Here is a 115,343-nt window from a genome sequence, read left to right on the forward strand (position 1 = left end):
CCTAAGTCAGTTAAGCCTTGAATGTTTGAGTGACCACGCAATGCGTTGACTCCACCACCTGCCATACCCATATTACCGAGTAGTAATTGGATCATCGCCATGGTACGGATGTTTTGGGCACCAACAGTATGTTGTGTCCAACCTAACGCATACAAGAAAGTCGTGGTTCTATCTGCGGTACTGGTTGATGCCAAGATCTCACAAACTTTTAAGAAGTCATCTTTTGGCGTACCACAAATTTGCTCTACAATTTCAGGTGTATAGCGCGAAACGTGTTGTTTGAGTAAGTTCCAAACACAACGAGGGTTTTGCAAGCTATCATCACGCAATGCATAACCATTTTCATCAAATTGATAGTTCCATGTGGTTTTATCATAAGCGCGTTTTTCTGCGTTATAGCCACTAAATAAACCATCATCAAAGCTGAAATCATCCCTAACCAACAGTGCTGCGTTGGTATAGTGTTGAACATACTCGGCATTGATTTTGTTGTTTTCAATCAGGTACAGCAGCACACCTGACAAGAAGGTAATGTCAGTACCAGAGCGAATAGGGACATAATGATCAGCAACCGATGCTGTGCGTGTAAAACGCGGATCGATGACAATCAATGTTGCATCATTATTGTTTTTCGCTTCTATCGCCCAGCGGAACCCAACAGGATGTGCTTCCGCAGCGTTTCCGCCCATCACAATAATCACATCGGCATTTTTAATATCAACCCAGTGGTTGGTCATCGCACCGCGACCAAATGTTGGAGCAAGACTTGCTACCGTTGGTCCGTGTCAGACACGCGCTTGGTTATCAACTGCCAGCATCCCTAGTGATCTGGCAAATTTCTGGGTTAGCATACCGGTTTCATTGCTTGCTGCAGACGCACATAGCATCCCAGTGGAAAGCCAACGATTGACCGTAGTTCCTTGATCGTTTTTTTCAATAAAATTGGCATCGCGGTCATCTTTCATCAACCTAGCGATGCGAGTGAATGCATCATCCCAACTGATGCGCTGCCATTTATCGGAGCCCGGTGCGCGATATTCAGGGTAACGTAAGCGATTTTCACTATGGATATAGTCAAGTAGACCTGCGCCTTTCGGACACAGTGCACCACGGTTGACGGGATGATCAGGGTCACCTTCAACGTGGAAGATAGCGGATTTAGCATTCATGGCACCATCGCCCATGCTATAGATTAATAACCCACACCCTACAGAACAGTAAGTACAAGTATTACGAGTCTCTTTAGACCGAAGTAATTTATATTCACGTACATTGGCCATTGCCGTTGCAGGCATAAAACCTAACGCAGCTACAGTAGTACCTGCCATCCCGCCGGCACAGATTTTAAAAAACTTTCTGCGACTGACGTTCATTGCTTCCCTCTTTATATTTGTTTTATAAAACGGTCGCAGAGTATCAATACTTGATAATAATATATTGCCTAAAATCAATGAATATGAAAATAAATGGTGAATTAATATTATTTGAGTAGTTAATTTTATTTTTAAAATACTACCAATTGGGTAATATTTTTCATTATTGATGCAGATCAATTACTCATAAATTCACAAATTTTAAAAATCGAATTAAAATCAAAAGTAAAATTTAACTTAATTTAAAGATGATTATTTCAGAAATTAACCAAATAGAAATAATCATATGATAATTATATTTTATGAGTATACTACTTCCAGCCACTAATAATAATACCTGCACCGATAAATACCACAATAGCACCAACCCAATCGGTGGTTGTCAGTGAGACACCATCAACGACACGCAGCCATATCAATGCTGTCGCAATATAGATCCCACCATAAGTTGCGTAAATACGACCACTTGCCTCTGGGTGTAATGTCAGCAACCAAACAAATATCATTAAGCATAAAGCAGCAGGAAGTAATAACCATATTCCACCTTGTTTTTTCATCCACAAATAAGGAAAATAACATCCAGCTATTTCAGCCAAAGCAGTTAAGAAAAATAAACCAATAATCTTAAGTGACATAAAACTTATCCTTTATCAAATGACTGAATTTTACATTGTTGAATTATTAGTTTTTAATAATTCAATCAACTCCTGTGCACCCCGTTTTAATACCTGTCCTTTTAAACACACAATATGGATAGGAAGTACTAAACCATTTGGTGTATTTTTAAACTCTAATTGTTTTAATGAACCAAACTTAAGCTGATCCTTTATTAGAGAATTGGGTAAATTACCCCACCCCATTCCTGCTTTCACTAATCCTAATGCCATAGCAAAGCTTCCAACTCGCCAATAATTGGTTGAAACTACTGATCGAATATCACTTAATCGACGCTGAAAACTGGTGACCACGATTTGCCGTGTGTGCACTAAATCTTCGATAAATAAATTTGCTTGCTGAGCGATTGATGGGTGGTTTGCACTGATCGTGGCAACCAATGATTCATAACCAATACAGTAAAATTGCTCTTGAGAATTCACATATAGCCCACCAAATGCCATTGCTAATTGGATTTTATGTTCATGTAACAGCGGTAAAATATCATCCTGTGCTGCAGTGATGAGCTCGACATGCATTAAAGGGTAACGCTGGCTGAGAGTTTTTAGTGACTCAAGAAGAATATTTGGGTTGATCCCTTCAGCAACACCGATGGTAAGTGTGCTTTCAACACCTTCAGTTAATTCACGAGAAAAGATATTTAACTGTCGCAAATTATCCACGATATTGCGTGCATAGGGCACTAAAGCAAGTGCTTTCTCTGTTGGCTTTGGCTCTCGCGTGTGCCTTTCAAACAGCGAAAAACCTAACTCCGCCTCTAAATTAGCAACTGCCATACTCACCGCTGAAGGCACTTTATGCAATGCTCTTGCTGCCGCTGAAAATGAACCTTTTTCGATTACAGTTAAAAAGATCATTAAATTTTCACTATTAAATGGCATCGCCAACCTTTCAATAATCTTGATAGTAGTTAACTTTTATTATCATCAATATTGATTTAATTTACCAGACCTCACAGCACAGAATAGTGGATATAAAATGCAAGGTATCAAACGTAAAGTGATCTTTATTACAACCTATGAAGTGATTGGCTGGGTAATTTCATCATTAGCATTGGCATTTCTTTCGGGGAACTCAGCAGGAACAACGGGGCCATTAGCTTTGGTTATTACCACCATTGCCGTTAGTTGGAATTTTATTTTCAATGTAGCTTTTGAATATTGGGAATCAAAACAAAAATCAAGAATTAGGACGTTTCGACGTCGATTTGTCCACGCGATTTTATTTCAATTAACTTTAGTGGTCTTCTTGATCCCCCTGATCGCATGGTGGCTATCGATTAGTTTACTACAGGCGCTAATACTCGATTTTGCACTTATTATCTTTATTCCTATTTATACATTCTTTTTTAACTGGGCATTTGACAAAATATTTGGGCTTCCTACATCGGCTTTACCACGGCAAGAACCTAGCCATTAATCAAATGAGCCAACCCGCTCCCAAATAAGGATAGCGGGTTGACCTTTTTAGCTTTTAACAAAAACTAACGATAGCCTCTTAGCTAAAGGTAAAACAATTAATACTGTCGGAAAAGCAATTATCCAAGATAACATCCAAGAGCTGCCCCATTCGCCAAGCATTGCACTGTTTAGTCCCAAGGCTTTTACTGTACTAATCAAAGAGACGACACCACTCATAACTAATGATAAGAAAAAAGGGATCAAAAAGATGAGTGCGCGGGTTGGAAGCTTAGGAACACCAAAGATTGTATTGCTATTTTGTAATGACATTATATAGACTCCAGATTACGCAATCGCAACAGCATATAACTGTTGCAAAACATAGTTATATGCGTTGATTAACGTAAACGCTTACGAGCCCTAATAGACTGATGTAGTTAACATTCTAGCTATCGCGCCTTAATTGTCAAACAATAATAATAAGCTACTATTTAAATTATAATAATCACATCTTAGTCAATTAAAATAGGGTAATGACTGCAATTTACTATTAAAAAGAGTAAATTTCATATTGTTCGAATGACAACTGCCTTCTTTAATTCTTTATATAATCATTAATTACCACTGATCGCCGCCGCGGAAATCGCAATACAATGAAGCCGTGAAATCAATATTATCATGCGCTGACCATGCCATTACTCCCCCCTCTTCTTCAATTGAGCGGATATAATGTCGCTGTTGTTGCTCAAACAATGCTCCTTTCCATACCTTCCAACCAACTGAACGATATAACTTTTGGCCTTCTTCCGAGGCGGATAACAACCCTAGCTGATAACACGCACTAATAATTTCATTAGTATGTTGCATCAAACTAGCGCCAATCCCCTGGCGGCGGTAGTTTTCTTCTACCACCATCGCTTCAACGTAACCCACTGATATAGGGTCATCATTGATCGCCATATTTCGCTGCACAATCGCAACATGACCGACCATCTTTTGTTGATCATACGCAATAACATGCATTCCGCCTAACGTATGCTGAAAATCATCGTAAGTAAAATCACTGCTAAAGCCTTCCACCAGCAAGCCAAATAGCGTTTCTTTTTCACTGGATATTAATTGAGATGTATGTAAACGACGATATTCTATGATCATAAATTACCTATGAGGGAATGGACTGCCAAACAAGTAATATATACTCGTCATACTTCAAGTTCCAGCGTTGTTGAACTGTGTCCACTCGGGCCAGTCACATCGCTATCTATGCTTCTAGCAACTCGCTCACTTGTTGCCTAGCTGTACCTCGAATGATTTAGAGTATAGTGGCTTCCGTAGATTATCAGCGAAAAAAAAGTGCCTTGATAAGCACGCTCTCACTCATTTATAAACGCATAATAGATGTAATAAATTTTGAAAAGGTAAAACAAACGCTAGCATGTTAACCTAATCGGTTAACATCTCTCGCCATAACGATCATATACTCTAAATATTTAGAGTATATAAACGATTATATTAATTAACAGGTTGAGTCAAAACAGCTTTCAGATCATAAAACATGTTCTGGTGGTGTCACCATTAATTTTCCACGCACAATCACTTTTGCCGGTTTGGCGCTATCATCAGACGCCCTTCTCACTGCCATATTGATCACTTGCCAAGCAATTTCCTGTAAATCATGTGAAATACAAGGGAAATTAAAACCATATATTGATGAATATGACACTTCATCAATGCTAAATAGCGCCACATCATCACGTAGTGAGATTTGATGCTTAATACAAGCTTTAATAATTCCTAAAGAGATTTGGTTATTACAACCAACAAAATAATCAGGCGCTTTATGTTGTTGTAGATAATTATCAGTCACCTTATAAGCTTCATCCATCAGAAAATCTGCATATAAAATATCAACTTTATCAACACTGCCCTGTAATGCGGCATTTAAGCCTGTCACCCTATCACGAGCTACGTTAGAATCTTCAGGACCTGAAACAATGACTACTTGTTTTGCTCCTTGTGATTGCAAAAAGCGCCCTGCTTGTAAACCACAATCTAAATTATCAATGTAAACACCGCTACATTGTTTAATTTCCACTTCTCTATCCACTAAAATGACTGGGATGTTTAATAACTCAAGCTGCCTAAAATAAGCGGGTTTATAAAAGCGATCGGATGAAACGACAGACAAGATGATGGCATCCACGTTGTAACCAATCAGCTTTTCAATAATACGAGCTTCATTTTCTTTTGATTCATAAGAATCAAACACTAACGTGTCATAGCCCACATGATAAGCTTCTTGCGTCATCAATTTAGCTAATCCACCAAAAAAAGGGTTTCCCATATCAGGAGTAACAATACCAATGGTTTTCGATGATTTGGCGCGTAGGCTACGTGCTACCGCGTTCACCACATAGCCTATTTTATCTGCCGCTTCTAAAATTCTTTTTAACGTTTCGGGATGAACTTTGTCTGGCTGTGAAAAAGCACGGGATGCAGTGATTTTACTGACATTTGCAAGTGCCGCGACATTTTCGAGTGTCACCTTCTGTGACTTATGATCTGCCAATTTCATCTCCTTATTAAATTAAGTATCATTTTGTACCATTATAGTATCATTTAATCGTTTCAGTCATGCAAAATCCGTTGAGTGACTCAAACACCTTCCAAACGGCGAACTCGGGGATCAGTAAAAACATCTAATTCGTCACGGCTCTCACTGGAAAACTCGGAAACAACTGCTCCCATTTCACCCGCTTTAAACCAATGTAATGTATTAGGTTTTATCGTATATTGATCGCCTGCTTTTAATAAAATAAAGCGATCACATTGATACCACTGCTCATCACCTTCAGGCTTAGAGCAAATAGGTTTACCTGAATCATTTTGATTTAATCTGAGTGATGAGTCATCGACAAAAAGGTATACCTCCCCCCAACGACAACGAAATGTTTCTTGTTTACCTATTGACCCCTCAAAAGGAGGATGCAAGTGCTCAGGGCAAACTTGATTGGGAAATAGCACTAATTCTTTAGCACAATAACGTGTGCTATTACAATAAGTTAATAGTTGTAAACCTGAACGAGGATAATCAGGTAAACCAAAACTGGCTATTTCAATCCGCGCTTTTTCTTCTTCGGTGATAGTAATGTGTGCTTGCTGTAAAAAATTTATCACTTGCTGGCGGTAATTATCTTTCTTCATGCTGTGACTCTCCTTAATGATACCGATAACATTATAACGGCATTCAAATCACAAAAAATGTGATCAACTAGCCTATTCACTGGCCTATTGTTACAAAAAAGCTACTCATTTAATGAAAGTATAACCTGCATCACATAAAAATAATAAAATTCGATCTAATATCCGCATCATTAAAATGATATCGATACCATAAAAATGAGCCAGAGGTAATCATGAAAGCATTAGTACTCGAGAAAGCAGGAAAAATTTCTATCCAAGATTGGCAAAGTCCTGAAGTCCTTGGAGAGGATGATGTCGAAATTAAAATTCATACCGTTGGAATTTGTGGTAGCGACGTTCACTACTACCAACATGGCCGCATTGGCCCATTTGTGGTTGAAAAACCGATGATCCTCGGTCATGAAGCCTCTGGGGTGATCACTGCTGTTGGTAAAAATGTCTCTCATTTAAAAGTCGGCGATCGCGTTTGTATGGAGCCCGGTATTCCAAACTTACAATCTACACAGTCACGTGCGGGTCTTTATAACTTAGATCCTGCGGTACGTTTTTGGGCAACCCCACCTATCGATGGTTGCTTACGTGAAAGCGTGATCCACCCAGCTGCATTCACCTTTAAGTTACCTGAAAATGTCACCTTTGCTGAAGGTGCCATGGTGGAACCACTGGCTATTGGCATGCAAGCTGCAACCAAAGCAGAAATCAAACCGGGTGATATCGCACTGGTCATTGGTGCTGGCACCATCGGCATCATCACTGCATTATCGGTACTGGCTGGTGGCTGTTCCGATGTCATTATCTGTGATTTATTTGATAAAAAATTAGAAGTTGCTAAGCAATACCCTGGGCTACACGCGATCAACAGTAAAGACACTCAAGCTATTGTAGACAAAGTCAGTGAGTTGACTGAAGGTAATGGCGTAAACGTACTATTCGAATGCAGTGGCGCCAAAGCCGTGATTGCCAATATTACCGAACACATGGCTCCGGGTGGGATCGCTGTTTTAGTCGGTATGCCGATTGACCCAGCACCATTAGATATTGTTTCCGCACAAGCCAAAGAGATCACCTTTAAAACCATTTTCCGTTACGCAAATATGTACCCTCGCACCATTCGTTTGCTCAGCTCAGGCAAACTTAATGTCAAACCGCTTTTGTCTGCAACCTATAAATTTAAAGATAGCGTTGAAGCATACGAGCGTGCTGCTGAAGGCCGCCCAACTGATATTAAAATTGTACTGGAAATGGAGTAATCGATGACACTGTATGCTGGGATCGATTGCGGTACACAAAGTACCAAAGTCGTTATCATTGATAGCGAAAGCGCACAAATTTTGGGTGAGGGCTCTGCACCGCACCCACTAATTAGTGAAGCATCTGGGCGCCGTGAACAGCATGCTTCTTGGTGGACAGATGCATTAGAAAGCGCCTTCCACCAAGCGATCAACAATGCTGGCATTGACGGCAAACTGATCGCCGCGATTTCAGTGTCAGGGCAACAGCACGGCTTTGTGCCACTCGATAAGCAGGGGCAAGTCATTGCTCCTGTCAAATTGTGGTGTGACACCGAAACAGCCACAGAAAACCATACCATTATTGATGCCTTAGGTGGAGTAGAAGGCTCACTCGCTCAGCTAGGGCTGATGCCACAAACGGGTTATACCATTTCTAAAATTTTATGGCTCAAAAACCATCACCCTGAATTATGGGCGCGGCTGGATACTGTGCTGCTACCACATGATTACCTTAATTTTTGGTTAACTGGCGTTCGTGTTGCTGAGTTTGGCGATGCATCAGGCACAGGTTTATTAAATATTCGTTCTCGCAAATGGGATTTACATACCATCAATTTGATTGATGATTCTGGCCGCTTGCAGCAAGCTTTGCCGCCATTGATCACAGCAGAAACTTGCATTGGCACCGTATTACCTGAAATTGCAAATAGGCTGGGCATTTCTAGCCAAACCAAAGTAGCTTCAGGTGGCGGTGACAATATGATGGCAGCAATTGGCACTGGAAATATAAAACCCGGTATCATCACTATGAGTTTGGGAACATCAGGCACACTATTTACTTATTCAGACTCACCGATTGTCGCTGATTCTGAAATGATCGCCGGTTTCTGTTCATCGACCAATGGTTGGTTGCCGCTAATTTGTACTATGAATGTCACTTCCGCAACAACTACTATTCAAAATTTTCTTAATCTTGATCTGAATGGTTTTAATCATGCCTTAGAGCAAACAGCCCCAGGTGCTAATGGTTTAAAAATATTGCCGTTCTTTAATGGTGAACGCGTACCTCAACTACCTCAAGCAAAAGCTAGTATCCATAATATTGATGGCAGTAATTTAAACGCTCATAACCTAAGCCTAGCGGTGGTGGAGAGTGCCACTTATGGCTTACGTTTTGGGATTGATTTGTTCCGTAAGCAAGGTATCCAAGCTAATGAGATCCGTTTAACAGGTGGTGGCGCCAAAAGTGCCAAATGGCGCCAAATCGTTGCCAATATCATGAATTCTCCAGTTATTTGTGTCACTAACAGCGAAGCCGCTGCACTCGGCGCCGCTATCCAGGCGTTTTGGTGTGACACATTAACTGAACAAGACGATAAAACAGAGTTATTAGCACAAATTTGCCAGCGATTTGTTCATCTTGATCAGAGCACATTAGTCGAACCTGATCATACAAATGTTTCATGTTATGAAACCCTCTATCAAGATTATCTTTCATTACTACAAACTGAATATCCAGAGGTGATGGTATGACAAACTCAGTGGGCATTCAGGCAGATGAACTTCTTCATATCACAGGGGTTAAAAAATCATTTGGGCCAGTTATCGCACTCAAAAATGCGCAATTTAGCCTGAAAAAAGGCTCTATTCACGCACTGTGTGGTGGTAATGGCGCAGGTAAATCAACCTTTTTAAGTATTCTAATGGGGTTCATTCAGCCTGATTCGGGTGACATTATTGTTAAAGGCCAACACTGCCATTTTCAGCAGCCAAAAGATGCTCTCAATGCTGGCATTGCCATCGTTCAGCAAGAACTGAGTTCTATTCCTGATCTCACCATTGCTGAAAATATTTGGTTAGGTCGTGAACCTAAAAAATTCGGTTTTGTTGATTTCAAAAAAATGAATCAACTTACCGCTGATTTAATGGCTGATTTGCATTTTGATTTATTACCGACAGAGAAAGTACGTAACCTCAGTGTTGCTGAACAACAACTGGTAGAAATTGCAAAAGCGCTTTCTCACGCGGATGCAGACATCATTATTATGGATGAGCCAACTTCAGCCATTGGCGAAGAAGATGCACAAAAAATTTTCGATGTGATCACCCATTTAGCGCAAAAAGGTAAAGGGATTATTTACGTTTCTCATCGTCTATCTGAAATTTTTCAAATCGCTGATACCTTTTCAATTTTTCGTGACGGTACTTTTATTACTGAAGGTACGATCGCCGACATTACCCGTGAACAACTGATTGAGCACATTATTGGTGGTGAATTTAAAGATGAATTCGCCAAATTTAATCAACCAACCGATGAAACATTGTTAACTGTTGAGCAAGTCAGTTGGCTGGATAAAATTAAGCAGATCAATCTAACCCTTAAAAAAGGCGAAATATTAGGTATTTATGGGCTAGTAGGTTCAGGGCGCAGTGAATTCCTTGATCTGATTTTTGGTATTGAGCATGCCACGACTGGAACCATAAAAATCAATGATATTCAACTTGGCAAACATTCACCTCAAGATGCTATCAAAGCAGGTATTGCTTATGTCACAGAAGATCGTAAAGAAACAGGGTTAATGTTAGGTCGCTCAATTAGTGAAAATATTAATATTGCCTCGTTTTCTGCCATCAGTAAGGCCAGTTTTATCAATGAAAAGAAAGAGCAAGCACGCTCAATCGATATGATCGAACTGTTTAACATTAAAACACCAGATGCTGAACAACTTGCAGGGAATCTCAGTGGTGGTAACCAACAAAAAGTGGTGCTCGGTCGCTGGGCGTTGCTAGATCCTGAAGTGATGTTATTAGACGAGCCGACACGAGGTATTGATGTCGGAGCTAAAAAAGAAATCTATCGTTTCATGTCTGAATTTGCCTTAAAAGGCAAAGGTATCATTATGGTTTCCTCTGAGTTATCTGAAATTATTGGCATGAGCGACCGAATTATTGTTTTCCGTAACGGTGAACTTGCCGGTGAGCTCACCGCTGCCGAAGCAACTCAAACAGAATTAATGAAACTTGCTGTTTAATTTATCGACATCGTTTTTACTAAAAGAATTAAGAGAAAAACAATGACTACTACTTATTCTACGCCAACATCGGGAATGTCCCTACTCGCACGCAACAAGAAAAACATGCATAAGTATGGCATTATCATGGCTTTCTTTGTGCTTTGCCTTATTGTTGCTGTCATTGGTGAAGTGCAAGTTGCACGAGGTGAATGGACTAACAACTATTTCCTTAGCCAAGACAACATGCTGATTGTATTACGCCAGATTTCCATTAACGGCATATTGGCTATTGGGATGACGTTTGTCATTATCACAGCAGGTGTCGACTTATCTGTCGGCTCTGTACTTGCCCTCAGTGGTATTGTCGCCGCACGTTTTGCCACTACCAATGCAGGGCTTTCCATTGGTGATACCGCTAATGCGGTAATGGTACCGATGATCATCGCATTGGGTATTGGTATCATATGTGGCCTGATCAACGGCACCATCTTAGCTAAATTTAATCTTCAACCCTTCATCGTTACCATGGGTATGCTTTCTGCCGCTCGAGGTTTAACACTACTCACCACTGATGGTAACCCCGTTTCACAACTGAATAGCGATTTTAGATGGTTGGGTAATGGCTATATTTTTGAGATCCCAGTACCTGTTGTATTACTGATTGTCATCTTCGCTCTCGCTTGGATTTTGCTCAATAAAACCACTTTTGGCCGCTATGTTTACGCCGTGGGTGGTAACCCCAAAAGTGCCAGAACATCAGGGATTAGCGTCATTAAAGTCAAAGTACTGGTTTATACACTTTGTGGGGCATTAGCGGGGATCGCAGGGCTGATCTTAACCGCTAGAACAGGCTCAGCACAAACCAGTGCCGGTGGTGCTTATGAGTTAGATGCTATCGCTGCGGTAGTCATTGGCGGCACCAGTATGTCTGGCGGCGTCGGCACCTTAGTCGGAACATTCTTTGGTGTATTAATTATTGGTGTCATGAACAATGGCTTGGATTTATTAGGCGTTCCATCCTATTACCAACAAATTATTAAAGGTGCATTAATCGTCATCGCTGTACTGCTCGACCCTTCACGTAAACAAAGACGTGATTAATTAAAACAACACTGAACCCTCACTGTGAAAGGTATAATAATGAAAAAAATGACTAAAATTACAACTCTTACCACTGCATTATTGATGAGTAACATGGCGCTTGCTGCTAAAGAAGAGCCCGTAAAAATCGCCATTTTGATGTATGGCATGAAAGCTGAGTTTGTCCAACTTATGGAAAAAGCAGCAAAAGAGCATCCTGCAGTTAAAGACGGCGAAGCAGTCATTACCGTTTACGACGGCCGTTACGACCCAATGGTACAGAACAACCAAGCTGAAACGGCAATTCAGACCAAAACAGATGCAATCATTATCAATCCAATGGATTATGAGGCAAATATTGATGTGGTCACAATGGCAAATGAAGCCAAAATCCCAGTGATTGTTACCAACGCACGTCTCAATACCGACAAAATGACTGCTGAAGTTGTCTCTGATGACGTATTAGGCGGCTATATGGAAGCTAAAGCAGTTCTAGCAAAAATGAACTGTGAAGGTAATGTCGTTATCATCGAAGGACCTAAAGGTGGCAGCGGTGAAATTCAACGCGGTGAAGGCAACGATAAAGCGATTGCTGAATGTGGCCCTGGCAAAATCAAAGTATTAGAGCGTAAAACAGCAAACTGGTCACGCGCAGAAGCCATGCCATTGATGGAAAACTGGTTACAAAAACACCGTGGAAAAATTAATGGTGTTATTGCGCAAAATGACGAAATGGCATTAGGCGCCATCGAAGCGATTAAAGGAGCGGGCCTTGAAGTAAACAGTTTTGCTATTGCTGGTGTTGATGGCGTTTCGGATGCTATTTTTGCAGTTCAAGACGGTGAAATGGTATCCATTCTGCAAGATGCTAATGCACAAATGCAAGGCTCTATCGATATCGCGATGAAATCAGTGAAAGGCGATAACTATCAGCCCAAGTCGGCGATTTGGAAGCAATATGCAGATCAACTGCAATGGAATGATGGTAAAGATCAACGCTACCAAATTCCTTGGACGGTTGTGACCAAAGAAAATGCTCAACAGTTGTTAGACGCTCGTAAATAATCGATAATCTATATAAGTCGAGTTGCAGGTAGGTGACAAACGAAGATAGGCAAGAAGCATAGATAAACACGGTGACTCAGTGAGCGTAGTGTCGTCAACGCTCCTGCAACTTGAAGTATGACAAGTATATCGTTATATCACCACCTCATTATTAGGTGGTGATAGCTCTATTCGTTTTTATCGCCAAACATCACAGAAAAATTATTCACTGAACTTTCAAGTGCTCGTTTGGTTAAACTTTCCAGCGAGTGGAATAGTTGCTCGACTTGTTGCTCTGATAAATCTGCTGCTAAGTAATCATTCCATTTATCTAGCTTATGGTTTAGCTCCTTCACGATCGTTGTACCAAGTACAGTTAATGAAACATGGTACGCACGCTTATCCACCTGACTATTCGTTTTCTCAATCCACCCTTTTTCGAGGAATTTTCCCACACCTCGGGTGGTCATGGATTTATCCACTACCATTGCTTTAGATATTTGCTCCAACGTCGAAGCATCATTTTGATGAATATGTAAAATCATCAAACATTCTATGGCATTAATGCCATATGGCTCCCCCATCCATTTCATATAGTGATGAGCCGCTCGGCTAATCACACCAAAAACTCGCGCTTGTTCTGTACGCATGACACCTCTTTAGTTGATTTTATCAACTAATTAGTCAATAATTAGCTTAAATTTGGTTGATTTTATCAACTAATAACCTATTTAACACCTCAAATTCACTCATAATTTATGCTACAAAATACAACTTTGCTGCACCGTTTAGGGTTTAACTCAGCACGCTTTCGCTTTGCCGTTATTACGGCATGCGCATCTATTGCTGCACTTTTTATTGCTCAATATTTAGGACTGATCCACCCACAGTGGGCAGCAATGACTGTTTGGGCATCTGCACAACCTTGGCGTGAAAATTTATTAGAAAAAAGTTGGTGGCGTTTCGCCGGTACTGTCAGTGGTGTACTTGCAGGGATCGTTTTACTCCAACTCAATTTCATTCACCCCTTATTGTTTATCGTTGGACTTGCCGTTTGGCTAGGTGGATGTAGTGGCATAGGTCAGCTACAAAAAGGCTTTGTGGCCTATGGCACCTTACTCGCCGGTTATTCCGCAGTCATGGTGAGTATGCTCAGTATCCATGATACCGATAACCTCTTTACTGTCGCATGGGATAGGCTATGGACGATCCTTGTAGGCGTACTTTCAGCCGTTATTTTTAACTTTTTATTGACTCCTAAACGTAAACAAGAGCCCATTATTGCACTTAGAGATCAAGTCAATACACTGTTTTACCAAATCCTACATAACGCACTTGAATTAAAAAAACCAGTAAAGCAGCAAGATATAGAGCAACTTTGGCAAATTATGGCAAGCTATGAAGAGATGCTAGAAGCTAATCGAATTGGCTGGCGTTACCACCGTAAGCAGGTCGCAAAGGCTCGTCAGAAGTTAATTTCACAAAGCCAAATACTATTACATTTAGATAAGTACCAAACCATTGCGCCCTTTTATTTTCCTGCTCAAGAACCGACAAGTACTCAATGGAAACAATTACTATCACTTTGTCCTAATGGAATACTTAAAACCTTATTAATTCCGCTCTATTACGCTACTCAAGAAAAATCAATAAAACGAACAAACAAGATAGATAAGCTAAAACTCCACCAAGATAGAATTTCTGCATGGCATGCTTTTATCCGGTCATTTGCGACCATTGGCATAGTAGGATTGTTATGGTTATGGACACAATGGCAAGCCTTAGCCTATTTAACCCTCGGTCTTTCGGTCATGCTAGCTTTATTTGCCTCATTAGATCACCCATCAAAATTTATGAAAAACATTTTTATGGGGCAATTTTTCGGTGCCATTACAGCATTAATTTGTACATGGTTTTTATGGCCTTTGGCTTCATCATCATGGCAAATGACCATTCTTATCATCCCAGTCATCATCAGTGGAGTGGTTATTTTTTCACATAATAAACTGATCCTGATTGCTTTTGATTACATAATGGTTTCGTTAATTTTGCTCCAACCCATTTACCCCTATTCTCTCTCATTAACACAAAGCATAGGCAATGCTATCGCCATCGTTTCAGGGCCGTTAGTTGCTATGGCTGCCTTTGCATGGATTTATCCCACCAGCCCTAAGAAGCGCTATCAGCTATTAATGTATCTTGCTGAGCAGCAGTTCAAACAAGGTATGAATGTGTTAATTCAAGGAAATAAAACCTCCGCAACCCAATTAATGCATCGACTATTAAGTGGATTACTACTAGCGAGAAAAAATGAACAACCGTATGGACCTACACTGAAGTTTTTTGCAACTCGACATGGTCTCTGGTTAAACCTATCTATTCTACATAAGCAATTTGCGCATCAAGAATCGAAAAAAAGAGCACTCAATATACTTGAAAGACGTATTCAACAAGATCGACTTGAACCGATAAAAATTGCAGCAATTTTGCAGCGATTAAAACGAAATGAGACAAGATATAATGAGCTCACTCAATTAGAAGAGTATTTAAAAAAGCTATTGAATGAATAGTTATCGGTATCTACAGTCACTTTTAGGAAAAATAAGCAATTATGATAAGCTCAGTTTATATTTCTCTAATTTTGTACCATTATGCCGTAATAATTTATCCAACATCATGCACAATGGGGAGCTTGGTGATCTCTAGTTCTGTTTCACTCAGTTTATTACATTCCACTTTATCACCATTTTTATAAATAAAATAATAGTGCTCATTATCCCCTGTTGTTTTGACTAAAGAATCGCCATTTAAAAAATTATAAATTTTATAATTAACATCATTATCACGATAACGAATGGTTGGATGAGAAATGATAAAGTGTGAACCTCGCTTCAATGTTGAGATCAAATAGTTGGTACGGAGTATCGTCATTTTTTCCCCTTCGGGACATTTCAACTGATACTCTTTCATGGCGAAAGCAGGAAAACATGCAGCGAAGAGCACTGTGATGGTGAAAGCTTTTTTTATCATTATGGCTCCATGAGAACAAAATAGTGAGCAATATTTACGTATAAAATCATAGCATTGCCTCTATAAAAACATGTTGCCTAATCAATTGCAAAATTTTCTGATGATTATCTCATCAGTTAACGCCCATCAAATGACAAAAAGGACATTGACCTAACGAAATTGAAGATTGATTAAGTTTGATACTCTAAATAATTTGAGGTCAGCTAAGCAACGAGTGAATGGAGGGGTCAGCAACACTGCGAATGTATTGATACAAAAGCTTGTTCCGAGGCTATAAATAGCGTCGGAACAAAGTGATCGTCGATTATTTATTCGATATCATCTAACATCGCTGGTGATGGAACGAAAAATAATGTTCCTGTAACCGCTGTGCTGTATTTTAACAATTCGTCAGTTGCACCATTTTCACTGCCAAGAAACATGCTTTCCAACATACGGCGAGTAGTTGAAAAATATCTTGCATAACCAATAAAGTAAGTACCATATTCCTTCTTAGAAGGATTAGAAAACGGCATATTTGCACGAACAATTTTCAGATCACCACCATGTTCATCTTTAATGTTAGTCACAACATTATGCGAACTCGGTATTTTTTGCTCGTCCGTCAATTCCACATCATTAAACTTATGACGACCAATCACCTTTTCTTGTTCTTCCACACTCAAATTTTGCCATGCTGTCATGTCATGAATGTATTTTTGAACAAACGCATAACTACCACCAGCAAATTGCTGATCTTCATCACCAATAACGGCATAATCGATACGTTCGTCTTCCATTTCAGGGTTTTCGGTTCCATCAACAAAACCGATAATAGAGCGCCCATCCATATAACGGAACCCATGAACTTCATCGACATGAGTGACCACGCCATCAAGTTGCTGGCTAATAATAGAAGCTAGCTCATAGCAAGCAGAGACATTTAAGGCTCGAATGTGAAAAAACAGATCACCTGGTGTAGAAACTGCTGTATGGCGGCTGCCTTTTATTTCTTTAAAAGGCGTGAGTTGTTGCGGCTTAGCTAATTGAGGAAAGAGACCTTCCCATGCATCAGCACCAAACCCCATCACGCAGCTGGTTTCAAGCGCAGGGAAACGTGTTCTCATGCTACGAATTAAACCCGATAAGTTATTACAAAACGAGATAAGTTGTTCACGGTGCTTCTGTTTATCAACAATATTGAAAACGAGGAAATATGAATTTTCTCCCGGAGTTTTGGTGACATCTTGATATTTCATAGGGGTTATACCTTTTTCCGTTATTTTTCATTTTCATGATAATGACCCACTATAATACAATGAGTAGCCAACTTCATTGATATTAACCATTTAATCGGTAATACCTCCCCCAAAACCAAAAAAGACATTCTTATTTGGAATAAATAGTAAACATCGTCTGATTTATTATTCAGGCGATGTCTATGTTAACTATATTTTCTGATTAAACTGACTATTATATGCATTCGGCATTTTGCCTTCAGATAATTGGAAACTAAAACTTTCCCTATCCACATAGCCAGTCATACTGTCGGAATCATAGAGCGCCATTGCAAACTCAGCCAATTGATCACTAGTATGATATGTTCCAAATGAGGCATCATAATCATAGTATTCAATATTGTTTGCCACCTGCCCAAACTCTGTTTTTGTGGCTGCTGGCGCTAAAACCTTAGCTTTTAACTGTGCTCCTTCAGCAATAAGTTCTCTTGCCAAACCTTCGGTAAAACTACTAACAAAGAACTTAGTAGCACAATAAGTCACCGCTGTGGGAACAATGGTATAACCTCCTGCTGAACTGACATTGATTAATTGAGCTCCTGCAATATCACGATAGTCATTTACATATAAACTCGATAAAATAACCAACGATTGAATATTCACATTAAGCATCATTTGAACATTATCAATCGGCTGGCTTGGGACTGAGCCGTAATAGCCCACCCCTGCATTATTCACCCACACTTGTATTTGATAATCAGCTAGTGAATGATAAAGGGCTATTGCTTGTTCCGTAAAAGATAAATCACACGCCTTAATCACCACCTCAATATCTGAGCTTATATTCGCTATCTCACCCTTTAATTCTGCCAACAAGCTCTCTCGACGAGCAACAGCAATAATATTCATTCCTTTTTTCGCGAATGCTTTAGCCATTGAACGACCAATTCCTGAACTGGCACCAGTTATCACTGCATAATGTTGTTGTTTCATGTTATCCCCCTTTGATACAGTCACTAGGAAGATAAAAGATAGAGTTAACTCTAGGTCAACACTTTTTGGAAAATAAATGAACTATACTATCGGCGAATTTGCACATTTAACCGGTTTTAGCATACACACCCTACGTTACTATGAAAAAGAAGGCATATTAAAACCCGCCAGAAGGGATAATAACCATCGTTTCTATTCCAGCCGTGACGTTGAATGGATGAAATTTATTGTTCGCCTGAAAGAAACCGGTATGCCCTTAAAAGAAATCAAACAATATGCAAGCTTAAGAGAGCTTGGCGATGAAACGGCGCAACAAAGAATGGATTTACTGGTTAAACATTATGACCATTTAGAACAGCAATTAGTCACGCTAAATGATCACCTAGCCAATTTAAAATTAAAAATTCATCATTACCAAAAGTTAATATGACCACGATAATATCTAGCTGATTTTCGCTATTTCACGTAACACAACTTGTCCTGTGTACGGATTGACTAGCGTCACATTTTCAAGCGCTCTGAACAGCCAATGGTCACCCTGTTTGATTAATATTGCGAGGATCACAGTATCTACCTCGTGAGGCCCTACAGGATGAGCGGCTCCAGCGGCTAAACGACTCCAAAAATGGATAGCAACCACGCCCTCACTAAGGGGAATGACATCAATTAATTCATTTTTCAGGGTTGAGTCACTATAAATAGTTTCATGAATAGGAGCATGAAGTTCAACTATGTCTTTAACACCTTTAACATAGTGGTCAAAACGATTCACAAAAGTCGCATCTGGGTGAAATAAAGCCGCAAACTCAGCCATATTATGATTATTCCATGCTGATGCAAAAAGCAATGGAGCATCTTCAATCGTTGTTATTTGATAATTCATTGACAAGTCCTAAGCTAGTCTCATATGCGAATAATAAACATAACCGACTGTGACTCATCAGCCCATAATTTTATGATAAAACCCTGCAAACTTATCGTTCACAGGGCTAATAAAGAGTAATTAGATCACGCTATTTTTTTGCAGTTAAAATATCATAGCTAGTCATTAAGTTACGATAATCTGGAATATGGTTTGAGAACAACGTTCCTAATCCAGTAATATCATTACGCCAATCACGATGCAGTTCACACGCAGCAGCAAACCACCCCATCATTTGGGCCCCCGCATTGGACATTCTATCCCATGCAGAATCACGAGTGATTTCGTTAAACGTTCCTGATGCATCGGTGATGACAAATACTTCATAACCTTCTTCTAATGCTGATAATGCAGGGAAAGCCACACATACCTCGGTTACCACACCCGCAATAATCAGCTGTTTTTTGCCTGTTGCTTTAACCGCTTTAACGAACTCTTCATTATCCCATGCATTGATTTGCCCTGGGCGTGGAATATAAGGTGCATCAGGGAAGGTTTCTTTTAACTCAGGAACCAATGGACCATTAGGGCCATTTTCAAATGAAGTCGTTAAAATAGTTGGTAATTTAAAATATTTTGCTAAATCTGCAAGCGCTAATACATTGTTTTTAAATTTATCAGGATCTTGATCACGTACCAACGATAATAACCCAGCCTGATGATCAACTAATAAAACGGCGGCATTATTTTTATCAAGTCTATTATATTTAAAACTCATTTTGGCAACTCCTCGTGATTAATGTCTTTCAAACTACAATTTTATTTAAAATGATAATTATAAAAATATGAGCAATTCACTAAAACAAATCAAATAATAAAACCCATTAATAAATCAATCTTATTACTGAATATATGATTCACTCTTGAATTTAATATTAACCTAGTATTACATTTATTCAATTTAAAACATTTGCTTTAAGGATCCAAAAAAATTGAAGTTCTTTATTCATGAGATTAATCATAATCATTACCCACTTTAAGCGTTTAACCGCCATTTAATTATCATATCTTTTGTCAATAGCCTGAAACCAATGAAATATTAAAATTAGACTTTATTACCATACTGTTAATAAATCATCTAACACAATGATTTATTAATTAAAATACTAATTAAATCAATAGACTCAGTGTCTTTTGGCAGCTTTTTTTAAATAGGTAAAAAAGAAACTTAATACCGCTAAGACCGTTAGCATAATCTCAAGAAAAATGTATAACTCAACAAAGTTGGAAAGTTTTTTTATGGTATATCACAATAAATCCAATCTAAAAATGTTTAAATTTACGCTAATGAGACAAATGAAACACAATGATAGTGAGATGATTTTTTGTTTAAAAAGTGGTAAAAGGGTCAATCACTATGCAAACAATAAAAATTCGAGATGCAGCTAGGCACAAGTCAATGAGTCGTCAGGAGCATAGATAACTATGTGACTGGTGCGCGTGAGCCTAGTCACCATACTTCAACGCAAAGCGCTGCAACTTGAAGTATGACAAGTATAATCTATTAATTTACGATCAAACCTTACACACAGCTTACGCAATATCGGGCTACACCACGGGAAAAAACGATGCCAAACGCGACAGCATCTTTAGCTGAAAATGAAATCAAAGTATATCTTGTCAACTCATTCACTCGACATAATTCAGGTGGTAATCCCGCGGGAGTTGTTCTTTACCCACCGACACTAAGTCTCGAGCAAAAAATAACTATCGCTCGCCAAATAGGTTTCTCTGAAACCGCATTTGTTTATGCAGGAAAAGATACCGATTTCGACGTAGAGTTTTTTACCGCCGAAGGTGAAGTCGATTTTTGCGGGCACGCAACATTAGCTGTTTTTTTTACTCTAAACTCATTAGATCTACTAATTTCTGGTAGTTACAAACAAAAAACTAAAGCTGGCATTCTTGATGTGACCATAACTCCTAGCACCATTGTTATGGAACAAACCTTACCTATTATGCGACAAGGCCCTGATGTTAACGATATTGCTGCCGCCTTCGGAGTAAATCCTAATATTATTACAGCGACAGGTTTACCCGTCATGATTGTCTCTACAGGGCTACCAGACATTATAGTTCCTGTGCAAACAGGACAATTAGACATCCTACACCCTAATCACCAAGCTCTCGCAAAACTAAGCAATGAATTCAATGCTATAGGCTTCCATGTATTTGAATTAAGTCGTGATCCATCTATTACAGCCCACTGTCGAAATTTTGCTCCGCTATACGGTATAAATGAAGAATCAGCAACGGGCAGTGCGAGCGGTGCTTTAGGATGTTACCTCGTAAAACATATTTTCCCCAATGAAACATCTTTTCAATTCGAGCAAGGCCGAGCTATGGCATGTTCTTCTTTGATCCAAGTAATAATCGATACACAAAAACAAGAAATTAGTCGAGTGAGAGTGGGTGGGCAAGCCACCATGATTGGCACAAAAAGAATTAAACTTTGAATGTTTTTTAAACAGCATATATAAATGAGGGACTCAACGGTGAGTATTGATATAAATATTGAAAACTCACTGTGTATATTCAATAGAAAGGTTAGATAAATAGAAAAATGATAAATACATACTATCTCTATATTCGAATTTGGCCTGACAAGATGGTTATTCGAGATGTCGAAAGACACTCTGAAATAACACAATTAGCTGATAGCCCTTTTACCACCAGCCGATTACTAGTAGGGGATATGCTACCTGCGGCAAAAACGCTGAAAAATGGCATAAATAAACTTTTGCCCCCTTTTTCTTTTTATCAACGTTTTTTTCCACCTAAATATGCGGTCATTATGCACCCAAAAGTCATGACAGAAGGTGGTTTGTCTTCCGTGGAAAAGAATGCATTTAGAGATTTGGCTACATTTATATGCACAAGTAAAAACAATGTTTCTATATATGTTTGTGAGCATTCAGAAGACCTAACGGATACTCAAATACTGGACGTATTAACTGGTGGCTTCAAAGAGATAAAACCAAACCAGAAAATTATCCAATAAGAACGCTATTTATTGGATAATTTTTCCAGATTAATGATTAACCCTTTATGGAATTACATCTATCTCTATATTCTTAGAGAAGTTAGCAAATATCCACTGGAATTTATGTATTAAACAAATTATGAATATCTTTTAACGATAACTCACTCATATTTTTGTCATTAAATATTTTCTAAAAAAATAAATAATCCGATACTGATTAATATAATCCCTGCAATAAGTTCCGTTTTTTTACCTAATACAGTACTAACGTGTCGCCCTGCCATAACACCAACAGTTGCCATTATCATGGTTGTTAAGCCAATAACAAATACTGCATGAATAATGTTTACCTCAAGAAATGCCAATCCTAAACCGACAGCCATCGCATCAATACTTGTTGCAACTGACGTTATAATCAAATTTAAATAACTATGCTTTTTCTTTTTCTCTTTTAACTCATCTTCTTTTGATATTAGGCTTTGGTAAATCATGTGTCCGCCCAACACAAATAATAGTCCAAATGCAATCCAATGATTCCATTGCATAACAAAATGGCTTGCACCAATACCAATAATCCAACCAGCTAATGGCATTAAAGCTTCAATTACACCAAAAACAACACCTGTTCTTAAAGCTTCTTTATAAGAGGGTCTATGAAGTGTTGAACCTTTGCATACAGCAACTGCAAAAGAATCCATTGATAAGGCAAAAGCGAGGACAAATAATGCATAAAAACTCATAACAAAGATCTCAGTCGGGAAATTCCATAGACATACGACTCCCCCCCCAACACATAGGTGAATAATATGTTTATGGTCTTGCTAACCGATTAAGGCATCCGTGCCATGAGCAAATAACGCTCAAGTATGTTGACACGAAATCTTAATAACTCATTGAATAGTTATTAAGCAAGCTACTCCCCATTTTCTGCGGCACGGAAGATAGCAATAAAAAAATATAAATACAACTTTATTTTTATTATTTAACTTACTGATAATGAAAATGATTTTTATTTAAAATAATCAGATCTAATCTGACTATAAATTATTGAATAGAGTTACACTATAACACATATATACTCTAAATAATTCAAGAGACCGGTAGGCAACAAGTGAATATAATCGGGGAGCATAGATAAACTACCTGACTTGGTAAGCGTAGCGTAGTCAACAGTCCTACAATTTGAAGTATGACGAGTATAAACTCACTAACATTAATTTATTTTATGTATTGCTAGTATTTTTATTTTAATAAACTTTTTAAGCCCTATACTGCTCTTATACTGCTCTAAAGTTAAAATAACGGTAATCATTATTTGATACTTATAAAAAACATAAAAAAACATTATCTAATTTCAAAAATAAACTATAATTCCTATCTAATTTGCTAGCACTCCGTAACAATCAATAGTGATTACCCAGTCTAATCTCGCCAATCATAAATTTTACTGGCTTTTACAAGTTTTTCCATCTCAATAACTATTACTATGAATATTTATTTACGTTATGTCGATACATAATTCAAATATGTGAAGATAGTTATTAGATAATCCCGATTATGAACGATTATAATATCATTACTAATACGTATAATTAGCCCATACTGGTACTATAATGAAACGTTCACTATCTATTTTCTTTTCTCCTTTTCTTGTTATGTTTTCACCTGACTCATTCAGTGATAAAGCCCTAACCGCGGGCTATGCAAAACTTATCGCTTTATCTTCGACCAATGATATTAGTGCTTCCACATTACACTCAGATGGCCTTGAGTACAGTAAATATTCATTACCTTATACCTTCAAAAATATTTATAATGAGGGGGATTACTCATTCAATATTCAAATACGAGGAAATTACCTTAAAGTAAAATCAGATGTCATAGATATTAATTCATCAAATACACTTCGTTCTCGCTGGAATATATTAAACCTAACAACATCCCCACAAATAACATATAATATAGATAAAAATTTAAGCTTAGAGGGTGAGATTGAACTTGGTTATTCAAACATGAAGAATAACTCATCTTTCCATGGTGAAGATGACATTAAGATAGGACTTCGTGAAGAAAAATTATTAGATTGGGATATAAACGCTGTAAATATTACCCCAAAAATAGGGATAGTAAATAAAAACACCTTAAACAATGGTAATAAAATTAAACTTCACATACATGTTTCCTATATGTTCATGGAAAGTGTTGGTAATAAAAGCGATATCAAAATAAACAATAACATAGGTACTTGGTCTACTGGTGGTGAATACACCATTACAAATGCATTTGCGATTAAAGATAATCCATTTGATATCATCGTCTCTAATGATATTGGCGGTTTTTACGGCAATAGTTATAGAGACCTTTCATTTGGCTTTATCAATAATACATCATTAGCGTTAGAAACACCGATAGACATTAATAACACAGAATTTAAAATAAAAATCGGATTAGGATATTTATATAGCGATAATGCGCATGGAATAACCGTTATTATAGGGATTAATTAAATATTATAATGGTCACCAGATCATACATTTACAATCTACTATCTGTACATTACCGTCTTTATTTGGCGGTATTTTTTTATTCGACTATCTAATCAGCAGTAATCAACGGGTGTATAGAGAATATGAAAACGAATGACATTGAATTGTTTGATTTATCTAAGATTGAAAAACCTTGGAGGATACAATGAAAATGAGATGGCGGAGGAGGAGAGATTCGAACTCTCGGATGGTTTCCCATCGGCGGTTTTCAAGACCGCTGCCTTCAGCCGCTCGGCCACCCCTCCGCAATGACGTGCACTATAAACATCTGTGCGTTCGATGTAAACCCCCTATTATACCAATTGCTATAAAAATAGGCACTTAGTGTGTTGATGGGCGAAATTATCAACATATCTAACGGGCTGCTTGGGTTATTGGCTATTTTTTGCTAAATTTGCTGTCTATTTTTGTTTAGGTTGAAATGTGTATGTTGCTTTTTAACGGTCAAGAAATTGAGACTGACTCTCAAGGCTACCTTATTGATAGCCAACAATGGAACGAAGCGCTTATCCCTCTTCTCGCAGAGCAAGAAAATATCACTCTGACAGAAGAACACCTTGAAATCGTCCGCTTTGTTCGTGCTTTTTATTTGGAATTTAATACCTCCCCTGCGATCCGCATGTTGGTTAAAGCTGTTTCTCAACAGTTTGGAGAGGAAAAAGGAAATAGCCGCTATTTATACCGACTATTCCCTAAAGGCCCTGCAAAACAAGCAACTAAGCTAGCAGGGCTTCCTAAACCCGTAAAATGCATCTAATTGCACAACAGTTAATAGCGGACTGAAAAATCCGCTATTTTATCAGTTTGCCAATTTTCGCTGAAATAATGGTCGATTTTTGCACCTGGGGGCCCACCTGCATTCAACCATTCCTCCACAAAACCAATATCCTGTTCAGAACCGCAAATGGCTAAAGTGACGCTTCCATCATCACGATTGCATACATAACCTTTGATACCATTTTGATTTGCCCAATGATAGGTTTGGTAACGAAATCCTACCCCTTGAACACGCCCATAGATATAAAATAAACGTCCGACTGTTGCTGTCATTTTTATCCCCCATTATCAGTACTCTAATTATTAATGTACTATTTATTACTGTTGTGTTTTTTTCATCGAACAGATAATCTGAGACTGAGGCACTGCTTTTCATGTTACATATAAGACAGTGTATTGCGTTATGAGTAATTGTCCATACATTGGCTTGAAAACGCGGAACACTGCCCAAATATAGAGTTATAGCATAAGCAAGGCTTTTAGGAGGTGGCTATGATGATCACCAGTAAATATGGGATAGGGCAACAAGTTAGGCATAAACTACTCGGCTACCTAGGTGTTGTCGTGGATGTTGATGCTGAATACTCGCTCGAGCAACCACATGATGACGACGATATTGCAGCAAATAGCGCATTACGTGATCTGCCTTGGTATCATGTTGTAATGGAAGATGATAATGGCGATGCAATTCATACCTATTTGGCAGAGGCCCAAATTACTTATGAAACTGCTGATGACCACCCAGAGCAACCCTCCATGGACGAATTGGCAGAATCCATTCGCTCACAATTACAAGCACCACGCCTGCGTAACTGATTATTACAACTTACAATAAAGCAAGCAGCGACATCGCTGCTTTATTAGAAGTTGTTGACGAAGTGGGATAAAAGCGTGGTTTTTCCCACTCCGTGTTATCAGCCGAAAATCAATAAATTAATTTTCCTCGTTTATTTCAAAACCCTTAACGACCGCCGACAAACAAAATACGTTTGTCAGCAGTCTGCAATAAAGCAGCGACATCGCTGCTTTATTGCTTATTGGCTACTTTTCTAGCCCTAACGCAGGGATCTCTTGTTTTGGACACAAATCCATGACAAATTGCATACCCGCGCCAAGTGCTATCTGCTTAGCTTCTTCGCTGATAACCCCTTTTTGCAGCCATAAAACTTTCGCGTTCACCTCAACCGCTTCATGAGCAACACCAACTGCCGCTTCTGCATTACGAAATACATCCACCATATCAATAGATTGTGGGATTTCACCCAATTTCGCATACACTTTTTGCCCTAATAGGGTTTGACCTGCCAATTTAGGGCTAACAGGGATCACGGTATAACCCTGCTCCAATAAATACTCCATCACTTCATAACTAGGACGATCTTTTTTATCGCTAGCACCAACCAGTGCAATCGTGTTAACGCTACGTAATATTTCTGCAATTTCTTGACTAGCCATCAAAATATCTCCCAAAATCAGTAAACTATTAACTCGCAATATGATATATCTGATGCCGTGTAGTGGCTCGATTGAGCCTCGCTAATTTTAAGGGAACTTCATGGAATCAACTACTCGTACAATAAAAACCCCTAAGAACATAGCTCTGGTTGCCCATGACCACTGTAAATCTTCACTACTCGCTTGGGCAACAAAAAATAGTGAACAACTTAAACCACATCAACTATTTGGAACAGGTACTACAGCTAAATTGATCACCCATCATACAGGCCTCAATGTAACAGGTATGCTAAGTGGCCCAATGGGAGGTGACCAACAAATTGGCGCCATGATCGCCGAACAAAAGATTGATGTGCTGATTTTCTTTTGGGATCCGTTAAACGCCGTGCCTCATGATCCTGACGTTAAAGCCTTATTGCGCTTGGCAACAGTTTGGAATATACCAGTGGCAACTAACCCTGCAACGGCTGACTTTATTATTACATCCCCTTATTTTAAGGACGAAATTGATGTTGTGATCCCTGATTACCAACACTATTTACAAGAACGCACAAAATAAACAGCTAAGGTGCCGACTCATATGTTCGGCACCATTCATTATGGTTTTTTCTGTCTAGGAACACCAAGTTGCCTCAATGTTTCAACAAACTCAGAAGGCTCATCTGGGTTATAAAGTAACCACACTTGCTGTTTTGCACGTGTCATCGCCACATACAATAAGCGCCGCTCTTCCGCATGCTCAAACTCTTCATGTTTAGGCAGCAATACCTGTTCCATCACTGATTCTCTAGGTGCAGCAGGGAAACCATCTTTGCCCTGATTCAACCCACAAATAATCACATGATCAGCCTGTTTACCCTTAGATGCATGAATAGTCATAAATTCAATGTTGAGCTTGGGCCAACGTGTTTTAGCTTTATTTAAAATTTCAGGGCGTAAGTAATGATAACGAGCTAAACATAAAATTGTTTCATCTTCAGTGATATAGCCACTCATTTTATCGAGTAAGCGTTCAAGTGCGTTTTCATATAATAAAATCACTGCTTTTTTATTACCTTTAACTAAGCTATTTAAAGGCTTATCTAGCTGCGTTGGGTTTTGCAAAATAAATCTATTAGCAATTTCACCTATCCTTTCATTAAAACGATAGGTGGTATCTAAAGCACATAGTGCTCCTTGGCCAAAATTGTGTGCAAAAGATGTGGTAAGATCGAGCTCTGCGCCACTGAAACGATAGATAGCTTGCCAATCATCACCAACAGCAAAAAGAGCGGTTTGTTTATTTTGCTGACGCAATGCTTGTAATAACCTGGCTCTTAGTGGTGAAATATCTTGAAATTCATCAACTAAAATATGTTTCCATGGGCTAATAAAGCGCCCTTTTTCAAGTAAATTAATCGCTTGATGAATCAATCCTGAAAAATCAATGGCACCTTCATCTTTTAAGGCGCTTTTCCACGCTTTTAATAATGGGGACATCAACCGTATGCGCTTTTGAAAAATATCTTTAAACTGCTCATCCGCAGCTTCGATCATCTCTTTTTGACTACCGCCATGCATACGCATTAAACCCAACCAACGCTCTAAACGGCTTACAACCTTTTTACTGATTTTTTCATCTTGCCAAAATTCACCTTCTGGCACTTCCCACTGTAATTCATCGGTCAGCCATTCACGCCACCCTTTTGCCTGTGCCTTTTTACTAGCACACTGCTCGCGCCATTCGTTAAGTAACAGCTCCCCTCGTTTTTGTGTATCCGTTTCCAGTTCACTGATCACAGGGGATTTATTACTGCCTTCTCGAATAATATGTAGAGCTAATGCATGAAAGGTTTTTGCTTCGATATCATCTTGATGCAAACGCTGTTGAATGCGCTCGTTCATTTCTTGTGCCGCTTTACGGCCAAATGCAAGTAAGAGTATTTGATCTGCTTTTGCAAGTCCTCTTAAAAGTAGCCACCCCGCCCTTGCAACAAGCACTGAAGTCTTACCACTCCCAGCCCCCGCAAGGACTAAAACATTATCTTCACCATTTATCACTGAGAGTGCTTGGCTAGAATTAAGCGGCGATGTTTCTACGTGTTGGAAAAAATCACTATAACGTGACAATATTGAATCACACCACTGCTCATTAGTACGCTGACGGCTAGCTTCGCCATCATTCAACCACTGCAAACAATACTGGTAAGCTGTAGCGCAGTTTTCAAATTGACTGACACGAGCTAAAGGTAGAGGAAGGGATGAAAACTGTTGCGTAATATTATTACGAAACGAGGCTAATTCACGCAAGCTGAACCATTGATCTTGCTGTGCTTGTTGCTGAATAGAGTTTGCGAGTGTTGCTAGAACTTGAGCACTAATCTCGCTCATTTCTATACTCCATTGCATCCATTTATCACTTAGATAATGATAAAAGCGCTGTGTTTGCTTCCACTCTGTTCCATGCAAACGGACAACTTGCTCATCTGCCAATTCAAACTCTAACTCCCCCCAAACAATCCCTCTTTTGCATCGAATATCAATTAACTGGTTAAAAGGGATGAGATATTGATGCTTTTCACCACTTACCTCAATGCCTGCATTTAATAAGCGTACCCGATTATAGGGATGCTGAGCCAGGCGCTGCCCAATCTGTGTTGATTTCAGTTCCATACACCTTGCACCTGAGTTATCCAATAATGAAAATGACGGCTGCTTGATTTCAGACGGTTTTTTATTACTTGCAAACAAGCTATCCTATATAGACTAGGGAATGTTTGTCTTTGAGGTACTTTGTGTTAACGCTGCTTACCAGTTATCGTCGTGTTCTATATAACAGCCATGCTTTATATTATATCCGAATATTGATTGCCCTGACAGGGACGACCCTCATCCCTTGGTTATTAGGTCAAGATCCCAAAGTCACCATCCCACTCACATTAGGGATGGTCGCAGCAGCACTGACTGACTTAGATGATAGACTAACAGGCCGTTTAAAAAACCTTGTCATTACCTTGTTATGCTTTTTTATCGCATCCGTTTCCATTGAGCTACTTTTTCCTCACCCAATTTTATTCTTTTTTGGACTGGCACTTTCAACTTGCGGTTTTATACTGCTAGGTGCATTAGGGCAACGCTATGCCACCATTGCCTTTGGTGCTCTATTGATTGCCATTTATACCATGTTGGGCGTTCCCATCTTTGATACTTGGTATCAACAACCTGCTTTACTGCTGACTGGTGCAGTTTGGTATAACTTTCTGACATTGATTGGCCACATCCTCTTCCCTGTTCGCCCTCTACAGGATGCAATTACTCAATGCTATCAACAACTCGCAGCCTATCTAGACGCCAAAGCAAATTTATTTGACCCAGACTTGGAAGATGACTATCAACAGTCTGTTTATGATTTAGCCCTCGTCAATAGCACGTTAGTCAGTACCATGAATCAAGCTAAAATGGCTCTACTCAGCCGGTTAAAGGGTGATAGAGGGCAGAAAGGAACTCGTACTACATTACAATATTACTTTGTTGCACAAGATATCCATGAGCGAGCCAGTTCATCACATATTCAATATCAGCAATTGAGCCGTACATTGCGCCATAGCGATATTCTATTTCGTTTTCAGCGTTTACTGACCATGCAAGCAAGAGCCTGCCAACAAGTCGCACAATCTGTGTTGTGGCGTAAGCCTTATCAGCACAATCCACGCTTTGAAGGTACTTTTAATTACCTTGAAAATTCACTTCAGCTCTTAAAGCAACAATCGCCTGCAATCCATGAAGTAAAAGCCCTTTATAACCTACTCAAAAATTTAAAAGGGATCGATGTACAGTTGCGAGGACTTGGCATTGAACAAAACTCACGCCAACAAAATATGAAACAGCTCGAGCAGCTATCTGATGAATCCCCTTCTGGTTTAAGTGATATTGTTGCGCGTTTCAAGCACCATTTAACACCAAAGTCGGCGCTATTTCGCCATGCGGTGAGAATGTCGCTACTGCTATGTACGGGCTATATTATTATTCAATTGTTTAACTTAGAAAGAGGCTATTGGATCCTCCTAACTAGCCTATTTGTTTGCCAGCCCAACTATAATGCCACCAAACGGCGGCTAGCCCTACGTATCATAGGTACTATTATTGGGATACTCATAGGGCTACCACTACTAAATTTCATTCCTTCAATGGAAGGACAACTGACATTAATTGTGCTCTCTGGCTTACTGTTCTTTGTGTTCCGAAGTAGCCAATATGCACAAGCAACCCTGTTTATCACTTTACTGGTGCTCTTTTGCTTCAACTTACTCGGTGAAGGATTTGAGGTCGCACTTCCTCGTATTATTGATACCTTAATTGGCTGTTTCATTGCATTCCTAGCTGTTAGCTTTATTTGGCCCGATTGGAAATTTCGCCAATTACCGCAAGTGGTACAAAAAACGATGGATAGCAACTGCCGCTACTTAGATGCCATTTTGCAACAATACTATCAAGGTAAAGATAATAGCCTTGAATACCGAGTAGCTCGCCGTGATGCACATAATAATGATGCTGAATTCGCCTCTGTTGTTTCCAACATGGCCACGGATCCTAAATCATACAAAGTGACACAAGAGCAAGCTTTTCGACTTTTATGCCTAAATCACACTCTACTCAGCTATATTTCAGCATTCGGTGCTCATCGAGAACAAATGCATAATGAAGAAAATCTCGCAATTTTAAGTGATGCAATCTGCTATGTAGAAGCATCGCTACAAGTTGCAACGCTAGATGCTTACTCAGAAGAGAAATCAGAACGTTTACGCGAGAGCATTACTCATCGAATTGACAATATTTCTGTTAATGACGATGAAAAAACAGGATTAATCATGGAGCAAACACGATTATTGCTAGAACTCATCCCTGAAATTAAATCCATGATGACACAAATTAATGCACCGATTACGCCTTCAAATAAACTAAATGCCATATAGCGCATAGAAATAAAACTGGTGAGCGGGTGCCAAAATTATCTTATCTGATGATTTTGGCACCCACGCTTTAATACCGATTAGCTTCACCCCACACTGTTGTACCAATTAATTAACTCTTGTTTGATTGGTGTTGGTAAAACAGCACTATGGTAACCTTCTATCGCTCCAGCCAAACCAATTAATAACTTAATCGTTGGAGGGAAACGCCCAAATTGTTTTAATTTTAAAAAACAGGCCTTAGCACCTATTTCGCGTAAATCCTCCGCTTTATGGATACCTATCTTACCGAGAGCCCTTTCAACTGACATATTCATATTAGGAAGATCTTTAATCCTTGTTACTACCGACAACTTTAGCTTCTGTTCCTCAACCGCAGAACGGTATGCTAAGTCGATACAGTGCATGAATAGCTCTTCGTTGTGCCAAATTTGGTCAGAAACTCGATAATAACGTAGCTCCAGTGGGATCCCTTTTTTACTGAAAATTAAGCGTTCTAATTTAATAGATTCAAAGTAACTTCTTGCAAACAAACATCCCCTCAAATAAAACAATCCCTCTAATGTAAGACCAATTATTGCATTATCAATAATGAGACAATCGCCACCAAAGTGATTCTTTCTTTTAATTTCCCCAAAACGTTTTAGTCTCTGGCCTAACCAACAATCATTTTTTTCCATTAAAGACATACACCCAAACTCCTTATGAGTATTCATCTATCTCGATCCTTGTGGCAACTATAAATATCCAAATTTAACAGGCAATTAGCGGAGCGATATTTTGAGAGAATCCACCAGAAACTCCAAGAATATTGCAGATAAAAACAACAAACTTGCGAAGCGCTTTGAAAAATTAGGCTTGATATTGGATAAATATACAGTTACTGTATATTCATACAGCTTTGTTGGCGAGGTGAATTATGGCTATCTATTCTTGGAACAAAACAACTGAACATTCTGTTAACCACTATACCCAAACTATGTCCTCAATAACGCAAATGGGCAATACACTGCAACAAGGTATGGTGAGTGAACTGGTCTATGATGAAAAGCACCCTATTATGGATTGTATTTTACTGCCAATGTTGCGGCAGTTCGGTATACAGTCACGCTGGCTGCTTTGGTTGAGCCCAAACAAAAAGCTTAGTCGTCATTGGTTAAAGCAATCAGGTTTGCCGACGAATAAAATAATGCAATTAAGTAATATGGCTTCGATCACAACAATTGAGGCAATGGAAAAGGCACTTAGAAGTGGTAATTACAGCGTAGTGCTAGGTTGGTTGCCAGACTTAAATGAACAAGATTTTTCTCGGTTACAAAGTGCAGCACAAGAAGGTCATTCTATTGGCTTTATTATGCGCCCACAAAAAACACATAATATCGCGGGTATCCATTCTGGACAGCAAAATAACCTAAAAATTCACTCTAACTATTATCACTAGCCAAGATTAAGAATATTCTTAGTAAATTTGACATTTGGATAAATCAGCTTAGGAAAGCGCCGAAAAAATAATTGAGATCAAGGGGATAGATTATAATCAACTCAAAATATGATTATGGTTATCTCTCTGATTTATCCGCTAAAAAATGTTTTTTTATAACGATTTTTGCTGCCTCTACTTGTATCTTTTTAAGTTCGTTGTAGACTTTAGCTTGTTAAGGTTATGGCATTATTTTTTACTTTTTATAAATTTTTGTAGATAATGTCAGCGAAACCTAGCAAGTATTTTAAACCAATGGCGAATAATAAGGCTCATTGAAGCCATGCCTATATTGGATGATAACGAGGCGTAGAAAATGAAAAAGACAGCTATCGCAGTAGCAGTGGCAGTAGCAGCTTTCGCAACTGTTGCGCAGGCAGCTCCAAAAGACAACACTTGGTATACCGGTGCTAAACTGGGTTGGTCTCACTATGAAGACACTGGTTTCACTCCAGTAGACCGTACTCAATCTGTAGGTAACAGTACTGACCGTGATACTTTCGGTGCTGGTGCATACGCAGGTTACCAATACAACCAGTACATGGGCTTCGAGCTTGGTTATGACTGGTTTGGTAAAATGAAATACAAAGGTGCTGGTAACAGCGGCGACCTGAAATCTATGGGTGTGTCACTGACAACCAAACTGAGCTATCCAGTAATGGATGACCTGGACGTTTACACTCGTTTAGGTGGTATGGTTTGGCGTACAGACGTTAAAGCTAACCAAGCTAACGAACCTAAGTACAAAGAAAACGACACTGGCGTTTCTCCTGTATACGCACTGGGTGTTGAATATGCAATCACTCCAAACTGGGCAACTCGTTTAGATTACCAATGGGTTAGCAACATCGGTGATAAAGACAACCTGGGCGTACGTCCTGACAATGGCATGCTGAGCGTTGGTCTAGCATACCGTTTCAACCAAGAAGCAGCTCCAGTTGTTGAGCCAGCTCCAGTTGTAACTCCAGCTCCAGTTGTTGAGAACAAGCGTTTTACTCTGCGTTCAGACGTTCTGTTCAACTTCAACAAAGCAACTCTGAAGCCAGAAGGTCAGCAAGCACTGAACGAACTGTATAACGAACTGAGCAGCATCGACCCAACTCAAGGTCGCGTACTGGTTGTTGGTTTCACAGACCGTATCGGTTCACAAAACTACAACCTGCCACTGTCACAAAAACGTGCTCAGTCAGTAGTTGATTACCTGGTATCTAAAGGCGTTCCAGCAAGCGCAATCGCTGCTGAAGGTCGTGGTAAAGAAGATCCAGTAACTGGTAACAAATGTGACGACGTTAAAGGCCGTGCAGCTCTGATCGAGTGTCTGGCTCCAGACCGTCGCGTTGAAATCGAAATTCAAGGTACAACTGAAGTTGTTGCTCAACCAGGCGCTTAATTCTTAGCCCTAGTTAGAATTTCGGACTGAATACTAAAACCCCATTTCGATGGGGTTTTTTTTGTCTTTTAACTTCAGCATTGGTGAACATATTAGGTAAAAAGCGATATACAATAGGATTGAGAGAAAAGATAACGACACGATATTAACATTTCGCGATCATCGATGATCCTCGCATCACCTTATCATGATCTTAAAAATTATATTTTACTATTTCCATTCCCTAAGATAGCTTGAAGATCTTGTTTTAATGAACTCATTTGGCTTTCATACTTATCTTTATGCTCAGCATCTTCGATCAACTGAATGATCGTCTCAGATAAAGTTTTATTGCGCTTTACGGCAAGATTAGACAAACGCTGCCACACAGAAAAATCGAGGTCGATTGATTTCTTTCGAGTATGTGGATGCTCTGCATTAAAGTGACGTTTTCGCCGAGCTCGAATGCTTTGTTTCATCCGGTTATCCAGTTGCGGATCCATATGCAGTGAAATCCACTTTAAAACATCCGTGGGTCGGTTTTCCATCTTCAGTAATGATACAATGGCTTCTTCTTCCGCACTTCTTTCGATGTAACGGGTAATTGTTTCACCACTTCTGGACTTTTTTACCAAATATTCCCATTTCCAGCCACATTCCAGATTTTCAAGCTGCTGATATTTCATATATTTTCCCGGCGAATATCAAACCTAATTCTATATTAGCAATTTTCGAGTAGAGTGCACAATCAAACCGCGGTGATCAACTTAATATTCACAAAGAAGATAACAACTAAGCACAAAATAGTGTACAATCCGCCGTCATCTGTTAACAATTTAATGAATTAGCATGTCCACATTTGAATGCATACTCCTAGTATACGGGATAGGCGGTGTATGCTCTGCTCTTATAACACTACTCCTAACAAAAGACCCTAATATTTTAATGAGATTACTCAGTGCACTCCTCATTGGCTTAACATGGCCAATGTCGTTTCCCGTAGTACTGCTATTTTCTTTATTCTAACCGATAATTCGACAATTATTGCTGCAAGATTGGCTTTCAAACGCTAATATAGCAACCTTGCCCAATGGGTAACAAATTGACCTGAAAACAATGTAAAATATCCAAACAAGATTCAGGCACACGCGCCCTGCTCACCGACAGGCATTTTACTTATAATCATATTAATAGCAGAAAAATTATAGTGATCAGTCAAGAACTAACATGGCAAGGCCTAACCCCCGACTTAACGCCGTATCAGGCGAATTTTGTCTCTTCAGATACCCTGACACCTGCTCTTTTGTCAGAAATTCAACCAAGGCTGTTTGACAGCATTGAGCGTTTCATTAAAGAAAACGCAAGGACTCGATTCATGTTTATCAAGTCCGATGAAAGTGAAGGTTATCTACAGACATTTGCCGAGGCAATCAGCCCCTTACTGACACATTTTTCGCCAATTAATGGTGACTATCAACTTACCGATAATCAACAAACCTTCAAATGGTGCTCTGAAATCAATGGGCGCTTCTCAAGCCGTACGAATATCGCCTACCGCCATTGGATTGAGCCTGAACAGCTATTTGGTTACGTTACGCCATCGATGCACCTCGTTCCAGGGCTATTACACCATGTTAATGGTGGTGTATTAATTTTGTCAGCATCCGCTCTTGTTTCTCAACCATTGATGTGGCAAAGGTTACAGAACATGGTGGCTAATCGCCAGCTGGAATGGTTACCATTTTCTGATAATCAGCCTCTTCCAATCGAGATCGAGCCACAACCACTTGATCTAAAACTGATCATCGTTGGCGATAGGCTTGAGCTTGAAGAGTTTGAATATACTCATTCAGACTTATTTGATAGTGCTCTCTACGGTGAATATGAACCCGTTATGTTCTTTGATGATGAAGAACAATTGACGTTATGGATGCGTTATATCAAGTCAATTATTGTCGCAAATCAGCTTCCTGAGGTCAGCGCTGATGGCTGGCCTGCTTTTATTCAGCAAGCGACTCGTTTTTGTGAAGACAAATTTAATCTGCCACTTGATACCTTGTGGTTAACACGCAGGTTAACTGACGCATCTCATTATCAAGCAAATAATATCATGGGCAATGCTGCATTTAACCAAGCGGTAGAAAACCGTTTATGGCGTCACAGCTTCCTTTCTGAACGTTCTCAAGATGATATATTGCAAGAGCAAGTATTTATCAAAACAGAAGGCGAAGTCATTGGTCAGATTAACGGGTTATCTGTTTTACAGTATCCAGGCTACCCAGAAGCCCTTGGTGAGCCCTCTCGTATTACCTGTGTTGCCCATTTAGGTGACGGTGAATTCGTTGATGTGGAACGTAAAGCAGAGCTTGGTGGAAATATTCACGCCAAAGGCATGATGATCATGCAAGCCTATTTAAATTATGAGCTAAAATTAGAACAGCCTCAGCCATTCTCAGCATCAATTGTTTTTGAGCAATCATATGGCGAGGTAGATGGTGATAGTGCTTCACTAGCTGAATTATGTGCACTTATCAGCGCATTAGCTCTTCAGCCTATCGATCAGCAAATTGCCGTGACTGGCGCGGTTGATCAGTTCGGTTATGTCCAGCCTATTGGTGGCGTTAATGAGAAGATCGAGGGTTTTTATGATATTTGTGCTAAACGGGGGCTAACTGGGAATCAAGGGGTGATCATTCCGATGGCAAATGTTCGCCATCTATGCACCAATGAAACTGTCGTGAATTCAGTTAAAGAAGGCCAATTTCATATTTGGCCGGTTGAACATGTTGCTCAAGCAATCACATTGCTCACTCGACAACCTTATTTTGAGCAACAAGTTGAGGGCGACAACGTACACTTGTTAGCTCTAATCCAAGAGCGCATAAATCAAGCAAATTCGCCAGAAAAACCAAAACTTCCTTGGTTCCTAAAATGGCTCGGCTGAGTAAAAAAATATCAGATCGGAGTTGTTCAGCGTACAAGTGTAAGCTATCCTGTATCCTTACTCTTAATTAAGGCTATCAGAAGAACATGGTTGATAAACGAAGTTCCTACACAAAAACTGATTTAGAAGCTTCTGGACGAGGCGAATTATTTGGTGAAAATGGGCCTCCATTACCCTCTGGCAATATGTTGATGATGGATCGCGTCATTACAATGACTGAAGATGGCGGCGCCTTTAATAAAGGTTATGTTGAAGCTGAGTTGGATATCAATCCAGACTTATGGTTCTTTGGCTGTCACTTTGTTAATGACCCAGTAATGCCAGGTTGCTTGGGCCTTGATGCAATGTGGCAATTAGTTGGTTTCTACCTTGGCTGGCTCGGCGGCGAAGGCAAAGGACGTGCACTTGGTGTAGGTGAAGTTAAATTCACAGGTCAAGTTCTTCCAACTGCTAAAAAAGTCACTTATCGCATCAATTTCAAACGCGTGATTAACCGTAAATTGATTATGGGTCTTGCTGATGGTGAAGTATTAGTTGATGGTAAAGTTATTTACGTCGCTAATGATTTAAAAGTCGGCTTATTTAAAGATACCAGCGCGTTCTAATTCCGTATTAAGCTCTAAATGCCAAAACCTCCGCTTTTGCGGAGGTTTAAAAATTGTTTTAAGGGGGGATTAAAAAAACCGTTTTTTAAATCGGATCTTCTAACAGGTAAGTACGTTTTTCTGCACTCTCTCAAAAAGGCTATGCAGAAAGAATTGCCCTGTCCTCCATGGCCTTACGCCAACCTCCTAACCAATGCGAACGTGCATCCACAGCTTGATAGGGACATAACTCTTTTGAACGCCCTGCAATACCTGCTTGATAACCTCTTGATAATGCTCTTTCTAAACGGTCTCGTTTCTGTCTTTTCATGCCTTACTTCCCTCATCGATTAAATGGAAAAGAAAACAGCACCTAGGCCCCAGAGACTTCGAGCTAGCAGTTAAAATATGCTTAGTTACCTTGCTGATGTTCCTATTAGATAGCTTCGCTTACCGCTAATGGCACTCGAAGTTTTTTTGGGGATCATTTCATTTAGGTACACTATAGAAATACCGCTGAGCGACGAGAAAATCAAGTAAAGAATTTCATATAAATGTCATAAATGCTATAAATGTGACTTAGGTTTTCAAAAAAAGACAACTATCTGATATTAATAATATAGTTATAATTATCTTTGTAAAAAAATCCATATATGGGTAGTTAGCTATTGAATAGTCAGACAAAAAAATACACCTCAGTTATATTAAAACATGAGGTGTACTTATATATACTCGTTATACTTCGAAACGCAGAGGGTTAACTACAGCTTGCTAACCTCTTTCGCGATTTCATCGGCAACCTGCTGCCAACCACTCGCTAAAGTGCGAACTAATTCAGGGTAGCCATCTTCTTTTTGCTCCAATTGGATATCAAAATTACGACGCACCACTTCTTTACCGTGAGATAGCGTCCAGAACCCTTGAACTAATACCTTCCCATCATAACGACCATTGAAACTTGTCAACGTAATATCCAGTATATCTGGTGAGTTTTGCAGTGGCTGTAGTGAAACCAAACGCCCCGGTAGTGCTGAAGATAATTCACTTACCATCGTTTGACCAAGTTGCTGTTCTAATGGACTGGCCCATAAATGCGAGCTGGCATTGCTGTAGCTGACATCGGATGTTTGGTAAGTGATACCATTCGATGTCAAAACATCAGCTAACATCACTCGCTGCAACCAAACTTGGTTTTGCTGCCCCATCACCACCGCTGCTTGTGTTGCCGGTGCTTTCACCGGCAATTGATAGTACATTTTTTCAGGGGTGCTACTGCAAGCAGCCAACATTAAAACCAATATCGATAGCAAATATCGCATTATTTTTTCACTCCTTTAGGCACAGGATCTTTCGTTGGCTCAGCTTCGAATACCAAAGCATTACTCTTGTTATTCAAAGTACGCAGTAGTGGCTGAACTTCCCTCAGAACCTGATCTAAGCGCTGCATATTATCAACCATCTTATTATAAGCAGGTGACCCTGGTTGGAACCCTTGCATTGCACGGTTCATTTCATTTAAGGTCTTTTGTAGATCTTGCGGTAAGTTCTGGAACTCTTTACTGCCCATCACTTTATTCAGCTCAGAAAGCATGACCTGCGCTTCTTTAATAGTTTTTTGCCCTTCCGCTAATGTTTGTGTCGTTTGATTCAACATTGGCTCAATTGGCATGCTATTGATTTTATCCAGCACAGAGATCACTTTTTGCTGAATTTGCGCTAAGCCACCACTGGTCGTAGGAATAATTTTATAACCAGCCACCTTATCTGGCCCTTTGTATTCAGATACATTAGGAACAAAATCAAGATCAACAAACAGTGCGCCAGTAAGTAAATTCCCTGATTTTAATGAAGCACGCAATCCATCTTTCATCGCCAAGTTCAGTTCATTTTTCAGATTGAAATCAGCTCCAACGTCTTTAGCAAAACGCTCTGGTTCGATATGAATAAGTACAGGTATGCGGAAATCATTATCTAACTTCTGATCAAGCCCTTCAGTATAGAATGGAACTTGTGCCACTGTACCTAAGCGGATCCCACGGAACTCCACCGGTGCACCCGGCTGTAAGCCACGCACAGAATCAGAGAAAAACAGGACAAAGTCTTGATACTCGGTATACAGGGAATTTTGGATACTGCTTTGATTATCAAAAAGCTTAAATTCGCTGTTTTCTTTAACGCCTTCACCCGGAACCCAACCTTGTGGTACGTCAAAGCTGACACCACCTGTCAGTAACGTGGCAATGGAGCCTAACTCAACATGGATCCCTTGCGATGACATATCAAATGCAATGCCGCTGTCTTTCCAGAAACGAACATTTGAACTAATCAATTTGTCATAAGGTGCATTAATAAACAGTTGATAACGCATATCACGATTTTTCATATCAAAATCGCTAGTTTCAACCGAACCAACACGATAGCCTCTAAACAATACAGGGTCACCTGCATTGAGTTGCCCTGCTCTATCACTGACTAATACCACACGGATCCCCTTCGCATCAGGAGAAGCTAATGGCGGTGCATCTAATAAGGTGAATTCACTGTGCTCTTTTGTCGCACGCCCCGGCTGTAACTCAATGAAAACCCCTGAAAGCAAGGTTCCCAGCCCCGTAACCCCTTCACGCCCAATCGTTGGTTTAACAATCCAAAAAGCGGAGTCGGTACGTAGCAAGTCTTTCATATCACTATTCAGACGCGCTTTGATCACCACTCGGCTAAAATTATCATCTAGGGTCACACTTTCAACAATACCAATATCAACACTGCGACTCTTAATTTTAGTTTTACCTGCTTCAATGCCTTCCGCATTGTAGGTAATTAATGTGACTTCAGGCCCTTGGTGGCTGAAGTGATAAAACAGGATCCACGCACCGATTAAAACAGTGACAATGGGGATCACCCAAACGGGTGACCAACTCTTCAGTTTACTGACTTTGGCATTAGCCTGTGGTGCTTCATGTTCACTCACCCAATGGCTCCTTCTTGTTCAACAGCTTTTACCGCATTTTTCTTTTCGCAGCGATCCCATGTCAATCGAGGATCAAAGGTCATCGCAGCAAACATCGTTAAAATAACGACGACACCGAAGAAAATAACGCCCTGTGCAGGGACTATACTCATCAATTGGCCCATTTGAACCAGTGCGGCCAAAATGGTAATCACAAAAACGTCAATCATTGACCAACGTCCTACATACTCCACTAGCTCATAAATAAAATGCATACGATGTGGATCTCGATTACCGTAGCCTTGCGAATCAAGACATAACCACGCAATACCGATCATTTTCAGTGATGGAACCATAATACTGGCAATAAAAATAATGAGTGCGACAGGATATGAACCATCACCCCATAGCAAAATCACCCCATCCATAATGGTTGAATCCATATCACTGCCTAGCATATTGGTTGTCATCACGGGCAACACATTTGCAGGAATATAAAGGAGGAATGAGGTCAATAACAGAGCAACAGTCCACTGTATGCTCTGATGTCTACGCACGTGACCGCGTGCGTGACAGCGCGAACATTGTGATTGTTCTGCGGGTAAAATAGCCGTACAAACCAGACATAATCTTAGATTTTGGCTAATACCAGTTTTACCCACCTCAAGCTTTTGGTTTAGTTTTGGGGCCGCTTCAATTTTATTCCATAACCAGTGCCTATCAAGGCATTGAAACGCCCTAACTTGCAACATACAAAATAAACAATATGGCAAAAAGCTCAACCCAACACCAATATCACCATAAGCAATCAATTTAACAAAGCTAACCAACACACCTGCTAAAAAGATTTCCGCCATGCACCATGATTTCATTTGGAACAATATGCGGCTGATCCCCACTTTAAGACCTTTAGGAATATGGACTTGTAGCCCCAAAAGAATGATGGTCACCATACAAAATGCGGGGATCACCAGTGAAAAAAACAAGAAAAACAGCGCTAACCCGCTATAACGAGTTGTTGCGATGATCTCAATAATTTGAAAAATTGAGATCTCATTTTCAATACCTGCCGCACTCATTTTGACAAATGGGAACAAACAGGCAACGAACAACATAATTAACGCGCTAAATGCATATGCTGCAGGTTGCTTATACGGGTATCGCCACTTTGAAACAAGCGTCGTATGGCAGCGTGGACAGGTCGCTTTGGTGCCCTGTTCTAATTCAGGCACCGCAACAAGCATGTCGCACTGTGTACACAGCACATGTTCGTGAGACTCATGAGAGCACAAGGTGATCCGCCCCTTTTATTTCCTAGTGTGAGAACTATCCATTCTTCAATAGTTCAAGCTCTTGCCAACGGTCGAATGCTTGTTCTAACTCTTGCTCTTTTTGAGACAACGCACTCAAGGTTTTTTCGGTCACATCATGAGGTTGATTAAAGAAGTCCGCATCACCTACGGTGTTTTGCAGTGCTTCGATTTCACCTTCAAGTTGTTCCAGCTTCGATGGTAATTGTTCTAGTTCACGTAGTAAATGATAGCTTATCTTATTATTTCGCTTTGCAGGTTCTTTTCCCTTCAGCGATTTGTCTTCGTCCGCTATTTTACTCGGTTGTGAATTTTTCAAACTCACGGTTTGTGCTTTTTGCTGCTGAGCATCAAAGTAGCCACCCGTGTAACGGTTGATCACGCCATTGCCTTCAAAAATCCAGCACTCTGTTACGCTATTATCAACAAATTCACGGTCATGGCTGACGAGTAGAACAGTACCTTGATAACTATCCACTAGCTCTTCAAGCAGCTCCAATGTCTCAACATCAAGGTCGTTAGTTGGCTCATCGAGTATCAATAAGTTACTTGGTTTTAAAAATAACCGAGCCAATAATAGCCTATTACGCTCTCCACCTGATAATGCACGAACAGGTGTCATTGCTCTTTTTGGCGGGAACATAAAGTCTTGCAGGTAACCTAACACATGGCGTGGTTTACCATTTACCATCACCTCTTGCTTCCCTTCAGCAAGGTTATCCATCACGGTTTTATCGGGATCAAGCGCCGCACGGTGCTGATCAAAGTAAGCGACTTCTAACTTAGTACCGCAATGCACTCTACCGCTACTCGCTTTTAAATCACCTAACATCAGTTTAAGTAACGTGGTTTTACCGCAACCATTTGGCCCAACTAATGCTATTTTGTCGCCACGCAAAACTTGCGCGCTAAAGTCTTTCACTAGTACCTTATCGTCGATTTGATAATTAACATTCTCTAGTTCAAAAACGATTTTCCCTGAACGCGCGGCTTCTTCTACCTGCATTTTAGCGCTGCCTAATACTTCTCGACGCTCTGAGCGCTCAACACGCAATGCTTTCAAAGCACGAACACGCCCTTCATTACGTGTACGTCTTGCCTTAATACCTTGGCGGATCCAAGCCTCTTCTTGTGCTAACTTGCGATCGAACTCTGCATTTTGCATCTCTTCAACGCGTAGTGATTCTTCTTTCGCAATCAGATAATTGTCATAGTTACCCGGCCAAGACATTAATTTTCCACGGTCAAGGTCAACAATACGCGTTGCCATGTTGCGAATAAATGAACGGTCATGCGAAATAAAGACAATGCTACCTTGGAAATCTTTCAAAAAGTTTTCTAACCATAAAATGGTTTCGATATCCAAGTGGTTGGTTGGTTCATCAAGGAATAACACACGTGGATTACTCACTAAAGCACGCCCTAATGCGGCTTTACGTAACCAACCACCTGATAATGAAGAAAGCTGTGCATCCGCAGGTAGATCGAGTTTTTTCAAAACATCGCTAATACGAGCATCCAATAACCATAGATTTAAGTTATCCAACACATCTTGTAGTTCAGCAAGTCTATTTAAATTCTTTTCGCTCGGGTCTTCTTCAACCAATTTAGAAACATGATGGTAGTCTTTAAGATAACCAGCTTGCTCCGCAACACCTTCTGCGACAAAGTCAAAAATCGTCCCTTCAACATTACGTGGAGGATCTTGCTGTAATCGTGCCACAATCAAATCTTGTTGATAAAGAAGCTGACCGTCATCAAGCGGCTGCTCTTTTGTCAACACTCGCATTAACGTCGACTTACCCGCGCCATTACGACCTACTAAGCAAACACGTTCGTTTTCTTCAATATGAAGTTCAGTATTATCCAATAAAGGCGCATCACTAAATGCAAGGTATGCGCCTGACAAATTAATTAAAGCCATTGATATTATCCTTTACGCTGCATGGCGAATTAGCCAGCAGTTATGAATCTGACGGTTTCGAGCAAAGTCTTCTGAGCGAGTTTTGGCGGTAATTTCTTCTGCTTGTAGCCCTAACTCAGCGAGTGCCTCGAGATCCATTTTAAAACCACGCTTGTTGTTGGAGAACATAACGGTTCCGCCTTTACGTAACAAACGTTTTAAATGAGTGATCAATTGAATGTGATCACGCTGTACATCAAAGGTACCATCCATACGTTTTGAGTTTGAAAACGTTGGTGGATCAATAAAGATCAGGTCAAACTGCTCATCACTGTTTGCTAACCAATTCAAACAATCAGCCTGGATCAAACGATGCTGACGGCCAGTTAAGCCATTTGCTTGCAAGTTTTTCTCAGCCCATTCCAAGTAAGTGCGTGACATATCAACAGAAGTGGTACTTTTCGCGCCACCAAGCCCAGCATGTACTGTTGCTGATCCTGTGTAACAGAACAGGTTTAAAAAATCTTTGCCATTACTCATTTGCCCTAACGTACGACGCGCAATACGGTGATCTAAAAAGAGACCCGTATCCAAATAATCAGTTAAGTTAACCAACATTTTCGCGTTGTATTCATTGACTAAAAAGAAATCATCTTTTTGAGCCAATTTTTCATATTGCTGTTTACCCTTTTGACGTTGGCGTGTTTTTAATATCAACTGATTTGATGAAAGCTGTAAAACATTCATCGTTGCAGTGATCACATCAAAGAGGCGCTGGCGTGCTTTTCGTTCATCGACAGTTTTTGGTGGTGCATATTCCTGAACAACCACTTTCTCACCGTAGATATCGACAGCAACGTTATATTCAGGTAAATCAGCATCGTAGACACGATAGCAATCAACCCCCTGTTGTTTTGCCCATTTACTGAGTTTTTTATGATTCTTACGCAGTCTATTGGCAAAATCAGGTGAAATTTCACCAACAGTTTCTGATGGTGTTTCAGCTAATAGATAATTTTTTTGTACACAATCCAACGGACCATTTTTCGCTTTGAATTCACGTTCGGAACGTAATTGCAGGCAACTTAACAGTTCAGGTGAACCACTGAAAATTGATAAACGCCAACCTGGAAAACGTGCTTTGACCACTCGGCCTAATTGGCTATGTAAAGCAATCAGCGCTGGCTCACTTTCTAGACGCTCACCATAAGGTGGGTTACTGAGAATGGTACCTTTGACTTCTGTTTTGACTGGATTTTCCAGCATCGCTGCATCGCCTTGGTTAAAGCTAATCAGCTCTTGCACCCCTGCTCTACGTGCATTAGCACGCGCCATATCAAGAACACGTTTATCAATATCAAAGCCATAAAAACGTGATGTAGTTTCTTTTAAGCCTTGACGGAAACGAACTTGCGCTTCAGTTGTCAACTCACGCCAGAGTTCAGGGTTATATTTTGACCATGCATAAAAACCCCAGTGTTCACGATGTAAACCCGGCGCTCTATCAGCCGCTATCATAGCCGCTTCAATCACTAATGTTCCTGAACCACACATTGGATCGACAAGTGGCGTGCCTTTTTGCCAACCAGAACGGTTAATAATCGCTGCCGCTAAGTTTTCTTTTAATGGTGCTTGCCCTGCTAAATCACGATAACCACGAATATGTAGTGAATCACCACTGAGATCGAGTGCAACACTGGCTTTTTCTTTATTAAGATACACATTAACACGAATATCAGGTTGCTGACGTGCAACATCTGGGCGCTGATCTATTTTGCGAACAAAGCAATCTACAATGGCATCTTTGACTTTTAATGCACCATATTGGCTATTACGAATTTCTTCGTTAGTTCCACTAAAATGGACCGAAAAGGTATCATCAACGGAGAAAATTTCTGTCCAATCGATAGCCTGTACACCAAGGTACAGGTCTAAGTCGCTGTAAACATCAAACTCATTCAATGGTAATAAGATACGGGATGCCAGCCTGCTCCACAGCAGACTCTGATACATCACCCGTTCATCAGCCTGAAAGTGAACGCCCCCCTGTGCGATTTTGCACTGGCTAGCGCCCAGAGCCTCTAATTCAGATTTCAGTAGTTCTTCTAGGCCACGAGCTGTGCTGGCAAACAGAGAATTCATAGTATTTTTTACCAATTTGGATGAAAAATTGTTGCGCATTATAGCTAATCTTATGCACTTGTCATAAAGTTGCTCTGCAACAATTATAAGGATTAAAAAATGATAACGCTTTCGCGCCTTTATACACACCCAGTCAAGTCTATGAGAGGGATCCGACTATCCCATGCCTACGCAGATTCCAGTGGGTTAATATTTGATCGCAATTTTATGGTAACAACGCCTGAAGGTAAATTCATCACCGCAAGAAAATACCCTCAAATGTTACTATTTACACCAGCAATGTTAAATAATGGCCTGTATCTCAAAGCGCCAGATGGTGAAAGTGTGACGGTATTGTATCAGGACTTTGATCAGAATCAGAGCCCAACTGAAGTTTGGGGTAATCATTTTCACGCACTGATTGCTCCAGAAGCCATCAATACTTGGTTAAGTGGCTATTTTGATGAACCAGTGCAACTTCGCTGGTTAAGCCCCCAGCTGTCACGTCGGGTCAAAACCATGCCTGAAGTGCCGATGTCGTTTGCTGATGGCTATCCATTTTTATTGATTAACGAAGCTTCAGTTCAAGAACTGCAAAGGCGTTGCCCTGCGAGTGTTAAGCTCGAACAATTTCGCGGTAATTTGATTATCACTGGTGCAAAACCTTTCGAAGAAGATACTTGGAAAACGATCCAGATCGGTGATGTTGTCTTTAGTTTAGATCGTTCTTGTAGTCGTTGTATTCTAACCACTGTTAGCCCAGAAAAAGGCATCAAACACCCTAACAGTGAACCGCTAGCAACCTTACAAACTTTCCGTACTCGTGAAAATGGCGATGTCGATTTCGGGCAAAACGTGGTCATCAAGAATACAGGTATTATACGTGTTGGTGACACCGTGACAGTGCTTGAAACAAAGCAGCCGAACCAATATATCCCTCGAGAAAGAGAAACTGAAGTTAAACCTATCACAACAACACCACTAAGTACGGTGACGATGACTTTTGAACACAAAGAATATGAAGGAAACAATCAAGAGGTTATCCTTGAACAGCTTGAATCAAAAGGCGTATCAATACCTTATTCATGCCGCGCTGGGATTTGTGGTAAATGCCAAATAAAGCTGATTGAAGGTGAAGTCACACCATTAAAACAAAGTGCAATTAAAGATAATGGCTATATATTAGCGTGTAGCTGTATTCCGAAAAGTGCAATTAAATTATCTTTAAAATAAATCATTGAGCCATCATAAATTAATTATTATTTTAATGATGGTTTTATCGATCATAACATTACTATTTAATCACAAAACGATCATGGGAGATCTATTAGCTACATCACTTTCCCATATAGCAGGGCACTCGACTTACGCTTATAATGCCTCATGCGATCGTTCATGATCTTAATTGGATCACAAAAACGCAATTTACGATCCGGCAATTCTAATTGAGCCTCTGCGAGTAAACATAAACTTGCAGAAGCACCAGCTTCGGCAATAATAAAAGTCGCAACATTATTGGTATTTTCTAAACAGACCTGAACCAGTTGCCCTTGGGTTGGGGCAGCCATGTCATGGGAGGAAGAAAAATACCAACTCTTTGGCATTTGAGGCTTTAAAAAACGAAACGCAACCAAGCTATTTAAAACTAACTCTGCTCTTTCTTCATTAGATAGATTGAGTCTTTTTGCTTGCTCATCGAATATATAAAACTCCCCTGCATCTTCAATACTAAATGGCATTTCAGCGCGAGCAAATGCAGTGAGCATTTTTGCAGGAAAACATGAACGAAATATCATGCCATTGGCGAGATCTAACATCACCCTATCGTGGTCATGATCAAAATACCAACGCCAATGATCATCGGGTTTTATTTTCATATACGAACCCTTTGTGATTTATCGGTAAAAAACATTTTATAACTCTAAATAATTCGAGGTGTAGCAGCCATAAAAATGAGCACTTAAATCATAGATGCAATGAATGCAATCAAACAGCCTAGAAGAAATGCTCAATATGACTATTCTAAATCTAGCTCGCTATACCACAACCAGAACTATTATGAGTACAAAATAACGACTCAATAACAATATAAAAGAAAAGGGGGCACAAATAAAGCCCCCTTTAGGTAAATTTACAGTTAACTATATATGGTTCACAATATCTTTTATTAATTTTGGCCCATTATATATAAAACCTGAATAAATTTGGATTAATGAAGCCCCTGCTTCCATTTTTTCCCTAGCAGAAGTTAATGAATCAATTCCACCCACACCAATAATCGGTAATTTACCATTTAACTCACGAGAAATTATTCGAATTACTTCGGTGCTTTTTAGCTGCACAGGACGCCCACTTAAACCACCTGCTTCGTTGCAATGATTTAACCCTTGAACTAAAGAACGATCTAATGTGGTATTCGTCGCAATAACACCATCAATATTATGGCGAACTAAACTATCGGTTACCTGTATTATTTCTTCTTCTGTTAAATCAGGAGCAACTTTGACAGCGACAGGAACATACTTTTGATGTCTTGATTGTAATTCCAATTGCTTCTGTTTAATTCCACTTAATAAATCATCTAATGCTTCACCATATTGCAATGTGCGTAGACCCGGTGTATTTGGTGATGAAATATTAATAGCGATGTAACCTGCATGGTTATAAACCTTATCCATACAAATTAAATAATCATCTTTTCCTTGCTCAACTGGCGTATCTTTATTTTTACCAATATTAATTCCAATCACGCCACCGTAAGTTGATTTCTTCACATTCTCAACTAAATTATCTACGCCTTTATTATTGAAGCCCATACGGTTAATCAATCCTTCCGCCTCTACTAGCCTGAATAATCGAGGTTTATCATTACCTGATTGAGGCCGAGGTGTCACCGTACCTATCTCAACAAACCCAAATCCCATTGCACCAAAGGCATCAATGCATTCACCGTCTTTATCTAAACCTGCGGCTAACCCAAGCGGGTTTTTAAATGATAACCCCATGCATTGAACTGGTTTAGTAGCGACAGATTGACGGAGAAGACATTTAAGTGGGGAATTATTCAAACGCTGGAGCTGGCGAAACGTCAGTTCATGAGCTTTTTCTGGATCAAACTGGAATAGAGCCTTGCGGGCAAGGTGATATAGCATATCTGATAACCTATTAGCGATTAAAGACACAATGCTCCGCGCGTCAAAACACTCGCCAAAATTTAATTTTGCCAAGACTATTTTTAACTGGGATACATTTTCATCCAATAAAACGCGACATAGATTACCCTATCTGAGCTAGTTTTATCTATGAAAAGATCAATTTATTGTTTGTTCGTCAGTTTAACAGCCAATGACTGTCAATATCAGATTGTTATTAACGGTTGATTTTAAAGAATAACCCCTGAAAATGATCATCAGGGGCTATTAGTATTGGCTAAAAAATTAAACTCATTTAGCTTTCAAGTGCTTTAGTCACTTTCTCAAATAAATCACCAGAAAGGTTATCTAAACCTTTCAATTGCTCTAACGTGTTACGCATCAAACCTTGACGTTTTTCATCAAAACGTTTCAAACGGATCAGAGGCTCAATGAGTCGTGAGGCCACTTGTGGATTACGTGTATTCAAATCAACTAAAATTTCATATAAGAACTGATAACCACTACCATCTAATGCATGGAATGCCGCTGGGTTCCCTGAGGTAAATGCACCAACCAATGAACGAACACGGTTTGGATTACTCATAGTGAAAGAACGATGCTCTAACAGGCCACGAACTGTTTTCAGTACATCTGCTGCTGGGCGAGTTCCTTGCAGAGTAAACCATTTATCCATTACCAAGCCATCATGGTGCCAACGTTCATCAAACTCAGCCATTAACTCAGCCAGACAAGGTAATTGAGATTCGCTCGCCGCAGTCAATGCCGCAAGTGAATCCGTCATGTTATCTGCACCGTGGAATTGGTTAGAAACCAGTTTATCAGCAAGCGCCTGATCATCCCCTGCAGCAATGTATTGCAAACACACATTACGTAATGCACGTTTAGCGATATCTTGATGATCAACACGATAACCATCAATTTGGATTGATTGATAAATCGCTAAAAATTCGTCAGCCATACCTACCGCTAATTGATGTGCAATAAAATCAGCAACAACATGGATAGCATCTGGATCGATGACATTGAAAGACTCAGCCATCTCATTTTCGGAAGGTAAGGTTAAAATCAACGCTGCGAGTGCAGGGTCAATATTATCACTCAATAAAACCGCTCTGAATGCATCAACCACATGCTCAGGGAAAACGAGTGCTTCACCTGCTTGGTGATTAGCAACGTTGATTTTCACGTAATTGCTGATCAGCTGTTGAGCCGCATCCCAACGAGAGAATTCATTGCTCGCATGCTGCATTAAAAATGCGAGTTGCTCATCACTATAGGGGTAATCTAATTTCACTGGCGCTGAAAACTCACGTAACAGTGATGGCACAGGACGGCTAGTCACTTCATCAAAGGTAAAGGTTTGGGACTTTTGAGTGACATTTAAAACAGAGTTCACTGCACTACCGAGGTGTTTTAATGGGATAACCTCGCCATCTTCACCATAGAGCTCAATATCTAATGGAATATGCAATGGATGCTTCTCTGACTGATCCGCTGTTGGCGGAGTCATTTGACTCACATGCAAGACATATTGTTGTTTCTCAGGAAAATACTCATCGCGAACAGTGAGAATTGGTGTTCCTGATTGGCTATACCAACGGCGGAACAATGAAAGGTCAACATTAGATGCATCTTCCATCGCCTGCACAAAGTCATCACATGTGGCTGCACTACCATCATGGCGATGAACATACAGTTGTATCCCTGCTTGGAACATCTCTTCACCCAACAGCGTATGGATCATGCGGATCACTTCTGAACCTTTTTCATATACTGTTAAAGTATAGAAGTTGTTCATTTCGATCACTTTCTCAGGACGAATTGGGTGAGCCATTGGGCTAGCATCTTCAGCAAACTGAGCCGCCCGCATCACTTTAACGTTATTGATCCGATTTACGGAGCGAGAGCCCAAATCTGAACTAAACTCTTGATCACGGAAAACCGTCAGACCTTCTTTCAGGCTTAATTGGAACCAATCACGACAAGTAATACGGTTACCGGTCCAATTATGGAAATATTCATGACCAATCACAGACTCGATGTTTAAATAGTCTTTGTCTGTTGCAGTTTCATTTTTAGCAAGCACATATTTTGAGTTGAAAACATTTAGCCCTTTGTTTTCCATTGCGCCCATATTAAAGAAATCAACAGCTACGATCATGTAGATATCAAGGTCATATTCAAGACCAAAACGATCTTCATCCCATTTCATGGCATTTTTCAGCGATTGCATCGCCCATGGCGCACGGTCAAGATTGCCTTTATCAACAAATAGCTCTAAAGCAACTTCACGGCCAGTGCGTGTAATAAAAATATCCCGAAGAACATCAAAATCCCCCGCCACTAATGCAAACAGGTAGCTTGGTTTTGGGAATGGGTCTTGCCATTTAACCCAATGACGTCCATCTTCTAAAATACCTTCCGCAACACGGTTGCCGTTTGATAATAAATAAGGATAGCGTTGCTGCTCTGCTGTAATCGTCGTCGTGTAACGAGCTAGTACATCAGGACGATCTAAATAATAGGTAATATGACGGAAACCTTCGGCTTCGCACTGTGTACACAGTGCATCACCAGAAACATATAGCCCTTCTAATGCCGTATTTTTTTCAGGACTGATTTCATTAACAATACGCAATGTGAAAGACTCAGGCAGCGATGACAGCACCAATTTACTGTCTTGCTCTTGATAATCAGCCCATGGTTGCCCATTCACTTCAACACTGACTAATTGCAGGTCTTCGCCATGCAGTTCAAGGGTAGAAGAGTTAACATTTAACCGTTTGACTTGGCTTACTGCCGTAACAATGGTTTTTGCAGGATCAAGGTTAAAATCAAGGTCAATTTCTGTGATGGTATAATCAGGTGCTTGATAGTCCTGACGATATTTCGCTTGTCGCAACTGGGTCATAAGTAACCTTTTTATTCGTAAATTCGATATCGTAGTTTTCTCTTTGTTCTATTTATACTCTAAATAATTCGAGGTGCAGCCAAGCAACAAGTGAATGAGTCGCTAGGAGCATAGCAAACACTGTGACTGCCGCGAATGAGCGTAGTCACTTATGTCTTAACGAAAAGCGCTGCAACTTGAAGTATGACGAGTATTTACACTATACGCTGCTACGACACCCTTGCCTATAATTTGGCTTTGAAAAACCATTTTCATCGTTTCTAGACTCTAGTATCAACAATTGTTAAAAATTGGTTTGTTCGTTGATGCTATAACGCTGTTAAATAGAAAATTACGTGTTAGTATCATTTCAGACTTTAATGACCCACAATGCATATATTAACGCTTGTTAAATAATATCGTCATTTGGGTCGATTGATTGGAAATGTGATATCAACATTAGGCGATGATTTTGACTTCTATCTTCTAACAAAATGAGTATACTTTTCCAACTTTAACGATTTAGCTAATAAGTAGATAGCTCCGCGAGGATGCCTGCGCGCCATGAATTTAGACGCTACCCCGATTATTACATCACTGCTCGACACTGATGCTTATAAGCTTCATATGCAGCAGGCCGTGTTTCACCATTACAGCCAAGTTCCGGTCGTTGCCGAGTTCCGTTGCCGTAGTAGTGAAGTTTTAGGCGCCTATGCCAATGAAATCCGCCAACAAGTGCAACTAATGGCAGACCTCTCCCTCACCGAGGAAGAATTCCATTATCTAAGTCGCCTTCCTTTCTTTAAAGAAGACTACCTTGTATGGTTGAAACAATTTCACTTTAAACCTGAACAAGTGGATATCTCGACCACGAATGATGGCCATTTAGCCATTCGTATCAGTGGGCCATGGGTCGAGGTCATTATGTGGGAAGTCCCCCTACTTGCCCTTGTCAGTGAAATTGTTCAGCGCAATAGACACCCACAAATTACTGATGAAGACGCCGTAAAGCAGCTGAAAAAATTACTCACTGTTTTTTATAGCCAAGCGGAAGAAAACCATATCGATCTTAGCCGCTTCAAATTAATGGACTTCGGCACCCGTCGCCGTTTTTCATATAATGTACAATCCGCTATTGTCTCAATGCTCAAAAAGGAATTCCCTTACCTTGTTGGCACAAGCAACTATAAGCTAGCTCATGAACTGGGACTCTCCCCTGTTGGGACACAAGCACATGAGTGGTTCCAAGCACACCAACAAATTAGCCCTGAGTTAGCTAACAGCCAAATCGCCGCCTTACAAAGCTGGCTGGATGAATACCCCGATCAGCTCGGTATTGCTTTAACCGACTGTATCACCATGGATGCGTTCTTGCGCGACTTTGATGCCAATTTTGCGAAGCGCTACCAAGGATTGCGTCATGATTCAGGTGATCCGATCGAATGGGGCGAAAAAGCGATTGCCCATTATGAAAAACTAGGTATCGACCCAATGAGCAAAACATTGGTGTTTTCTGATAGCCTCGATCTACAAAAATCATTAGAGCTCTATCGTTATTTCCACAAACGTATCAACCTTGTGTTTGGTATTGGTACACGATTAACCTGCAATATTCCTAGCGTTATTCCATTGAATATCGTGATTAAACTGGTTGAATGTAATGGCAAACCTGTCGCTAAACTTTCTGATAGCCCAGGCAAAACCATTTGTGAGGATGATGAATTCGTCAATCAGTTACGTAAAGCGTTTGACCTACCCAAAATGGAAAAAGCCTGTTAGTTCTCTTTTTCCGCCTTGCGTGATGCCCTTCTCTGTTCGCAGGGCGCCACGCAAAAAATACACTTCTTCTTGCTATTAATACGTGAATTGAGTTATAGCTTAATCTGTTTGTCCATTTTGGTGCAAATGCGCGATTTTTTACTTGTTTCCTGCCCCACGGCAAGTAACATAGAAAGTCGACTCTGAAATATCGCATTTCAGAAACACAAATACGTTCACTGACCTGTAAATAAGCTTTAAATGCTTAGTGAGTGCAGTGGAAATATCATTATTTATTTCGTTTATATAAAAGAGAGTAATTTTTATGATCGTAGCGCCTGTAGCCGATGTACTGCAAGGCCGTGTGGCGGTTGGCTCCGAAGTCACCGTTCAAGGCTGGGTACGTACAAGGAGAGATTCAAATGCTGGTTTTTCTTTCCTCGCCGTTTATGACGGTTCTTGCTTCAATCCATTACAGGCTGTCATCAATAATAATTTATCCAATTATAACGACGAAGTACTGCATTTGACGACAGGCTGCTCTGTTGAAGTGACTGGTATCGTCAAAGAATCACCAGGCCAAGGTCAATCCTTTGAAATGGAGGCAACCGCCGTTAAAGTGGTTGGTTGGGTTGAAGATCCTGATACTTATCCAATGGCAGCAAAGCGCCATAGTGTTGAATTCCTACGTGAAGCGGCGCATTTACGTCCACGTACTAACCTAATTGGTGCTGTTGCGCGTGTTCGCCATACCCTCGCTCAAGCACTACACCGTTTCTTTGATGAGCAAGGCTACTTTTGGGTTTCGACGCCAATTATCACCGCATCAGATACGGAAGGCGCAGGCGAAATGTTCCGCGTTTCAACGTTGGACTACAATAACTTGCCACGTAACGATAAAGGTGAAGTTGATTTTAGCGAAGACTTCTTCGGCAAAGAAGCATTCTTAACCGTATCAGGCCAATTGAACGGTGAAGCTTATGCAACCGCACTGAGCAAAGTCTATACCTTTGGTCCAACCTTCCGTGCTGAAAACTCCAATACTAGCCGTCACTTGGCTGAGTTCTGGATGGTTGAGCCTGAAGTTGCGTTTGCTAACCTTGATGACGTTGCAGGTCTGGCTGAGCAAATGTTGAAGTTTGTCTTCAAAGCTGCACTAGATGAACGCCGTGACGATCTTGAGTTCTTTGCTCAACGTGTTGATAAAGAAGTTATCAATCGCTTAGAAAACTTTGTGAGCTCAGATTTCGCTCAAGTTGATTATACCGATGCGATTAAAATCTTAGAAACTTGTGGCCAGAAATTCGAAAACCCAGTTTACTGGGGTGTTGATATGTCTTCTGAACATGAGCGCTATTTGGCAGAACAACACTTTAAAGCGCCTGTTGTTGTTAAAAACTACCCGAAAGATATTAAAGCTTTCTATATGCGTCTCAACGAAGATGGCAAAACGGTGGCTGCAATGGACGTTCTGGCTCCTGGCATCGGTGAAATCATTGGTGGTTCACAACGTGAAGAACGCCTAGATAGGTTAGATGCGCGCCTTGCAGAAATGGGTATGAATAAAGAAGATTACTGGTGGTATCGTGATCTACGCCGTTACGGCACCGTGCCTCATTCAGGTTTCGGCCTTGGTTTTGAGCGCTTAGTGGCCTATGTGACTGGTGTTGGTAACGTCCGTGAAGTGATCCCATTCCCACGTACACCAAGAAATGCTGCATTCTAATTATTAGCGATATGTTGTTCATCGGGCTATTTTTTAACAAAAATAGCCCGATATTATTTCGGCCCACCTATTGCTTCCCTCTATAATATTTGTTAGCTACATCACACTATTGTTTGCATAGTTCAATAAATAGTCTATTGATTAGCTCGATTTACCTTAGCTAAGAAAAATCTGTTTTTTTCATCATTTTTGCGCTTTTCTTCGGATAAATCTATTACTTATGTCTATCTAATCTGTTCAAAAAAAGCTCAATTTCACCTTTAAAAAAGTTCCCTAAATTTTGTAATTATTTTTAAACTGGTCATACCAGTGGTTACTTTATAGTCTATTTTTTACATTTAGAAACACCTTGTTACTATTTGTTTCAGAATCTTTATTTTTGTAGCACTTTGAGGGTAGATAAATTTATTTAGCAATGGAACACTGGACGCCGACATAGACGACACTAATCTCTCATAAATAGTTCCAATTATTTTTGCGAATTATTTTTGGCAGTGGCAGGTGTCCGAATAACACCAATGAGGGTAATAATAATGATGAAACGCAATATTCTTGCAATGGTTATCCCAGCTCTGTTGGCTGCAGGCGCAGCAAACGCAGCTGAAGTATACAACAAAGACGGCAACAAATTAGACGTTTACGGTAAAGTTGACGTTCGTCACTATTTCGCTGACGGTAAAGGCAGCGGCAATACTGGCAATACTAAAAGCGAAGATGGCGACGATTCTCGCGTTCGTTTAGGTGTTAAAGGCGACACTCAAATCACTGACCAACTGACTGGTTTCGGTCGTTTCGAGTGGGAAACTAAGACTAACAAAGGCGAAGATGCTAACGAAAACAAAAACCGTTTAGCATATGCTGGTCTGAAATTTGCTGATTTCGGTTCAATCGACTACGGCCGTAACTACGGTGTTATCTATGACACGAACGCATGGACCGACGTTTTCCCACTGTGGGGCGGCGACACTATGGCTCAGTCAGATACTTACATGACTAGCCGTAACCGTAACCTGTTAACTTACCGTAACAACAACGCATTTGGTTATGTTGATGGTCTGAGTTTTGCTCTGCAATATCAAGGCAAAAACACTGACGAAAACAAATCAGGCGCGAAAAACGGTGCAGCTTACAAAAACAACGGTGACGGCTACGGTCTGTCAGCAGCTTACGACTTAGGTTGGGGCGTATCACTGGGTGGTGGTTACTCTAACTCAGCACGTACTACTAACCAACAAGACCACAGCGCAGCTGGTGGTGATCGTGCTCAAGCATGGAACGTTGGTGGTAAATTCGACGCTAACAATGTTTACTTAGCAGCAATGTATGGTCAAACACTGAACACTACTCACTACGGTTCTACTGATACTATTGCTAACAAAACTGAAAACGTTGAATTAGTTGCTCAATACCTGTTCGATTTCGGTCTGAAACCATCTATCGGTTATAACCAATCAAAAGGTAAAGACCTAGGTGCATACGGTAACAAAGATCTAGTTAAATATGTTTCTGTTGGTTCTTACTACTACTTCAACAAAAACATGTCTGCAGTTGTTGATTACAAAATCAACCTGCTGAAAGACAACGACTTCACTCGTGACTCTGGCATCAACACAGACAACGTAGTTGGTCTGGGTCTGATCTACCAATTCTAATTATTGTTTAAACAATAATTTAGATAGCAGTGAAATCTGTTTTGAAGAGCAACGCTTCGGCGTTGCTTTTTTATTGCCCACAAAATGCTATCCATCAAACAATACCTTATTAAATATAGGGTCCATCCATACTACACCACTCTCTTTCTTTAACTATTTTCAGCTATCAGCTAAGCGCTTTTGCCAATTTATTACGGCTAACTCTCAAAGGATTTAGAAAACTTTGGATAAATTGTTTATCTTTTGCCAGCTTATAGTCTTCACCAACAAAATAGGCTTTGGCACTTTTATCCCCTTTACCAATATAAAGCATCCATGCTGTCGATATCCCAGCAAACTCATTTCTTTCCAGTTTTCTCACTGGGCTGAAGTGAGTTGCTGTCAGTGCTGTTGCCCCCCACGCAGGCACCTTTTTTATCAGCGATAACTGCCATAATTGAGGCCAAGTAAAAGGAGACACAACTGTATCAGCCATACCAGTCAACATGAGTGTTGGGCTCTTAATATAACCACCAAGCGCTAAAGGGCCTGGTTCAATAGACAATGTGCCTAATACACGAATAGTTGAGTCAATAATCCCCAATTGCTCATTGGATAAACTTGCAGTCAATAACGCAGCCTGACCTCCTGCCGAATGGCCTGCAACAATAGTATGTGAAAAATCGATTTTCCCATAAAGAGGAGAGCTAGGGTCTTGATTCATTTGGCTCAAGGACAGAAAACCCAGTAAATGCATAGCTGGTGTTGAATTAATGAAATCAGAACTAATAACTACAATAAACCCATAGCTAGCCCAATGTTTGATCATCTCAGTGTAATGCCCCTGATTTGATAGAATTCCGCCTACAAAATTAATCACCGGCACCTTTTCAAGATTTTCAATATCCGATGGGTAATAAACGCTGGTAGAAATAGGATTGCCAAATCCATATGGAAATGAATCATTACACTTAAGCCCTTCAAAGGGCACAGTCAACTTAGCCAAAATACCTATCAGCCCACGGCAATCACCAATTACAGCATTAGTTGTTACACTATGTGGTCCTACTTTTTTGGCAAACTGATCATTCGCCAAACCATAAGCTTTTACCAGTAAAGAACGTGAATCAACTTCATCATCTGACTGTAGTGCAATATCTAACTCTTTTGGTATAGCAGATCCCTCTATAGCTCCTGTATTATTAGCCACTTCATTTAATTCATTATTTATCTTACTTTTCATAATGATACTCCATTATTTTGTTAGCAATAAACGGCTCTAATGCATGCTTTTCGATTAAAACACTCAGCAGTATCGCAAGTTCAAAAAGAAAAAAAACCGCGAATAATGGAAAGTACATTCAAAAAAAAGATGATCAGTTTTCTCACTAGAAAACTGATACAAAACGAGGTTGCTCAATGAATAGACCACCGCCTTTCATAAGAAGGATCGATTTTTCGCGAACAGAACAATCTCGCAATAAACATTTTTTAGACTTCAAGAGAAGATTTTTAGATAAATAAGTAAAGAGCCCAATAACACTGCCTTTCGTGCTATTTTTGGTCACATTGCATACAATTTATACCTATATCACAAGATCTTGCCAATTTTTGGCAAAACGGTTGGCAAATTGTTTTCTGCGCGTTAACCTGAGCACTCAACATTTTCGGCTTAACAACTGAGCTTTGGAATCGACAACATGTTTGAAAAAATTACTGCTGCCCCTGCTGACCCTATTTTAGGCCTTGCTGATAGTTTCCGCGCTGACCCTCGCGATAATAAAATTAACCTCGGTATCGGCGTCTACAAAGACGAATCAGGTAAAACCCCTGTATTAGACACTGTTAAAAAAGCAGAAAAATTCCTGCTAGAAAACGAAAACACCAAAAACTATCTTGCCATCAGTGGTATGCCAGAATTCGGTCGTGTGACCCAAGAGCTGTTATTTGGCAAAGATCATGAAATTGTCACCTCTAAGCGTGCTCGTACTGCACAAGCTCCGGGTGGTACAGGTGCACTACGTATCGCCGCTGACTTTATCGCTAACCAAACCAATGCAAAACGTGTTTGGATCAGCAACCCTACTTGGCCAAACCATAAAAATATTTTTGAAGCCGCAGGGTTAGAAGTCCTAACTTACAATTATTATGATGCTGCAAACCACGGTATGGATTTTGCGGGTATGCTGAACAGCCTTACCTCAGCAGTTGCTGGTGATGTGATTGTTCTGCATGGTTGCTGCCATAACCCAACGGGTATTGATCCAACCGCTGAGCAATGGGCTAAGTTATCAACACTGTGTGCGGAGAAAGGTTTACTGCCAGTATTTGACTTTGCCTATCAAGGTTTTGCAAAAGGTTTAGAAGAAGATGCAGAAGGTCTGCGTATCTTTACCAAAGAAAACCCAGAAATGATCGTCGCGAGTTCTTACTCGAAAAACTTTGGTTTATACAACGAACGTGTCGGTGCTTGTACTATTATTGCTAAAGATAGCGACAACGCAGAGCGTGCATTTAGCCAAGCAAAAGCGGTTATACGTGCTAACTATTCAAACCCACCAGCACATGGTGCGGCAGTTGTTACCACTATTTTGTCTGATGAAGCACTAAAAGCTGAATGGATCCAAGAATTGACCACCATGCGTGAACGCATTAAACGCATGCGTCAGCTGCTAGTTAACACACTAGAAGAAAAAGGTGCTAAACAGGACTTCAGCTTCATCATTAATCAGAATGGCATGTTCTCCTTCAGTGGGTTGACAAAAGAGCAGGTAGAGCGTCTACGTAGCGAATTTGGCATCTATGCTGTTAGCTCTGGACGTATTAACGTTGCAGGTTTAACACTTGAAAACATGGTTCCATTGTGTGACGCTATCGTTAAAGTGATCTAATTCTCTAACAATTAAAGAGTTACGATGACGAAAATGCCCCTCTGTTTGATGCACGAGGGGCATTTTTTATTGGCCTATCCACAAATTAAAGGCCTATAAGATTACCAAACAGGCTGCTCGTCCTGTAAGAAAGGATTAGTTTTACGCTCATGACCCAGATCAGACATTGGCCCATGACCCGGTATAAAGTGATAATCATCACCCAGTGGCAATACTTTATTTTTAATCGAAGAAATCAACGCTTGATGATCACCACGTGGAAAATCACTACGCCCTACACCGCCTTTAAATAACACATCACCCATTGAAATCAATTTATTCGCATGATTAACAAAAATGATATGACCAGGTGTATGACCGGGGCAATGCAGCACATCAAAACTTAACCCACCACAAGTGACAATTTGTCCCTCCTCTAACCAATAATCAGGTGTGAAATCAGGACAGTCGCCGATATTAAACATTGCATTTTGTTGAGCTAAATTTTCAATCCAAAACGCATCTTCTTTTTGCGGACCATAAATTGGTACTGAAAAATGTTTTGAAATCGTTGCTGACGCACCAATATGATCCGAATGCCCATGAGTGAGTAAGATTTTAGTCAGTTTTAAACCACGGCTTTCAATAGCTGCGATCAATTTCTCCGCTTCACCACCCGGATCAACAATAACGGCTTCCAACGTATTTTCATCCCAAATAACCTGACAATTTTGCTGAAACGGTGTTACTGGGATAATCATGTATTTCATTGAACATTTGCTCCGTATTTATGCTGCATGCGCACTAAGCCATCTGCACAACAGCTAAAAGAATAAAATAATTAATGGGAGCATACCGAAGTCAGAGAAGAGTGTAAATGAAAGGAAACAAGGCAACCTGCGACACTTAAAACAACAGAATCACTTTCGACCTAAAATGATTTAAATAGGATTCAATAGGCTGACAATTATTCTAAATAATTCGCGTTGCAGCTAGGCGACAAGTGAGGATATCCCGAGGAGCATACATAAGTATGTGACTCGGGTAGCCGAGCGTAGTCAACAACGCTGCGGCGTGAATTATGACGAATAATTATAATTACCAGGTGCGGGCCGGGCCCGTATCTATATGCACAAAATTACTTCGTGGATAATACCCCACTCCACCCGCTTTCATCTTCAGCGCAGCTTTACGGATATTACTCAACTGCAAGCCTTCGATATGGAAATCCATCGCTTGCCCGCGAGTATGATAGCTTTTTTTAGCCACTCCGCTACTACTACGACGCAATGCATTATTGGTTTCCAAAGAGCGGTAGCCAGAAATAAGTTGGATAGGTTTATTTGACCCCATCATCATCTGCAACAGATAAATTTGATCGAACAATTTAGGATCAATGGTTTTCACTTTATCGCTACGATGATCACGGAACAGGTGATTTAGCCGAGCCAGTTCTGATTTATTATAATGACGACCATCAAAAAATTCTGTTTTCAAAAATTCACCAGTGTTGATATTTTGAAAACGCAAAATTCTTGGTCTAGGGGTGGTCATAGCAGCAAATACATGACTTGGTAATAAGCTCAGCCCGAGAGTTGCTGCGCCAACACCTAACCACTTGCGGCGATTTTGGTCGATTATATCCATAGTGAATAACTCAGATTTTAATTACGTGATTTAAATAGGGCAAAACCCGCACTATTCAACAGTCTAACAAATGATATTTAATTTGAATGTATAAAAATGTAAATAAATGAGTAAATAAGCGCAAATTAGAATTGTTATCATCAAAAAAGTGAACCAGATCACCTATTTTTGGTTAAAAATAATCTTTTTTACTTTAAGAAAGGTAATAAAAACCAAATAACGTGAAATTTGAGTATACGTATTCATCCGTGTTTAAGAATGATTTCAGGGAGAACCCCCCTGAAATCAAATAAGAATTAATGCAGGATATTTTTTATTGCTGGTAGGTATTCTTCCGCATTATCAATACTGTCGTCATATTGATAAATATCTGCTCGATATTGAGGTTGCTGATCTTTATCCACCCAAGCTGTTTGATAATACAAATAAACTGGGATTCTATCTGGTATATTCACATACCTTGTTGTTCCCTCTTTGACCGCACCATCAATACGCTTTTGCTCCCAGCCAGCATCCCCTAATAAAATCGTCGCTAATTCATTGGCCTTATTAACCCGTACACAGCCTGAACTAATTGCCCTTGCGCTACGGTTAAATAAGCTATGGTTTGGCGTATCGTGTAAATAAATAGCATCAGAGCTTGGCATATTAAACTTGTAACGACCTAAAGAATTTGTAGGCCCAGGAGCTTGGCGAATACGATACGGGAAATTGGCAGGGGAAATTTGCTCCCAGTCTATCGAATATGGGTCAATTTCAAAAGAATCCTGCCCCCACCCCGAATAAACCGTATAGCCTTTGCGACTAAAGTAGCTCGGATCTTGCTTACCTTTCGGTGCAATATCCTTACGTGCCATGCTAGTTGGTACGCTCCATGGCGGGTTAATCACCACGTTATTCAATGCACTGCTCATAATCGGTGTTTTACGATCAGGGCGTCCAACAATCACTTTTGAATCTAAAATCACATCATTATTGAGATAAAAGTTTAATGAAAAACCAGGAATATTCACTAAAATCCCTGTTCCATTACTTTCAGGAATAATACGTAAGCGTTGTATATTCAGCGCCATCAACCCTGCTTTTTGCTGGGGTTTCATGTTTAGCCAAACTTTAGTGCCCTTACCGACCATGCCATCTGCTTCTAAGCCATATTGCAGCTGGAATTTCTTAACTGCTTCAACCAACTCATCACTGTATAAACGTGCTTTTGCTGTTGCTGCCGCTTTTTCAGTTTCAGCTGCTGAAGCATCTAATACCTCTCCCACAGCGGCCTCATCAAGTAAGCCTTGGCGATATAAAATTTCACGCAGTGTGATCACATCATCGCTGGATTGACCTGGTTTGAGTGTCTTAGTATCGACTAACTCTAAACCATCATCATTCATATTAAGCTGTTTCAACATTTCCTTACGCATAGGCTGGTACAACTCATGCTGCGGTGCTTGAGCTTTAACCCACTCGCTAAGGCGATTTTCAGAAACGGAGTCTAACCATGGCTTTGTTTGTGCTGCCGTTGGCTCAACTAATTTATAAGGCTGCTTGCGGTATAACCAAAATTGCCCATTAGTGGAAATACCTGATAGATATTGTAAATATCCCAACATAGCATCAGAGAGAATGACATCTCTCCCTAATTCACCCAATTGAGTATTTTCTAAAGCTAATAGCCATTCACTAAACTGAGGCTGTACTCCAGAAAGTGCCAACTCTGCTAGCTGCTGTTGAAATTGCTCGATGGCAGTTTCATCTTGCCATAACAATTTCATTTGCCTATCTGCATAAATTTTTGCCAACTGTGAAGAAAATATCGGCTTAGCTCCCGCTGGTAATGCCGCTGTAATTTGAGATAAGCTTTCAGCAGGACTAATCACCTCTACAGGTGCGGCTGTAACGATTTGCTGTGGTGCAACCTCTTCACTCGAGACTTGCCCATTATTCTGTGCAGAAACATCTTGTGCTGAAAAAACCGGAAATTGTATCGACAGTAGCCCACAAATTACCGAGAGTTGCAGAGCTTTCACTCTTCTTTTTGCCATAAATCCACCTTAAATGACCACATATGGATAATAATCTTTTTTATTATTTTGACGACGTTGTTCATCGCTTTTCCAGTTACAGTTTAACCGTAACTCAAAATTATTGAGGCGTATTGTATTTAATGCTTGAATTAAATGTTATAGGAATTGACTAATTTTATCTTTAAATAACATAAAATCAGCTTAGTTGATATACAAAAAAAGAATAATATTGCGTAAATGAAAAGCAGAATTATTTACACATAAGATGAATGGTAGATATTTATTTAACCACCTTATGCTCTAAATAATTCGAGATCCCTTTAAGCGACAAGTGAATGAATCGCGAGAAACATAGAAAATTATGTAACTGGCGCGAGTAAACCTAGTCAACAACGCTGTAACTCGAAGTATGACGAGTGTATAACATAAATTAATATGACTTAAAGATACGCGTTTATACGCACCAATCCTAAATAATAAAGTCACCGTATTTTCCGCATAGATACTTTGGTATTAATCATTATATGATTGAACTGTAAAAAGGTGCTTAGCACCTTTTTACAGTATTCAGAAAGTTAATTAGTATTCTGAATTTATAACCACTTCTTCACCAAATTGGCCTGCCTTAGGCAATGGCTGGTAAGATGAGTTTGCTGCACGTAATATACGGATGCCACGAATGTTCAATTCACGAGCCGCTGCAATATCAGCATCTGCATCACCATAATAAATTTTTAGTTTATGATCACGCATCCAACTTACTTTATTATTTTGCCCAGGCTCATCACCCGCAAAAATAACTGGGTTCATTTTATCAGCTGGGATACGCATCCCTTCTTGAACATATTTAGTGACCGTTTCTGTTTTCGTTTTAGTACGTCCAGTAATAAAGTAAACAGTATCACCACGTTTTAAGTGCATTTGAACTAAATCAATACCCACTTGTTTTGGCATACTGAACTTATCCCACTCGTTATTCATTTTTTCCCAAAATTCGATATTCTTTAAGTAGCTAAAATCATTTGGTGAATATTCGAGCTTACCACGGTAGAAACCTGGGCTAGAAAATAATACGGTATCATCAATATCAAAACCCACCGCCATCGGAGCTTGACCTTCTAGGCTATTTTTAATTTGCTCAATAGAAACCCAATGAACTGGTTTCTGCTCAGCAAGTTGAGCCACTGTTACCCCTGGACTGACGACTTCTGGCATTAATACTTTTGCCTGTGATGTTGCGGTAAAACTGAGCACCAAAGCAATGGCACTTAAAGTCAGTGTCGTTTTTTTCATGTGTAATCCTTAATTGATTGATTAGCTAGTGTGCAATACAAGTGCAAACCATAGCGATATGTACATCATTTTTTGTTATGCATCACAAGAAAATAAATCATAATGTCTTTATTATCATAAAAATGAGACATATATCTCATACTGATATTCTGTTTTATCGGTAATTAATCAATTTAATTTAAGTTACATAAGAATAAAAAAAACGGCGCTAACAATAATTAGCGCCGATTTAAATTTATTTGAAATAATTAGCTGCTTATTCTTGCGCTCATGGCACTTGCTGGTTTGTTGTTTCTTGACCAAAACCTTTTAAACCAACTACATGTACATGCTCTCGGTTTTCAAATACTTTACGAACCAACTTATAAGTGGTTCCTTTCTCAGGGCTGATATTTTCAGGCGCTGCAATAATCAATTGCATCTCTAAACGATCACACAGTTCAAATAGCGTGGCGATCGATTTCGCATCCAAACGTGCAGCTTCATCAAGGAACAACAAGCGGCAAGGTATGATATCTTTGGCACGTAAACGACGTGATTCTTCTTCCCAGCTTTGCACCACCATCACAAGTATTGACATACCTGTACCGATAGCTTCCCCCGTCGACAAGGCACCACTTTCTGCTTTCAACCAACCATCAGAACCACGGTTAACCTCAACTTCCAGCTCAAGATAGTTACGATAGTCTAATAGCTCTTCACCAATGGTTTGTGGTAAACGCTGACCTACATCGACTTGTGGATTCAAACGTTGATACAACTTAGCCATCGCTTCAGAGAAGGTTAATCGCTGGCTGGTAAACAGGTCTTGGTGCAGTTCGCTTTCTTCTGATAATACCGTTAACAGTAAAGAGTGACTTTCACGGATATTGACGTTGAGTCGAACCCCTTTCACTTGACCGAATGCTACCGCCTGCAAGCCTTGGTTCAACATGCGAATACGATTTTGCTCGCGTTGAATGGTTTTGCGAATAATATTTGCTACGCTCTTCGAACTAATTGCCAGTTTTTGCTCACGAGCAGTCAACTCTTCAGTTAAGCGTGCTAACTCAATTTCCATTTGCTCAATAGCGTCGATTGGATCATCTGTTCGAATGATGTCTTGACGAATACGTTCACGCAAATGTTGATAAACGGCAATAAAGAACTGAATTTTGCGCTCTGGACGCTTTGGATCTTCAGATAAACGCAATACATCCCGTAAGTGTTCATTATCAGCAACTGCTAAGCGTAAAGCACCCAATGCCTTATCTGACATTGAACGTAAGCTATCACCGTCGGTGTAGGCTAATTCGCGACGATGTAAACGACGTTCAACACCGTTATCTTTCACCAACCGCATTACCGCACACCATCCTGCTTTCGCTGAAACAACTTGTTCACGCAGTAAATAATAATCTTTTTCTAACTTACGAATGCGTTTTTGCAGGTTATCCATTTCTGCTTCACATAGGGTGAGTTGCTTCTCTAACTGGTTAATGCGACTACGATTTGCCATCACTGACTGGTGCAATTCATCACGGCGAATACGAGCTCTTTCTTGTGCCTCAGGATCCGCTTTAACACCAATATCCTGCATTTCAGCTTCTAGCTCTTTTAACATCTCTTGTTTAGTGTCAAAAGAGCTGCGTAAAGAGGCTAAAACCTGATTAAATTGCGCTGATTGCGATTGCTGCTGACGTAGTTGTTCACGAGCCCGGCTACGTTCACCCTCTGCTTGTTCCAAACGCTGACGTAGTTTTTCATTGAGATCAGCGTTCTCATTAACCATACCTGTAGAATCACTGTAGCTAAAGTGCGCACGGCGTTGTACCACTTCAACTAATGCAAATGCTTGTTGTTTAGCCGTTTGCTGAGTATGTTTGGCGGTTTCATAATCTTGGCGTAACTGATCATGCTGTTCAGGATCGCTCAATAGCACAGTGACTATCGGCTCTAATTTCGCCAGTGATTGTCCATGTTTGTTCAGGAAATGAGCTGCTTCCTCCGCATCAGATAATTCATCACGAATTTCATCAGCGCGATCTGCTAGCGTTTCATCCATTAATAAGCCAACTAATGGGATCAAGCGGTTCAGCGCTGATAAGCTCTCTTTACCTTGTGAATATTGTTGGCGCTGCTGCTGAGTTTGTTCTTCAAACTGCGATAAACCACGTTCTAGCTCAGTACGTTTTTGATTGAGCGTACGAATTTCTGCTTCGGGATCAGTTTCAAATGCAACTGATATGTGTTGGCCGATAAAACGGCTAAACGCTTGATGCGAACGCTGAATTTTTTGAACATCAAACGATAACGTGGCATAGCGTTCAGCCAACCCATCACGCTCTAAAGTTAATGAATCAAGATGTGTTTCACGCGCTGCACGGCCAAATAATGGTACTTCTGGATAGCGAGAAAAACGCCATTGTCTATCAGATGAGCGAACTAAAACTGAATTCTCAAATTCTTCAGCATCAAAGACACTATCATCGAAAGATGATGGATCCCCTTCAATAAAGTAAACATCTTCAGGGCAATCTTGCAGTGTTTCTAATTGACTACGCACAACAGAGAGATCTTGAACAACGATACCATTACGGGCAGGACCATAAAGCGCTGAGAAATATGGTGCATCATCAATAGTGATGTCATCATAAATTTCAGACAACAGTACACCACCCAACCGTTCCGCCAGCGCTAACATCCGACCATCTTCGGCACCGCTTGGTTGGCTAAGGCGTTCGATTTGTTTTTCTAGCTCTCGTCGCTGTGCAGCAACTTCATCACGTTCAACAGTGATTTCCCTTTCTTGCTCAAGCAGTTGTTGCATGTGTTCTGTCACCGCACTACTTGACTCAAAAGTTTCACCTGCTTGTTCATTCAACTGTGTTAATGCATCTTGTGCCATTAACCATGCAGGTGCTTTAGAGGTTAGCAATTGAATACGCTGGCGAATTTGTTCAAGCTCTTGACGCATTTGCATACGGCGCTCACCGCTTTCACTTACGCCAACGCTTAATTCTTCTTGCTGAGCCTCAAGTTCTGCCATTAATGCATCAAGTTCATCAGGCTCATAACTTTTATTATGACGCTTACAGAATTCACTTAACAAACGTTCTGCATTTTGCTGGCTGTCTAAACGTTGTTGTAGCTCAGAAAGCTGCATACGCAATGGTTGCACACGATCAGCTAAGTGCTGTTGTGATGCAGAATCACGTAATAATGCTCTCGCTTGTTGATAAGCATCGCTACGGCTGACTTCGCCAACCATATTTTTAACCAATTGATATGCTTGCTCAAATTGGCTATGCGCAGCATCAGCAACACTCATTTTCTGCTCTAACGTCAGTAATGTTTCTGTCGCTTGTTGCTCACGAGCTTCGAAGGTTTCTAACCATTCATCAGCATTATCGATTGATAGGTCAGGTAACTGACATAGCTCACGAGCACGTGTCAGTGCTTGTAACGCTTGCTGATATTGAATTGCACGAGTTTGTTGTACATCGAGTGCTTGCTGATAATCTGCCAATTGGCTTTTCAATTCATCAACTTCGATTTCCGCGGCTTCTGAACGTGCTTCCAACTCTTCTTGGCGCTCAGTGGCTTCTGCAACCACTTCTGACTGCTCTTCAAGGCGATAGGTTAATTCTTCAATATCCGCCTGATAACGGTCGATCTTCTCTTGTTGGCGAAGTGCTGTTTGAACTAGGTTTAAATGGTCACTCGCCGCTTGATAATCTGCTTCTAAATCAGATGAAGAGCTATTTTGCTCATTCAATTCACGGGCAATTTCAACACTGCGAACTTGTTCCTGCCGTAATTGTTTACGACTAGCAAATAATTCACTGCGTGCAGCCATAGCAGAATCAAGATGAATACGTCGCTCATTGGAGTGACGCATATAGTCAGCCGAAACATAGTCTGTTGCTTGGCTAATTAAGTGCTTAAATAAATCGCGATCGGATTGTGTTACACGGATCGCTTCTAGTGTTAGTCGGTTTTCACGTAATGCCGCTTCCATATCTTGGAAAGCCTTACGTACCCCACTATTCTCAGGTAATAAATAATCACGCAGTGAACGAGTGATCGCACTCGAAATACCACCATAAAGAGATGCTTCGATCAGACGGTAATACTTGCTACGATCGCTTGCTGAACGCAAGCGCTTAGGCAGAACACCTAATTCAAACAATACTGAGTGATAGTCAGTAATCGAGTTGAATTGTTTAAAGTGGATCCCCTCTTGCTCTTCCATACGTTCTTTTAAATCATTAAGAGGGATAACTTTTGCTTGGCGGCCTTCAAAAACTTCAGTTAGGATTTCTGTCGGAACGGTGGCAATTGGTACGCCTTGGATCATGAAGGGTTTGATATCGACTTTTTTATCGCGCCCAGCAACCTGTTGCAACCTAACGCCAACCATCACACGTTGATGTTTTGAGTTAAGTACATCCAAAATGGCATAACAAACACCGGGGCGTAACTTACCATGTAAGCCCTTATCGCGTGAGCCTGAAGTCGCCCCTGCTTCTGTGGTGTTACGGAAGTGTAGTAGCGTCAAATCAGGGATCATGGCAGTAATAAATGCCGCCATAGTGGTTGATTTACCAGCTCCATTTCCCCCTGAAAGGGTAGTGACTAATTCATCTAAGTCAAAGGTACGCGCAAAAAAACCATTCCAGTTAATCAGCGTCAGTGAGCGAAATTTACCGCGTTCAATCATACTTGTTCATCCTCATCACTCTCAGCCGCGTCTTGATTATCATCGGTTTCTTCATCGCCATTATCCTGTAAAGATAGCCCATCTTCGAGAGAAATGGCTTCACCATCACGGATCATACGCAATTGAGCTTCTTGTACATTATCACCACTTCGAACATCCGCACCAAAACGGAATACCGACTCAGAAATCACAAATCGGTTGGTGTCATTTTGAATAAAGTGCACCATGCCTAAACGGCGTAAACGGTTTAATGACGTTCTTAGTTTTTCTTGCAGCTTTTGTTTATCTAAGTCAGAACCGGTTGAACGCTGATTAACGAATTTTAATAACTTGCTTTCATCTGCTAACGATAGCAGCTCTTCAAACAACTCTTGGGCCGTAAAAATGCCTTGGTTAGTTAATCGCTCAGGGCTTAAATAGAGGTAACAAAGAATTTTACCCACCATCATATCCAGTTCCGAAAGCACTGAACGCGGGATCAACGTGCTTGAACGTGGGCGCAAATAGAAGAAACCTTCTGGCGCTCGAATTAGCTCAACGTTATAACGTGCATAAAATTGTTCCAATGACTCTTGAAAGTCCATTAAAAATGCGTGGTTATCAAGATCATCAATACTAATGTGACGCCCTGAACGCAATTGGCTATCTAGTTCTGGAAAAATAGGGTTGGCCAATGCCTGTGCCAATTTAATTGGCATGAATTGTTCAATATTTGTCGATGACATGTGCCTGCACCTTGGCTCCGTGATCATTAATTGCTTGCCACTCTGACGGTAACCCCGCCAAATCAGCCTCTGCGATACCTAATTTAACTGCCTGATCAATGATAATACGCGTGACATCAAAATGACGTTTCTGTGGATACTGTTTCAAATATTCTTCTACCACTCGCGCAACATCTAGTGGCTGCTGTTGTTGTTTATAGAATGCCAACTCGGATTCCATCAACTCTGCCAGCCGATCATTAACTTCACTGAATTCTTCAAATTCAAGTTCAGGCGGCAATTCGCCCATCACTTCTTCATCATTCAATGATAACTCTTCATCACGCATATCGAATAAGCGATCTGCATTGGCATAAGTCAACGCCCATGGACGATCAAGATATTGTTGAACTGATTGACGAAGGCGCTGAGAGAAAATACGATTTTTATCCATATCAATCGCGGTACGGATAAATTTATGAACGTGGCGATCGTATCCAATCCATAAATCAATAGATTGTTGACCCCAGCTAATAATACGGTCTAATTTGTTCTGTAAATCATAAACGAGCCTATCAACCCTATCAGAAAACTCGGGGGCATTCATATTCGCTTCTTGAATGCGTAATAAGTTTGCCTGTAATTTATCACCTGCAGCCTCTAAGGTATCTTGTAGTTCCCGCAATGTGCCTGATGTTTCTGAGAGCAGTTGCTCACAGTTGGCAATAGCAGCTTGCCAATCTTGATTTAATAATGCAGCAATATCTTCTTTAATGCCGTTTTGCTGCTCATCCATCACACGTTGAGTAAGATCGATACTGTCGAAAATCTCTGCAACAGAATATTTTAGTGGTGCAAAAACAAAGCGATGCCAATAGAATTCATCACCGCCTTCTTCAGCTGCTTCAGCCGATCTCTGTAGCTCTCCCGCCACGATCGATAGCTGCATTGACAGTCTAAGCGTCGAAAACTCACGCTGACGAATATAATAATCACTAATTCCAATGCCAAGTGACGTCAAACGGTAAATAGCATTGCCTTCCACTATTTCACTAGTGAAGCGGTTAAATATTTTCTGGCGAACCATATCATTGATAGCATTATTCGCCCTAACCGATAAAGATTCCGTGGTTTGCTCAAACCCTTTGCAAACTTCGCGAAATGCATCAATCAGCTCCCCTTCACTCATTTCACCGTTAACACGCTCACTGTTTAATACAGCAACCGCTAGCAAAAAAGCTAAACGCTCTGCCGGTAATGAAATCGAAAAATCATTTTTTCGTGCCCAGGACACGAGCTCAGGAACGGTCTGGGAAAAATCACTCATATATCGTCCTTTATTATTGGTTTTCGTGCCATGACATGAATGTAACGTCCCATACTAATATAGGGTTCCTGACGACAATATCGCTGCTCTAATTCCAGCAATGCAGGGAAATCTTTTTGCTGCAACTGCCTACTTTGTAGGTAATCATGAAATACTCTGACACCACTTTTGCCAATAATATCCATTTTGCAATCCGATAACCACTCATCGACTTGCTGCGGTAATAATGGATTTTGCGGTGATAATGACCGCTTACGGCGACGTTGAATATGCGGCGTAGCAAGGTGAAAATTACCTAAAATAGCATTTCGCATCACTAGGCCATTAGCATTATAGAACATGACAGAAAATGCACCTTGAGGCTTAATTATATCGACCAACTGCTCAATTGCATATTTTTGATCGCTGATCCATTCTAACACCGCATGGAAAAGGACTAAATCGACAGGTTGCTCAATGTGCTGCCCTATATCCTGTACAGCGCAATGGATAAAGCGCATATTTTCGCTAATCCCTTGGGCTTGCGCAAGCTCGCTCGCTCGCTCCAGCATCTCTTCGGATAAATCGCAAAGTATGACTTGGTGGCCTAACGCGGCAAGTTTACGCGAAAAATACCCTTCGCCACCACCTGCATCTAATATACGTAGTGTTTGCCCAGAAAATTGGCTGCTAATTAAATGCGTGAGATCCTGCCACACAACAGCTTCGCGGATTTTGCCTTTTGTCGTTCCATAGATGTTTTTTGCAAATTTATCAGCAATATCATCAAAATTGCGGTCTACCATGTGTTATCCGGTGATCCTAAAAATGTACTATTTTTGTCGATTAAATTCATGCCTACTTACCAAATCAGACTGTACTTATCTTGCAGCTTTCATAGCAAATCAAATAAGATCAAATTCAGAATATGATTTAAGGCAAATTCAGCTAAAATTAAGCTTAAACATCATGCAGGGTGCTGAAGTCAGCTAAACCTCAATGATAACAGATAATAGCCTTATTTTGGCATACCATAGCGTAATCTGAACAATAAATTGACGATAAATCTAAAAAAATAGGTCCACTTATGTTATTTCTTTTGAAAAAATACCTTGGTGCATTATTGATGCCACTCCCCCTTCTGCTAATTTTAGGGTTTATCGGTATCCTATTGTTATGGTTCACACGCTGGCAAAAAGTCGGGAAAACCTGTGTTTCATTCAGCTTTATTGTTATTGCATTATTAGGCCTTCAACCAATCTCTGATCGGTTGCTGGCTCCTGTTGAAGGGAAATTTGATAAGCGCTATGAGTTGATTACTGCTAACCCGCCTGAAAATATTCACTATATTGTCGTACTTGGTGGTGGTTTTACTTATAACCCTGATTGGAGCCCAAGCTCTAATTTACTTAATAACAGCCTTCCACGAGTTACTGAAGGGGTGCGTTTATATTTAAAATATCCGGGTAGTAAGCTTATTTTTACTGGAGGTAAAGCCAGCAGTACGATTAGTAGTGCTGAAGTGGCAGCAATGGTTGCGCAATCACTGGGCGTACCAGCAACAGATACAATAGCGTTAACTGAACCGAAAGATACTCAAGAAGAAGCTTTTGAAGTCGAAAAAATTATCGGTAAAGAGCCTTTCTTGCTAGTCACATCTGCCAATCATTTACCGAGAGCAATCACCATGTTTACGACAAGAGGCATGCAACCGATCCCTGCTCCTGCCAACCAATTGGCAATTAAAACAGCTCTCAATCCATGGGAGAAATACATTCCATCAGCTTATTATTTTAGCCATAGTGAACGTGCTTGGTATGAGTTAATAGGTTCTATTTGGTTCTATTTAAAACCAGATAATACTCAGCCACTTGAAGCCCCGTTATTAACTCCGAATACGATTGAAGCCGAATAAATAAAAAAGGTGTGGCTCATTAATCGAGTGCACACCTTTTCCAGAAAATAAATTATTGGAACTGCTGCCTCACGACTTCAAGATCTTCAGGTGTATCAACACCTGCACCCGGCGCTTTTTTAGCAACAGCAACATGAATTTTCTCGCCATACCATAGCACTCTTAATTGCTCTAGCATTTCGATTTTTTCTAATGGGCTAGCCTGCCAAGTAATATAACGACGGATAAAGCCTGCGCGGTAAGCGTAAATACCAATATGGCGTAAGAAGTGATCACCAATTGTATTTTGGTTAACAGCAAAGCGATCTCTATCCCAAGGTATGGTTGCACGAGAAAAATACAGTGCATAACCTTCGTGGTCAGTCACTACTTTGACGGCATTAGGGTTGAAAGCTTCTTTAGCATCATCAATAGGTACAGCAAGCGTCCCCATTTGAGCTTTGCTCCCCTGAAGATTACCTGCAACTTGGCTAATAATTTCAGGAGGAATTAATGGCTCATCACCCTGAACGTTAACAATGATTTCATCATCAGCAAAACCATAAGTGTCAATCACTTCAGCTAAGCGCTCAGTACCTGACTGATGGTTAGGGTTCGTCATGCAAGCTTCACCACCTGCCTGAATAACGGCATTTGCGACATCAGGATGATCTGTCGCGACAATCACACGAGATGCTCCAGATTTAACCGCTTGATCCATAACTCGAACCACCATAGGTTTCCCATGGATATCAGCCAAAGGTTTGCCTGGTAAGCGCGTTGATGCATAACGAGCAGGAATAATAACAGTAAACATAATGATTACTGCCCTTCATCTAATGAGACTTGTCGAGCTTCATTTTCAAGCAAAACAGGGATGCCATCACGGATAGGATATGCGAGGTGATCAAATTTGCAGATAAGTTCAAGATTTTCTTTATTATAACTCAACTTACCATGACAGACAGGACAAGCTATGATTTCAAGTAAACGGTGATCCATGTTTTCTCCCAAATGGATTTAACTCACTTCGGCTCAGGATAACACAAGCAGATATCACCGTTAACTTTAATCTTTTTGGATAACATCTCCTGCAAGGAATTGAGAGGATAGAAGCAGGAGAAGTACTACTGTTAACTATTTAATTAATAAGCAATAACGTCAGCAGCCGTTATGCCATCAGAATTACGAGTAACAGAAAACTCGACGTTTTGGCCTTCAGATAATGATTTAATTTTTTTATTTGCAATTGATTTTCGAGTAACAAAGATATCATCACCGCCATTCACTGGCGAAATAAACCCATAACCTTCATTTGCATCAAACCATTTAACACGACCCATATGTAATTGAAAATTCATATTAAAACTCCTTTTGTTCTAAGAACAATAATTCTATTTATTGTTGTACTAGTACTCTTATATCGTCACCCCATTATAAATTGCCGATTTATTAAAACGTTGTAAGAGTAAGTAAACTTTTACCATTTGATGTGCAATTACTTAATTACACACATTACTTAACGACCTTCCACACACTAGTTATTCTCTGTAACTTAACAGTATTTTTTGACACTTAGATGACAAAACTGATGAGTAAATGCAGAAATGTGAGGGTTTTAAAGACTGACTAAAGCAGTTGGCCGTGAACTTAACTTAGTATACGTATCATTTATTAATGAATTACACTTGTATACATTAATAAGTAGATCTACATCACGTTGTCGATATTATTATCATAGTAAACGATTAGACGCAAATTTTTTTGCTATCAACAATGATATTTTTTATTTCACTTAAAATCTTTTGTTCACCTATAAGGTCAAAAGAAGCAGTGACAGGAAGATACCACCAATTAGATTGTGCAAAGGACCGACATTTGACCGCATCTTTTTCAGTCATCAACAACGGTTCATTATTTGGCGTTAATGTTGAAAGCTGTTGCTGGTGATAAGGATGATGATCTGCAAAAGCATATGTTTGAGCCAGCTCTAGCCCTTTTTTTTCTAAGGAAGTAAAAAAACGTGGTGGATGGCCGATCCCTGCCATCGCAATAACTGTTTTAAGGGAGCTAACAAGCTGTTTTTCACCAGTCAATAAATTAATGGCAACGTCCCCAGTTAAAACCATTGCGGTTTCATTAGATTGAGCACTACCACCATTCACAATTAAAGCATCAACGCTTTTAAGGCGACCCGCACGTTCACGCATTGGCCCTGCGGGTATCCACCAGCCATTACCAAAACGACGCTGCCCATCAATAACAACAATTTCATAATCTCTATCTAACGCATAATGCTGTAAACCATCATCCGTAATGATCACATCTAATACATGGCTATCGAGTAATGCTTTTACGGCCTCACTACGTTTTGGTGCAACAGCAACAGGCGCTTTTGTCCGATGATAAATCAAAACTGGCTCATCACCCGCTTCTGCCGTCGTCGTTGCTGATGATATAAGTAGAGGGTAATGTTCAGATTTCCCACCATAACCACGAGAAACAACACCAACTCGATAACCTTGTTGCATTAATGATTCAACTAGCCAAATGACAACTGGGGTTTTACCATTTCCCCCAGCTGTTAAATTACCGACAACAATCACTGGAACTGGCGCTTTCCAAGAACGAAATAACCCAACTTTATAACCAATACGCCGAATCAATGCTATCGCGCCATACAGAAATGATAGCGGTAGAAGTAAGATATAAAGCCACGATTGGCCAGACCAAATGCGTTGTATCATTTGCTAAATTGAATTTTATGTAGTTGAGCATATGCACCATTTTCAGCTAATAATGCCTTATGGTTACCACGCTCAATAATATGACCATCTTGTACGACTAAGATCTCATCCGCATTTTCAATTGTTGATAAGCGGTGTGCGATCACTAAAGATGTTCTATTTTTCTGCAATTCATCCAGTGCTGCTTGGATCGCTCTTTCAGATTCTGTATCTAAAGCTGAAGTTGCTTCATCAAGGATTAAAATTGGCGCATCACGCAATAAAGCACGAGCAATTGCAATCCGCTGACGTTGGCCACCTGAAAGCATCACGCCGTTTTCACCAATCATAGTATCTAAACCTTTATCAAGTTTAGCAATAAAATCCATGGCATAAGCCATTTCTGCTGCTTTTTCAATTTGCTCGCGGGTATAGCGCCCATCAGTTGCATAAGCAATATTATTCGCAATGGTATCGTTAAATAGGTAAACATGTTGCGATACCAAAGCAACTTGGCTACGTAGCGACTCAAGCGTATAGTCACGGATATCATGACCATCAATGCAAATACTACCTTCATCAATGTCGTAAAAACGCGTAATTAGATTCGCAATTGTTGATTTACCCGACCCTGAACGTCCAACCAAAGCAACAGATTTGCCTGCCGGCAATGAAAATGAAATATCATCTAGTGCAGGATGATCTTTAGTTGCATACGTAAAAGTGACATTTTTAAATTCAATATCTCCTTTCACTTTCGCTAACACTTTTGTTCCTTCATCTTTCTCTTGTTCAGAATCTAAGATAGCAAACAACGTTTGACATGCAGCCATACCACGTTGGAACTGAGAGTTAACGTTGGTTAATGATTTTAATGGACGCATTAATGCAAACATAGATGAAAATACAACTGCAATAGTACCTGATGTTAAATGCTCACGAATTTCAGGAAAGCTTGCGGCATAAAGAACAAAGGCTAAAGCAAAAGAAGCGATTAATTGCACTATAGGGTCAGAAATTGCTGATGCAGTCACCATTTTCATCGATTGGCTACGCATATTATTACTGACTTTATTAAAGCGCTGAGTTTCAACTTTTTGTCCACCAAAAATTAAAACTTCTTTATGCCCTTTTAACATCTGTTCTGCACTAGCCGTAACATGCCCCATTCCTGTTTGCATGTTTTTGCTGATCTTACGGAAACGCTTAGAAACGATACGAATAGCGATAGAAACAAGCGGCGCTATAACAATTAAAATTAATGATAATTGCCAGCTATAGTAAAACATCATCGCAAATAAGCCGATGATATAAGCACCTTCACGAATAATGGTAATTAATGCACCAGATGAGGATGCCGCAACTTGTTCTGAATCATACGTAATGCGAGATAATAGTGTCCCTGTTGATTGCTGATCAAAGTAACTTACAGGCATACCCATCATATGACCAAATAACCGGCGACGCATACTCATCACGACTTTACCAGAAACCCATGAAACGCAGTAGGTTGAAACAAAACTGGATAAACCACGAATAATAACCAAGCCTAATACGGCAATAGGCAACCATTTTAAGACATCATTATCAGCTTTATCAAACCCTTCATCGAGTAAAGGCTTTAATAAAGAAATCATAAACGCATCGCCCGCTGCGTTGATAATCAAAGCAATTGCTGCAACTATTAAACCCGCTTTAAAAGGCGCGATCGTAGGCCATAATCGGCGGAACGTTTGTCTTGTAGACAAGTCATTATCAATCATGTTTTTATTACCAAACTTAATGTAAGCGCACTATTCTACTCGGGAAATTGCGGATCACCAAACCACAGATGATACCAGCGCGGATGTATTTCCTTTCGATAGCGAGTTAATTCCATGGTTTTCTTTTTAAACCAAATGGTTACCTGACCTGACTCCGCAGTATTAATCCATTTTATATTATTGCTTTTGTACCGAAAATGGACTTTATCTGACGGAATTTTCCAAGGACTGTACCTTGCGGATGAAACTAACACCATGTTAGGTGAAGCCATTCTTATGAATAATGGCGTCGAAGAAGTATTACTTCCATGATGTGGCGCAAATAAAATATCTGAACGCAGTTGTTGCTTATAGTGCGCTGATATCGCTTGTTCGCCTTGTTTTTCCAAATCTCCAGTAAGTAAAATTTTATACTCGCCATCACTTAGCATAATGATACAAGAGTCATCGTTATGTGATTTTTTAGACATTCGTTCAGGCCAAAGTACTTCAAAATTTAATTTACCCCACTGCCAATGTTGCCCTTTGATACAAGGCAGGCTTGGTGAAGCGCTAAAACTACTACGCAGGTTTAGCCAAGGATACTGCTTTTTTAATGCAATCACTCCCCCTGTATGATCGAGATGGTCATGACTTAAAATAATGCCAATCGGTATGATTTTTTTTCGCTGTAAATAAGGAATAATCTGTCGCTGTGCGTTACTTCCTTCAGGCCAGCGGTTTCCTGTATCATAGAAGTAGGCTAAACCATTTTGCTCTATAACCACAGCTAAGCCATGGCCAACATCGAGTAACGTTAAACTCCATACATTCCCTGATGATTGCCGAGTTATATTTTCTGTTCCTATACATAATGCCGCAAAACAACCGAGTAATCCCAAATAGCGCCGATATAACCCAAGCGCGATGAACAAGCCAATTAACCAACAGAATAGAAAAATAAACAAATGAACTGGCTGTATTTCAAACCAGTAATCACTTAAATAGGCTAGTGGTTTTATTCCTACATCTATAATTTCGTCGATAATAGTAAAAATAATGTATTGAACAAATGAAAGTGGCAATAGAAATAATAAAAGGATAAATGGAATGATTAACCAGGATACTATTGGGACTAGCCATAAGTTAGCCATAAAGCTCATCAAATTGATCCCCTGGAATAACATTACTTGTATCGGCGCAAGCAAAAGTAATAAACCGGCTTGTAGATGAATAAACGCAATACTCCAACGAATAATGCCGTTATACTTCATATAAGACGACAATGGAAACAATCGCAGCCAATATAATATTGCAAAGACAGCAAAACAAGATAACCAAAAACTATCTGATAATATAGACAAAGGGTCAGTTACAACAATAATCCCAACACTCCAAATTGCCCATTGCCAAGGAAAATAAAAACTATTTTGCTGTTTGATATAAATCCATAAAACTAAAGCAATTAGCGCCCTTATGGACGGAATAGCGAAGCCTGAAACCCAAGCATAGAAAAATGCACAAACCACACCAGCAATAATAGGTACTTTATAATAGCTAAAACTCACGGGTAAAAAATAAGTACCAAACTTAACTAACCAATAGCCTAATAGATAAGATAAGCCAATATGTAAACCAGAAATAGCTATCAAGTGGCTTAGTCCTGTCGTTTGCAACAATAACGATAGTTCAGATGATAACATTCCTCTTTCACCAAACATCAATGCATAAATAACTCCTGCATTTTTTAATACACTAATGCTATCAATATATGAATTTATGATTTTTTGTCTGAATGAGCATTCAGCATCTACCACAAGCGCTCCGGATACCTTTAGTGATCCAATAATACGTTGAGATAAGGAATAACGTTGTTGATCAAAGCCACCTTCATTGAGAGACGAGTGTAGTGGTTTTAATAAACTATTTAATTTCCATGTTTGACCTGAACATAGCTTCTGCTTTAGTTGATCGACTTGCCATACTGCATAAACAGGAGGGAATAAGGAAGTATTATTTACCTTATTAATTCTAACCCTCACCTTCTCCTTCTTTTCATTATATAAAGGTACACTAATAACGGTAATTTCTAACTGATGATATGACCTTGATAGTGTATTCATTTTTTCAATCAGATCATTACAGTGCCAAGTAGCCCATAATAATGCCATCATGCTCAACACAATGAACTTAATATACCTATTTGCTTTAATAAAAAGCAAAAATAGAAATAATATAAATAAAATTATTGTTGAATTACCTATTTTCGGGAGCTCATGAATGAATAAAATAGGTAATATCCCTATAAAAATAGCAATTGCAGCTTGGGTATAAGAAAGTTGCCCTCCCCACAACCAATAAAATAATTTTTGATGCATCGTTGATATCCTAAGCCACAATGTCAGTACGTAACATAACAGGAGGGATCATCAGTTTAATTATCACCGTTTAAAGTCTTAGCGTACACACGCAATTATTTATCTTACGCGCTGAGATATTACATTCTTTTGGGTGGTGCTTCGCACATCATGAATTTATTGACTAATTATCAAAGCATAGCTATCAAATAAGGAAATAACAGTGTAGTAGATAAAGGTTGGTTGGTTGGTTGGTTGGTTAGTTGGTTGGTTGGTTGGTTGGAAATAAAAGAAAAAACGGTGCTATAAAATACAAGCACCGTTTTGAACTAATAATTAAGATTTATAGTCAATTACTGACCATAAATATTTACACGGTCACGTAATTCCTTACCTGGTTTAAAGTGAGGAACGTATTTACCTTCCAGCTCCACTTTATCTCCAGTTTTTGGGTTACGCCCAACACGCGGAGCACGGTAGTGAAGAGAAAAACTGCCGAATCCGCGGACTTCTATACGTTCACCACCAGCCAGTGTATCAGCCATGTGCTCGAGAATTTCTTTAACAGCTTCCTCGACCGTTTTCGCTGACAAGTGAGATTGCTGGCTAGCCAGTCTTTCAATTAACTCAGACTTGGTCATAGTACCTCCCTAAACTACCGTTACAAAGGGGTAACATCTGTTACCCCCAGCTTAATTATTCGCCTTTAGCTGCTTTGAATGCTTCAGCCATTGCGTTGTTACCGAAGCTAGTATCTTCTTGTTTGTTCACAGTAGCGATAGCATCTTTTTCATCAGCTTCGTCTTTTGCACGAACAGACAGGTTGATTACACGGTTTTTACGGTCAACACCAGTGTATTTAGCTTCAACATCATCACCAACGTTCAGAACCAAAGTTGCATCTTCAACACGGTCACGTGAAGCTTCTGATGCACGCAGGTAACCTTCAACGCCCAGAGTCAGCTCAACAGTTGCACCTTTAGCATCAACTGCGATAACTTTACCAGTTACGATTGCGCCTTTCTTAGTTGCAGCTAAGTAGTTGTTGAATGGATCTTCAGCTAACTGCTTAACACCTAAAGAAATACGCTCACGCTCTGCGTCGACTTGCAGAACAACAGCTGCGATTTCGTCACCTTTTTTGTATTCACGAACTGCTTCTTCGCCTGCAACGTTCCAGGAGATGTCAGACAGGTGAACAAGGCCATCGATACCGCCTTCCAGCCCGATGAAGATACCGAAGTCAGTAATTGACTTGATTTTACCTTCAACACGGTCGCCTTTGTTGTGAGTTTCTGCAAATTGCTGCCATGGGTTAGATTTGCACTGTTTCAGGCCCAGTGAGATACGACGACGTTCTTCATCGATATCCAGAACCATAACTTCAACAACATCACCAACGTTAACAACTTTAGATGGGTGGATATTCTTGTTAGTCCAATCCATTTCTGAAACGTGAACCAGACCTTCAACGCCTTCTTCGATTTCTACGAAGCAACCGTAATCAGTCAGGTTAGTAACGCGACCAGTCAGTTTAGTACCTTCTGGGTAACGTTTAGCGATTGCGACCCAAGGATCTTCGCCCAGTTGTTTCAGACCCAGAGAAACACGAGTGCGCTCACGGTCGAATTTCAGAACTTTAACTGTGATTTCATCACCAACATTGACGATTTCGCTTGGGTGTTTAACACGTTTCCAAGCCATATCAGTGATGTGCAGCAGGCCATCAACACCGCCGAGATCAACGAACGCACCGTAGTCAGTAAGGTTCTTAACGATACCTTTAACTTCCATGCCTTCTTGTAGATTTTCAAGCAGTTGATCACGTTCTGCGCTGCTTTCAGATTCAATTACAGCACGACGAGAAACAACAACGTTGTTGCGCTTCTGATCTAGCTTAATTACTTTGAACTCTAGCTCTTTGCCTTCCAAGTGAGTAGTATCACGAACTGGGCGAACATCTACCAGTGAACCTGGTAAGAATGCACGAATGCCATTCAGTTCTACAGTGAAACCACCTTTAACTTTACCGTTAATAACACCAGTAACAGTTTCAGCTTCTTCGTAAGCTTTTTCCAGCATCAGCCATGCTTCATGGCGTTTCGCTTTCTCACGAGAAAGAATAGTTTCACCGAAACCATCTTCAACTGCATCCAGCGCTACGTCGATTTCGTCGCCAACTTGGATTTCAAGCTCACCCTGAGCATTTTTGAATTGTTCTACTGGGATTGCAGATTCAGATTTCAGACCTGCGTCAACCAGGACAACGTCTTTATCGATGGCAACAACAGTACCACGGACGATAGAACCAGGACGAGTTTCAATATTCTGCAGGGATTCTTCAAAGAGTTGAGCAAAAGATTCTGTCATATTAATGATCTTCAAGAGTTTTTAATTAACGTCCATTCAGCATCCGGCCAAATGGGGTTGTTTCACATACCCCACAACACTCCATGTCGTAAGGTGGCTACTAGGCTAACTTTACAAAATCAGCATAGTATTAAGTGCGTATACTATCTACATTATAAGCTAAAATACAGCCAATTATTAAGATAATTGTAGAATTTTTTTCGCATAGGCTTGAGCTTTTTCAATGACTTCCTCAATAGACATACTTGTGGAATCCAGTATTAAAGCATCCTTTGCAGCAATTAACGGCGCAACCGTTCGGTTACGATCTCGATAATCGCGTTCCTGTATTTCGGTTAAAAGTCGTTCAAAGTTAACATCAAACCCCTTTTCCTGCAACTGCTTCATACGACGATGAGCCCGCTCCTCCGCGGAGGCATCAAGAAAAATTTTCACAGGAGCATCAGGGAAAACCACCGTTCCCATGTCGCGGCCATCCGCAATCAAACCAGGCATAGCTCTAAAGGCTCGCTGACGGCGAAGCAAAGCTTCTCTTACGCGAGGAAAAGCCGCAATTTGTGACGCCGTTTTCCCCACATCTTCAGTGCGAATTTGATTTGAGACGTCCTCGCCTTCTAAAATGACTTTTAACTGATTGTCTTCCGGTACGAAACGAACGTCTAAATTCGCCGCAAGTGGCACTAGTGCATCTTCTGATTGGATATCAACATGATGATGCAATGCCGCTAAAGCAAGTACGCGGTAAATCGCGCCAGAATCTAAAAGTTGCCATCCAAATTCGTTTGCCAGCGCTTGGCATAACGTACCTTTACCAGCACCGCTAGGTCCATCAACGGTTATTACAGGGGCAATCGCCACCATAAAAAGGTCTCCTTTTCTGCAAGTGAATTTCTCACCTGCAATTAAAATCAGTGGCGACATTATACCTACTCATCAGTTTTGTGAAATAAGCACGTTCTGATGAATGAGATAAAATTTGTAATTTACTAGTGAGATTAATATATAAGAGAAGAAACTGACAAAAATGAACAGGTTTCATTTTCGTCAGTCAAATGATTAAAATTCACTCAAACGCGCTAATTGTTGGAAGTAATCAGGGAATGTTTTTGCCGTACAGCCTGGGTCCAAGATAGTTACAGGGGTATCTGATAATGCAACCAATGAAAAGCACATGGCAATACGGTGATCATTATAAGTTTCAATCTCTGCATGCTGAAGTTTCGCAGGTGGAACGATACGAATAAAATCATGACCTTCTTCTACTTCTGCTCCAACTTTACGTAATTCTGTTGCCATTGCATATAAGCGATCTGTTTCTTTCACGCGCCAGTTATAAATATTGCGGATCACCGTTTCCCCTTTGGCAAACAAAGCAACTGTTCCTATTGTCATTGCAGCATCAGGAATAGCATTCATATCCATATCGATGCCCGTTAAGGTTCCGCGTTCGCATTCAACAAAATCATCGCCCCAACGAATGATTGAACCCATTTTTTCTAGAACATTGGCAAACTTTGTATCACCTTGCAGGCTATTTCTACCAATACCGGTTACTCGAACAGTACCACCTTTTATTGCAGCTGCTGCCAGAAAATAAGAGGCAGATGATGCATCACCTTCAACTAAGTATTCACCAGGAGATTGATACTGTTGTTGCCCTTTAATAATAAACTGTTGATATTGATGGTTTTCAACATTCACACCAAAGGTAGCCATTAGTGCTAACGTAATATCAATATAGGGTTTCGAAACTAAATCGCCAACAATAGAAATCAGTGTATCTTTCTCGGCTAAAGGTGCTGCCATTAAAAGTGCTGTTAAAAACTGACTAGAAACTGAGCCATCGACTGAAATTGTACCGCCCGAAAAACCACCACGTAAGCGAATTGGAGGATAGTTTTCCTGTTCTAAGTACTCAATAATAGCGCCACCCTCACGTAAGGCATCAACCAAATGCCCTATCGGGCGCTCTTTCATGCGTGGCTCACCAGTCAATACAATGTTATTTTCTGCTAATGACAAGGCAGCAGTAAGAGGACGCATTGCCGTTCCTGCATTGCCAAGGAAAATTTCCAGTTCATTTGGATAACTTAAACGTCCACCGATGCCTTGTACACTGCAACGTGTTTTATCTTCAGACAATTGATATTTTACACCTAATTCGCTTAATGCATTCAGCATATGGCGAATATCATCACTGTCTAATAAATTAGTCAGCACGGTTGTACCATTTGCCATCGCTGCTAATAAAAGAGCTCGGTTCGATACACTTTTAGACCCTGGCAGGTTGATCGTTCCGTTAATTGAAGAGATAGGTTGTAATGTCAGGGATTGCATAACGAGCAGATTCTCCAGTACTGTTTGCTAAATTAATTATTATCGTTTTCAATGTAAAAAAATAGAGGCAAAACCCACCCCAATACGATTCATAGTATTGGAGTGGGAAGATCATTACGCGTGGCGACGTTCAAAGTCCGCCATAAAATCGACCAAAGCCTGAACACCCGCTAATGACATTGCATTATAGATAGAAGCGCGCATTCCACCCGATACACGGTGGCCTTTCAGTGACAATAGCCCTTGAGCTTTGGCTTCAGCAAGGAACTTCTCATCTAAAGCTGGATTTTGCATTTGGAATGGGACGTTCATCCAAGAACGGTTTTCAACTGCAACACGGTTAATATAGAACTCACTATCATCAATTGCGTTGTATAATAGTTGAGATTTTTCATAATTACGTTTTGCCATTTCTTGCAAACCGCCTTGTTCTTTCAACCATTTAAAAACCATGCCTGATAAGTACCAAGCAAATGTTGGTGGTGTATTGAACATTGAGTCATATTTGGCAAGGACGGTGTAATCAAATACTGATGGCGTTTGTATTGAAGCTTTGCCTAGCAAATCTTCGCGAATAATCACAATAGTTAAACCAGCAGGGCCTATGTTTTTCTGTGCTCCTGCATAAACAACGCCGTAACGGCTAATATCGATAGGTTTAGACAAGATAGCAGATGAATAGTCAGCAATAACGATTTTATCTTTCGGGAAGTCAGGTTCTTCGTGTATTGCTAATCCATCAATTGTCTCATTAGGGCAATAATGAATGTAGGCGGCATCATCACTTAATTGCCACTCACTCATAGGCTTAATGCCAACCACACCATCTTTTTCTTGTTTGACTTGGATTATATTTGGAGTGCAGTATTTTTGTGCTTCTTCGGCTGCTGATTCGGCCCAATAGCCACCTACAATGTAGTCAGCTGTTGTTTTATCACCCAAGAGATTCATCGGTATCGCTGCAAAATGTCCACGAGCGCCACCATGACAGAATAAAATTTTATAATTTTGGGGAACATTAAGCAGATCACGTAAGTTTTGCTCTGCTTCTTCGGCAACTGCGATGAAGTCTTTACTGCGATGACTCACTTCCATGACAGAAATACCAAGACCTTTCCAATTACAAAATTCTTGTTCTGCACGGCGCATGACTTCTACGGGTAGCATTGCAGGACCCGCACTGAAATTATAAACCTGACTCATTGACCTCACCCTATCTTTAATTTCAACAATGTTTATTAAATTAGCTCAGTACTATGGTTGTATCATCCCCCGTCGCGTGCTGCAACGGTTATTGTCGAGAAGAACAGAAATACAATACAGGTAATTTATTAATAAAAAAGCAAGGAATTTTGTTAATCCCGTCACAACAAATACAACTGTAATATTATGCAGAAATTGAAAGGCTTAAAAAAATAAAATCCCGATTTTGGCTAAGTTGCCACGATCGGGATTTAAAAACGATTTTATTAACAAGTAGCGTTAAATGAGGCCGAAAAACTAGGAGATCACCTTACTCACAATTTCAATAGCTTCTTTTTCAATTTGGCGCAAATGCTCTTCACCGCGGAAGCTTTCACAGTAGATCTTATATGCCTCTTCAGTACCCGATGGACGAGCCGCAAACCAACCATAATCAGTCATGATTTTCAATCCACCAATTGAGGCACCATTGCCCGGTGCAGTCGTTAAGCGTTGGGTTATTTTATCGCCAGCTAAAGTATCGGCAGATACCATTTCAGGAGATAACTTACTCAGCTTAGCTTTTTGTTCATGCGTTGCTTTGGCTTGGATACGACTATAAATAGGTGCGCCAAACTTTTCGGCTAGTTTATTATAGCGCTGTTGTGGATTCTCACCTGTCACGGCGGTAATTTCAGCGGCTAGCAAACATAAGATGATGCCATCTTTATCTGTTGACCATGGAGTGCCATCAAATTTTAAGAAAGAAGCGCCTGCGCTTTCTTCGCCACCAAAGCCTAGTGAGCCATCAAATAACCCCTCAACAAACCATTTGAAGCCAACAGGCACTTCCACAAGCTCACGGCCAATATCAGCAACAACACGGTCAATCATCGCACTAGAAACAAGTGTTTTACCTACTGCAACTTGTTTACCCCAGAGAGGGCGATGTTGAAATAAATAATCAATTGCCACAGCAAGGTAATGATTTGGATTCATTAAGCCCGCAGGAGTTACAATACCATGGCGATCATAGTCAGGGTCGTTAGCAAAAGCTAAATCAAACTTTTCTTTCATGCCTAATAAACCAGCCATTGCCCAGCGTGAGGAGCAATCCATACGGATCACGCCATCATGATCAAGTGGCATAAAGCGGAAAGTTTGATCGAGTTGATCATTAACTAATTCAAGATCTAATTGATAATACTCTGCAATCTTGCGCCAGTATTCGATACCTGAGCCACCGAGAGGGTCGACACCTAATTTTAACCCTGCTTTTTGGATAGCTTTCATATCAACAACTTCACCCAATGCTGCAACATAAGGCATAATAAGGTCTTGTTCTACGACATAACCACTGGACAGAGCTTCTTCAAAAGATAAACGATTCACACCAGCAAGGTTTTCTGCAATTAATTGGTTCGCTTGTTTCTCAATCACAGAAGTTAAATCTGTATCTGCAGGACCACCATTTGATGGGTTATATTTAATACCGCCATCTTCTGGAGGGTTATGCGATGGCGTTATCACTATTCCATCAGCAACATCTTGATGTGATTGGTTATAACTAATAATGGCATGGGAGATAGCAGGAGTCGGCGTAAAACCATTATCTGCTTGAATAACAATACTAACCTGATTAGCAGCAAGCACTTCAATAACAGAGATAAATGCCGCCTCAGACAGAGCATGGGTATCTTTACCAATGAAGCATGGGCCTGTTAGACCTTGCTGTTTCCGTAAGTTGACAATCGCCTGAGCAATAGCAAGAATATGATTTTCATTGAAATTCTTTCTATTTGCACTCCCTCTGTGCCCTGATGTGCCAAATTTTACGGCATGTTCAGGATTACCGACTTGCGGCTGCAATTGATAATATTGAGCGGTTAATTGTGCAACATTAATCAAATCAGTTTGAAACGGAAGCTGCCCTGCACGTTCATGTATAGTCACTTATTTTCTCCCAATACACTGATACTCCTAGGCAATATCAGTGATGCCTCAATTTTTAGATTAGATTGTATGACAGACTTTCTCAATCACATTGGCAGGGAATTGCATTTCCTGCATGATTGCTTCAACCATGCTGCGTTTGCGATTGGTATTTGTATTCGTGATCACCCAATAAGGTGTTCCTTGAATATGACGTGGCTTTGATTGCCTACCTGCGGCTAATAGCGTTTGCTCATCACCTGCAAAATAGACACGAGTACGACCATGCATTGCCTCTGTAGCATTTGCAAAGATTGTTGAATCTAAGCTATACAGTGTCGATAAAATTAGCATAAAGCGGTCTATTGCTTTATTTTTTTCTGCATATGCATCAGAGAGCAATAGCTCCCTTACTACACGGACCGGATTTTGCGGTGCAGCGGATGTTTTTTTTGTCTCTACAGCTGGTTGTAGCAGCTGTTCGTTGCCGAGTTCTTTAACGACTTGTACTGGCTGACCGGACTTAAAGTTTAACATACGGCGCAAAATGTCCGATGCACTTTCACCGATATGCTGTGTATGGCTGGCAATATAGCGGTAAAGCTCTTCATCAACTTCTATCGTTTTCATTTTTTCCCAGTACTTTTTTAACCAAAATTTGCTTGGGGATTATAAGATAGATTTCAAAAAAACAAAACAATTAAAATTTCAATAACTTAAAGTAAACACCAACCTAAGTTCAACGATATTTCAGTAAGTTATCATTTTATTGGTCGTTTTATGCTTAATCAGAAAATAAGCTATTGGTCATAGTTATTATATAGGTAGATTCCACCCCACCTTGTCGATTTGGATTTTTTAAACAGACATGCCATCATAGAATTATTAACAATTTTAAAATTGACGTTTAATGATGACTAATTTGCTAAATCATACGATCCACAAGCCTGAAAATCCTATATCACCGACTCCTGTAGTACTAATTCATGGGCTATTTGGTGATCTCAACAACCTTGGTGTATTAGGCCGCGATTTACAAAAATATTTTGAAACTATCCAAATTGATGTTCGCAACCATGGCGATTCATTTCGCGCAGAAACCATGGAATATCGGCAGATGGCAGATGATGTGATTACCTTATTGCAATCTTTAGGTTATAAGAGTGCAATACTCATTGGTCATTCAATGGGGGGGAAAATATCAATGGCAGCCACTGAAATTGCCCCTGATTTTATCGAAAAAATTGTTGCTATTGATATGGCGCCTGTTGCTTACCAAGTACGCCGACATGATACGATTATTGCCGCCCTTGAAGCCGTTATTCAAAATGGAGCTAAAAGCCGCCAAGAAGCCACTGTTATTATGCGTGAATATCTTAATGAAGACGGCGTTATTCAATTTTTGCTCAAATCTTTCCGTCAAGGTGAATGGAAATTTAATCTATCCGCAATTAAAGAAAATTATGAGCTAATCATTGGCTGGGAACCTGTTCCTGCTTGGAATAAACCTATTTTGCTGATCCCTGGTGGAAATTCCCCTTATGTTCAAGCAGAATATCGCCCTCAAATAGCAGCACAATTCCCAAATGCTAAAGCATGGGTGGTTGCAGATACAGGTCATTGGGTTCATGCAGAGAAACCTGACCATGTTTTAAGAGCCATTCATCGTTTCCTTGAGTTACCTGAATACGAATAGAAATATACTCTAAATAATTCGAGTCGCTAGGAGCATAGAAAACTATGTGACTAGCGCGAGTGAGCGTAGAAAAACGCTATAACTTGATTGAAGTATAACGAGTATAAATAACACTTATGCATGTGGAATAATTATTCCCCCGTTCAACGTTTCCCAGCGAAATATCAGATTAACTTTAACATCCTTATAATTATTATTGTTGTATTATGATTAATTACGCATACCTGCCTTAATACTATTAAGTCATGAATTTCTATTGTTATTTTGCAATATATAAACATAGAAAAATCAATAGTTATAAATCAAAGGAATATTCTCTCTTAAAATGGATAATGAAGAAAAAAAATCAACCTTATATTTCATCGGCATAATCATTAAACTTTCAGGTGATATTAATCATGAGAAATTAGGCCACATAATCGACAAAGAAAAGTCACTAAACGAATTATTAGCCGAGATAAAAAAACAGCTAAATGTTAAATGCAAATTTAAAAACCAAAGAAATAAATCAATTGAAAAAATAGATTCACCTTCTATTATATATGATAATGATAACATTGCCTACCTATTAGCTAATTTCAATCATGAGCAGGTTCTCATACAACGGTTTGGTAATCACGCCCCTGAAATTTGGGCAATAGATGAATTTAAACAAAAGTGGAGCGGTAAATGGCTGCAAGTAAAATCAACACAAAGTAAATTTGATATTACGTGGTTTCAAGCTGAATTTTTAAAATATAAAAATATTATTGCATGGGTTTTGCTATTCTCATTTATTTTACAAATACTCGCCTTAGTATCTCCGATTGTTATTCAAGTCATTATGGATAAAGTATTAGTCCATAACAGTATGGCGACCTTGGATGTATTGATATTTGGCTTAATTGTTGTGGCTATTATCGAGGTTACCTTAAAAGGTTTAAGAGAATATGTTTATCATCACACCGTAAATCGGATTGATATTACATTAGGTTTAAAACTAGTTAACCATTTATTACACCTTCCTATTTCTTTTTTTAAAACACGCCAAATTGGCGCCATTGTAACTCGAGTAAAAGAACTTGAAACCATTCGTGAGTTTCTAACTGGGAGTTTTTTTACATTATGTGTTGATGTGTTATTTCTGTTTGTATTTATTTATGTGATGAGTTTACTCTCTTCGACTCTCACCCTAATTTTCCTCTGCTCAATTCCACTTTATTTACTCATTGCTTGGTGGCTAACCCCTAAAATTGAAGCTGCTGCTCATGAACAGTTTGCTAATATTGCAATTAATACGTCTTTTTTAACCGAGAGCATTAATGGCATTGAAACAGCAAAAAGCTTATCTATTGAACCTAACTTTACTCGCAGATGGGATAAGCAGACTTCAGAGATGAGCCATACTACTTTTACTGCTGGGCAGATCAATTCACGTTCTGAACATCTCGTTATGGTAATTGAAAAATTAACCAGTGCAGTTATTTTATGGGTAGGTGCATCAGAAGTATTAGCTTTGCAACTCACCATCGGGCAATTTATCGCTTTCCATATGATGGTCAACCATGCTAGCCAGCCTTTGGTAAAATTGGTTAAACTTTGGGGAGATTATATTAGAACCAAAGTAGCTATTGAGAAACTAGCACAAATTATCAATTTACCTATAGAACAAACTAAACACGGTCAAAATAATACATTAAAAGGTCATATCCAATTATGTAATATCTCTTTTCGCTACCAACCCAATATGCCCTACATCCTGAACGATTTTAGTTTATCCATTCGTTCAGGTGAAACATTAGGAATTGTTGGAACATCAGGCTCAGGGAAAAGTACCTTAGCCCGTTTACTACTCCGTCTATATACCCCTGAGCAAGGTGGTATTTTTATTGATGGAGTACCATTAACATCAATAAATATTCACTCATTAAGGCAACAGGTCGGTATCGTATTACAAGAGAATTACCTGTTTAACCAAACGGTATTCGATAATATCGCACAAACTTGCCCAAGTGCTTCCATGGATCAAGTCATACAAGCCGCTAAAATGGCAGGAGCCCATGATTTTATCTTAAAGCTTCCCATGGGCTACGATACAGTCCTATCCGAAGGTGGTTCTTCGCTATCAGGGGGTCAACGCCAACGAATAGCGATTGCGCGAACGTTACTTGCTGACCCCAAAATTATTATATTTGATGAAGCAACAAGCGCATTAGACGATGAATCTCAAGCCATTATTCAGGAAAACATGCAGATTATTGCTCAAGGTAGAACAGTGATCACTATTGCACATCGGCTTTCTACTATACGCGAGCACCAACGGATCATCGTTATGCAGGAAGGAAAAATCATTGAGCAAGGCAGCCACCAGCAATTAATAAAGCAAGGTCAGTTCTATCAACACTTGTGGTCATTACAGCAATCACTTAAATAATTACAGGGATGTTAGCGATGAAAAAAGTACCAACCAATACGCGGTATGACCGTTTTTTACCGTCACATTTGGCACTATTAAAAAGCCCTCCGTCTTATCTTGCATTGATGACGGCCATCATTATCAGTGTAGGTATATTACTTGCTATTTCATGGTCATATATTGGCAAATTAGATATTCAAGCAACTGCACAAGGTCGGTTGATCGTTTCTGGACGCACCCAAATCATTCAAGCTTTTGAGCTGAGTCGTTTACGGCACATTTATGTCGCCGATGGTCAAAAAGTGAATAAAGGCGATCCGCTACTAAGCGTCGATGTATTAGGGATCAATCAAGACATTCTTAATCTCACTTATCAAATTAACTTTCAACAAATTGAAAAGATAGTTCACCATAGTTTGCTAAATCAGCAATCACCTGAACTCAATAATAAGTTTGCTAGTTTATTACCTATTGAGCAACAACGAGCCATACAAAGTTATCAAAGTTTGAAAAAGGAATATGATGCATTAACTACTGAAATAAATAATGAAATAGCTATTAATAGAGCAAACTATTCAGCGAGAAAGCTTGAGTTAAAAGATGTCAATTTATTGCTCATTAACATTAGAAAACGACTTGCTGCTCACAGTGCGTTGAATGACAAACAACTGATTAGCCAGAAAGAGTTCTTAGAGCAAGAACGTGAGCTTCTTCATACTCAAAAAGAAAAAACGATGAAGTTGTCTGAACTAAGCATTTTAGATAGTCAACATCATGCATTACAAGAAAAGCTTAATCGTTTACAGACACAAAAAAGCCAAGAATGGCATGAAAAATATCGACAAGCTGAATTTAAACATGCATCAGCAGAACAAGAACTGCTAAAAAACCAAGAAAGAGAACAACTCGAGATTATTCGCTCTCCTGTTGATGGGACGATACAGCAATTAGCAACTTATACTTTAGGTGCCGTATTACAACCCGCTCAACAACTAATGGTAATCGTTCCCAGTAATGATGTACAACTTGCTGAAGTAAAAATCCTTAATAAAGATATTGGGTTTATTCGCGAAGGGCAAAGTGCCACGGTTAAAATTGATGCTTTTCCATATACTCGCTATGGCACCATTGAAGGTAAAGTACTCTCTATATCAAGAGATAGCACACAAGATGAGCAACTCGGGTTAGTTTTTTTAGGGCAAATTAGCCTTAACAAGAAAAGTTTATTGGTAGAAAACAATGATATTGAACTCACACCCGGTTTATCTGTAACAACTGAAATCAAAACTGAAAAGCGCCGCGTCATTGATTATCTATTAAGTCCGATTCAGGAATACACCTCTACCGCAATGAGAGAAAAATAATCGATGGAAAAAATAGATAATAACTACGGACTAGAAGCATTGATTTGGGTTGCTAACCATTATCAAAAAAGCCTTACTAAAGATCAGTTAATGCATGCCATTGGCATGAGCACTACTTCACCAACAGACTGGGAACTCAGAGAATGTGCACATATTACGGGTTATGAAACAGAGTTAATTAAATTCAATAAACAACAATTAGCTAGCCTTCCTCTTCCGGCGCTGATTGAAGTTCACGGGTGCTGGTTTATATTATCAAAAGAGAGTGATAATACATTAATACTTATTCACCCTATAAGTAATAAGATCGAACATCTAGATAATCTTTTGAGTACAACTGACAATGTCAAAGCTCTATTGATAAAAGAACAATTTGAAATTGAACAAAAGAAAAAATTTGGCATCAGTTGGTTTATTCCATCAATATTACGTCAGCGTTCACAATTAAAAAACATCTTCATCCTAGCAGCGGTTGTTCAATTGTTTGCTTTGATCAATCCTTTATTTTTTCAAAATGTTATTGATAAAGTTTTAGTTGGAAGAAGCATTGATAGCCTGCATGTGTTAGCCATTGGCATTATCAGTATTGCATTTGCAGAACCGCTGTATACCTTTATTCGTAATAAAATTTTCAGTAATACCAGTTCACAGATTGGTTCTGAATTATCAGGAAAGCTATACCGCCATTTAATGGCATTGCCATTAAATTATTTTAAATTACGACCAACCGGCAAAATTATTGCGCGGATCAGGGAAATGGCACATATCCGTCAATTTTTGACGGGTTCAACATTGATGCTATTTATTGACTTGCTATTTGTCAGCCTATTTATTGCTGTACTGTTTTCCTATAGTGCAACCATGACATGGATCTTAATAGGTTCCCTGTTCGTTTTCTTTATTCTATGGATGATCCTTGGCCCTATCATTCGTCGACAAACTGAAAAATCCTACCAAGCAGATGAAAATGGTTTAACCTTTTTAACCGAGTCAATCACAGGTATTGAAACGATTAAAACCACCGCGACTGAGAAATATTTTCACCTTCGCTGGCAAAAATTACTCAGTAAGCAATTAATTCAAGGCTTCAAAGTCACCATGCGTAGTGAGGTTGCATCCCAATTGATGACTTTGGTCAGTAAAGTCACTACCGCATTACTTCTTTGGGTCGGTGTAAAAGAAGTCATGAATGGTGGTATTAGCCCAGGTGAGCTGGTTGCCTACAATATGTTGAGTGCTCATGTGACCCAACCCGTCTTACGCTTAGCCCAAATTTGGCAAGACTTTCAACACACTATCATATCATTACGACGAGTAGGCGATATTCTTGATGAGCCCGTAGAAAATGAAAGAAAAGGGATTGTGAGCTCCGCATCTATCCATGGCTGCATTGACTTCCAAAATATTCGTTTTCGTTATCAACCAGACACACCAGAAGTACTCAATAATCTTTCTCTTTCAGTAAAAGCAGGTGAATTTATTGGTATTACAGGCCCTTCGGGTTCAGGTAAAAGCACCTTAACTAAACTGCTACAGCGACTTTATATACCACAGCATGGTCAGGTCATTGTTGATGGGATGGATTTATCGGTTAGCGATACCGTAGCATTACGTCGGCGTATGAGTGTGGTACTACAAGAAAGCATGCTATTTGTCGGAACTATCACAGAAAACATTCGTTTGAGTAAACCACAAGCGAGTGATGATGACGTAATTGAAGCGGCAAAACTGGCGGGAGCCTATGAGTTTATTATGGGTTTGCCTGATAATTTTAACTATCACCTATCTGAAAGAGGAACCAATCTTTCAGGTGGACAACGTCAACGTGTTGCATTAGCTAGGGCCTTACTGACAAAACCCGATATCTTGATTTTAGATGAAGCAACATCTGCATTAGATTATGAATCACAGGATGTGCAAACATTGATTAATGATTTTTAGCTAGCAAAGCCGCACTACAAGCCAGCCAGCATTTTTGTACTTTGCTAATTTTTGCTCATTTGTGCCAACTCCTCTCATTTTTGTGTCACAATTTCGGCACAGCTCGTCACAGTGATTTTCCCTCCGTGCTATACTACGTCAGGGTAATTATCAGCAATTGACCTTATTACAGCCCCACCTGACTTTCTAATCTTGCTGTTACTGATGCTGTATATTACTGGCAGGAGTACTCTACCTCCACTCACATACCCCAACCAAACTCCATCACCGCCAGATTCTGTTATTTCTCTGATATTTAATTGCCCGTTTTCGTGATTAATGAAGCCTATCGCACCAGTTGCATTTTTAACATTGCGTAAGGATAATGAAACGGATGTATATAAAGAGAAATTTCTCACTGCGGGCAAGCGGCTCGTCCCATCTAATGACATTGTCAGATCAATATTTGATTCTGGGTTTTGTATATTAACAACTGCAGTTTCGCTAGAAGATGCTGCTGTTGCGTCTTTTACTACAAAGTTCAATGTTAATTTAGCGCCTAATTTTCCAGCGAAAGATGTGCCATTATCTGTGAGTAATCCATAATTGACACTAATAACTTTTCCTGAGATTCCACCATAGGCACCACCTCCTTTAGGGTTAAATCCTATAGCTCTTACTGTTGTTCTTATTGTTGACGACTCACCTAGTCCATTAATTGTCACGCCATTAATATTTATATAGTTTTCTTTTGTTCCAAAATAGATAGGGAATGCATAACATGCTTTACTCTTAAAGCCAGCAAGCGACACTGTGTTTGTTGTTAGCTGACCTGACTGAGCGCCCCACGCGGGAATGAAGTTACCGAATGAAATATCAGAGTGTTTATTGAAGAACCCTTTGATGTTAGAGCCGTTACTTAGGCATGAGCTAAACGCAACCCCGTGTACATTATGCTCTGTAAGTATATCTCTGTATCTGTGATCTGTAAGAGACTCAAACTGAATACCAACTCCGCCAGTCACGACGTTATCACTATTAACATACGAGTAATAACTACCAGACGCCCACAAATCAGATGTTTCAATAGAGTCAATCGATGTAAACAACATCATTGCGCCAGCATAACTATAAAATCTATCCGAGCCTGATAAGCCAGGGTTACAAAAAGCAACTTTGAAGCCATTGTATTTATGCATTTCTCCCGACATGTATGACGCTGTAAAATGTGCATTCCCTTTGTATTCACTGTCAGTAAACACCAGTAATGATAAACCGCTGCCTTTTCCCTGCATGCCGCTTCCATTGGTTTTATAACGAACCATAGTCCCATCTATCCGTTCTTGATAGCCAAACTGAATAGGTCTGTCACATCGATAACACCCATTAGCTAGCACAACATTGGAGTACGGAAACTCTGACCAGAGGTCATTGCCAGTAGGGTTAACAAAGTCACCAATCGCTGCTCTAAATGCTTTTAATATTGCATGAGAGCTATCCTGAACTGTTAGAATATCAAGTATATTTTCAGTTGTTTTCGCGCCAAACCACTCGGGTTTTACTTCGTGATTAGTAAATTTAACAGACGTTTTCGCCTTTGGATCGGCATAAAAATCATCTTCGGTTTCAAATACGTGATATAGCCCAGCGTTAAATTCACTGTTAAGCTTCAGGGTTGCATTTTTATCTACTTTGATGACTGCGCCAAATGGAACTTCCACCGGAATGTCTATAGTGATGTTTTTCTCAATATAATATTCCCCGTTTACAAACCTCAAGGGTTGCTTCGCTGCCTTTAATTTTTCAATAGCATCAATCAAAGCATCTACACACCCAGTGCCAGCCCCACCCTTTATACTAAAGCTAGATGTAGTTAAATACTCGGATAATCTATCTTTTAGTGTTTGATTGTTGCCAATTCCAATTAACGACCCATCTCCATTTTTAATATCACCACGTAAGCTAGCATCACCAACACTGACCCACGCACCTTTACCGATGCCACCTGTTGATTGCGGAGTTGAGCCTGCTGGCACTTGTTTAGGCAAATCACCATCCCAACGGTAGTATTCACCTGTAGTTTCATCACGCAGTATATGATTGCGCTGAGTTAATTCATTGTTCGGTAAATCAGCACCTTGTTGAAAGCTATCTATAGTAATATAGCCAGCCGCGACGATCGCTGTATTCATGTCGACTTTAAACTTCTCGACCAACTCTTTGAATAACCACTCCATACCCGCAGCAGTAAGGTGGCAATTTCCAAAGCGGTCAATGTATTTACGCTCTAGTGATGTAGCCCAGATATCTAGCAATCCTGAGTTAAAAAACAGGTCTTTTACATCAGAGCTGGGAACTGGATTTTTTGTTGGCTTGACTTCTCTCATGCTTATTTTTTCCAATAAAAAAGCCAGCTCTATGGCTGGCTTGTTGGTTAATGATTGCTGTTATGCGTTATAGTCGGCTTTTGCGTCGAAATGTTCTGTTGCGGTTATTGTGTAGCGTTCTCCACCAAGCGGGCGTTTATCTGTTATCACCCACTTAATATTGTCGGTTTCTACTGAAGTTGCGATCACATATCTTGACGGTGACTGCACTCGATAACCTTCGTACAAATTGAGCTCGATATCCTCTGGCACACTTGCGATAAAGCCAAACTCGGTATCTTGCCTTGGTTCAGCTTTAAACTTACGCGTTGTGTAGCCCATGCTATCTGTGAGATACACCCACATCTCTGCATCAAATTTGATTTTCTCGCTAGTTGTGAATGCCTCTCCGTTTCTCTCAGTGATGTAACCGGCTTGCTGATTTGAATCGTAAGTATCAGCTATCAGAACCATATCTGATGGGTACACATTCCCGCCATCTGCTAGGGTTGTCAGACTGATACTTGTTCGTTGGTGAATGAGTCGATTAGCCTCTAACAGCGCCCTGTCCATTGCTTGATAGTGATTTCTACAGCCTTGTAAAACTATCTTATTCGGAGTGCGTGATAACCCTTCAGTGATTCCGTTTTCATCAACTCGAAAGCGGATATAGTCTTTCTTATTGCGAACCGGTTCGACATACTCCAATTCAATCCCGTCATAACCAGATGGCATTGACATGTCATACGATATCTTCATGTCGTTACCTGTGATGTTTGACCGATTGAAGGTGGTCATGGGGAATTCGCTAGACTGTTCACGCGAGAATGTCAGCACTGCATTGTCGTAATAAGCCGTCACTCGAGCTGCATTACAGATAGTTTCGATGCGCTGACCGAGGGAAATATCTTCATCATCGAATGTGTAATCAAAATATCCGAGCCGCTCATCTGGCAAGCTATCGTAAATTCGATAGAGACCGTCGATGTCGATATTCTTTTCATTTTCGCCAGCTGTGATTAACCAAGTATGCAGCACTGCATCAGCAAAACTTCGCGATGGCCTGAGCGTATAGTCAACTTGCTTTGATACTCGGTCATACGAAATATGCATGCGTGTGGCCAACAAATTGTATTTGCGCTCTCTTGCCCCTGTTGGTGCTTCAGTAGCTCTCACAGATACATTAACAATGGTGTCATTCTCAAAAACGACATTCTCACGAACTCGGACAATGTGAGCGTTTTCGATTTTCATGATGCTTTGATCGCTGCTGTTATTGCGTCTAGTGAGTTGTACAGCGTAACGTCCACGACCTGAGTTAAGCGTCACCTTGTCCGTTTTGTAATAAACTCGCGCGCCATTATTTGCACTTAGCGCAGTATTAAAGCTTTGACGAGTGCCCGCTATTTCTTCGTTATCCGTGTTTATCTTCCAGATTTCAACATCAGCATTACAGTTATCACCGCCCCCTAGTTGTGCTTGCAAGTGAATCCACATCTGATCGCCGTCAACAGGGGAAAAGAATGGGCCGACTGTTAAGAATTGATTGTCGTACAAAATAAACTTTGTCGTGTTCACTACTGCATTCGGCGGGAGCTGAGCGAGTTCAGTACCAGACAGGTTTGTGAAAAAGAATTCGTAGTAATATGTTTTCCCGATCAGCGCACCATCGTCACTCTCTTTAGCGTCAGCTAACTGAGCGTCAATTATGACATCTTTAGTGACAGAGCCCTGCGGAGTGTCGTAGCTTACATTCACTGTCATTGAGATTGAACGTGGCTTTGTGAGCTCAAAGAAATACTCAAATTCATCTTGTTTAACGATTTTTATCGCTGCTTCGCCGCCTTTTATCTCACCCGAAACGACCTCATTTGCTGTCGCTGTTTGCTGTGGAATTTCATTGCTTTCATTGGGACCCGGCAATTCTTGACCGTCGATGTCTGGAAACTCGAAGCCCTCGTTGATCAGCGGGATAAATTCTTTTGGCTTGTATATCTTGTAACTCGCACCAGCCATCGCGGTAAAATCAGATTCAGCAAATCGAATGCTTTCTGTTTTATATTCGCCAATACCGATGTTTAGCCACTCGGTTACAGTCTTAAGGTTGTTGTTATACTCAAACATAGACTGCTGGATGAGGTCAGGAAACGCCCTTACTTGCCCGTGTATCTCTGGTCTTGCCTGATATGCCCTTGCAACGTTTGTTTGCCCTGTGAGTCGGTTATTCGGGCTATCTTTGACATTCGACTCAGCCGCAGAAAATGACGGCGTTTTTGGTGCCAGAAACGAGAATACTTTTGTGACTAGGTTGAACACTGGATTCAGAATATCGCCGATAACACCTTTTGGCTGGTCGAATATTTGAATAAGGTGAGTAGGTGTTATCTCGAAATCCAATTCGTCATCTTCTTGCAACTCTCGACCGTTAACGATAATCAGAACATCACTATGTAACTGCTGATGCACTAGAAAATCGCTATAAAAAAAAGAGCCGACTGTTAAATCGACTCTCTCTTTAGGCGTTCCAGCAATTCGCTGAATTTCAACTATCGGCATATTTCATAAACTCCAATTTCGTGAATTTCTTCTCAAGCACAATGAGCCTATCCATGCGTACAGCGCCATTTTCACCTCGACTATGAAATGCATTACCGTCGATAACTAACCCGATGTGAGCTGGCTGAGTGCCGCGATAACCAATGAATATCCCGTCATCGACTGGATGCTCTGTGCGCTGCCAGAATTCGACCTCATTCTCATAACAAGTTACAAAATCATGGTCCGATTCGTAGCCAGCGTCGTGATGAATTTCCGTACCTAGTACGTACCTAAAATACAAGACCACCAAGCCCCAGCAATCACACGCATCAAACGTACACGCCCGATTCTTCCACGGCTTGCCAATCATCCGATTAATAAACTCTAATTTCGTCATTAGACCGTCTCCAAGCCTGTGAATTCTTCCATCGTGTAAATTTTGGCGATGTTTTTGTTGAGCGGGTTATTCATCGACAGCGTGACAGTGACCGATTCCGCATCAAGCGAGCAGTCTTTCACATACAGCGACCATTCACTTATCGGATTATCTTTATCAGCTGAATCAAATAGCCTGAATGTTGCGATAATTGGCTTCATTCGAGTATTTGACCGCCATAGCTTGAGTTGCGGCTTAAAGTCCTGCGCGACTCGGCTAAACTTAACCGAAGCATCGATAATTGGCGTTTTGCTTTGCTGGCTCTCTGCTAGCTCAAAGTTACACGGCTGATACTCAACACCGCCCAAGACTTTAGGCTCTATCTGTAAGCTGACTAAATGAATGTTTCCGAATGATGGGTGATAGAATTGAATTGTTTCGTAAAATGTGCGCATCGGTCGTTGCGCTCGGTACTCTCTTAACTTCATTCTCCCCCCTTACATCGTGGTAATCGCTCGGTGACGACGATATCGAGCAAGCCCCATTCTTCAGGTAATAACTCGACAATCAGGTCTCCGAACTCATCATCTGTGTTGTTCAGTTTTCGGCAAATAATGCTTCCTGTCCATGTCACCACGCCAGCAACTATCGACGTCTGCACTGGCATTTGAACGAAGTGAACTATTTGTTCCTGTAGCCCACTACCGCCCAAATCAATTTCCATACGAAACCAGCGCTTACCATTATCAAGATAGTTAGGGCTTCGCAACCATTGAGCAAAGCGCCTTTCCTGCTCTCGCCTCAATACCCATCGCACACTCCAAACGGTTTTTAAATCATCTGTAAGAGGCTGGAAAATAGGAGCGCCAACCTGTGGCTGGTCAGTCCTAAATCCCGTGTCGATGGTCATGTTTTTGTCTGCCCTAATCGGCAATGGCATACCGCGAGGGTAATCAATAATTTCGTCCATCTTTACCTCTTGGTTATCTTAAGACTGGCGTTGCGTTTGTGTTGTCGGTTATAGCGCGGAGCAATGGGCCTTTCTCACGCATATCTGAAATAAACGCTTGAACCGTTAATGTATCGCCGCTTTGTGATGCCTTGGCGTCGAATTGATGCTTCCCTGTTGAGTAATCATAAAACTCAATATTCAGGGTTATACCCTTACCTGCGCCCGCCTTATCCGCTGGTACAACCTTCCCTGACTTATTCGGAATAAAAGCCTGTTTCCCGTCGTAAGTCTGGAATATCTCAGATTCTCCCGATTCATTAATACGATAAGGATTGCCGCCTGATACGTTACCGCCGTAGCGACGACCTCCGAGTAATGACATCGATTGACCAGCTAACATTGACGATTGGAAGGAAGCTAATCCGCTACCTGCTGCCGCCCCGCCTGTTGCGATAGATGCCGCTATTGCCGCAGGTGTCCAAGCTGCCAATGCTGCCGCGCCCCCTGCTACTGCTGCCGCTGCGTTCGCTGTCTGCGCTGCTACTCCCATCGTTTTACTGATGATAAAGTTTTTCAGCATCTCAACACCGACCTGCACGATTGAGTTAACGACACTGTTTAGAATCGTGTTACCCAATGAACGCATAGCATCAGCTGCCGACATAGTGCCTGTCATTAACCCTGTCATTACGTTGGAAGCATTCCCCGCGAACGAATCAACCGCAGACGCCAGCATTTCGTAGCTTAATGATTGATTCCTCATTAGCTCCCATTGTGCGGCTGTTTGCTGTTGTTGATACTGATTATCCATCGCTGTAATAAGCGCTCTGTATTGCATGTCAGTAGCTTGTTTTGCTGCTGTGAATTGCTCATGCGACATTTGCTGTTTAGCGTAGGAGTTTTCTAGTAACTGCTGCTCTTGATTGTAATACTCTCTCATCAAGGCGAGTTTGCGCGTGTTTTCGTTCTGTAATGCTTGTACAGGGTCGAACTTAGCGCGGTTCTCTGCTACTGGTGTAATGATATTATTGGCTGTGGCCTCTGCAATTTTAGTGGCGTATTCAGACGCGATTTCTAACCTGCGGCGCTGTGACTCTTCAAGGGAAATATCACCTGCTTTCAGTTGTCTTTCTATCTGTGCCAACTCATCAGTTTTCAGCTTCTCAGCTTTGGCGATCACATTAGCTTCTAGCGCTGCTCGTTTGTCTGCTAATCGTTGCTGAATATCATACAACTCACCCGCTAAGCGCTCGGCTTCTGCTATCTGCTGAGGACTTGCCTTATCACCTAATGCCTTACCTGCGTCATATTGCGCTAATTGTTTGGATCCATCTTCGTATCTTTTGTTCAATCGTTCGATTTCGGCTACTTGACGCTTAATTGCTTCTGTTGCGGTATCGCTAGCCTTAGATGATTCTTTAGCTCCCTTTCCTCTCTCCCTTTCGGATTCAGCTAAATTATAGTTTGCCTCAGCTAAATCCAAGGCTTCCTTCATCTGAGTCGAGCCATCGACTGTTCCCGCTTTTAGCTGTCTTTGCCTTTCTGCTGCTCTAGCTCTCTCTTTTTTGTCTTGAATAGACAGTAATTCATTTTGGTCTTTCAGTTGCTGAATGTACTTATCACCTTCTTCTGACCTAGATTCACTTTGAGCATCATTAAGGTTCCGCTGTGCATTGGCTGCTTCTTGTATTTTTTTACCCATCCACTGAACTGCATTACCAAGTTTGTCAGCGGCGTTTGTTGCGTTACCAAATATAGATTCGCTATTTTCAACCTCTTTGTTTAGCTCTGCTGATATTCTCTCTGCGGTGCTCTTCGCTCGATTTAGATCTTCAAGGGCTTCCCTTTCTTTATCCTGAGCTATTGTTAGCTTGTCATTTGCTTCAGCTAAACGCCTTGATACTGCAATGTACTCCTGCGTTCCTTCTTCTAATTTGCTTAGCTCCTTCGATAGTTCAGCGACAGCGCCCCTTGCCTTAGAGCCAGCCACGTTAGTTTCTAGAAGATTAGCATTGAGCTTTGGCAGGGACTCCCTTAATTTTGCAGCTAAAACTTCTTTTTGAGCCCATGTCATTTTGTCGAGCTCTTTTGTAACAAGGTCTAATGACTTTGATAACTCTTTGGCTTCTACTTTTGCTTGCTCAAAATTTTGGTAAAGGTAGTAAATAGCGCCAGCTGCCAACATAGCCGCACCCATTGGGCCACCAATTAATCCTAGAGCCCTTGATGCCATCCCTGATGCAATTGACAGCCTACTCTGTGCCGCTGCTAGCTCATTTGTGGCAATTGTTTCAGCCTTAGTTAAACTGGTAATTGTTGCTGAGTTAGTCGCTAGTTGTCTTCTTATTGCTGTTCTCGCTGCCTCTGATTTAGCGGCAGCTAATTGAGCGCTGAGAGACTGCTGAGTAGTCACAGCTAAAGCTTTTTCAGCCTTGATCTGATTGAGAGTAACTTGAGTTGAATTAACTTTTTCTACATTTAACTTTCTATTATCAATCGCTGCTTGCAAAGCCGCCTTACTTGATAAAAACATAGCATTGGATAAATTACCAAAGTACCTTGCAGCACTGATAGCAACGATCCCAGCAATGGCATCTGCAACATAGTTAAAGTTCTGTGTTAACACTGCAAACCCAGCGGAAACAGACCTTGTTAATCCAAGAGACTGATTTAATTCTCCATAATATGCTTTTGCTGAGTTAGTTAGTTTTGTGAATCCATCAGCAACAGTATTATCCATTGAATCCGCAAGTGCGTTATTTTCTTCTTTTGAGTTCCTCATGGCATCAACAAACAGCTTCATTGAGATGCCTGTTTCCATTGCCATTTTTTTGACGTCATTCTCGGTAACTTTAATACCGCCTCGCAATCTGGATAATTCTTTTGCAATATCCCCAACAACTGATGGAGTGGCATTTAAAACAGAATGCCAATCATTGCCTCGTAATGTGCCGACCACCATTGCGCGATTCAATGCATTCATCGCTGATTCTGTCTGTTGAGCGCCCGTAGCATTCGCGGTAAATGCTGATGATAATGACTCTATATAATCAATAGTCTGTTCTGTTCCGTATCCAAGTTCTTTAATTGAGGTTGCCGACCCAGCATAAAGGGATTGCACAGTCTCAATAGCTTTACCGTTTCTATTACTTATTTCTAAAAATCTATCTTGGATTTCTGAGTATTTACTTACATCACCTTCAACGGACTTTAGCGCCATTTTAATGCGCGCAGCCATTTGCCCCCACTCATCAACAGCGTGAATAACTGCTCCTGCTGATAGGGCTGAAGTGACAGCCATTGCTGCTTTAGAGAATGAAAACATTGCTTTCTCTGTTTTTTCAGCAGACTTAGCTGTCTTATCAAAACTCACATCGAGGTCGCTTAGACTTCTATCTACTTGCTTGTTAGCTACTAATAATTGCTCTGTGTCCGCTTTTATTATGAACTCAACAGAACCTGCATTTAATGCCATGATAACCTCTCAAAAAAGAAAGCCCCATCAAGTGACAGGGCTGTTAGCTAAAACAAAAAACCCCGCCAGTTGGCAGGGTTGCTTTTATGATTGACTGTTAAGGTATTAAATCATGCTAAATAAATATTTTAATTTTTGCATATACGTCACCCCTTCAGAAATACTACCAATATTATCTTTAGCCTGTACTTCAGCTGTTATAAGGTTTATTCCGTCTACTTTTTTACCATCTACAGTCGCTTTGATAAGAGTGTAATAATAAAGATCACTACCAAAGTAAATCCTCATAAATTCGCATCTAGCAAAACCTGACAACTCAACACCAAAGGAGTTACTTGCTGAAAATGTATTTTCTGAATATATCTTTGCCCATTGGAGATCTTTCAAATCCTTAAAGCTAGTTGAAACTGAAAGCACTGAATCAATTTCACTTTTAGATGGAGTAGTCCAATCGACAGAATACCCAGTAAGCTTATAAGACGACGGGGATTTCATTAAATCCTTTGTTATCCCAGAGCAATAATTTGCTAGCGTATAGTTTTTAACTTTGCTGTATGGTAAAAAATTAATCGATATCGCTGCAATTACAATCACCGCTATAACAACGCATACTACCACCTTGACCTTTTTATTCATCTCACCATCCCATTAATTAGTTTCAGTAATGTTAGCTTAGCGGGAGTGCAAATTGAAGCAAACAAAAAACCTGCCAAATTTGGCTTTATAATCGATGCTTTAGATCTATTGAATTTATCATTACAAATCAATATATTGGGATATTTTTAGCAAGCATTCAATATTTGCAATCCATTGTTTTATATTAATATTTTATTTAATGGTAAATACTAATGGATCAGGCAATAAAAAACCTGCCGAAGCAGGTTAGTTTGAATCAAGAAATCTAAAGCTTTTCCATAATTTTAGAGCATACGCCAAGCGATGACTCAGCCTCTGTTCTAGTGACCTCTTCATCTAACTTATAGTCGGCTTTTTGCCTTTTCCTTTTTTGCTGTTTGAGGATAGCGCCAAGTTGTATAAGTTGCATATCATCATACTGGCATTCTTGCTTTCTATTATATGGCTGATTTAAATATTCGATTAATCCTGAATGAGATGTTGGCAAGCAATGCCTCATGGAATTGAATGCTTTATGATACAGGCCGTAGTAGGATCTTGAAATGCAATTCCTGTCTCTTGATTCAGTATTATATTTCAAGTCATCTGTCGCTATCAAAATAAAATCATTTGGTGATATGCTCACAGCCTGTCCTCCTTTTTATCTTCAACACCTCTGTACCATGCAGTAAAATCTTTATCTGCCAACCTAGTGTCTGTAGCCAGTCTGGTTGCTAGCTCAATATCCATGTCAGACAAAACAGAGCTATCTAGTGAGTAGGCATTGAATATGAAGGCTGGGCACTCATCATCTCCCCCGACATCAAATTCGTGAGAGCTAAATAAAACGTTGTGCTCCCTAGCCACTTCAAAGGCTATTTTTGCAGCAGCTTTAATCTCTTCCTCAGAAAGAACAGATTTTGACATAAATTTCTCTATATTTGACACTTCCGATCTAAAATCAGCAATGTACTTTTCTTTTAACTCTTGCTTATCATTGTCGACTAATTCTAGAACTCTTTCAAGGAAGAATTCTGCCTGAGAAAATTCAGCCAAGCTTAAGCAGCGATTTTTTGCCACCCAGTTAACAATTAAATGATTGTTTTTTCTGGCTATATCTTTTAATGCTGAAATGTGAGCATCATATTGAAATGTTTTTTCAAGATATGTTATATAATTTAAATATATGTTTTCTCTGTTAGACTCCGAAGCCTCTTTTAGATAACTCGCTGCTATTTCATGCTCGCCGCCCGCAGCATGTGCCAACCCTATAATCATCATAGATGTAAAATGATCATCGATTTTCTGAGCATCTTTAATAGCCCTTTGAACCTTAAAAGGCTCTAAAATTGTCCCAGTTTCTATATAAGTAAACAGGTCATATATTTCTGCAATAGACCTTTTTTTTGGAGATGCCATGTTAACTCACCTAGCTTATTACTACTCATGCACATTGATAATTAATCGATGAATAGTATCAACTAATTTAAGTTAGGCGTTACTGATCTTATTTACAGCATAGCAAAAAACCTCAGTTAAGAGGCGTAGTGATTTTCATATGGCATTGATTTTATTAGTAACGCATATTTGCTTTACAAGCCCTTCCTTGGGCTATATGGTGGTTAGGCTGTAAACGTCTTATTCACAACATCTTTCATTTTGGCAAAAGAAGCTATCTGTCCAAGTGCCCATGACATCTCAATCATAGTGTGGCGCAGTGATTCAATTTCAGCCTTAGCCGCTGTTACATCGTAGCCAGCATTTTCTAACTTGCTTAAAATCTCTCGACTTGGGCTTTTGGTCTCAGTAAGCATTGACTGAGTTACTTTTAATTGCCCGTTTTTGTAGAAGCACATATCTACAAATGGGAAATTGTCAGGGTACCAAGTAAGCGGATAATCAATCTCAAGCTTTGGCGCAGGTAACACATCTTGCTTCGGTAAATATTCACCCTCAAGCGGAACACGCGCAGCCAGTGATAATGCCTCTGTGAATTTATCGCTATCAATTTCTTTGTATGTGCAACCAAAATGACTTTTTAGCGACGACCACATAGTTATCATTGCTTTTGCTTGCTTCTCTTTGGGCAATGCTTTGCCGCGATTTAAAACGAGTTGCTTAATTGCTTCTTGCTGCTCTGAGGTAATGCGACCAGCGATTTGTTTAGCTTTACGTTGCGAATCTTCTTTCTTAGCAAAATAGAAATCCTCTAGCGCCTCGAAAACATCCCATGCGTTATCGGTGTCTAGCATTTTGGCATGACGAGCGGCACCGCGTTCAGTCCATAGAATGATACTTTTCGCATGTTTGCTTATAATTTCTGAACCCTTATAAACTAACTTACTTTTAGTAAGCCAGTTCTTGAATTCCTTTAGTATAGAGCCAGTTAGCTTATAAAAATGTTTACCCTCAACAAATCTATCTTTATTTCTTGAATGGTTAACTTGGATATTTATTACTTCTGTGCCGTATACGTCAGCTAGCATGTCAGTAGTAACTACCGCTGCTCCTGAATGTGATATCAAAGGCATTGCTTTAACTGAATTGCTCACATCATTAATATTTGCTACATTATTCATGTCGGTTTCTCCTAAGACTCTGACAAAATCGAAGCCCTAACTATTCCTAGTAGTTGGGGCTTCACTGTTTTTGCATATCTATCTTTCTTTCCCTGATGTACTCCATAACAATCCTGTTAACTTCTGTATTTAATGACCTTCCAACACTTTCAGCCCATTCCTTAGCCTCATCTATATCTTTTTGAGGCCAGCGAAAGTTAAGCTGGGGCATTCTGCTTGCTCCTTTCATATTTTCTCCTTATAGGCCACGGTGGCCTTATTGAGAATATAATAGCATCATCCTATCATGTCAATAAATATAAAAGGGATTAATAGAATGGCTAGAGACGACCCAAAATTTTCCTTTCGGATGCCTCATGAGGTAAGGGAGAAACTTAAATACAGAGCTAAATCTAATGGCAGGTCATTCAATGCCGAGCTGTTACAGATAGTCTTAGATGCTCTTGAGAAACCACCTACTGTTTCAGGGTACCGAAGCGATACAGAAAAACTCGCTGACCATCAAGCCGAAGAGGTCAAAAAAATGGTATTCAGCACTCTAATGGAACTTTACGACAAGGATAATAAATGAAAAAGTTTGATAAGGATATAGAGCGCATTTACACATTGAGCTATGCCAAGATTATTGACCTACATTTTAGGATGCAAGAAGAGGTAAAGTACCAATACAACTTGCGCCATAATCCGCACAGCCTTAAAGATGCTATTAGCGTTTGTCAGCAGGCTGTATCCATATCCAATATAGTGCTTGAAGCTATGATTGAAAAGAAACGCGGGGAATGCGCTGAATACTTTTCAGTTACAGGCCGACGATCGCCAGATAATAAATTCTACTACCCTTCGCATTATGCAGCCGAAACCCTTTGCAAAATATATAAAGAACTAGGTGAGCAAGAGAAAATCACAAATATTCAAAACAAAATGAATGCTGAAGGTTGGGGTTCTGGTCGATATGAGTCGATAATATAAATATACAGAAAAACCTTTAAAATCATTAAAATCCAGATTTGGATTTTAAACCCAAATCACTTGGCAAGTTTTACAGCTTTTTTGTAAAACTCTTTATGAGTTGCGCAAAATATAAACTACAAAACTTTTGTAGTTACCTACAATTATTTTGTAGGTCGATTATTCTAATTTAGAACAATCAAACAATATCAAAGGCCTACTGTTGAATAAAACGGCGCGCTACCTCTTTCAAACATAGCAAATGCGCTGAGACCAGCAATACCACGGTTAACTATCAATTCAGCTAAGTCATTATTTAGATCACCAATAGAATATGCTTCACTAGACTCTACTTGAAACACTACACAGTTATATCCGTGTTCCTGACTGCATTCGATGTACCGATTAAAAGCAAATATGCCTTTATCTCGCATTACATCAGCAGCACAATCAGAAAGTATTTCTACAACGCCATTGCTTATTTTATCTCTAGGCCAAGACAACATGGCGGGATGACGCTCATAAATATCTGGTGACGGAACGGGCTTTGCTGTTGGTTTAGGCTCTCTCATTTCTACCTCGCATTATCACGCATAATAATTTTATCAGCCCAATCCATAGCTTCTTCATACCGCTTATTGGATGGGATTTTGTCTTTTTCGCTACGGGGAAACTTAGCTTCCATAGCAGCGCGGAAACCTGTCATTGTCATTCCCCATGCTTCCTGTTCGCTGATACCTAAATGGGCCACAGCAAGATAGACATAGACGCGCGGGTCGAACTCGTTTGTGAATTTCCCTTGTGGCTCTTCGTCTTCATCGGGCTTTTGGTCGCCCATGATGCCGTGGCGCATGAGGTGACGGGCAAGAGTGATAATATCCTGTAACTTCAAGCGCCCTTCTCGATAGCTTAGCCAGCCTTTACGGTTAACGCTAAGATTACCAATCAACGCACTGACCTTTTCGTTACAGCACTTTTCAATCACGTCTTTGCATTCCATGACCATGTTAGCAAAGCAAATCGCCTCTGCACTTTTTGCTAGCATCGGGTTTTTCAGGTTAGGGAATCGACCTCCGTGTACAGTAACGAAAATATCAGTTAATCGTGTGGGTGAGTTTTGGGATAGCCTAGCCATTGCCGAAAATGACGGGATTAAATGGTATGGCTTACCATCGACAATCACCGCTATTTGCCCTACATCCGTTAATACTTGCATGAGACCTCAATAGAGGGGCTTGCGCCCCTTAGATTAAGAAATGGTGACTGTTGCCTGACTGGAAGTAACACTACCCGCAGAGGTCGAATTAATGACGCAAGTATATTCCCCTGCATCACCAGCAACCGTTGCCTGCTTGGTAAATGTCGCAGCAGTGCCGCCAGATACATTACTATTGCCTTTCTTCCACTGGTAAGTTAGCGCTGAGCCATCGGTGGATTTAGCTTCCACAGATAAAGTTAGCGTTTGTCCTACAGTTAAAGTCTGGTCTACTGGCTGTTTAGTGATTACGATTTCTTCTGGAATATCACGGATATCGACACCACCTTCGCTATTAGCTTCAATAGACCAAGTCGCTACATCGTCGTGCGGATATTCATCACTCCAGCTAGTCACTAAGAAGCAGCCTTCTGTGATATCTGTAGGGCTAACAATCTTGAACCATACATAAGGCTGACCTGATGTAGTTTCAGGGTTGTTAACGTGGCGCTTAAGCTCTTTCTGACCGTATAAAGATTCTTTACGAGATACACCATCACCTGAGAAAGTGACGTTTTTATACGAAACTAAGCTTTCCTGTGTATTTTGTGGCGACATATCGCCTGTTGCGTCTACCGTTTCCCATTCAGTAGCAGACGACTTTCCGCGCATCATACCAAGGCGACCGTAGTCCATTGGTGATGGTTTGTTCTCAGGACACGCAATTGCATAAAATACAACCACGTCGCGTCCTGTGAATGCACCTGATTCACATCCTGCCATGTTTATTCACTCCGTTATCGTGAGATTATTGTGTTGAAATTGATTTCGAGGACTAAGCGATTTCTGTCGCTCATTGATTGGTTGATACCGCCGATTGGCTCTACATAGGTCATGCATCCGATTTTGTGGTCTCGGATTAATGCTTCTCTGATTCTAAAAGCTAGGTCTTCAAGTGCTGATTGGCCTCCTTCGACCTCAGATATAAGCAGCATTCGATAAGAATCGCGTATTAGCGCTTCCTCTGGCTTACCGCCGCCCATTCGTTGAATGACGATGAACTTTTCTAATTGCTGACCATCTTTCCAAAATCGATACTGAACATCGAACCCATCAGAGAAGTGATTAACCTCCAACCACTCAGTAATTTCGCTGTAAATGTCACTAGGCTTCATATTTTGTAGCCTCGTTTAATGATTTCTTGTATTTCTGGCGCTGCGTTTTCAAAACCTTTGCGTAAGAAATCAGGCTCTGCGTTAGGGTCCCAATATCGCCCATTACCAGTACCGCCACCAAATGAGACACCGCTTCGAGTTTTGCCAAAGTCCTCTCTTGGTTGACCTTTCAGCTTGCCTTTCATCTGACTAACCGCTGCGGCGTAGTTGGCTGAATAACCGACTCTAGCCTCATACCCACTGGGTATTTTCTGCAATTGTCGATACTGACTATTGATAAGATTGGAAGTGTCGATAGGGGTAATTGCCGCAGCATAAGCCGCACCAGTAATAGATATCTCCTGCATAACTCTGGCTGTTCGCTGTGTAGCAATAAGCTCTAATTCGCTATTGATATTACCTCTTACTTGCCTGATACCTTTGACTTTTACACCCATAATTAAGTCCTTATTACATAATCGTATGACTCCCCAAAGAAACTCATATCATCTTTGCTTACCACAACGATTTGACTCGCATTCGCTAACCTTGGGTCAAGAATAGCTGTTGTATCTTCCTGCGCGATATAATCACCGCGAACAGGATGACGAACAGGCTGGCCTTGATACTTCATTTCGGTGTTGTACAAGTCTTTAGTAACAAACTCAGTACCGAAGTCATCTTTCGCTACCTCGTTGCTACCTCGAAATGTGCAGTCGATAAGGTATGGAGTGCCGTAGGTGATTGTGTCATCCCATTTTCCACCGCCGCTAATGACAGGGTAGACAGTAGCGACATTGGTATAAACCCACTCAGCAGTAGTGCTCACGAGTAACCCCCTACCACACCAAAGAACCCAACAGATTTACTCGCCAGTGGTAACGTAGATAAACACCCCGCCGTATCCCATGCTCTCAACTGTTTCAGTAGATAATCCGTCCCAGCAGAGTCATAAGTAAACGAACGTGACGCCCCGTTAGGAGCGCCTTGTGATGATATCTTTCGAGCACCAGACAATGAGGCAAGGCGAACCATTGCGTAAACCAGAAGCAGCTTTTGCAGTGATTCATCATAATTAGCCGCCAAGCATTCAGATTTTGCATTCACTTGATCCAGTAGCAACAACAGCACGGAATCAGGCAATGTAAACCCAAGCTCGGCTATCATTGGCTTTACATCATCAAGTGTTATCTTCATGCTATTTAGCCTTCTTGGTTTTAGCCTCTTCCAGCTCAGCTTTTAGTGCTGCAATCTCTTCATCTTTACTGACGATTTGATTGTTAAGTTCAGCATTTTCTTGAGTTACATCACTCAATTCAGCAGTAAGAGAGTTAACCCTCTCTTCCAGCTCTACCGATAAATCGCTAACATTGTCATTTTTGCTTGGTGTAGCAACTTCGAATTCCAGCTTGACGCCTTTTTTCTCGCTAGACTTTTCAGCCTTACCCTCGGCAATAAATTTATCTGCCAACGCATCTTCAATATCGTACACAGTGCCAACTTCCAATTTCTGAAAGCTGGCACCAGCAAAAATATTAGACGCCAAGATTTTTACTAGTGCCATTATTTATGCTCCTTTACCGTGAATAACTGAGAAGTGACCAGCGATATCTTGCTTAACCATCAGGCCAGCAGCACCCCATGTGCGCCATACGTAGTCTGAGTTGTAGAACTGACGAGGGTCAGCAACAGTACCGAATGCCTGACCGACGATAGGAGCGATAACACCAGCGCCCAGAGGAACAATAAGAACTTCGTTACCTTTCAGCTCATAGTCTTCTTTGATGTCTTTAATGCCCGTGATTTTCTTGATTTCTTCAAGAATGATGCGGGTTTGGTTAACATCGAAGTAGACCGATTCCCAGTTAGACAGGATTTCGCCAGACACATACCAAGTTTGCTCACCATATTGCAGGTTTTGCAGCTTCAGAACGTCACGCAGCTTGATAATTTCATTGCGGATCGTTTGTCCGTTTTTCTCGATTGCAAAGTTAACAGTTAGCGCGACCTGTGCAACACGCTCATCACTACGCAGGCCTTTAAACGTTTTGCCATCAAAGCTGATGAAATTACCCGCAGCGTCCCGAAAGCCATTCCAGATAAAGTCGAGATACTTACGGCGAACTGTATCGACAGAGTCTTTCTGTGCATCAGATAAAGAAGCCAGTGCAGAGCCTTTGCCGAAAATCGGATCACGCCATGTGAACTTAAAGCCAGTGTCATGAATTGGCACCATTGTTCCATCGAAGCTATAAGCGCTAGCCTCAAGTAACGCACCGACCTGACCACTCATTGACGTGTGAGCCACACCGCCGCCGCCTTTACGAGCATACTCATAGACCGACTCATCAATACGAACAGAGCGAGATAGTCCCATAAGGTCGTTTAACAAAGTGAATTCAGTGTTTGGCTGGAATTCAGCTAGCACAGTCTGGTCATACGATTTGTACAGACGTTTAATGTCGTCCACTGCATTGGCAGCATCTAAAACTGGCACATTACGAGCGCGAGCAATAAAAGCAGCTACAGCCTCAGCAGATGAGTTTCGCTCTAAGCTTAACGCATCCCATTGAGCTTGGTTGGCTTCAAGGTTTCCCGTTTCGGTTGCCTTCTTAGTTGAAAAATAAAACATTCAGTTCTCCTTACTTGAACACAACACGAACCAGATCACCCGCCGCAGCGGTTAATGCTGTATCTTCTTCGACATAGGCAAATACTGCTTCGCCTTCTGCGCCAGTTGCCAGTGTGATTTGACCGTTAGCAACAATAACCGCTTGGCCTTTCTTGTATGTACCAGCAGCGGCACGCAAGTTTAAGAACAGACCTTGCATTGGCTGAATTGCAACAACCCAATCACCCGCCTTGATTACATCATCAACCGTTTGGCAGCGCAGATAATCAAAGTTGGCCACATACAAAATACTCGCTTCTTTACCATCAACTGATGGCGTGAATTTAGCGGTAGTCTCATCATA

Annotated in this window: 103 protein-coding genes, 1 tRNA gene and 1 riboswitch (2 of these 105 cut by a window edge); of the genes, 32 read left to right on the top strand and 72 right to left on the bottom strand. The window is 40.3% G+C overall.

Translation table 11 applies throughout. The features are described from left to right. The 3 genes from fdnG to AC3Z9T_RS05350 all read right to left on the bottom strand — a co-directional run. Positions 1-1,373, bottom strand: partial view of a formate dehydrogenase-N subunit alpha gene (fdnG, locus tag AC3Z9T_RS05340; protein ID WP_490125191.1) — the beginning only. It extends 1,675 nt beyond the left edge of the window; 1,373 of the gene's 3,048 nt are visible here — the first part of the coding sequence; it begins with the start codon at positions 1,371-1,373; the stop codon falls past the left edge of the window. A gap of 311 nt (positions 1,374-1,684) precedes the next feature. Next, positions 1,685-2,008, bottom strand: a complete 324-nt coding sequence (locus AC3Z9T_RS05345) for a YnfA family protein (protein WP_490125192.1) — start codon at positions 2,006-2,008, stop codon at positions 1,685-1,687. A 30-nt stretch (positions 2,009-2,038) separates the two neighbouring features. Further along, entirely contained in the window at positions 2,039-2,929 is an 891-nt protein-coding gene (locus AC3Z9T_RS05350; RefSeq protein WP_490125193.1) for a LysR family transcriptional regulator, read from the bottom strand. Positions 2,930-3,026: 97 nt separating this feature from the next. On the opposite strand from AC3Z9T_RS05350, the gene AC3Z9T_RS05355 reads away from it, so the two are divergent. Beyond that, complete coding sequence (locus AC3Z9T_RS05355; protein ID WP_490125194.1) at positions 3,027-3,467, top strand: PACE efflux transporter; 441 nt, start codon at positions 3,027-3,029, stop codon at positions 3,465-3,467. A 47-nt stretch (positions 3,468-3,514) separates the two neighbouring features. Here AC3Z9T_RS05355 and AC3Z9T_RS05360 read toward each other — a convergent pair whose 3' ends face one another. The 4 genes from AC3Z9T_RS05360 to AC3Z9T_RS05375 form a co-directional block, all read right to left on the bottom strand. Further along, complete coding sequence (locus AC3Z9T_RS05360; RefSeq protein WP_490125195.1) at positions 3,515-3,778, bottom strand: DUF2798 domain-containing protein; 264 nt, start codon at positions 3,776-3,778, stop codon at positions 3,515-3,517. 288 nt (positions 3,779-4,066) lie between these two features. Next, positions 4,067-4,603 (bottom strand): GNAT family N-acetyltransferase, encoded by a 537-nt coding sequence (locus AC3Z9T_RS05365; protein WP_490125196.1) that lies wholly within the window; start codon positions 4,601-4,603, stop codon positions 4,067-4,069. Positions 4,604-4,994: 391 nt separating this feature from the next. Next, positions 4,995-6,023 (bottom strand): LacI family DNA-binding transcriptional regulator, encoded by a 1,029-nt coding sequence (locus AC3Z9T_RS05370; RefSeq protein WP_490125197.1) that lies wholly within the window; start codon positions 6,021-6,023, stop codon positions 4,995-4,997. Positions 6,024-6,103: 80 nt separating this feature from the next. Then, the gene (locus AC3Z9T_RS05375) at positions 6,104-6,652 is read right to left on the bottom strand and encodes a D-lyxose/D-mannose family sugar isomerase (protein ID WP_490125198.1); all 549 of its coding nucleotides are present in this window, start codon (positions 6,650-6,652) and stop codon (positions 6,104-6,106) included. 212 nt (positions 6,653-6,864) lie between these two features. Between AC3Z9T_RS05375 and AC3Z9T_RS05380 the strand changes: the two genes are divergently transcribed. The 5 genes from AC3Z9T_RS05380 (at position 6,865) to AC3Z9T_RS05400 (ending at position 13,043) form a co-directional block, all read left to right on the top strand. Then, entirely contained in the window at positions 6,865-7,902 is a 1,038-nt protein-coding gene (locus AC3Z9T_RS05380) for an NAD(P)-dependent alcohol dehydrogenase (protein WP_490125199.1), read from the top strand. A gap of 3 nt (positions 7,903-7,905) precedes the next feature. Next, positions 7,906-9,417: a xylulokinase gene (gene xylB / locus AC3Z9T_RS05385; protein WP_490125200.1), complete on the top strand. Its 1,512-nt coding sequence runs from the start codon at positions 7,906-7,908 to the stop codon at positions 9,415-9,417. Beyond that, positions 9,414-10,916 carry a sugar ABC transporter ATP-binding protein gene (locus AC3Z9T_RS05390; protein WP_490125201.1) on the top strand — a complete coding sequence of 501 codons (1,503 nt, stop codon included), beginning with the start codon at positions 9,414-9,416 and terminating at the stop codon, positions 10,914-10,916. Before xylB ends, AC3Z9T_RS05390 begins: the two co-directional genes overlap by 4 nt. 75 nt (positions 10,917-10,991) lie before the next feature. Continuing rightward, positions 10,992-11,999: an ABC transporter permease gene (locus AC3Z9T_RS05395; protein ID WP_490125548.1), complete on the top strand. Its 1,008-nt coding sequence runs from the start codon at positions 10,992-10,994 to the stop codon at positions 11,997-11,999. Positions 12,000-12,038: 39 nt separating this feature from the next. Then, positions 12,039-13,043: a substrate-binding domain-containing protein gene (locus tag AC3Z9T_RS05400; RefSeq protein WP_490125202.1), complete on the top strand. Its 1,005-nt coding sequence runs from the start codon at positions 12,039-12,041 to the stop codon at positions 13,041-13,043. A gap of 167 nt (positions 13,044-13,210) precedes the next feature. Here the strand turns inward: AC3Z9T_RS05400 and AC3Z9T_RS05405 are convergent, their stop codons facing one another. Continuing rightward, a complete protein-coding gene (locus AC3Z9T_RS05405; RefSeq protein ID WP_490125203.1) occupies positions 13,211-13,672 on the bottom strand; it encodes a MarR family winged helix-turn-helix transcriptional regulator in 462 nt (153 codons plus the stop codon). A gap of 108 nt (positions 13,673-13,780) precedes the next feature. On the opposite strand from AC3Z9T_RS05405, the gene AC3Z9T_RS05410 reads away from it, so the two are divergent. Then, positions 13,781-15,592, top strand: coding sequence for an FUSC family protein (locus tag AC3Z9T_RS05410; RefSeq protein ID WP_490125204.1), 1,812 nt, complete (start codon positions 13,781-13,783; stop codon positions 15,590-15,592). 94 nt (positions 15,593-15,686) lie between these two features. Here the strand turns inward: AC3Z9T_RS05410 and AC3Z9T_RS05415 are convergent, their stop codons facing one another. The 3 genes from AC3Z9T_RS05415 to AC3Z9T_RS05425 form a co-directional block, all read right to left on the bottom strand. Then, complete coding sequence (locus AC3Z9T_RS05415; protein WP_490125205.1) at positions 15,687-16,052, bottom strand: hypothetical protein; 366 nt, start codon at positions 16,050-16,052, stop codon at positions 15,687-15,689. A gap of 308 nt (positions 16,053-16,360) precedes the next feature. After that, on the bottom strand, positions 16,361-17,290 hold the full coding sequence (locus AC3Z9T_RS05420; RefSeq protein ID WP_490125206.1) for a Dyp-type peroxidase: 930 nt from the start codon (positions 17,288-17,290) through the stop codon (positions 16,361-16,363). A gap of 189 nt (positions 17,291-17,479) precedes the next feature. Further along, positions 17,480-18,262, bottom strand: a complete 783-nt coding sequence (locus AC3Z9T_RS05425) for an SDR family NAD(P)-dependent oxidoreductase (RefSeq protein WP_490125207.1) — start codon at positions 18,260-18,262, stop codon at positions 17,480-17,482. A gap of 76 nt (positions 18,263-18,338) precedes the next feature. Here AC3Z9T_RS05425 and AC3Z9T_RS05430 point away from each other — a divergent pair, with 76 nt between their 5' ends. Next, positions 18,339-18,692 (top strand): MerR family transcriptional regulator, encoded by a 354-nt coding sequence (locus tag AC3Z9T_RS05430; protein WP_490125208.1) that lies wholly within the window; start codon positions 18,339-18,341, stop codon positions 18,690-18,692. 12 nt (positions 18,693-18,704) lie between these two features. Here AC3Z9T_RS05430 and AC3Z9T_RS05435 read toward each other — a convergent pair whose 3' ends face one another. Both AC3Z9T_RS05435 and ycaC read right to left on the bottom strand, forming a co-directional pair. Then, the gene (locus AC3Z9T_RS05435) at positions 18,705-19,145 is read right to left on the bottom strand and encodes an SgcJ/EcaC family oxidoreductase (RefSeq protein WP_490125209.1); all 441 of its coding nucleotides are present in this window, start codon (positions 19,143-19,145) and stop codon (positions 18,705-18,707) included. Between the two features lie 130 nt (positions 19,146-19,275). Further along, positions 19,276-19,902 carry an isochorismate family cysteine hydrolase YcaC gene (ycaC, locus tag AC3Z9T_RS05440; protein WP_490125210.1) on the bottom strand — a complete coding sequence of 209 codons (627 nt, stop codon included), beginning with the start codon at positions 19,900-19,902 and terminating at the stop codon, positions 19,276-19,278. Positions 19,903-20,752: 850 nt separating this feature from the next. Between ycaC and AC3Z9T_RS05445 the strand changes: the two genes are divergently transcribed. Beyond that, positions 20,753-21,640: a PhzF family phenazine biosynthesis protein gene (locus AC3Z9T_RS05445; RefSeq protein WP_490125211.1), complete on the top strand. Its 888-nt coding sequence runs from the start codon at positions 20,753-20,755 to the stop codon at positions 21,638-21,640. Positions 21,641-21,792: 152 nt separating this feature from the next. Beyond that, positions 21,793-22,185, top strand: a complete 393-nt coding sequence (locus tag AC3Z9T_RS05450; protein ID WP_490125212.1) for a hypothetical protein — start codon at positions 21,793-21,795, stop codon at positions 22,183-22,185. A 161-nt stretch (positions 22,186-22,346) separates the two neighbouring features. Here AC3Z9T_RS05450 and AC3Z9T_RS05455 read toward each other — a convergent pair whose 3' ends face one another. Next, entirely contained in the window at positions 22,347-22,907 is a 561-nt protein-coding gene (locus tag AC3Z9T_RS05455) for a manganese efflux pump MntP (RefSeq protein WP_490125213.1), read from the bottom strand. A gap of 6 nt (positions 22,908-22,913) precedes the next feature. Continuing rightward, positions 22,914-23,101, bottom strand: a riboswitch (yybP-ykoY riboswitch). 679 nt (positions 23,102-23,780) lie between these two features. Between AC3Z9T_RS05455 and AC3Z9T_RS05460 the strand changes: the two genes are divergently transcribed. After that, on the top strand, positions 23,781-24,674 hold the full coding sequence (locus AC3Z9T_RS05460) for a Solitary outer membrane autotransporter beta-barrel domain (RefSeq protein ID WP_490125214.1): 894 nt from the start codon (positions 23,781-23,783) through the stop codon (positions 24,672-24,674). A gap of 196 nt (positions 24,675-24,870) precedes the next feature. Here AC3Z9T_RS05460 and AC3Z9T_RS05465 read toward each other — a convergent pair. After that, positions 24,871-24,958, bottom strand: a tRNA-Ser gene (locus AC3Z9T_RS05465). 182 nt (positions 24,959-25,140) lie between these two features. Here AC3Z9T_RS05465 and tusE point away from each other — a divergent pair. Continuing rightward, a complete protein-coding gene (gene tusE, locus AC3Z9T_RS05470; RefSeq protein WP_490125215.1) occupies positions 25,141-25,470 on the top strand; it encodes a sulfurtransferase TusE in 330 nt (109 codons plus the stop codon). A gap of 11 nt (positions 25,471-25,481) precedes the next feature. Here tusE and AC3Z9T_RS05475 read toward each other — a convergent pair whose 3' ends face one another. After that, positions 25,482-25,763 carry an acylphosphatase gene (locus AC3Z9T_RS05475; RefSeq protein WP_490125216.1) on the bottom strand — a complete coding sequence of 94 codons (282 nt, stop codon included), beginning with the start codon at positions 25,761-25,763 and terminating at the stop codon, positions 25,482-25,484. Between the two features lie 219 nt (positions 25,764-25,982). Between AC3Z9T_RS05475 and hspQ the strand changes: the two genes are divergently transcribed. Next, on the top strand, positions 25,983-26,306 hold the full coding sequence (gene hspQ, locus AC3Z9T_RS05480) for a heat shock protein HspQ (protein WP_490125217.1): 324 nt from the start codon (positions 25,983-25,985) through the stop codon (positions 26,304-26,306). A gap of 225 nt (positions 26,307-26,531) precedes the next feature. Here the strand turns inward: hspQ and AC3Z9T_RS05485 are convergent, their stop codons facing one another. Continuing rightward, positions 26,532-26,945: a CoA-binding protein gene (locus AC3Z9T_RS05485; protein WP_490125218.1), complete on the bottom strand. Its 414-nt coding sequence runs from the start codon at positions 26,943-26,945 to the stop codon at positions 26,532-26,534. A gap of 100 nt (positions 26,946-27,045) precedes the next feature. Here AC3Z9T_RS05485 and AC3Z9T_RS05490 point away from each other — a divergent pair, with 100 nt between their 5' ends. After that, complete coding sequence (locus AC3Z9T_RS05490) at positions 27,046-27,504, top strand: methylglyoxal synthase (protein ID WP_490125219.1); 459 nt, start codon at positions 27,046-27,048, stop codon at positions 27,502-27,504. Between the two features lie 38 nt (positions 27,505-27,542). Here AC3Z9T_RS05490 and helD read toward each other — a convergent pair whose 3' ends face one another. After that, a complete protein-coding gene (gene helD, locus AC3Z9T_RS05495; protein WP_490125220.1) occupies positions 27,543-29,597 on the bottom strand; it encodes a DNA helicase IV in 2,055 nt (684 codons plus the stop codon). Between the two features lie 122 nt (positions 29,598-29,719). On the opposite strand from helD, the gene yccS reads away from it, so the two are divergent. Further along, positions 29,720-31,897, top strand: a complete 2,178-nt coding sequence (yccS, locus tag AC3Z9T_RS05500) for a YccS family putative transporter (RefSeq protein WP_490125221.1) — start codon at positions 29,720-29,722, stop codon at positions 31,895-31,897. An 83-nt stretch (positions 31,898-31,980) separates the two neighbouring features. Here yccS and AC3Z9T_RS05505 read toward each other — a convergent pair whose 3' ends face one another. Then, positions 31,981-32,583, bottom strand: coding sequence for a TfoX/Sxy family DNA transformation protein (locus tag AC3Z9T_RS05505; protein WP_490125222.1), 603 nt, complete (start codon positions 32,581-32,583; stop codon positions 31,981-31,983). A gap of 230 nt (positions 32,584-32,813) precedes the next feature. Here AC3Z9T_RS05505 and sulA point away from each other — a divergent pair, with 230 nt between their 5' ends. Further along, complete coding sequence (sulA, locus tag AC3Z9T_RS05510; protein ID WP_490125223.1) at positions 32,814-33,335, top strand: SOS-induced cell division inhibitor SulA; 522 nt, start codon at positions 32,814-32,816, stop codon at positions 33,333-33,335. 355 nt (positions 33,336-33,690) lie between these two features. Further along, positions 33,691-34,764 carry a porin OmpA gene (ompA, locus tag AC3Z9T_RS05515; protein ID WP_490125224.1) on the top strand — a complete coding sequence of 358 codons (1,074 nt, stop codon included), beginning with the start codon at positions 33,691-33,693 and terminating at the stop codon, positions 34,762-34,764. A 200-nt stretch (positions 34,765-34,964) separates the two neighbouring features. On the opposite strand, the gene matP is transcribed toward ompA, so the two are convergent. Further along, complete coding sequence (gene matP, locus AC3Z9T_RS05520; protein WP_490125225.1) at positions 34,965-35,429, bottom strand: macrodomain Ter protein MatP; 465 nt, start codon at positions 35,427-35,429, stop codon at positions 34,965-34,967. 163 nt (positions 35,430-35,592) lie between these two features. Here matP and AC3Z9T_RS05525 point away from each other — a divergent pair, with 163 nt between their 5' ends. The 3 genes from AC3Z9T_RS05525 (at position 35,593) to fabA (ending at position 38,292) form a co-directional block, all read left to right on the top strand. Continuing rightward, positions 35,593-35,769 carry a GhoT/OrtT family toxin gene (locus AC3Z9T_RS05525; RefSeq protein WP_490125226.1) on the top strand — a complete coding sequence of 59 codons (177 nt, stop codon included), beginning with the start codon at positions 35,593-35,595 and terminating at the stop codon, positions 35,767-35,769. Between the two features lie 181 nt (positions 35,770-35,950). After that, positions 35,951-37,687, top strand: coding sequence for an AAA family ATPase (locus tag AC3Z9T_RS05530; protein ID WP_490125227.1), 1,737 nt, complete (start codon positions 35,951-35,953; stop codon positions 37,685-37,687). An 86-nt stretch (positions 37,688-37,773) separates the two neighbouring features. Next, positions 37,774-38,292: a bifunctional 3-hydroxydecanoyl-ACP dehydratase/trans-2-decenoyl-ACP isomerase gene (gene fabA, locus AC3Z9T_RS05535; protein ID WP_490125228.1), complete on the top strand. Its 519-nt coding sequence runs from the start codon at positions 37,774-37,776 to the stop codon at positions 38,290-38,292. Positions 38,293-38,431: 139 nt separating this feature from the next. On the opposite strand, the gene rmf is transcribed toward fabA, so the two are convergent. From rmf to rlmKL, 6 genes are all read right to left on the bottom strand, one after another. Further along, the gene (rmf, locus tag AC3Z9T_RS05540) at positions 38,432-38,602 is read right to left on the bottom strand and encodes a ribosome modulation factor (protein ID WP_070924870.1); all 171 of its coding nucleotides are present in this window, start codon (positions 38,600-38,602) and stop codon (positions 38,432-38,434) included. Between the two features lie 430 nt (positions 38,603-39,032). Then, positions 39,033-39,590 (bottom strand): membrane integrity-associated transporter subunit PqiC, encoded by a 558-nt coding sequence (pqiC, locus tag AC3Z9T_RS05545; RefSeq protein ID WP_490125229.1) that lies wholly within the window; start codon positions 39,588-39,590, stop codon positions 39,033-39,035. Next, complete coding sequence (pqiB, locus tag AC3Z9T_RS05550; protein ID WP_490125230.1) at positions 39,590-41,239, bottom strand: intermembrane transport protein PqiB; 1,650 nt, start codon at positions 41,237-41,239, stop codon at positions 39,590-39,592. Before pqiB ends, pqiC begins: the two co-directional genes overlap by 1 nt. Beyond that, positions 41,236-42,510 (bottom strand): membrane integrity-associated transporter subunit PqiA, encoded by a 1,275-nt coding sequence (gene pqiA, locus AC3Z9T_RS05555; protein WP_490125231.1) that lies wholly within the window; start codon positions 42,508-42,510, stop codon positions 41,236-41,238. Before pqiA ends, pqiB begins: the two co-directional genes overlap by 4 nt. A gap of 34 nt (positions 42,511-42,544) precedes the next feature. Further along, the gene (locus AC3Z9T_RS05560) at positions 42,545-44,452 is read right to left on the bottom strand and encodes an ABC transporter ATP-binding protein (protein ID WP_490125232.1); all 1,908 of its coding nucleotides are present in this window, start codon (positions 44,450-44,452) and stop codon (positions 42,545-42,547) included. A gap of 12 nt (positions 44,453-44,464) precedes the next feature. Beyond that, on the bottom strand, positions 44,465-46,573 hold the full coding sequence (gene rlmKL, locus AC3Z9T_RS05565) for a bifunctional 23S rRNA (guanine(2069)-N(7))-methyltransferase RlmK/23S rRNA (guanine(2445)-N(2))-methyltransferase RlmL (RefSeq protein ID WP_490125233.1): 2,109 nt from the start codon (positions 46,571-46,573) through the stop codon (positions 44,465-44,467). Between the two features lie 99 nt (positions 46,574-46,672). Here rlmKL and AC3Z9T_RS05570 point away from each other — a divergent pair, with 99 nt between their 5' ends. Beyond that, positions 46,673-47,785, top strand: coding sequence for a YcbX family protein (locus AC3Z9T_RS05570; RefSeq protein ID WP_490125234.1), 1,113 nt, complete (start codon positions 46,673-46,675; stop codon positions 47,783-47,785). Positions 47,786-47,883: 98 nt separating this feature from the next. On the opposite strand, the gene AC3Z9T_RS05575 is transcribed toward AC3Z9T_RS05570, so the two are convergent. The 3 genes from AC3Z9T_RS05575 to pepN all read right to left on the bottom strand — a co-directional run bounded on the left by AC3Z9T_RS05575 (position 47,884) and on the right by pepN (position 52,618). Continuing rightward, positions 47,884-48,429 carry a cell division protein ZapC gene (locus AC3Z9T_RS05575; RefSeq protein ID WP_490125235.1) on the bottom strand — a complete coding sequence of 182 codons (546 nt, stop codon included), beginning with the start codon at positions 48,427-48,429 and terminating at the stop codon, positions 47,884-47,886. A gap of 264 nt (positions 48,430-48,693) precedes the next feature. Continuing rightward, positions 48,694-49,704, bottom strand: coding sequence for a quinone-dependent dihydroorotate dehydrogenase (gene pyrD, locus AC3Z9T_RS05580; protein ID WP_490125549.1), 1,011 nt, complete (start codon positions 49,702-49,704; stop codon positions 48,694-48,696). 295 nt (positions 49,705-49,999) lie between these two features. Continuing rightward, complete coding sequence (pepN, locus tag AC3Z9T_RS05585) at positions 50,000-52,618, bottom strand: aminopeptidase N (protein ID WP_490125236.1); 2,619 nt, start codon at positions 52,616-52,618, stop codon at positions 50,000-50,002. Positions 52,619-53,161: 543 nt separating this feature from the next. Here pepN and pncB point away from each other — a divergent pair. The 3 genes from pncB (at position 53,162) to AC3Z9T_RS05600 (ending at position 57,733) form a co-directional block, all read left to right on the top strand. Continuing rightward, positions 53,162-54,376, top strand: a complete 1,215-nt coding sequence (pncB, locus tag AC3Z9T_RS05590; RefSeq protein WP_490125237.1) for a nicotinate phosphoribosyltransferase — start codon at positions 53,162-53,164, stop codon at positions 54,374-54,376. Positions 54,377-54,680: 304 nt separating this feature from the next. Then, complete coding sequence (asnS, locus tag AC3Z9T_RS05595; RefSeq protein ID WP_490125238.1) at positions 54,681-56,081, top strand: asparagine--tRNA ligase; 1,401 nt, start codon at positions 54,681-54,683, stop codon at positions 56,079-56,081. 533 nt (positions 56,082-56,614) lie between these two features. Continuing rightward, the gene (locus AC3Z9T_RS05600; protein ID WP_490125239.1) at positions 56,615-57,733 is read left to right on the top strand and encodes a porin; all 1,119 of its coding nucleotides are present in this window, start codon (positions 56,615-56,617) and stop codon (positions 57,731-57,733) included. Between the two features lie 166 nt (positions 57,734-57,899). Here AC3Z9T_RS05600 and AC3Z9T_RS05605 read toward each other — a convergent pair whose 3' ends face one another. Further along, a complete protein-coding gene (locus AC3Z9T_RS05605; protein WP_490125240.1) occupies positions 57,900-58,955 on the bottom strand; it encodes a poly(ethylene terephthalate) hydrolase family protein in 1,056 nt (351 codons plus the stop codon). Between the two features lie 457 nt (positions 58,956-59,412). Between AC3Z9T_RS05605 and AC3Z9T_RS05610 the strand changes: the two genes are divergently transcribed. Beyond that, positions 59,413-60,603, top strand: coding sequence for an amino acid aminotransferase (locus AC3Z9T_RS05610; protein ID WP_490125241.1), 1,191 nt, complete (start codon positions 59,413-59,415; stop codon positions 60,601-60,603). A gap of 101 nt (positions 60,604-60,704) precedes the next feature. Here the strand turns inward: AC3Z9T_RS05610 and AC3Z9T_RS05615 are convergent, their stop codons facing one another. The 8 genes from AC3Z9T_RS05615 to cmoM form a co-directional block, all read right to left on the bottom strand. Further along, on the bottom strand, positions 60,705-61,352 hold the full coding sequence (locus AC3Z9T_RS05615) for an MBL fold metallo-hydrolase (protein WP_490125242.1): 648 nt from the start codon (positions 61,350-61,352) through the stop codon (positions 60,705-60,707). A gap of 328 nt (positions 61,353-61,680) precedes the next feature. Further along, complete coding sequence (mepK, locus tag AC3Z9T_RS05620) at positions 61,681-62,229, bottom strand: peptidoglycan L,D-endopeptidase MepK (protein WP_490125243.1); 549 nt, start codon at positions 62,227-62,229, stop codon at positions 61,681-61,683. A 296-nt stretch (positions 62,230-62,525) separates the two neighbouring features. After that, positions 62,526-64,268 carry a L,D-transpeptidase gene (ldtD, locus tag AC3Z9T_RS05625; protein ID WP_490125244.1) on the bottom strand — a complete coding sequence of 581 codons (1,743 nt, stop codon included), beginning with the start codon at positions 64,266-64,268 and terminating at the stop codon, positions 62,526-62,528. A 561-nt stretch (positions 64,269-64,829) separates the two neighbouring features. Continuing rightward, positions 64,830-65,543 carry an acid phosphatase AphA gene (aphA, locus tag AC3Z9T_RS05630; protein WP_490125245.1) on the bottom strand — a complete coding sequence of 238 codons (714 nt, stop codon included), beginning with the start codon at positions 65,541-65,543 and terminating at the stop codon, positions 64,830-64,832. Positions 65,544-65,811: 268 nt separating this feature from the next. Beyond that, entirely contained in the window at positions 65,812-70,245 is a 4,434-nt protein-coding gene (gene mukB, locus AC3Z9T_RS05635; RefSeq protein WP_490125246.1) for a chromosome partition protein MukB, read from the bottom strand. Next, positions 70,242-70,970 (bottom strand): chromosome partition protein MukE, encoded by a 729-nt coding sequence (gene mukE, locus AC3Z9T_RS05640; protein ID WP_490125247.1) that lies wholly within the window; start codon positions 70,968-70,970, stop codon positions 70,242-70,244. The genes mukB and mukE overlap by 4 nt, the downstream gene beginning before the upstream one ends. Beyond that, a complete protein-coding gene (mukF, locus tag AC3Z9T_RS05645) occupies positions 70,951-72,276 on the bottom strand; it encodes a chromosome partition protein MukF (RefSeq protein WP_490125248.1) in 1,326 nt (441 codons plus the stop codon). The genes mukE and mukF overlap by 20 nt, the downstream gene beginning before the upstream one ends. Continuing rightward, positions 72,273-73,061: a tRNA uridine 5-oxyacetic acid(34) methyltransferase CmoM gene (gene cmoM / locus AC3Z9T_RS05650; RefSeq protein ID WP_490125249.1), complete on the bottom strand. Its 789-nt coding sequence runs from the start codon at positions 73,059-73,061 to the stop codon at positions 72,273-72,275. Before cmoM ends, mukF begins: the two co-directional genes overlap by 4 nt. A gap of 281 nt (positions 73,062-73,342) precedes the next feature. Between cmoM and elyC the strand changes: the two genes are divergently transcribed. Continuing rightward, the gene (gene elyC, locus AC3Z9T_RS05655) at positions 73,343-74,170 is read left to right on the top strand and encodes an envelope biogenesis factor ElyC (protein WP_490125250.1); all 828 of its coding nucleotides are present in this window, start codon (positions 73,343-73,345) and stop codon (positions 74,168-74,170) included. A 52-nt stretch (positions 74,171-74,222) separates the two neighbouring features. Here the strand turns inward: elyC and kdsB are convergent, their stop codons facing one another. The 13 genes from kdsB to seqA form a co-directional block, all read right to left on the bottom strand. Beyond that, positions 74,223-74,966 (bottom strand): 3-deoxy-manno-octulosonate cytidylyltransferase, encoded by a 744-nt coding sequence (gene kdsB, locus AC3Z9T_RS05660; protein ID WP_490125251.1) that lies wholly within the window; start codon positions 74,964-74,966, stop codon positions 74,223-74,225. 5 nt (positions 74,967-74,971) lie between these two features. After that, positions 74,972-75,151 (bottom strand): Trm112 family protein, encoded by a 180-nt coding sequence (locus AC3Z9T_RS05665; protein ID WP_369308184.1) that lies wholly within the window; start codon positions 75,149-75,151, stop codon positions 74,972-74,974. A gap of 143 nt (positions 75,152-75,294) precedes the next feature. Next, positions 75,295-75,510: a cold-shock protein gene (locus AC3Z9T_RS05670; RefSeq protein WP_490125252.1), complete on the bottom strand. Its 216-nt coding sequence runs from the start codon at positions 75,508-75,510 to the stop codon at positions 75,295-75,297. 387 nt (positions 75,511-75,897) lie between these two features. Continuing rightward, positions 75,898-76,896: a tetraacyldisaccharide 4'-kinase gene (lpxK, locus tag AC3Z9T_RS05675; RefSeq protein ID WP_490125253.1), complete on the bottom strand. Its 999-nt coding sequence runs from the start codon at positions 76,894-76,896 to the stop codon at positions 75,898-75,900. Then, positions 76,893-78,638 (bottom strand): lipid A ABC transporter ATP-binding protein/permease MsbA, encoded by a 1,746-nt coding sequence (gene msbA, locus AC3Z9T_RS05680; RefSeq protein WP_490125254.1) that lies wholly within the window; start codon positions 78,636-78,638, stop codon positions 76,893-76,895. Before msbA ends, lpxK begins: the two co-directional genes overlap by 4 nt. 35 nt (positions 78,639-78,673) lie before the next feature. After that, positions 78,674-80,995, bottom strand: coding sequence for a DNA internalization-related competence protein ComEC/Rec2 (locus AC3Z9T_RS05685; protein WP_490125255.1), 2,322 nt, complete (start codon positions 80,993-80,995; stop codon positions 78,674-78,676). Positions 80,996-81,327: 332 nt separating this feature from the next. Then, a complete protein-coding gene (gene ihfB, locus AC3Z9T_RS05690; RefSeq protein WP_042846474.1) occupies positions 81,328-81,615 on the bottom strand; it encodes an integration host factor subunit beta in 288 nt (95 codons plus the stop codon). A gap of 55 nt (positions 81,616-81,670) precedes the next feature. After that, positions 81,671-83,344, bottom strand: coding sequence for a 30S ribosomal protein S1 (rpsA, locus tag AC3Z9T_RS05695; protein ID WP_070924893.1), 1,674 nt, complete (start codon positions 83,342-83,344; stop codon positions 81,671-81,673). A gap of 177 nt (positions 83,345-83,521) precedes the next feature. Then, positions 83,522-84,205, bottom strand: a complete 684-nt coding sequence (gene cmk, locus AC3Z9T_RS05700) for a (d)CMP kinase (RefSeq protein ID WP_070924894.1) — start codon at positions 84,203-84,205, stop codon at positions 83,522-83,524. A gap of 195 nt (positions 84,206-84,400) precedes the next feature. Next, positions 84,401-85,681 carry a 3-phosphoshikimate 1-carboxyvinyltransferase gene (gene aroA / locus AC3Z9T_RS05705; RefSeq protein WP_490125256.1) on the bottom strand — a complete coding sequence of 427 codons (1,281 nt, stop codon included), beginning with the start codon at positions 85,679-85,681 and terminating at the stop codon, positions 84,401-84,403. A gap of 114 nt (positions 85,682-85,795) precedes the next feature. Then, entirely contained in the window at positions 85,796-86,884 is a 1,089-nt protein-coding gene (gene serC / locus AC3Z9T_RS05710) for a 3-phosphoserine/phosphohydroxythreonine transaminase (protein ID WP_490125257.1), read from the bottom strand. A gap of 297 nt (positions 86,885-87,181) precedes the next feature. After that, on the bottom strand, positions 87,182-88,816 hold the full coding sequence (pgm, locus tag AC3Z9T_RS05715) for a phosphoglucomutase (alpha-D-glucose-1,6-bisphosphate-dependent) (RefSeq protein WP_490125258.1): 1,635 nt from the start codon (positions 88,814-88,816) through the stop codon (positions 87,182-87,184). Positions 88,817-88,876: 60 nt separating this feature from the next. Beyond that, positions 88,877-89,425 carry a replication initiation negative regulator SeqA gene (seqA, locus tag AC3Z9T_RS05720; RefSeq protein WP_490125259.1) on the bottom strand — a complete coding sequence of 183 codons (549 nt, stop codon included), beginning with the start codon at positions 89,423-89,425 and terminating at the stop codon, positions 88,877-88,879. Positions 89,426-89,708: 283 nt separating this feature from the next. Between seqA and AC3Z9T_RS05725 the strand changes: the two genes are divergently transcribed. The 4 genes from AC3Z9T_RS05725 (at position 89,709) to AC3Z9T_RS05740 (ending at position 96,191) form a co-directional block, all read left to right on the top strand. Continuing rightward, entirely contained in the window at positions 89,709-90,491 is a 783-nt protein-coding gene (locus AC3Z9T_RS05725) for an alpha/beta fold hydrolase (protein ID WP_490125550.1), read from the top strand. Between the two features lie 325 nt (positions 90,492-90,816). Continuing rightward, positions 90,817-92,904, top strand: coding sequence for a peptidase domain-containing ABC transporter (locus AC3Z9T_RS05730; RefSeq protein WP_490125260.1), 2,088 nt, complete (start codon positions 90,817-90,819; stop codon positions 92,902-92,904). 17 nt (positions 92,905-92,921) lie between these two features. Further along, entirely contained in the window at positions 92,922-94,250 is a 1,329-nt protein-coding gene (locus tag AC3Z9T_RS05735) for an HlyD family type I secretion periplasmic adaptor subunit (RefSeq protein ID WP_490125261.1), read from the top strand. 3 nt (positions 94,251-94,253) lie between these two features. Then, complete coding sequence (locus tag AC3Z9T_RS05740; protein ID WP_490125262.1) at positions 94,254-96,191, top strand: type I secretion system permease/ATPase; 1,938 nt, start codon at positions 94,254-94,256, stop codon at positions 96,189-96,191. A gap of 128 nt (positions 96,192-96,319) precedes the next feature. On the opposite strand, the gene AC3Z9T_RS05745 is transcribed toward AC3Z9T_RS05740, so the two are convergent. The 11 genes from AC3Z9T_RS05745 to AC3Z9T_RS05795 all read right to left on the bottom strand — a co-directional run bounded on the left by AC3Z9T_RS05745 (position 96,320) and on the right by AC3Z9T_RS05795 (position 109,300). Further along, positions 96,320-98,557, bottom strand: coding sequence for a tail fiber/spike domain-containing protein (locus AC3Z9T_RS05745; RefSeq protein WP_490125263.1), 2,238 nt, complete (start codon positions 98,555-98,557; stop codon positions 96,320-96,322). 60 nt (positions 98,558-98,617) lie between these two features. Then, positions 98,618-101,092: a host specificity factor TipJ family phage tail protein gene (locus AC3Z9T_RS05750; protein ID WP_490125264.1), complete on the bottom strand. Its 2,475-nt coding sequence runs from the start codon at positions 101,090-101,092 to the stop codon at positions 98,618-98,620. Then, entirely contained in the window at positions 101,079-101,471 is a 393-nt protein-coding gene (locus AC3Z9T_RS05755; RefSeq protein WP_490125265.1) for an NlpC/P60 family protein, read from the bottom strand. The genes AC3Z9T_RS05750 and AC3Z9T_RS05755 overlap by 14 nt, the downstream gene beginning before the upstream one ends. Further along, on the bottom strand, positions 101,471-101,938 hold the full coding sequence (locus AC3Z9T_RS05760; RefSeq protein WP_490125266.1) for a DUF1833 family protein: 468 nt from the start codon (positions 101,936-101,938) through the stop codon (positions 101,471-101,473). The genes AC3Z9T_RS05755 and AC3Z9T_RS05760 overlap by 1 nt, the downstream gene beginning before the upstream one ends. After that, a complete protein-coding gene (locus AC3Z9T_RS05765; RefSeq protein WP_123382383.1) occupies positions 101,935-102,420 on the bottom strand; it encodes a hypothetical protein in 486 nt (161 codons plus the stop codon). Before AC3Z9T_RS05765 ends, AC3Z9T_RS05760 begins: the two co-directional genes overlap by 4 nt. 13 nt (positions 102,421-102,433) lie before the next feature. Beyond that, positions 102,434-105,877: a tape measure protein gene (locus AC3Z9T_RS05770; RefSeq protein ID WP_490125267.1), complete on the bottom strand. Its 3,444-nt coding sequence runs from the start codon at positions 105,875-105,877 to the stop codon at positions 102,434-102,436. A gap of 105 nt (positions 105,878-105,982) precedes the next feature. After that, positions 105,983-106,513, bottom strand: a complete 531-nt coding sequence (locus tag AC3Z9T_RS05775; protein WP_490125268.1) for a hypothetical protein — start codon at positions 106,511-106,513, stop codon at positions 105,983-105,985. Between the two features lie 265 nt (positions 106,514-106,778). Beyond that, positions 106,779-107,138 carry a hypothetical protein gene (locus AC3Z9T_RS05780; RefSeq protein ID WP_490125269.1) on the bottom strand — a complete coding sequence of 120 codons (360 nt, stop codon included), beginning with the start codon at positions 107,136-107,138 and terminating at the stop codon, positions 106,779-106,781. Then, positions 107,135-107,911, bottom strand: coding sequence for a hypothetical protein (locus tag AC3Z9T_RS05785; protein ID WP_490125270.1), 777 nt, complete (start codon positions 107,909-107,911; stop codon positions 107,135-107,137). Before AC3Z9T_RS05785 ends, AC3Z9T_RS05780 begins: the two co-directional genes overlap by 4 nt. A 203-nt stretch (positions 107,912-108,114) precedes the next feature. Then, positions 108,115-109,071: an ORF6N domain-containing protein gene (locus AC3Z9T_RS05790; RefSeq protein ID WP_490125271.1), complete on the bottom strand. Its 957-nt coding sequence runs from the start codon at positions 109,069-109,071 to the stop codon at positions 108,115-108,117. Positions 109,072-109,132: 61 nt separating this feature from the next. Continuing rightward, a complete protein-coding gene (locus tag AC3Z9T_RS05795) occupies positions 109,133-109,300 on the bottom strand; it encodes an Arc family DNA-binding protein (RefSeq protein WP_490125272.1) in 168 nt (55 codons plus the stop codon). 87 nt (positions 109,301-109,387) lie between these two features. Between AC3Z9T_RS05795 and AC3Z9T_RS05800 the strand changes: the two genes are divergently transcribed. Together AC3Z9T_RS05800 and AC3Z9T_RS05805 are read left to right on the top strand one after the other, a co-directional pair. Further along, positions 109,388-109,642, top strand: a complete 255-nt coding sequence (locus AC3Z9T_RS05800) for an Arc family DNA-binding protein (protein ID WP_490125273.1) — start codon at positions 109,388-109,390, stop codon at positions 109,640-109,642. Next, entirely contained in the window at positions 109,639-110,040 is a 402-nt protein-coding gene (locus AC3Z9T_RS05805) for a hypothetical protein (RefSeq protein ID WP_490125274.1), read from the top strand. Before AC3Z9T_RS05800 ends, AC3Z9T_RS05805 begins: the two co-directional genes overlap by 4 nt. Before the next feature lie 188 nt (positions 110,041-110,228). On the opposite strand, the gene AC3Z9T_RS05810 is transcribed toward AC3Z9T_RS05805, so the two are convergent. The 10 genes in view from AC3Z9T_RS05810 to AC3Z9T_RS05855 are tightly spaced (at most 33 nt apart) and all read right to left on the bottom strand, a layout consistent with a single transcriptional unit that may run on beyond the window. After that, positions 110,229-110,591, bottom strand: a complete 363-nt coding sequence (locus tag AC3Z9T_RS05810) for a hypothetical protein (RefSeq protein WP_490125275.1) — start codon at positions 110,589-110,591, stop codon at positions 110,229-110,231. A gap of 2 nt (positions 110,592-110,593) precedes the next feature. Beyond that, positions 110,594-111,235 (bottom strand): DUF6246 family protein, encoded by a 642-nt coding sequence (locus tag AC3Z9T_RS05815; RefSeq protein ID WP_490125276.1) that lies wholly within the window; start codon positions 111,233-111,235, stop codon positions 110,594-110,596. Between the two features lie 33 nt (positions 111,236-111,268). After that, entirely contained in the window at positions 111,269-111,997 is a 729-nt protein-coding gene (locus tag AC3Z9T_RS05820) for a phage tail tube protein (protein ID WP_490125277.1), read from the bottom strand. A gap of 14 nt (positions 111,998-112,011) precedes the next feature. Further along, complete coding sequence (locus AC3Z9T_RS05825; RefSeq protein ID WP_490125278.1) at positions 112,012-112,389, bottom strand: phage tail termination protein; 378 nt, start codon at positions 112,387-112,389, stop codon at positions 112,012-112,014. Further along, entirely contained in the window at positions 112,386-112,826 is a 441-nt protein-coding gene (locus AC3Z9T_RS05830) for a hypothetical protein (protein ID WP_490125279.1), read from the bottom strand. Before AC3Z9T_RS05830 ends, AC3Z9T_RS05825 begins: the two co-directional genes overlap by 4 nt. Before the next feature lie 2 nt (positions 112,827-112,828). Continuing rightward, entirely contained in the window at positions 112,829-113,197 is a 369-nt protein-coding gene (locus AC3Z9T_RS05835) for a hypothetical protein (protein ID WP_490125280.1), read from the bottom strand. Continuing rightward, positions 113,194-113,565 (bottom strand): DUF7370 family protein, encoded by a 372-nt coding sequence (locus AC3Z9T_RS05840; RefSeq protein WP_490125281.1) that lies wholly within the window; start codon positions 113,563-113,565, stop codon positions 113,194-113,196. Before AC3Z9T_RS05840 ends, AC3Z9T_RS05835 begins: the two co-directional genes overlap by 4 nt. Position 113,566: 1 nt before the next feature. After that, complete coding sequence (locus AC3Z9T_RS05845; protein ID WP_490125282.1) at positions 113,567-113,932, bottom strand: hypothetical protein; 366 nt, start codon at positions 113,930-113,932, stop codon at positions 113,567-113,569. Between the two features lie 3 nt (positions 113,933-113,935). Then, positions 113,936-115,000 carry a major capsid protein gene (locus AC3Z9T_RS05850; RefSeq protein ID WP_490125283.1) on the bottom strand — a complete coding sequence of 355 codons (1,065 nt, stop codon included), beginning with the start codon at positions 114,998-115,000 and terminating at the stop codon, positions 113,936-113,938. Positions 115,001-115,010: 10 nt separating this feature from the next. Next, a protein-coding gene (locus AC3Z9T_RS05855; RefSeq protein ID WP_490125284.1) for a hypothetical protein crosses the window boundary here: on the bottom strand, positions 115,011-115,343 show its 3' portion. It continues 108 nt past the right edge of the window; the window shows 333 of its 441 coding nt (coding positions 109-441); the start codon falls outside the window, past its right edge; the stop codon is at positions 115,011-115,013.

The organism is Providencia sp. 6390 (assembly GCF_058148425.1).

Coding starts and splice junctions, on each gene's coding strand:
- AC3Z9T_RS05345 (WP_490125192.1), bottom strand. CDS start 2,008: ATGTCACTTAAGATTATTGGTTTATTTTTCTTAACTGCTTTGGCTGAA.
- AC3Z9T_RS05350 (WP_490125193.1), bottom strand. CDS start 2,929: ATGCCATTTAATAGTGAAAATTTAATGATCTTTTTAACTGTAATCGAA.
- AC3Z9T_RS05355 (WP_490125194.1), top strand. CDS start 3,027: ATGCAAGGTATCAAACGTAAAGTGATCTTTATTACAACCTATGAAGTG.
- AC3Z9T_RS05360 (WP_490125195.1), bottom strand. CDS start 3,778: ATGTCATTACAAAATAGCAATACAATCTTTGGTGTTCCTAAGCTTCCA.
- AC3Z9T_RS05365 (WP_490125196.1), bottom strand. CDS start 4,603: ATGATCATAGAATATCGTCGTTTACATACATCTCAATTAATATCCAGT.
- AC3Z9T_RS05370 (WP_490125197.1), bottom strand. CDS start 6,023: ATGAAATTGGCAGATCATAAGTCACAGAAGGTGACACTCGAAAATGTC.
- AC3Z9T_RS05375 (WP_490125198.1), bottom strand. CDS start 6,652: ATGAAGAAAGATAATTACCGCCAGCAAGTGATAAATTTTTTACAGCAA.
- AC3Z9T_RS05380 (WP_490125199.1), top strand. CDS start 6,865: ATGAAAGCATTAGTACTCGAGAAAGCAGGAAAAATTTCTATCCAAGAT.
- xylB (WP_490125200.1), top strand. CDS start 7,906: ATGACACTGTATGCTGGGATCGATTGCGGTACACAAAGTACCAAAGTC.
- AC3Z9T_RS05390 (WP_490125201.1), top strand. CDS start 9,414: ATGACAAACTCAGTGGGCATTCAGGCAGATGAACTTCTTCATATCACA.
- AC3Z9T_RS05395 (WP_490125548.1), top strand. CDS start 10,992: ATGTCCCTACTCGCACGCAACAAGAAAAACATGCATAAGTATGGCATT.
- AC3Z9T_RS05400 (WP_490125202.1), top strand. CDS start 12,039: ATGAAAAAAATGACTAAAATTACAACTCTTACCACTGCATTATTGATG.
- AC3Z9T_RS05405 (WP_490125203.1), bottom strand. CDS start 13,672: ATGCGTACAGAACAAGCGCGAGTTTTTGGTGTGATTAGCCGAGCGGCT.
- AC3Z9T_RS05410 (WP_490125204.1), top strand. CDS start 13,781: ATGCTACAAAATACAACTTTGCTGCACCGTTTAGGGTTTAACTCAGCA.
- AC3Z9T_RS05415 (WP_490125205.1), bottom strand. CDS start 16,052: ATGATAAAAAAAGCTTTCACCATCACAGTGCTCTTCGCTGCATGTTTT.
- AC3Z9T_RS05420 (WP_490125206.1), bottom strand. CDS start 17,290: ATGAAATATCAAGATGTCACCAAAACTCCGGGAGAAAATTCATATTTC.
- AC3Z9T_RS05425 (WP_490125207.1), bottom strand. CDS start 18,262: ATGAAACAACAACATTATGCAGTGATAACTGGTGCCAGTTCAGGAATT.
- AC3Z9T_RS05430 (WP_490125208.1), top strand. CDS start 18,339: ATGAACTATACTATCGGCGAATTTGCACATTTAACCGGTTTTAGCATA.
- AC3Z9T_RS05435 (WP_490125209.1), bottom strand. CDS start 19,145: ATGAATTATCAAATAACAACGATTGAAGATGCTCCATTGCTTTTTGCA.
- ycaC (WP_490125210.1), bottom strand. CDS start 19,902: ATGAGTTTTAAATATAATAGACTTGATAAAAATAATGCCGCCGTTTTA.
- AC3Z9T_RS05445 (WP_490125211.1), top strand. CDS start 20,753: ATGCCAAACGCGACAGCATCTTTAGCTGAAAATGAAATCAAAGTATAT.
- AC3Z9T_RS05450 (WP_490125212.1), top strand. CDS start 21,793: ATGGTTATTCGAGATGTCGAAAGACACTCTGAAATAACACAATTAGCT.
- AC3Z9T_RS05455 (WP_490125213.1), bottom strand. CDS start 22,907: ATGAGTTTTTATGCATTATTTGTCCTCGCTTTTGCCTTATCAATGGAT.
- AC3Z9T_RS05460 (WP_490125214.1), top strand. CDS start 23,781: ATGAAACGTTCACTATCTATTTTCTTTTCTCCTTTTCTTGTTATGTTT.
- tusE (WP_490125215.1), top strand. CDS start 25,141: ATGTTGCTTTTTAACGGTCAAGAAATTGAGACTGACTCTCAAGGCTAC.
- AC3Z9T_RS05475 (WP_490125216.1), bottom strand. CDS start 25,763: ATGACAGCAACAGTCGGACGTTTATTTTATATCTATGGGCGTGTTCAA.
- hspQ (WP_490125217.1), top strand. CDS start 25,983: ATGATGATCACCAGTAAATATGGGATAGGGCAACAAGTTAGGCATAAA.
- AC3Z9T_RS05485 (WP_490125218.1), bottom strand. CDS start 26,945: ATGGCTAGTCAAGAAATTGCAGAAATATTACGTAGCGTTAACACGATT.
- AC3Z9T_RS05490 (WP_490125219.1), top strand. CDS start 27,046: ATGGAATCAACTACTCGTACAATAAAAACCCCTAAGAACATAGCTCTG.
- helD (WP_490125220.1), bottom strand. CDS start 29,597: ATGGAACTGAAATCAACACAGATTGGGCAGCGCCTGGCTCAGCATCCC.
- AC3Z9T_RS05505 (WP_490125222.1), bottom strand. CDS start 32,583: ATGTCTTTAATGGAAAAAAATGATTGTTGGTTAGGCCAGAGACTAAAA.
- sulA (WP_490125223.1), top strand. CDS start 32,814: ATGGCTATCTATTCTTGGAACAAAACAACTGAACATTCTGTTAACCAC.
- ompA (WP_490125224.1), top strand. CDS start 33,691: ATGAAAAAGACAGCTATCGCAGTAGCAGTGGCAGTAGCAGCTTTCGCA.
- matP (WP_490125225.1), bottom strand. CDS start 35,429: ATGAAATATCAGCAGCTTGAAAATCTGGAATGTGGCTGGAAATGGGAA.
- AC3Z9T_RS05525 (WP_490125226.1), top strand. CDS start 35,593: ATGTCCACATTTGAATGCATACTCCTAGTATACGGGATAGGCGGTGTA.
- fabA (WP_490125228.1), top strand. CDS start 37,774: ATGGTTGATAAACGAAGTTCCTACACAAAAACTGATTTAGAAGCTTCT.
- rmf (WP_070924870.1), bottom strand. CDS start 38,602: ATGAAAAGACAGAAACGAGACCGTTTAGAAAGAGCATTATCAAGAGGT.
- pqiC (WP_490125229.1), bottom strand. CDS start 39,590: ATGCGATATTTGCTATCGATATTGGTTTTAATGTTGGCTGCTTGCAGT.
- AC3Z9T_RS05560 (WP_490125232.1), bottom strand. CDS start 44,452: ATGGCTTTAATTAATTTGTCAGGCGCATACCTTGCATTTAGTGATGCG.
- rlmKL (WP_490125233.1), bottom strand. CDS start 46,573: ATGAATTCTCTGTTTGCCAGCACAGCTCGTGGCCTAGAAGAACTACTG.
- AC3Z9T_RS05570 (WP_490125234.1), top strand. CDS start 46,673: ATGATAACGCTTTCGCGCCTTTATACACACCCAGTCAAGTCTATGAGA.
- AC3Z9T_RS05575 (WP_490125235.1), bottom strand. CDS start 48,429: ATGAAAATAAAACCCGATGATCATTGGCGTTGGTATTTTGATCATGAC.
- pyrD (WP_490125549.1), bottom strand. CDS start 49,704: ATGCTATATCACCTTGCCCGCAAGGCTCTATTCCAGTTTGATCCAGAA.
- pepN (WP_490125236.1), bottom strand. CDS start 52,618: ATGACCCAGTTGCGACAAGCGAAATATCGTCAGGACTATCAAGCACCT.
- pncB (WP_490125237.1), top strand. CDS start 53,162: ATGAATTTAGACGCTACCCCGATTATTACATCACTGCTCGACACTGAT.
- asnS (WP_490125238.1), top strand. CDS start 54,681: ATGATCGTAGCGCCTGTAGCCGATGTACTGCAAGGCCGTGTGGCGGTT.
- AC3Z9T_RS05600 (WP_490125239.1), top strand. CDS start 56,615: ATGATGAAACGCAATATTCTTGCAATGGTTATCCCAGCTCTGTTGGCT.
- AC3Z9T_RS05605 (WP_490125240.1), bottom strand. CDS start 58,955: ATGAAAAGTAAGATAAATAATGAATTAAATGAAGTGGCTAATAATACA.
- AC3Z9T_RS05610 (WP_490125241.1), top strand. CDS start 59,413: ATGTTTGAAAAAATTACTGCTGCCCCTGCTGACCCTATTTTAGGCCTT.
- AC3Z9T_RS05615 (WP_490125242.1), bottom strand. CDS start 61,352: ATGAAATACATGATTATCCCAGTAACACCGTTTCAGCAAAATTGTCAG.
- mepK (WP_490125243.1), bottom strand. CDS start 62,229: ATGGATATAATCGACCAAAATCGCCGCAAGTGGTTAGGTGTTGGCGCA.
- ldtD (WP_490125244.1), bottom strand. CDS start 64,268: ATGGCAAAAAGAAGAGTGAAAGCTCTGCAACTCTCGGTAATTTGTGGG.
- aphA (WP_490125245.1), bottom strand. CDS start 65,543: ATGAAAAAAACGACACTGACTTTAAGTGCCATTGCTTTGGTGCTCAGT.
- mukB (WP_490125246.1), bottom strand. CDS start 70,245: ATGATTGAACGCGGTAAATTTCGCTCACTGACGCTGATTAACTGGAAT.
- mukE (WP_490125247.1), bottom strand. CDS start 70,970: ATGTCATCGACAAATATTGAACAATTCATGCCAATTAAATTGGCACAG.
- mukF (WP_490125248.1), bottom strand. CDS start 72,276: ATGAGTGATTTTTCCCAGACCGTTCCTGAGCTCGTGTCCTGGGCACGA.
- cmoM (WP_490125249.1), bottom strand. CDS start 73,061: ATGGTAGACCGCAATTTTGATGATATTGCTGATAAATTTGCAAAAAAC.
- elyC (WP_490125250.1), top strand. CDS start 73,343: ATGTTATTTCTTTTGAAAAAATACCTTGGTGCATTATTGATGCCACTC.
- kdsB (WP_490125251.1), bottom strand. CDS start 74,966: ATGTTTACTGTTATTATTCCTGCTCGTTATGCATCAACGCGCTTACCA.
- AC3Z9T_RS05665 (WP_369308184.1), bottom strand. CDS start 75,151: ATGGATCACCGTTTACTTGAAATCATAGCTTGTCCTGTCTGTCATGGT.
- AC3Z9T_RS05670 (WP_490125252.1), bottom strand. CDS start 75,510: ATGAATTTTCAATTACATATGGGTCGTGTTAAATGGTTTGATGCAAAT.
- lpxK (WP_490125253.1), bottom strand. CDS start 76,896: ATGATACAACGCATTTGGTCTGGCCAATCGTGGCTTTATATCTTACTT.
- msbA (WP_490125254.1), bottom strand. CDS start 78,638: ATGATTGATAATGACTTGTCTACAAGACAAACGTTCCGCCGATTATGG.
- AC3Z9T_RS05685 (WP_490125255.1), bottom strand. CDS start 80,995: ATGCATCAAAAATTATTTTATTGGTTGTGGGGAGGGCAACTTTCTTAT.
- ihfB (WP_042846474.1), bottom strand. CDS start 81,615: ATGACCAAGTCTGAGTTAATTGAAAGACTGGCTAGCCAGCAATCTCAC.
- rpsA (WP_070924893.1), bottom strand. CDS start 83,344: ATGACAGAATCTTTTGCTCAACTCTTTGAAGAATCCCTGCAGAATATT.
- cmk (WP_070924894.1), bottom strand. CDS start 84,205: ATGGTGGCGATTGCCCCTGTAATAACCGTTGATGGACCTAGCGGTGCT.
- aroA (WP_490125256.1), bottom strand. CDS start 85,681: ATGCAATCCCTGACATTACAACCTATCTCTTCAATTAACGGAACGATC.
- serC (WP_490125257.1), bottom strand. CDS start 86,884: ATGAGTCAGGTTTATAATTTCAGTGCGGGTCCTGCAATGCTACCCGTA.
- seqA (WP_490125259.1), bottom strand. CDS start 89,425: ATGAAAACGATAGAAGTTGATGAAGAGCTTTACCGCTATATTGCCAGC.
- AC3Z9T_RS05725 (WP_490125550.1), top strand. CDS start 89,709: ATGACTAATTTGCTAAATCATACGATCCACAAGCCTGAAAATCCTATA.
- AC3Z9T_RS05730 (WP_490125260.1), top strand. CDS start 90,817: ATGGATAATGAAGAAAAAAAATCAACCTTATATTTCATCGGCATAATC.
- AC3Z9T_RS05735 (WP_490125261.1), top strand. CDS start 92,922: ATGAAAAAAGTACCAACCAATACGCGGTATGACCGTTTTTTACCGTCA.
- AC3Z9T_RS05740 (WP_490125262.1), top strand. CDS start 94,254: ATGGAAAAAATAGATAATAACTACGGACTAGAAGCATTGATTTGGGTT.
- AC3Z9T_RS05745 (WP_490125263.1), bottom strand. CDS start 98,557: ATGAGAGAAGTCAAGCCAACAAAAAATCCAGTTCCCAGCTCTGATGTA.
- AC3Z9T_RS05750 (WP_490125264.1), bottom strand. CDS start 101,092: ATGCCGATAGTTGAAATTCAGCGAATTGCTGGAACGCCTAAAGAGAGA.
- AC3Z9T_RS05755 (WP_490125265.1), bottom strand. CDS start 101,471: ATGACGAAATTAGAGTTTATTAATCGGATGATTGGCAAGCCGTGGAAG.
- AC3Z9T_RS05760 (WP_490125266.1), bottom strand. CDS start 101,938: ATGAAGTTAAGAGAGTACCGAGCGCAACGACCGATGCGCACATTTTAC.
- AC3Z9T_RS05765 (WP_123382383.1), bottom strand. CDS start 102,420: ATGGACGAAATTATTGATTACCCTCGCGGTATGCCATTGCCGATTAGG.
- AC3Z9T_RS05770 (WP_490125267.1), bottom strand. CDS start 105,877: ATGGCATTAAATGCAGGTTCTGTTGAGTTCATAATAAAAGCGGACACA.
- AC3Z9T_RS05775 (WP_490125268.1), bottom strand. CDS start 106,513: ATGAATAAAAAGGTCAAGGTGGTAGTATGCGTTGTTATAGCGGTGATT.
- AC3Z9T_RS05785 (WP_490125270.1), bottom strand. CDS start 107,911: ATGGCATCTCCAAAAAAAAGGTCTATTGCAGAAATATATGACCTGTTT.
- AC3Z9T_RS05790 (WP_490125271.1), bottom strand. CDS start 109,071: ATGAATAATGTAGCAAATATTAATGATGTGAGCAATTCAGTTAAAGCA.
- AC3Z9T_RS05795 (WP_490125272.1), bottom strand. CDS start 109,300: ATGAAAGGAGCAAGCAGAATGCCCCAGCTTAACTTTCGCTGGCCTCAA.
- AC3Z9T_RS05800 (WP_490125273.1), top strand. CDS start 109,388: ATGGCTAGAGACGACCCAAAATTTTCCTTTCGGATGCCTCATGAGGTA.
- AC3Z9T_RS05805 (WP_490125274.1), top strand. CDS start 109,639: ATGAAAAAGTTTGATAAGGATATAGAGCGCATTTACACATTGAGCTAT.
- AC3Z9T_RS05810 (WP_490125275.1), bottom strand. CDS start 110,591: ATGAGAGAGCCTAAACCAACAGCAAAGCCCGTTCCGTCACCAGATATT.
- AC3Z9T_RS05815 (WP_490125276.1), bottom strand. CDS start 111,235: ATGCAAGTATTAACGGATGTAGGGCAAATAGCGGTGATTGTCGATGGT.
- AC3Z9T_RS05820 (WP_490125277.1), bottom strand. CDS start 111,997: ATGGCAGGATGTGAATCAGGTGCATTCACAGGACGCGACGTGGTTGTA.
- AC3Z9T_RS05825 (WP_490125278.1), bottom strand. CDS start 112,389: ATGAAGCCTAGTGACATTTACAGCGAAATTACTGAGTGGTTGGAGGTT.
- AC3Z9T_RS05830 (WP_490125279.1), bottom strand. CDS start 112,826: ATGGGTGTAAAAGTCAAAGGTATCAGGCAAGTAAGAGGTAATATCAAT.
- AC3Z9T_RS05840 (WP_490125281.1), bottom strand. CDS start 113,565: ATGAAGATAACACTTGATGATGTAAAGCCAATGATAGCCGAGCTTGGG.
- AC3Z9T_RS05845 (WP_490125282.1), bottom strand. CDS start 113,932: ATGGCACTAGTAAAAATCTTGGCGTCTAATATTTTTGCTGGTGCCAGC.
- AC3Z9T_RS05850 (WP_490125283.1), bottom strand. CDS start 115,000: ATGTTTTATTTTTCAACTAAGAAGGCAACCGAAACGGGAAACCTTGAA.